The 115,343-nt window shown below is 51.2% G+C and carries 111 protein-coding genes, 1 tRNA gene and 1 other RNA gene (1 of these 113 running past the window's edge); 59 read left to right on the forward strand and 54 right to left on the reverse strand.

Annotated elements, in window-relative coordinates:
• Positions 1 to 153: 153 nt before the first annotated feature.
• Genes ygeW through arcC form a run of 5 tightly spaced genes read left to right on the forward strand, consistent with a single transcriptional unit; the run spans position 154 to position 6,282 of the window.
• Positions 154 to 1,341: a knotted carbamoyltransferase YgeW gene (gene ygeW / locus ACJHYR_RS03650; RefSeq protein ID WP_000859787.1), complete on the forward strand. Its 1,188-nt coding sequence runs from the start codon at positions 154 to 156 to the stop codon at positions 1,339 to 1,341.
• A gap of 57 nt (positions 1,342 to 1,398) precedes the next feature.
• Complete coding sequence (dpaL, locus tag ACJHYR_RS03655) at positions 1,399 to 2,595, forward strand: diaminopropionate ammonia-lyase (protein ID WP_000110493.1); 1,197 nt, start codon at positions 1,399 to 1,401, stop codon at positions 2,593 to 2,595.
• Positions 2,596 to 2,652: 57 nt separating this feature from the next.
• Entirely contained in the window at positions 2,653 to 3,864 is a 1,212-nt protein-coding gene (locus ACJHYR_RS03660) for a YgeY family selenium metabolism-linked hydrolase (protein ID WP_001107125.1), read from the forward strand.
• Positions 3,865 to 3,916: 52 nt separating this feature from the next.
• Positions 3,917 to 5,302 carry a D-phenylhydantoinase gene (hyuA, locus tag ACJHYR_RS03665; protein WP_001587389.1) on the forward strand — a complete coding sequence of 462 codons (1,386 nt, stop codon included), beginning with the start codon at positions 3,917 to 3,919 and terminating at the stop codon, positions 5,300 to 5,302.
• 47 nt (positions 5,303 to 5,349) lie between these two features.
• Complete coding sequence (gene arcC, locus ACJHYR_RS03670; protein ID WP_000037986.1) at positions 5,350 to 6,282, forward strand: carbamate kinase; 933 nt, start codon at positions 5,350 to 5,352, stop codon at positions 6,280 to 6,282.
• A 219-nt stretch (positions 6,283 to 6,501) separates the two neighbouring features.
• Here the strand turns inward: arcC and yqeB are convergent, their stop codons facing one another.
• Both yqeB and yqeC read right to left on the reverse strand, forming a co-directional pair.
• Positions 6,502 to 8,127 (reverse strand): selenium-dependent molybdenum cofactor biosynthesis protein YqeB, encoded by a 1,626-nt coding sequence (gene yqeB, locus ACJHYR_RS03675; protein WP_001587390.1) that lies wholly within the window; start codon positions 8,125 to 8,127, stop codon positions 6,502 to 6,504.
• 47 nt (positions 8,128 to 8,174) lie between these two features.
• A complete protein-coding gene (yqeC, locus tag ACJHYR_RS03680) occupies positions 8,175 to 8,945 on the reverse strand; it encodes a selenium cofactor biosynthesis protein YqeC (protein WP_001309713.1) in 771 nt (256 codons plus the stop codon).
• Positions 8,946 to 9,047: 102 nt separating this feature from the next.
• Here yqeC and mocA point away from each other — a divergent pair, with 102 nt between their 5' ends.
• The 8 genes from mocA (at position 9,048) to ghxQ (ending at position 22,376) form a co-directional block, all read left to right on the forward strand.
• On the forward strand, positions 9,048 to 9,626 hold the full coding sequence (mocA, locus tag ACJHYR_RS03685; protein WP_001272841.1) for a molybdenum cofactor cytidylyltransferase: 579 nt from the start codon (positions 9,048 to 9,050) through the stop codon (positions 9,624 to 9,626).
• Positions 9,627 to 9,947: 321 nt separating this feature from the next.
• Positions 9,948 to 13,046 (forward strand): putative selenate reductase subunit YgfK, encoded by a 3,099-nt coding sequence (ygfK, locus tag ACJHYR_RS03690; protein ID WP_059327660.1) that lies wholly within the window; start codon positions 9,948 to 9,950, stop codon positions 13,044 to 13,046.
• Positions 13,047 to 13,048: 2 nt separating this feature from the next.
• Positions 13,049 to 14,377, forward strand: a complete 1,329-nt coding sequence (gene ssnA, locus ACJHYR_RS03695; protein ID WP_410233067.1) for a putative aminohydrolase SsnA — start codon at positions 13,049 to 13,051, stop codon at positions 14,375 to 14,377.
• 50 nt (positions 14,378 to 14,427) lie between these two features.
• Complete coding sequence (ygfM, locus tag ACJHYR_RS03700; RefSeq protein WP_000572462.1) at positions 14,428 to 15,207, forward strand: molybdopterin-dependent oxidoreductase FAD-binding subunit; 780 nt, start codon at positions 14,428 to 14,430, stop codon at positions 15,205 to 15,207.
• On the forward strand, positions 15,204 to 18,074 hold the full coding sequence (locus ACJHYR_RS03705) for a molybdopterin-dependent oxidoreductase Mo/Fe-S-binding subunit (protein ID WP_000583615.1): 2,871 nt from the start codon (positions 15,204 to 15,206) through the stop codon (positions 18,072 to 18,074). Before ygfM ends, ACJHYR_RS03705 begins: the two co-directional genes overlap by 4 nt.
• A gap of 164 nt (positions 18,075 to 18,238) precedes the next feature.
• A complete protein-coding gene (gene xanQ, locus ACJHYR_RS03710; RefSeq protein WP_001280192.1) occupies positions 18,239 to 19,639 on the forward strand; it encodes a xanthine/proton symporter XanQ in 1,401 nt (466 codons plus the stop codon).
• A 17-nt stretch (positions 19,640 to 19,656) separates the two neighbouring features.
• The gene (gene guaD, locus ACJHYR_RS03715; protein WP_001604802.1) at positions 19,657 to 20,973 is read left to right on the forward strand and encodes a guanine deaminase; all 1,317 of its coding nucleotides are present in this window, start codon (positions 19,657 to 19,659) and stop codon (positions 20,971 to 20,973) included.
• Between the two features lie 35 nt (positions 20,974 to 21,008).
• Positions 21,009 to 22,376, forward strand: coding sequence for a guanine/hypoxanthine transporter GhxQ (gene ghxQ, locus ACJHYR_RS03720; RefSeq protein ID WP_000012163.1), 1,368 nt, complete (start codon positions 21,009 to 21,011; stop codon positions 22,374 to 22,376).
• A gap of 35 nt (positions 22,377 to 22,411) precedes the next feature.
• Here ghxQ and ACJHYR_RS03725 read toward each other — a convergent pair whose 3' ends face one another.
• A complete protein-coding gene (locus tag ACJHYR_RS03725; protein WP_072837409.1) occupies positions 22,412 to 22,900 on the reverse strand; it encodes a 4Fe-4S dicluster domain-containing protein in 489 nt (162 codons plus the stop codon).
• Positions 22,900 to 24,819, reverse strand: coding sequence for a formate-dependent uric acid utilization protein YgfT (gene ygfT, locus ACJHYR_RS03730; RefSeq protein ID WP_059327658.1), 1,920 nt, complete (start codon positions 24,817 to 24,819; stop codon positions 22,900 to 22,902). The genes ACJHYR_RS03725 and ygfT overlap by 1 nt, the downstream gene beginning before the upstream one ends.
• A 435-nt stretch (positions 24,820 to 25,254) precedes the next feature.
• Between ygfT and uacT the strand changes: the two genes are divergently transcribed.
• On the forward strand, positions 25,255 to 26,703 hold the full coding sequence (gene uacT, locus ACJHYR_RS03735; protein WP_072837408.1) for a urate/proton symporter UacT: 1,449 nt from the start codon (positions 25,255 to 25,257) through the stop codon (positions 26,701 to 26,703).
• A 1-nt stretch (position 26,704) separates the two neighbouring features.
• Positions 26,705 to 26,830, forward strand: coding sequence for a protein YqfG (gene yqfG / locus ACJHYR_RS03740; protein ID WP_001050745.1), 126 nt, complete (start codon positions 26,705 to 26,707; stop codon positions 26,828 to 26,830).
• Here the strand turns inward: yqfG and ACJHYR_RS03745 are convergent.
• Positions 26,827 to 26,898, reverse strand: coding sequence for a protein YqfH (locus ACJHYR_RS03745; protein WP_120795390.1), 72 nt, complete (start codon positions 26,896 to 26,898; stop codon positions 26,827 to 26,829). The genes yqfG and ACJHYR_RS03745 overlap by 4 nt on opposite strands.
• 54 nt (positions 26,899 to 26,952) lie before the next feature.
• Here ACJHYR_RS03745 and idi point away from each other — a divergent pair, with 54 nt between their 5' ends.
• Positions 26,953 to 27,501: an isopentenyl-diphosphate Delta-isomerase gene (gene idi / locus ACJHYR_RS03750; RefSeq protein ID WP_042028892.1), complete on the forward strand. Its 549-nt coding sequence runs from the start codon at positions 26,953 to 26,955 to the stop codon at positions 27,499 to 27,501.
• A 42-nt stretch (positions 27,502 to 27,543) separates the two neighbouring features.
• Here the strand turns inward: idi and lysS are convergent, their stop codons facing one another.
• From lysS to xerD, 5 genes are all read right to left on the reverse strand, one after another.
• Entirely contained in the window at positions 27,544 to 29,061 is a 1,518-nt protein-coding gene (gene lysS / locus ACJHYR_RS03755; RefSeq protein ID WP_000003071.1) for a lysine--tRNA ligase, read from the reverse strand.
• Positions 29,062 to 29,070: 9 nt separating this feature from the next.
• A protein-coding gene (gene prfB, locus ACJHYR_RS03760; protein ID WP_001701073.1) for a peptide chain release factor 2 occupies positions 29,071 to 30,169 on the reverse strand; the annotation gives its coding sequence in 2 pieces (ribosomal slippage) (positions 29,071 to 30,093 and positions 30,095 to 30,169; 1,098 coding nt in all).
• Between the two features lie 90 nt (positions 30,170 to 30,259).
• A complete protein-coding gene (gene recJ / locus ACJHYR_RS03765) occupies positions 30,260 to 31,993 on the reverse strand; it encodes a single-stranded-DNA-specific exonuclease RecJ (protein WP_000813175.1) in 1,734 nt (577 codons plus the stop codon).
• 5 nt (positions 31,994 to 31,998) lie between these two features.
• Positions 31,999 to 32,709 carry a bifunctional protein-disulfide isomerase/oxidoreductase DsbC gene (gene dsbC / locus ACJHYR_RS03770; RefSeq protein ID WP_000715213.1) on the reverse strand — a complete coding sequence of 237 codons (711 nt, stop codon included), beginning with the start codon at positions 32,707 to 32,709 and terminating at the stop codon, positions 31,999 to 32,001.
• Between the two features lie 24 nt (positions 32,710 to 32,733).
• Positions 32,734 to 33,630, reverse strand: coding sequence for a site-specific tyrosine recombinase XerD (gene xerD / locus ACJHYR_RS03775; RefSeq protein WP_000806638.1), 897 nt, complete (start codon positions 33,628 to 33,630; stop codon positions 32,734 to 32,736).
• Between the two features lie 111 nt (positions 33,631 to 33,741).
• Here xerD and fldB point away from each other — a divergent pair, with 111 nt between their 5' ends.
• Entirely contained in the window at positions 33,742 to 34,263 is a 522-nt protein-coding gene (fldB, locus tag ACJHYR_RS03780; protein WP_001055888.1) for a flavodoxin FldB, read from the forward strand.
• A gap of 39 nt (positions 34,264 to 34,302) precedes the next feature.
• On the opposite strand, the gene ACJHYR_RS03785 is transcribed toward fldB, so the two are convergent.
• On the reverse strand, positions 34,303 to 34,710 hold the full coding sequence (locus ACJHYR_RS03785; protein ID WP_000244781.1) for a protein YgfX: 408 nt from the start codon (positions 34,708 to 34,710) through the stop codon (positions 34,303 to 34,305).
• Positions 34,691 to 34,957: an FAD assembly factor SdhE gene (gene sdhE / locus ACJHYR_RS03790; protein WP_000354046.1), complete on the reverse strand. Its 267-nt coding sequence runs from the start codon at positions 34,955 to 34,957 to the stop codon at positions 34,691 to 34,693. The genes ACJHYR_RS03785 and sdhE overlap by 20 nt, the downstream gene beginning before the upstream one ends.
• Before the next feature lie 242 nt (positions 34,958 to 35,199).
• Here sdhE and ygfZ point away from each other — a divergent pair, with 242 nt between their 5' ends.
• Positions 35,200 to 36,180, forward strand: coding sequence for a tRNA-modifying protein YgfZ (gene ygfZ / locus ACJHYR_RS03795; RefSeq protein ID WP_000886050.1), 981 nt, complete (start codon positions 35,200 to 35,202; stop codon positions 36,178 to 36,180).
• A 76-nt stretch (positions 36,181 to 36,256) separates the two neighbouring features.
• Here the strand turns inward: ygfZ and trhA are convergent, their stop codons facing one another.
• Positions 36,257 to 36,916 (reverse strand): PAQR family membrane homeostasis protein TrhA, encoded by a 660-nt coding sequence (gene trhA / locus ACJHYR_RS03800; protein ID WP_000250269.1) that lies wholly within the window; start codon positions 36,914 to 36,916, stop codon positions 36,257 to 36,259.
• Between the two features lie 163 nt (positions 36,917 to 37,079).
• Positions 37,080 to 37,391 (reverse strand): N(4)-acetylcytidine aminohydrolase, encoded by a 312-nt coding sequence (yqfB, locus tag ACJHYR_RS03805; RefSeq protein WP_001182949.1) that lies wholly within the window; start codon positions 37,389 to 37,391, stop codon positions 37,080 to 37,082.
• A gap of 44 nt (positions 37,392 to 37,435) precedes the next feature.
• On the opposite strand from yqfB, the gene bglA reads away from it, so the two are divergent.
• On the forward strand, positions 37,436 to 38,869 hold the full coding sequence (gene bglA, locus ACJHYR_RS03810) for a 6-phospho-beta-glucosidase BglA (RefSeq protein ID WP_059327701.1): 1,434 nt from the start codon (positions 37,436 to 37,438) through the stop codon (positions 38,867 to 38,869).
• 163 nt (positions 38,870 to 39,032) lie between these two features.
• Here bglA and gcvP read toward each other — a convergent pair whose 3' ends face one another.
• From gcvP to gcvT, 3 genes are all read right to left on the reverse strand, one after another.
• Positions 39,033 to 41,906 carry an aminomethyl-transferring glycine dehydrogenase gene (gene gcvP / locus ACJHYR_RS03815; RefSeq protein WP_059327657.1) on the reverse strand — a complete coding sequence of 958 codons (2,874 nt, stop codon included), beginning with the start codon at positions 41,904 to 41,906 and terminating at the stop codon, positions 39,033 to 39,035.
• Positions 41,907 to 42,024: 118 nt separating this feature from the next.
• Positions 42,025 to 42,414 carry a glycine cleavage system protein GcvH gene (gene gcvH, locus ACJHYR_RS03820; protein WP_001295377.1) on the reverse strand — a complete coding sequence of 130 codons (390 nt, stop codon included), beginning with the start codon at positions 42,412 to 42,414 and terminating at the stop codon, positions 42,025 to 42,027.
• A gap of 23 nt (positions 42,415 to 42,437) precedes the next feature.
• Entirely contained in the window at positions 42,438 to 43,532 is a 1,095-nt protein-coding gene (gene gcvT, locus ACJHYR_RS03825) for a glycine cleavage system aminomethyltransferase GcvT (RefSeq protein ID WP_000068719.1), read from the reverse strand.
• A gap of 290 nt (positions 43,533 to 43,822) precedes the next feature.
• On the opposite strand from gcvT, the gene ACJHYR_RS03830 reads away from it, so the two are divergent.
• Positions 43,823 to 43,906, forward strand: a complete 84-nt coding sequence (locus ACJHYR_RS03830) for a hypothetical protein (RefSeq protein ID WP_122633141.1) — start codon at positions 43,823 to 43,825, stop codon at positions 43,904 to 43,906.
• Between the two features lie 73 nt (positions 43,907 to 43,979).
• Here the strand turns inward: ACJHYR_RS03830 and ubiI are convergent, their stop codons facing one another.
• The 4 genes from ubiI to ygfB are packed head-to-tail and all read right to left on the reverse strand — an operon-like array spanning position 43,980 to position 48,309.
• Positions 43,980 to 45,182 carry an FAD-dependent 2-octaprenylphenol hydroxylase gene (gene ubiI, locus ACJHYR_RS03835; protein ID WP_001192173.1) on the reverse strand — a complete coding sequence of 401 codons (1,203 nt, stop codon included), beginning with the start codon at positions 45,180 to 45,182 and terminating at the stop codon, positions 43,980 to 43,982.
• A 22-nt stretch (positions 45,183 to 45,204) separates the two neighbouring features.
• Entirely contained in the window at positions 45,205 to 46,383 is a 1,179-nt protein-coding gene (gene ubiH / locus ACJHYR_RS03840; protein WP_001587405.1) for a 2-octaprenyl-6-methoxyphenyl hydroxylase, read from the reverse strand.
• Positions 46,380 to 47,705: a Xaa-Pro aminopeptidase gene (gene pepP / locus ACJHYR_RS03845; protein ID WP_001587406.1), complete on the reverse strand. Its 1,326-nt coding sequence runs from the start codon at positions 47,703 to 47,705 to the stop codon at positions 46,380 to 46,382. Before pepP ends, ubiH begins: the two co-directional genes overlap by 4 nt.
• Positions 47,706 to 47,730: 25 nt before the next feature.
• Positions 47,731 to 48,309, reverse strand: coding sequence for a UPF0149 family protein YgfB (gene ygfB / locus ACJHYR_RS03850; RefSeq protein WP_001295378.1), 579 nt, complete (start codon positions 48,307 to 48,309; stop codon positions 47,731 to 47,733).
• A gap of 167 nt (positions 48,310 to 48,476) precedes the next feature.
• On the opposite strand from ygfB, the gene zapA reads away from it, so the two are divergent.
• The 3 genes from zapA to ACJHYR_RS03865 all read left to right on the forward strand — a co-directional run bounded on the left by zapA (position 48,477) and on the right by ACJHYR_RS03865 (position 49,654).
• Positions 48,477 to 48,806, forward strand: a complete 330-nt coding sequence (gene zapA, locus ACJHYR_RS03855) for a cell division protein ZapA (protein WP_001276008.1) — start codon at positions 48,477 to 48,479, stop codon at positions 48,804 to 48,806.
• A 41-nt stretch (positions 48,807 to 48,847) separates the two neighbouring features.
• Positions 48,848 to 49,031, forward strand: a non-coding RNA gene (gene ssrS / locus ACJHYR_RS03860) — 6S RNA.
• Positions 49,032 to 49,051: 20 nt separating this feature from the next.
• Positions 49,052 to 49,654 carry a 5-formyltetrahydrofolate cyclo-ligase gene (locus ACJHYR_RS03865; RefSeq protein WP_001298273.1) on the forward strand — a complete coding sequence of 201 codons (603 nt, stop codon included), beginning with the start codon at positions 49,052 to 49,054 and terminating at the stop codon, positions 49,652 to 49,654.
• Positions 49,655 to 49,754: 100 nt separating this feature from the next.
• Here ACJHYR_RS03865 and ibsC read toward each other — a convergent pair whose 3' ends face one another.
• From ibsC to rpiA, 3 genes are all read right to left on the reverse strand, one after another.
• Positions 49,755 to 49,814 (reverse strand): type I toxin-antitoxin system toxin IbsC, encoded by a 60-nt coding sequence (gene ibsC, locus ACJHYR_RS03870; protein ID WP_071525914.1) that lies wholly within the window; start codon positions 49,812 to 49,814, stop codon positions 49,755 to 49,757.
• 240 nt (positions 49,815 to 50,054) lie between these two features.
• Positions 50,055 to 51,287: a phosphoglycerate dehydrogenase gene (gene serA, locus ACJHYR_RS03875; RefSeq protein ID WP_001151604.1), complete on the reverse strand. Its 1,233-nt coding sequence runs from the start codon at positions 51,285 to 51,287 to the stop codon at positions 50,055 to 50,057.
• A 255-nt stretch (positions 51,288 to 51,542) separates the two neighbouring features.
• Positions 51,543 to 52,202 (reverse strand): ribose-5-phosphate isomerase RpiA, encoded by a 660-nt coding sequence (gene rpiA, locus ACJHYR_RS03880; protein WP_000189743.1) that lies wholly within the window; start codon positions 52,200 to 52,202, stop codon positions 51,543 to 51,545.
• Positions 52,203 to 52,584: 382 nt separating this feature from the next.
• Here rpiA and argP point away from each other — a divergent pair, with 382 nt between their 5' ends.
• The 5 genes from argP (at position 52,585) to scpC (ending at position 59,112) form a co-directional block, all read left to right on the forward strand.
• A complete protein-coding gene (argP, locus tag ACJHYR_RS03885; RefSeq protein WP_000828351.1) occupies positions 52,585 to 53,478 on the forward strand; it encodes a DNA-binding transcriptional regulator ArgP in 894 nt (297 codons plus the stop codon).
• Positions 53,479 to 53,681: 203 nt separating this feature from the next.
• Positions 53,682 to 55,826 (forward strand): methylmalonyl-CoA mutase, encoded by a 2,145-nt coding sequence (gene scpA, locus ACJHYR_RS03890; RefSeq protein WP_000073257.1) that lies wholly within the window; start codon positions 53,682 to 53,684, stop codon positions 55,824 to 55,826.
• Positions 55,819 to 56,814: a methylmalonyl Co-A mutase-associated GTPase MeaB gene (gene meaB, locus ACJHYR_RS03895; RefSeq protein ID WP_000606490.1), complete on the forward strand. Its 996-nt coding sequence runs from the start codon at positions 55,819 to 55,821 to the stop codon at positions 56,812 to 56,814. Before scpA ends, meaB begins: the two co-directional genes overlap by 8 nt.
• A 10-nt stretch (positions 56,815 to 56,824) precedes the next feature.
• Positions 56,825 to 57,610: a methylmalonyl-CoA decarboxylase gene (gene scpB / locus ACJHYR_RS03900; protein WP_000122080.1), complete on the forward strand. Its 786-nt coding sequence runs from the start codon at positions 56,825 to 56,827 to the stop codon at positions 57,608 to 57,610.
• Between the two features lie 23 nt (positions 57,611 to 57,633).
• On the forward strand, positions 57,634 to 59,112 hold the full coding sequence (gene scpC / locus ACJHYR_RS03905) for a propionyl-CoA:succinate CoA transferase (protein WP_021562616.1): 1,479 nt from the start codon (positions 57,634 to 57,636) through the stop codon (positions 59,110 to 59,112).
• On the opposite strand, the gene srsR is transcribed toward scpC, so the two are convergent.
• The 3 genes from srsR to argO all read right to left on the reverse strand — a co-directional run bounded on the left by srsR (position 59,109) and on the right by argO (position 61,641).
• The gene (gene srsR / locus ACJHYR_RS03910; protein WP_000350807.1) at positions 59,109 to 60,005 is read right to left on the reverse strand and encodes a LysR family transcriptional regulator SrsR; all 897 of its coding nucleotides are present in this window, start codon (positions 60,003 to 60,005) and stop codon (positions 59,109 to 59,111) included. The two genes, scpC and srsR, sit on opposite strands and share 4 nt — an antisense overlap.
• A 167-nt stretch (positions 60,006 to 60,172) precedes the next feature.
• Positions 60,173 to 60,913, reverse strand: coding sequence for an oxidative stress defense protein (locus tag ACJHYR_RS03915; RefSeq protein WP_000669834.1), 741 nt, complete (start codon positions 60,911 to 60,913; stop codon positions 60,173 to 60,175).
• A gap of 92 nt (positions 60,914 to 61,005) precedes the next feature.
• The gene (argO, locus tag ACJHYR_RS03920) at positions 61,006 to 61,641 is read right to left on the reverse strand and encodes an arginine exporter ArgO (protein WP_000626874.1); all 636 of its coding nucleotides are present in this window, start codon (positions 61,639 to 61,641) and stop codon (positions 61,006 to 61,008) included.
• Positions 61,642 to 61,756: 115 nt separating this feature from the next.
• On the opposite strand from argO, the gene ACJHYR_RS03925 reads away from it, so the two are divergent.
• Positions 61,757 to 62,800, forward strand: a complete 1,044-nt coding sequence (locus tag ACJHYR_RS03925) for a C4-dicarboxylate TRAP transporter substrate-binding protein (RefSeq protein WP_000559340.1) — start codon at positions 61,757 to 61,759, stop codon at positions 62,798 to 62,800.
• Positions 62,801 to 62,841: 41 nt separating this feature from the next.
• On the opposite strand, the gene mscS is transcribed toward ACJHYR_RS03925, so the two are convergent.
• From mscS to epd, 4 genes are all read right to left on the reverse strand, one after another.
• Entirely contained in the window at positions 62,842 to 63,717 is an 876-nt protein-coding gene (gene mscS / locus ACJHYR_RS03930) for a small-conductance mechanosensitive channel MscS (RefSeq protein WP_410233068.1), read from the reverse strand.
• A 357-nt stretch (positions 63,718 to 64,074) separates the two neighbouring features.
• On the reverse strand, positions 64,075 to 65,154 hold the full coding sequence (gene fbaA, locus ACJHYR_RS03935) for a class II fructose-bisphosphate aldolase (RefSeq protein WP_000034372.1): 1,080 nt from the start codon (positions 65,152 to 65,154) through the stop codon (positions 64,075 to 64,077).
• A 213-nt stretch (positions 65,155 to 65,367) separates the two neighbouring features.
• Entirely contained in the window at positions 65,368 to 66,531 is a 1,164-nt protein-coding gene (gene pgk, locus ACJHYR_RS03940; protein ID WP_000111269.1) for a phosphoglycerate kinase, read from the reverse strand.
• A 49-nt stretch (positions 66,532 to 66,580) separates the two neighbouring features.
• Entirely contained in the window at positions 66,581 to 67,600 is a 1,020-nt protein-coding gene (epd, locus tag ACJHYR_RS03945; protein WP_000218480.1) for an erythrose-4-phosphate dehydrogenase, read from the reverse strand.
• A 371-nt stretch (positions 67,601 to 67,971) separates the two neighbouring features.
• Here epd and ACJHYR_RS03950 point away from each other — a divergent pair, with 371 nt between their 5' ends.
• The 5 genes from ACJHYR_RS03950 to ACJHYR_RS03970 are packed head-to-tail and all read left to right on the forward strand — an operon-like array spanning position 67,972 to position 71,048.
• A complete protein-coding gene (locus ACJHYR_RS03950; RefSeq protein ID WP_000988713.1) occupies positions 67,972 to 68,403 on the forward strand; it encodes a PPC domain-containing DNA-binding protein in 432 nt (143 codons plus the stop codon).
• 22 nt (positions 68,404 to 68,425) lie between these two features.
• The gene (locus ACJHYR_RS03955; RefSeq protein ID WP_000113903.1) at positions 68,426 to 69,004 is read left to right on the forward strand and encodes an ECF transporter S component; all 579 of its coding nucleotides are present in this window, start codon (positions 68,426 to 68,428) and stop codon (positions 69,002 to 69,004) included.
• Positions 69,005 to 69,712 (forward strand): energy-coupling factor transporter transmembrane component T, encoded by a 708-nt coding sequence (locus tag ACJHYR_RS03960; protein ID WP_000553244.1) that lies wholly within the window; start codon positions 69,005 to 69,007, stop codon positions 69,710 to 69,712. It begins immediately after the preceding gene.
• On the forward strand, positions 69,700 to 70,377 hold the full coding sequence (locus ACJHYR_RS03965; RefSeq protein WP_001305830.1) for an ABC transporter ATP-binding protein: 678 nt from the start codon (positions 69,700 to 69,702) through the stop codon (positions 70,375 to 70,377). Before ACJHYR_RS03960 ends, ACJHYR_RS03965 begins: the two co-directional genes overlap by 13 nt.
• Entirely contained in the window at positions 70,371 to 71,048 is a 678-nt protein-coding gene (locus tag ACJHYR_RS03970) for an ABC transporter ATP-binding protein (protein WP_000956877.1), read from the forward strand. The genes ACJHYR_RS03965 and ACJHYR_RS03970 overlap by 7 nt, the downstream gene beginning before the upstream one ends.
• Here the strand turns inward: ACJHYR_RS03970 and ACJHYR_RS03975 are convergent.
• From ACJHYR_RS03975 to cmtB, 6 genes are read right to left on the reverse strand one after another with little or no spacing between them, the layout of a single operon-like run.
• The gene (locus tag ACJHYR_RS03975; RefSeq protein WP_000687717.1) at positions 71,020 to 71,733 is read right to left on the reverse strand and encodes a nucleoside/nucleotide kinase family protein; all 714 of its coding nucleotides are present in this window, start codon (positions 71,731 to 71,733) and stop codon (positions 71,020 to 71,022) included. The genes ACJHYR_RS03970 and ACJHYR_RS03975 overlap by 29 nt on opposite strands.
• Positions 71,730 to 72,239, reverse strand: a complete 510-nt coding sequence (gene fumE, locus ACJHYR_RS03980) for a fumarase E (protein ID WP_000224162.1) — start codon at positions 72,237 to 72,239, stop codon at positions 71,730 to 71,732. The genes ACJHYR_RS03975 and fumE overlap by 4 nt, the downstream gene beginning before the upstream one ends.
• 21 nt (positions 72,240 to 72,260) lie before the next feature.
• Positions 72,261 to 73,226 (reverse strand): class II fructose-bisphosphatase, encoded by a 966-nt coding sequence (gene glpX / locus ACJHYR_RS03985; RefSeq protein ID WP_000987297.1) that lies wholly within the window; start codon positions 73,224 to 73,226, stop codon positions 72,261 to 72,263.
• Positions 73,223 to 74,500 (reverse strand): zinc-binding dehydrogenase, encoded by a 1,278-nt coding sequence (locus ACJHYR_RS03990; protein WP_000853233.1) that lies wholly within the window; start codon positions 74,498 to 74,500, stop codon positions 73,223 to 73,225. The genes glpX and ACJHYR_RS03990 overlap by 4 nt, the downstream gene beginning before the upstream one ends.
• A gap of 14 nt (positions 74,501 to 74,514) precedes the next feature.
• Positions 74,515 to 75,903 (reverse strand): PTS mannitol transporter subunit IICB, encoded by a 1,389-nt coding sequence (cmtA, locus tag ACJHYR_RS03995; protein WP_072837406.1) that lies wholly within the window; start codon positions 75,901 to 75,903, stop codon positions 74,515 to 74,517.
• Positions 75,904 to 75,930: 27 nt separating this feature from the next.
• Complete coding sequence (gene cmtB / locus ACJHYR_RS04000; protein WP_001237038.1) at positions 75,931 to 76,374, reverse strand: PTS mannitol transporter subunit IIA; 444 nt, start codon at positions 76,372 to 76,374, stop codon at positions 75,931 to 75,933.
• A 376-nt stretch (positions 76,375 to 76,750) separates the two neighbouring features.
• On the opposite strand from cmtB, the gene ACJHYR_RS04005 reads away from it, so the two are divergent.
• Complete coding sequence (locus ACJHYR_RS04005; RefSeq protein WP_000646927.1) at positions 76,751 to 77,659, forward strand: prohibitin family protein; 909 nt, start codon at positions 76,751 to 76,753, stop codon at positions 77,657 to 77,659.
• A gap of 393 nt (positions 77,660 to 78,052) precedes the next feature.
• Here the strand turns inward: ACJHYR_RS04005 and tkt are convergent, their stop codons facing one another.
• Positions 78,053 to 80,044 (reverse strand): transketolase, encoded by a 1,992-nt coding sequence (gene tkt, locus ACJHYR_RS04010; RefSeq protein WP_000098614.1) that lies wholly within the window; start codon positions 80,042 to 80,044, stop codon positions 78,053 to 78,055.
• 277 nt (positions 80,045 to 80,321) lie between these two features.
• Between tkt and loiP the strand changes: the two genes are divergently transcribed.
• On the forward strand, positions 80,322 to 81,080 hold the full coding sequence (loiP, locus tag ACJHYR_RS04015) for a metalloprotease LoiP (RefSeq protein WP_072837405.1): 759 nt from the start codon (positions 80,322 to 80,324) through the stop codon (positions 81,078 to 81,080).
• An 85-nt stretch (positions 81,081 to 81,165) separates the two neighbouring features.
• Here the strand turns inward: loiP and ACJHYR_RS04020 are convergent, their stop codons facing one another.
• The 7 genes from ACJHYR_RS04020 to yqgD all read right to left on the reverse strand — a co-directional run bounded on the left by ACJHYR_RS04020 (position 81,166) and on the right by yqgD (position 87,526).
• On the reverse strand, positions 81,166 to 82,728 hold the full coding sequence (locus ACJHYR_RS04020; protein ID WP_000442530.1) for a DUF1266 domain-containing protein: 1,563 nt from the start codon (positions 82,726 to 82,728) through the stop codon (positions 81,166 to 81,168).
• 149 nt (positions 82,729 to 82,877) lie between these two features.
• Entirely contained in the window at positions 82,878 to 83,798 is a 921-nt protein-coding gene (speB, locus tag ACJHYR_RS04025) for an agmatinase (protein ID WP_000105566.1), read from the reverse strand.
• 135 nt (positions 83,799 to 83,933) lie between these two features.
• Positions 83,934 to 84,665, reverse strand: a complete 732-nt coding sequence (locus ACJHYR_RS04030) for a hypothetical protein (protein WP_000715527.1) — start codon at positions 84,663 to 84,665, stop codon at positions 83,934 to 83,936.
• A 145-nt stretch (positions 84,666 to 84,810) separates the two neighbouring features.
• On the reverse strand, positions 84,811 to 86,787 hold the full coding sequence (gene speA, locus ACJHYR_RS04035; protein WP_001295380.1) for a biosynthetic arginine decarboxylase: 1,977 nt from the start codon (positions 86,785 to 86,787) through the stop codon (positions 84,811 to 84,813).
• 8 nt (positions 86,788 to 86,795) lie between these two features.
• Positions 86,796 to 86,927, reverse strand: coding sequence for an acid stress response protein YqgB (gene yqgB / locus ACJHYR_RS04040; protein ID WP_001297406.1), 132 nt, complete (start codon positions 86,925 to 86,927; stop codon positions 86,796 to 86,798).
• 93 nt (positions 86,928 to 87,020) lie between these two features.
• A complete protein-coding gene (gene yqgG / locus ACJHYR_RS04045) occupies positions 87,021 to 87,164 on the reverse strand; it encodes a protein YqgG (protein ID WP_001297404.1) in 144 nt (47 codons plus the stop codon).
• A 110-nt stretch (positions 87,165 to 87,274) separates the two neighbouring features.
• Positions 87,275 to 87,526, reverse strand: a complete 252-nt coding sequence (gene yqgD, locus ACJHYR_RS04050; RefSeq protein ID WP_001303651.1) for a protein YqgD — start codon at positions 87,524 to 87,526, stop codon at positions 87,275 to 87,277.
• Positions 87,527 to 87,581: 55 nt separating this feature from the next.
• Between yqgD and metK the strand changes: the two genes are divergently transcribed.
• The 8 genes from metK to ruvX all read left to right on the forward strand — a co-directional run bounded on the left by metK (position 87,582) and on the right by ruvX (position 94,805).
• Positions 87,582 to 88,736 (forward strand): methionine adenosyltransferase, encoded by a 1,155-nt coding sequence (metK, locus tag ACJHYR_RS04055; protein WP_001062128.1) that lies wholly within the window; start codon positions 87,582 to 87,584, stop codon positions 88,734 to 88,736.
• A 436-nt stretch (positions 88,737 to 89,172) separates the two neighbouring features.
• Complete coding sequence (galP, locus tag ACJHYR_RS04060) at positions 89,173 to 90,567, forward strand: galactose/proton symporter (protein ID WP_001112301.1); 1,395 nt, start codon at positions 89,173 to 89,175, stop codon at positions 90,565 to 90,567.
• A gap of 76 nt (positions 90,568 to 90,643) precedes the next feature.
• Entirely contained in the window at positions 90,644 to 91,141 is a 498-nt protein-coding gene (locus ACJHYR_RS04065) for a SprT family zinc-dependent metalloprotease (RefSeq protein WP_000858396.1), read from the forward strand.
• A 94-nt stretch (positions 91,142 to 91,235) separates the two neighbouring features.
• Complete coding sequence (gene endA / locus ACJHYR_RS04070) at positions 91,236 to 91,943, forward strand: deoxyribonuclease I (RefSeq protein ID WP_000286500.1); 708 nt, start codon at positions 91,236 to 91,238, stop codon at positions 91,941 to 91,943.
• 79 nt (positions 91,944 to 92,022) lie between these two features.
• A complete protein-coding gene (gene rsmE, locus ACJHYR_RS04075; RefSeq protein ID WP_001222509.1) occupies positions 92,023 to 92,754 on the forward strand; it encodes a 16S rRNA (uracil(1498)-N(3))-methyltransferase in 732 nt (243 codons plus the stop codon).
• A 12-nt stretch (positions 92,755 to 92,766) separates the two neighbouring features.
• Positions 92,767 to 93,717, forward strand: a complete 951-nt coding sequence (gene gshB / locus ACJHYR_RS04080) for a glutathione synthase (RefSeq protein WP_000593273.1) — start codon at positions 92,767 to 92,769, stop codon at positions 93,715 to 93,717.
• Between the two features lie 108 nt (positions 93,718 to 93,825).
• On the forward strand, positions 93,826 to 94,389 hold the full coding sequence (locus ACJHYR_RS04085) for a YqgE/AlgH family protein (protein WP_001053178.1): 564 nt from the start codon (positions 93,826 to 93,828) through the stop codon (positions 94,387 to 94,389).
• Complete coding sequence (gene ruvX, locus ACJHYR_RS04090) at positions 94,389 to 94,805, forward strand: Holliday junction resolvase RuvX (protein WP_000017111.1); 417 nt, start codon at positions 94,389 to 94,391, stop codon at positions 94,803 to 94,805. Before ACJHYR_RS04085 ends, ruvX begins: the two co-directional genes overlap by 1 nt.
• Before the next feature lie 114 nt (positions 94,806 to 94,919).
• Here the strand turns inward: ruvX and ACJHYR_RS04095 are convergent, their stop codons facing one another.
• Positions 94,920 to 95,900: a PilT/PilU family type 4a pilus ATPase gene (locus ACJHYR_RS04095; RefSeq protein ID WP_001309723.1), complete on the reverse strand. Its 981-nt coding sequence runs from the start codon at positions 95,898 to 95,900 to the stop codon at positions 94,920 to 94,922.
• A 17-nt stretch (positions 95,901 to 95,917) separates the two neighbouring features.
• On the opposite strand from ACJHYR_RS04095, the gene yggS reads away from it, so the two are divergent.
• From yggS to ACJHYR_RS04135, 8 genes are all read left to right on the forward strand, one after another.
• Positions 95,918 to 96,622, forward strand: coding sequence for a pyridoxal phosphate homeostasis protein (yggS, locus tag ACJHYR_RS04100; protein WP_000997806.1), 705 nt, complete (start codon positions 95,918 to 95,920; stop codon positions 96,620 to 96,622).
• A 17-nt stretch (positions 96,623 to 96,639) separates the two neighbouring features.
• Positions 96,640 to 97,206 carry an osmotic shock tolerance protein YggT gene (gene yggT / locus ACJHYR_RS04105; RefSeq protein WP_001094831.1) on the forward strand — a complete coding sequence of 189 codons (567 nt, stop codon included), beginning with the start codon at positions 96,640 to 96,642 and terminating at the stop codon, positions 97,204 to 97,206.
• A complete protein-coding gene (gene yggU / locus ACJHYR_RS04110) occupies positions 97,203 to 97,493 on the forward strand; it encodes a DUF167 family protein YggU (protein WP_001277222.1) in 291 nt (96 codons plus the stop codon). Before yggT ends, yggU begins: the two co-directional genes overlap by 4 nt.
• 7 nt (positions 97,494 to 97,500) lie before the next feature.
• Complete coding sequence (locus ACJHYR_RS04115) at positions 97,501 to 98,094, forward strand: XTP/dITP diphosphatase (protein ID WP_001174754.1); 594 nt, start codon at positions 97,501 to 97,503, stop codon at positions 98,092 to 98,094.
• Positions 98,087 to 99,223, forward strand: a complete 1,137-nt coding sequence (gene hemW, locus ACJHYR_RS04120; RefSeq protein ID WP_000239962.1) for a radical SAM family heme chaperone HemW — start codon at positions 98,087 to 98,089, stop codon at positions 99,221 to 99,223. Before ACJHYR_RS04115 ends, hemW begins: the two co-directional genes overlap by 8 nt.
• Positions 99,224 to 99,535: 312 nt before the next feature.
• Complete coding sequence (locus ACJHYR_RS04125) at positions 99,536 to 100,522, forward strand: TRAP transporter substrate-binding protein (protein ID WP_000784004.1); 987 nt, start codon at positions 99,536 to 99,538, stop codon at positions 100,520 to 100,522.
• A gap of 44 nt (positions 100,523 to 100,566) precedes the next feature.
• Positions 100,567 to 101,070: a TRAP transporter small permease gene (locus ACJHYR_RS04130; protein ID WP_000577030.1), complete on the forward strand. Its 504-nt coding sequence runs from the start codon at positions 100,567 to 100,569 to the stop codon at positions 101,068 to 101,070.
• Positions 101,070 to 102,371 (forward strand): TRAP transporter large permease, encoded by a 1,302-nt coding sequence (locus ACJHYR_RS04135; protein WP_000378953.1) that lies wholly within the window; start codon positions 101,070 to 101,072, stop codon positions 102,369 to 102,371. Before ACJHYR_RS04130 ends, ACJHYR_RS04135 begins: the two co-directional genes overlap by 1 nt.
• A 55-nt stretch (positions 102,372 to 102,426) precedes the next feature.
• On the opposite strand, the gene ACJHYR_RS04140 is transcribed toward ACJHYR_RS04135, so the two are convergent.
• The 6 genes from ACJHYR_RS04140 to trmB all read right to left on the reverse strand — a co-directional run bounded on the left by ACJHYR_RS04140 (position 102,427) and on the right by trmB (position 106,721).
• Positions 102,427 to 103,434, reverse strand: a complete 1,008-nt coding sequence (locus ACJHYR_RS04140) for a DUF1202 family protein (RefSeq protein ID WP_059327653.1) — start codon at positions 103,432 to 103,434, stop codon at positions 102,427 to 102,429.
• 116 nt (positions 103,435 to 103,550) lie between these two features.
• The gene (gene ansB / locus ACJHYR_RS04145) at positions 103,551 to 104,597 is read right to left on the reverse strand and encodes an L-asparaginase 2 (protein WP_001578959.1); all 1,047 of its coding nucleotides are present in this window, start codon (positions 104,595 to 104,597) and stop codon (positions 103,551 to 103,553) included.
• A 175-nt stretch (positions 104,598 to 104,772) separates the two neighbouring features.
• Positions 104,773 to 105,492 carry a DUF2884 domain-containing protein gene (locus ACJHYR_RS04150; RefSeq protein ID WP_000984796.1) on the reverse strand — a complete coding sequence of 240 codons (720 nt, stop codon included), beginning with the start codon at positions 105,490 to 105,492 and terminating at the stop codon, positions 104,773 to 104,775.
• A gap of 20 nt (positions 105,493 to 105,512) precedes the next feature.
• On the reverse strand, positions 105,513 to 105,653 hold the full coding sequence (locus ACJHYR_RS04155) for a hypothetical protein (RefSeq protein WP_001296361.1): 141 nt from the start codon (positions 105,651 to 105,653) through the stop codon (positions 105,513 to 105,515).
• A 22-nt stretch (positions 105,654 to 105,675) separates the two neighbouring features.
• Positions 105,676 to 106,002, reverse strand: coding sequence for a YggL family protein (locus tag ACJHYR_RS04160; RefSeq protein ID WP_001107566.1), 327 nt, complete (start codon positions 106,000 to 106,002; stop codon positions 105,676 to 105,678).
• Positions 106,002 to 106,721 (reverse strand): tRNA (guanosine(46)-N7)-methyltransferase TrmB, encoded by a 720-nt coding sequence (gene trmB, locus ACJHYR_RS04165; protein ID WP_000786911.1) that lies wholly within the window; start codon positions 106,719 to 106,721, stop codon positions 106,002 to 106,004. The genes ACJHYR_RS04160 and trmB overlap by 1 nt, the downstream gene beginning before the upstream one ends.
• Positions 106,722 to 106,881: 160 nt before the next feature.
• Between trmB and mutY the strand changes: the two genes are divergently transcribed.
• The 4 genes from mutY (at position 106,882) to nupG (ending at position 110,839) form a co-directional block, all read left to right on the forward strand.
• A complete protein-coding gene (gene mutY / locus ACJHYR_RS04170) occupies positions 106,882 to 107,934 on the forward strand; it encodes an A/G-specific adenine glycosylase (RefSeq protein WP_001328062.1) in 1,053 nt (350 codons plus the stop codon).
• Between the two features lie 27 nt (positions 107,935 to 107,961).
• Positions 107,962 to 108,237, forward strand: coding sequence for an oxidative damage protection protein (locus ACJHYR_RS04175; protein WP_000091700.1), 276 nt, complete (start codon positions 107,962 to 107,964; stop codon positions 108,235 to 108,237).
• Positions 108,238 to 108,301: 64 nt separating this feature from the next.
• Positions 108,302 to 109,381 carry a membrane-bound lytic murein transglycosylase MltC gene (mltC, locus tag ACJHYR_RS04180; protein ID WP_001600463.1) on the forward strand — a complete coding sequence of 360 codons (1,080 nt, stop codon included), beginning with the start codon at positions 108,302 to 108,304 and terminating at the stop codon, positions 109,379 to 109,381.
• 201 nt (positions 109,382 to 109,582) lie between these two features.
• The gene (gene nupG, locus ACJHYR_RS04185) at positions 109,583 to 110,839 is read left to right on the forward strand and encodes a nucleoside permease NupG (protein ID WP_059327652.1); all 1,257 of its coding nucleotides are present in this window, start codon (positions 109,583 to 109,585) and stop codon (positions 110,837 to 110,839) included.
• Between the two features lie 45 nt (positions 110,840 to 110,884).
• On the opposite strand, the gene speC is transcribed toward nupG, so the two are convergent.
• Together speC and ACJHYR_RS04195 are read right to left on the reverse strand one after the other, a co-directional pair.
• Positions 110,885 to 113,020 carry an ornithine decarboxylase gene (gene speC, locus ACJHYR_RS04190; protein ID WP_059327651.1) on the reverse strand — a complete coding sequence of 712 codons (2,136 nt, stop codon included), beginning with the start codon at positions 113,018 to 113,020 and terminating at the stop codon, positions 110,885 to 110,887.
• Positions 113,021 to 113,182: 162 nt separating this feature from the next.
• A complete protein-coding gene (locus ACJHYR_RS04195) occupies positions 113,183 to 113,260 on the reverse strand; it encodes a hypothetical protein (RefSeq protein WP_213045078.1) in 78 nt (25 codons plus the stop codon).
• A gap of 152 nt (positions 113,261 to 113,412) precedes the next feature.
• Here ACJHYR_RS04195 and ACJHYR_RS04200 point away from each other — a divergent pair, with 152 nt between their 5' ends.
• The 3 genes from ACJHYR_RS04200 to ACJHYR_RS04210 form a co-directional block, all read left to right on the forward strand.
• On the forward strand, positions 113,413 to 114,120 hold the full coding sequence (locus tag ACJHYR_RS04200) for a DUF554 domain-containing protein (RefSeq protein WP_000234526.1): 708 nt from the start codon (positions 113,413 to 113,415) through the stop codon (positions 114,118 to 114,120).
• Between the two features lie 105 nt (positions 114,121 to 114,225).
• Positions 114,226 to 114,301 (forward strand) — tRNA-Phe (locus ACJHYR_RS04205).
• 197 nt (positions 114,302 to 114,498) lie between these two features.
• Positions 114,499 to 115,343 carry the 5' portion of a tyrosine-type recombinase/integrase gene (locus tag ACJHYR_RS04210; RefSeq protein WP_001218753.1) on the forward strand. Its footprint extends 418 nt past the window's final position, so the window shows 845 of its 1,263 coding nt (coding positions 1–845); it begins with the start codon at positions 114,499 to 114,501; its stop codon lies off the right edge, out of view.

Genomic DNA, 115,343 nt, shown 5'->3' on the forward strand with positions numbered 1-115,343 from the left:
ACATTATCCGTCAAATTAGTCTTTTGCAGCCCCGTGGATAATTCTGGCACACTTATTGTTAGTCCCAGGTATAGCTGTGAAAACACCAATCACTTTGGCAAGTCACAGTGAAATAAACCTCTTTGCCTGTCATTCCACTACCGGGACTTTATGATGAAAACTGTTAATGAGCTGATTAAGGATATCAATTCGCTGACCTCTCACCTTCACGAGAAAGATTTTTTGTTAACGTGGGAACAGACGCCAGATGAACTGAAACAAGTACTGGACGTTGCCGCAGCATTAAAAGCACTGCGTGCTGAAAACATCTCAACCAAAGTCTTTAATAGTGGATTAGGTATTTCCGTATTCCGTGACAACTCCACCCGTACCCGCTTCTCTTATGCTTCCGCGCTTAACCTGCTCGGCCTTGCACAGCAAGATCTCGACGAAGGCAAATCACAAATCGCTCACGGCGAAACCGTGCGTGAAACCGCCAATATGATCTCCTTCTGCGCCGATGCCATCGGTATTCGTGACGATATGTATCTGGGCGCAGGCAACGCTTATATGCGTGAAGTTGGCGCTGCACTTGATGACGGCTACAAGCAGGGCGTACTGCCGCAGCGTCCGGCTTTAGTGAACCTGCAATGCGATATTGACCACCCGACTCAGTCAATGGCTGACCTCGCATGGTTACGTGAACACTTTGGTTCACTGGAAAACCTGAAAGGTAAAAAAATCGCCATGACCTGGGCCTACTCCCCAAGCTATGGCAAACCGCTCTCTGTACCACAAGGCATCATCGGTCTGATGACTCGCTTCGGTATGGATGTCACCCTGGCCCATCCGGAAGGCTACGACCTGATCCCGGATGTCGTTGAAGTGGCGAAAAACAATGCTAAAGCCTCTGGCGGTAGCTTCCGTCAGGTCACCAGCATGGAAGAAGCCTTCAAAGACGCAGACATCGTTTATCCGAAGTCATGGGCACCTTACAAAGTGATGGAAGAGCGTACTGAATTGCTGCGCGCTAACGATCACGAAGGCTTAAAAGCACTGGAAAAACAGTGTCTGGCGCAGAACGCTCAGCACAAAGACTGGCATTGCACCGAAGAGATGATGGAACTGACCCGTGATGGCGAAGCCCTGTACATGCACTGCCTGCCAGCTGATATCAGCGGCGTATCCTGCAAAGAAGGTGAAGTGACTGAAGGCGTATTCGAAAAATACCGTATCGCAACCTACAAAGAAGCCAGCTGGAAGCCTTATATCATCGCCGCGATGATCCTGTCCCGTAAATACGCCAAACCAGGTGCACTGCTCGAGCAACTGCTGAAAGAAGCGCAAGAACGCGTGAAATAACCCCTCGGGCCGATCAGCTGGTCGGCCCTCTATTTCCAGAGGCCAAAAGGATAGGATATGTCCGTTTTCTCATTGAAGATTGATATCGCCGATAACAAATTTTTCAACGGCGAAACATCACCGCTCTTTTCGCAAAGCCAGGCCAAACTGGCGCGCCAGTTCCACCAGAAAATAGCTGGTTATCGCCCAACACCGCTTTGTGCGCTGGACGATCTCGCAAACCTTTTTGGTGTGAAGAAAATTCTCGTCAAAGACGAATCAAAACGATTCGGTCTGAACGCCTTCAAAATGCTCGGCGGTGCATACGCCATCGCTCAATTATTGTGCGAAAAATATCATCTTGATATCGAAACGCTGTCATTTGAGCACCTGAAAAATGCTATCGGCGAAAAAATGACTTTCGCGACCACCACCGACGGCAACCACGGGCGCGGTGTGGCGTGGGCAGCACAGCAACTCGGACAGAATGCGGTGATTTACATGCCGAAAGGTTCTGCTCAGGAACGCGTTGACGCCATTCTGAACCTCGGTGCCGAGTGCATCGTCACGGATATGAACTATGACGATACCGTTCGCCTGACCATGCAACACGCGCAGCAGCACGGCTGGGAAGTGGTACAGGACACGGCATGGGAAGGTTACACCAAAATCCCAACCTGGATCATGCAAGGCTACGCAACCCTGGCAGATGAAGCCGTCGAGCAAATGCGTGAAATGGGCGTAACCCCGACGCACGTTCTGCTGCAAGCCGGTGTCGGTGCAATGGCCGGTGGTGTGCTGGGTTATCTGGTCGACGTCTACAGCCCGCAAAATCTGCACAGCATTATTGTTGAACCTGACAAAGCTGACTGTATTTATCGCTCCGGCGTCAAAGGCGACATCGTCAACGTTGGCGGTGATATGGCCACCATCATGGCGGGCCTGGCCTGTGGCGAACCTAACCCGCTGGGCTGGGAAATCCTACGTAACTGCGCCACCCAATTCATCTCCTGCCAGGACAGCGTTGCCGCATTAGGTATGCGTGTGCTGGGTAATCCGTACGGCAATGACCCACGCATCATCTCCGGTGAATCCGGCGCTGTCGGTTTGGGCGTTCTCGCAGCGGTTCATTATCACCCGCAACGTCAAAGCCTGATGGAAAAACTGGCGCTGAACAAAGATGCCGTAGTGCTGGTTATCAGCACTGAAGGCGACACAGACGTGAAGCACTACCGCGAAGTTGTCTGGGAAGGCAAACACGCTGTAGCACCTTAATCACCCTATTGGAACTGCTCCCTGCAAAACGGGGAGTAAAAAATCTGGAGAAAAATAATGGCTAAGAATATTCCATTCAAACTGATTCTTGAAAAAGCAAAAGATTACCAGGCGGACATGACTCGCTTCCTGCGCGACATGGTTGCTATTCCCAGTGAAAGCTGCGACGAAAAACGCGTAGTACATCGTATTAAAGAAGAGATGGAAAAAGTCGGCTTCGATAAAGTTGAAATCGACCCGATGGGCAACGTTCTCGGTTATATCGGCCACGGCCCGCGTCTGGTGGCAATGGACGCTCATATCGATACCGTCGGCATTGGCAACATCAAAAACTGGGACTTCGATCCGTACGAAGGCATGGAAACTGATGAGCTGATCGGTGGTCGCGGTACTTCCGACCAGGAAGGCGGCATGGCATCTATGGTTTATGCCGGTAAAATCATTAAAGACCTCGGTCTGGAAGATGAATATACCCTGCTGGTTACCGGTACTGTGCAGGAAGAAGACTGCGACGGCCTGTGCTGGCAGTACATTATTGAACAATCCGGCATTCGCCCGGAATTTGTGGTCAGTACCGAACCAACCGACTGCCAGGTATACCGTGGTCAGCGCGGTCGTATGGAAATTCGTATTGATGTTCAGGGTGTTAGCTGCCACGGTTCTGCACCAGAACGCGGTGACAACGCCATTTTCAAAATGGGTCCGATTCTTGGCGAATTACAAGAACTCTCCCAACGTCTGGGTTATGACGAATTCCTCGGCAAAGGCACCCTCACCGTTTCTGAAATCTTCTTCACATCCCCAAGCCGTTGCGCAGTAGCAGATAGCTGCGCCGTCTCTATTGACCGCCGTCTGACCTGGGGCGAAACCTGGGAAGGCGCGCTGGATGAAATCCGCGCCCTGCCTGCGGTACAGAAAGCTAACGCGGTTGTTTCTATGTACAACTACGACCGTCCGTCCTGGACTGGCCTGGTATACCCAACCGAATGCTACTTCCCGACCTGGAAAGTGGAAGAAGATCACTTCACCGTTAAAGCACTGGTGAATGCCTACGAAGGGCTGTTTGGCAAAGCGCCGGTTGTTGATAAGTGGACCTTCTCAACTAACGGCGTATCTATCATGGGCCGTCACGGCATTCCGGTGATCGGCTTTGGCCCGGGTAAAGAACCTGAAGCACATGCACCTAACGAAAAAACCTGGAAATCTCACCTGGTGACCTGTGCCGCGATGTACGCTGCAATCCCGTTAAGCTGGCTGGCAACCGAATAATTACTCTTCACTTATTCCCCTCCGGTTCGCCGGAGGGTTTTTGGAGTTTGCTATGCGCGTATTGATCAAAAACGGCACTGTCGTTAACGCAGATGGACAAGAAAAACAGGATTTGCTGATTGAAAGCGGGATTGTTCGCCAGTTGGGCAACAATATTTCGCCGCAGCTCCCGTATGAAGAAATTGATGCCACTGGCTGTTACGTTTTCCCTGGCGGCGTGGATGTCCATACGCATTTCAATATTGATGTCGGCATCGCGCGCAGTTGTGATGATTTTTTTACCGGTACCCGCGCAGCTGCGTGTGGCGGTACAACAACCATTATTGACCATATGGGATTTGGCCCGAATGGCTGCCGGTTACGCCATCAACTGGAGGTTTATCGTGGTTATGCCGCCCATAAGGCGGTCATCGACTACAGCTTTCACGGTGTGATCCAGCACATTAATCACGCCATCCTCGACGAAATCCCGATGATGGTCGAGGAAGGGCTGAGCAGTTTTAAACTCTATTTAACCTATCAATACAAACTCAACGATGACGAAGTTTTGCAGGCGTTACGCCGCTTGCATGAGTCCGGCGCGCTGACCACCGTGCACCCGGAAAATGATGCAGCTATCGCCAGCAAGCGGGCGGAGTTTATTGCCGCAGGGTTAACCGCGCCGCGCTATCACGCCTTGAGTCGCCCTCTGGAATGCGAAGCGGAAGCCATCGCCCGCATGATTAACCTGGCACAAATTGCCGGTAACGCCCCGCTCTATATCGTGCACCTGTCTAACGGCTTAGGTCTGGATTATCTGCGTCTTGCCCGTGCGAATCACCAGCCAGTCTGGGTTGAAACCTGCCCACAATATCTCCTGTTGGACGAACGCAGTTACGATACAGAAGATGGCATGAAGTTCATTCTTAGCCCACCGCTGCGTAACGTACGCGAGCAGGACAAACTGTGGTGTGGCATCAGCGATGGTGCGATTGACGTGGTAGCGACCGATCACTGCACGTTCTCGATGGCTCAACGCCTGCAAATTTCTAAAGGCGATTTCAGTCGCTGCCCAAATGGCTTACCCGGTGTGGAAAACCGCATGCAGTTACTGTTTTCCAGTGGCGTAATGACGGGACGTATAACACCGGAACGTTTTGTTGAATTAACCAGCGCGATGCCCGCCAGGCTGTTTGGCCTGTGGCCGCAAAAAGGGATATTAGCGCCCGGTTCCGATGGCGACGTGGTGATTATCGACCCACGTCAGAGCCAACAAATTCAGCATCGCCATCTCCACGACAACGCCGACTACTCGCCCTGGGAGGGGTTTACCTGTCAGGGCGCGATTGTCAGAACATTATCCCGTGGTGAAACGATTTTCTGTGACGGCACCTTTACAGGCAAAGCCGGGCGAGGTCGTTTCCTGCGACGCAAACCGTTTGTCCCTCCTGTGCTCTAACCACTGCCAGGGATCTATACACAATCAAGAATGATGAGTGAGGAAAAATGAGTAAGAAAATTGTTCTCGCCCTGGGCGGGAATGCGCTGGGCGACGACCTGGCCGGACAAATGAAAGCGGTAAAAATTACGTCTCAAGCAATTGTTGATTTAATTGCCCAGGGACATGAGGTCATCGTCACTCACGGTAACGGGCCACAGGTGGGCATGATTAACCAGGCCTTTGAAGCTGCCGCAAAAACTGAAGCGCACTCGCCAATGCTGCCGATGTCTGTCTGTGTTGCCTTAAGCCAGGGTTATATTGGTTACGATCTACAAAACGCCTTAAGAGAAGAACTGCTTTCTCGTGGCATTAATAAACCTGTAGCAACGCTGGTTACCCAGGTCGAAGTCGACGCTAACGATCCGGCATTCCTCAACCCGACCAAGCCGATCGGTTCGTTCTTTACCGAGCAAGAAGCAGAGCAACTGACAAAACACGGTTACACTCTGAAAGAAGATGCTGGTCGCGGCTATCGCCGTGTTGTTGCCTCGCCAAAACCGGTTGATATCATTGAAAAAGAAACGGTTAAAGCTCTGGTAGATGCAGGCCAGGTAGTGATCACCGTTGGCGGTGGTGGTATTCCTGTTATTCGTGAAGGTAACCATCTGCGTGGTGCCAGCGCGGTTATTGATAAAGACTGGGCCAGCGCCCGTTTAGCAGAAATGATTGATGCCGATATGCTGATCATTCTGACTGCGGTAGAAAAAGTGGCCATTAACTTCGGTAAAGAGAATGAACAGTGGCTCGATCGCCTGTCATTAAGTGATGCTGAACGCTTTATCGAAGAAGGTCATTTTGCGAAAGGTTCTATGCTGCCTAAAGTGGAAGCAGCCGCCTCGTTTGCTCGCTCTCGCGCTGGACGCGAAGCACTGATTACCGTATTGAGCAAAGCGAAAGAAGGGATTGAAGGCAAAACCGGAACGGTAATTTGTCAGTAATTTAAAGGCCGGGTGGGTAATACCATCCGGCCAAAGATTGTCAAGTAAGTGCGCTTTGTTGATGCCGGATGCGGCGCGAGCGCCTTATCCGTCCTACAAAACATCGCAAATTCAATAGATTGCAATGCACTTGTAGGCCTGATAAGCGTAGCGCATCAGGCAATTTGGCGTTTGTCATCAGTCTCAGGCCGGGGGGTAATACCATCCGGCCATTTTCATTTAAGCCACTTCCAGCACTTCTTTTGTCGCTTTCACGCCCTGATGCATCAACATCATTAACGCCTCAAGTACGCCGCCGCCAATTGCCCGGGCTTTATCAGAAACGCTGGTGAAATCAGCCGTTTCACCACGTGGATCGATATCACCAATTTTAAAACCACCGACCACCGCCAGTCCGTCGTTCAACAAGCCACGCACCATCCCCGTCAACGGTGCTTTAATTTCATGCTCACCAATCCAGGCAATCACATCACCCTCTTTCACCAGATCGCCTAATTTCACGTTGGATCGCATAATGCCTGCAGCAGGAGCACGGATCACCCGTCGGGTGGTATGCCCCATAATATTGCCGGGAACACCGGTATTCTCCTGCGCACAACCAGAGTAAATCACCTGACCGAGCCAGTGCCCGCGATTTGTTTCAATTACCGCATGGCAATCCTTCCCAGCAGTAAAGCCCGGCCCAAGCGCGATTGTTACTGGTGCCATATCTGCCCGCGTACCCAAATTCTGTTTCGCCAGAATAGCGTCCACCACGCAAAGCGGTTTCAGTTCATCAAGCAATGAACAGGCGGGATCTACCATCACAGGGATGAATCCGCGTTCGGTAAGTTTCATCGCTTCCGCAGAGCTGGTTGCCAGGCGGGCAGTGACGCCTTCGACCATCATTTCGCCATCGAACACGGCCTGGGCAAACGCCACGGTACAACGAATCACTGTCGGTTTTTCCACTTCCAGCATGATCACTTTAAAACCCGCATGATACAGACGTAACGCCACACCACTGGCGATATCCCCCGCACCGCGAATCACCACCAGCTGGTGTCCGGAAGGATGAGAAGGTTTCATCATCAGCCCACCCGGCGCGTTATTTTTCACCTGTAATATTTCTGCCAGCACGCTGATGGCGATCTCCTGCGGCGTTTCCGCACCTATGTTGTAACCAACGGGCGCATGTAAACGGGCAATATGTTCTTCAGCCACGCCTTTCTCACGCAATTGACGTAGGAAAAGCTGAACCTTGCGGCGACTTGCCAGCAACCCCAGCCATGCAATGGGCTGTTCAATGAGTTTGTCGAGGGCTTCACGATCCTGATTATTCGTGGCAATCAGGACAAAATTATCAGGGCGAATATCCAGTGCTTCCACTGCCGCACCAAACGACTCAGCATGGAGAAGCGTGGTTGATGGTGGGAATAGTTCAGGATTGAGGCTTTCGCGATAAATATCAGCAACGGCAATATCAAATCCTAATAGCGCCGCACTCTGGGCTATCGCCCGGTTGACATGCCCCGCGCCAATCAACACTAGACGTGGACGCATACCATGGACGCTGATAAATACTGACATTGCACCTCCACAATCTGACCCGACAGCATCCGCACCGTTACGAGCCATACGTCCATGGAATAATCGCGGCTTACGTTCCTGCAATGCCTGAAGCGACTCTTCAATCACCTTCCGCTCAACCATTCCGCCACCAATTGTACCGACGATAGAACCATCGGCGCGCACTAACATTTGTGCAGAATGGCGGGGAGTAGAGCCTCGGCTATCAACAATTTGCGCCATCGCAAACGGACAATTTTGCTCTTCGAGTTTTGCAGCCTCTGTGAAAATATTCATACCAACCTCAATGGATATCCTTTCAGTAACCCGGAATACCCGGGCCGCTAATTCACAAATCTGCGCGCGATTGCAGGATGTTCTTGTATATCGCCCAGCCAGATTGCCTCTACGTCGTGTTGTTGCAGCGGTTGAAGGAGCTCGCTTTGCGCAATCGCATTCTCACATTGAGAAAAACGGTTAATGAACCAGACTCGCCGACAACCTTGCGGTACGTTTTTAAATGCGCCCTGAGGGTGGCGAACCAGCGCAACGAGATCGCTCAGTTGCAAGGTTGCATCAGGTGTTAACCCGGTAATATCAGCAAACTGCGACCAGCGATGGACATTTTCTGTGCTCACTTTCGCGCCCAAAATATGTCCTCCCATCACAGCAATCACGCAGCAACTGCTTTTGGGTATGCAAGGTTCGTGCTCATCAGGCGCTTTTAACGGCATTCCACGCGAGCCATCTGCTTCAATGAGAATTACGTCACACTCTGGTCGTTGCACCAGTGCATCAATCGCTTCTGGCGTAAATCCCTGCACTTTTCCCTGGTTCGCTTTCCAGCTGTGAAAACAAAATGAAATGGGGGATGTAAGAGACGCATGAGGAAGCATGGCGGGATCACGACAGAAAACCACGGGCCAGTGAGACGTTGGCATAAACATATGTGTCGTCGTAGTGATTAACACACGCCTGCCGCTAGCCTGGAGCAGTTCTGCCAGCCAAAAAAGCAAGCTGGTTTTTCCCCCAGCCCCAACAACAGAAATCACAGTGGGACGTTTCTGCGCGCCTAAATCAATGAATAATGCCGATGGGTCAACTATACTTTTCACGAGTCTTTATGACCTCTCTGGGATAAATTATCCCCAACTTAATCCATCAGGAAGTAACGCAATTATCAGGCGTTATTAGCCCCTATAAATAATGGAACCACTATGTCAGCCATCGACTGTATAATTACCGCTGCCGGATTATCATCAAGAATGGGGCAATGGAAAATGATGTTACCCTGGCAACAGGGAACAATTCTTGATACAAGTATCAAAAATGCGTTGCAGTTTTGTAGCCGAATTATTTTAGTCACCGGCTATCGTGGTAATGAACTGCACGAACGTTATGCGAACCAGAGCAATATCACTATTATTCACAACCCAGATTATGCGCAGGGTTTACTCACATCAGTAAAGGCCGCAGTACCCGCGGTAAAAACAGAATATTGTTTTCTCACCCACGGTGACATGCCTACCCTCACCATCGATATTTTTAGAAAAATCTGGTCGTTACGAAATGATGGCGCAATACTGCCACTCCATAATGGCATTCCCGGCCATCCGATTTTAGTGTCAAAGCCATGCCTGATGCAGGCAATCCAGCGTCCCAATATCACCAATATGCGTCAGGCACTCCTTATGGGAGATCATTATTCCGTCGAAATAGAAAATGCAGAAATAATTTTAGATATTGATACTCCTGACGACTTTATTACAGCGAAGAAAAGGTATACTGAAATTTAGAAAACGTAGTTAAACGATTGCGTTCAAATATTTAATCCTTCCGGCACTCTTTATCATAATGATAAGGAATCACTGATTTTGAGAAAAGAGAAAAAGTGATAAATGGGCTGGCAATAATAATTTTCAGGAGTGATTTTAATTCTCATTTGGCACCTGTGAGTTCATTCACAAAAAGCCCTTAAGTTTCGAGCCGCCTCACATTTTTTTATATTTCCCGCCAAACCTGGCAAGAGTGGTGCGATTGTTGCTCTATCCCCCTAAACCACCGGATTTCTCAACACCGGTCACTCAATGATATCTGTATAAGCTAAGGAGAGGGTTATGGGGGATATTATGCGTCCCATTCCGTTTGAGGAACTTTTGACGCGCATATTTGATGAATACCAACAACAACGCTCAATCTTTGGTATTCCCGAGCAACAGTTTTACTCACCCGTAAAAGGTAAAACTGTTAGCGTCTTCGGTGAAACCTGTGCCACTCCCGTCGGCCCTGCCGCTGGCCCGCACACGCAGCTCGCGCAAAATATTGTCACTTCCTGGCTGACTGGCGGGCGCTTCATCGAACTAAAAACCGTCCAAATTCTTGACCGCCTGGAGCTGGAAAAGCCCTGTATCGATGCCGAAGACGAGTGCTTTAACACCGAATGGTCTACCGAATTTACCCTGCTTAAAGCCTGGGATGAATACCTCAAAGCCTGGTTTGCCCTGCACCTTCTCGAAGCGATGTTCCAGCCTTCTGATTCCGGTAAATCGTTCATCTTTAATATGAGCGTCGGTTATAACCTCGAAGGTATTAAGCAACCACCGATGCAACAGTTCATCGACAATATGATGGACGCATCTGACCATCCGAAATTCGCGCAATATCGCGATACGCTGAATAAATTACTCCAGGATGACGCATTTTTAGCCCGCCACGGATTGCAGGAAAAACGCGAAAGCTTGCAAGCCTTACCCGCTCGCATCCCCACCAGTATGGTGCAGGGCGTCACCCTCTCCACCATGCACGGCTGTCCTCCGCATGAAATCGAAGCCATTTGCCGCTACATGCTGGAAGAAAAAGGGCTCAATACCTTTGTGAAACTCAACCCGACCTTACTGGGGTACGCGCGTGTTCGTGAGATCCTCGATGTCTGCGGTTTCGGTTACATAGGCTTAAAAGAAGAGTCATTTGATCACGACCTCAAGCTGACGCAAGCGCTGGAAATGCTGGAACGCCTGATGGTACTGGCAAAAGAAAAATCACTCGGCTTTGGCGTAAAACTGACTAACACTCTCGGCACCATCAACAATAAAGGCGCACTGCCTGGTGAAGAGATGTATATGTCAGGCCGTGCGCTGTTCCCGCTCTCCATCAATGTTGCAGCAGTTCTCTCTCGCGCCTTTGACGGCAAACTGCCCATTTCTTATTCCGGTGGTGCCAGTCAGCTGACTATCCGCGATATTTTTGATACTGGTATTCGCCCTATTACTATGGCAACCGACCTGCTGAAACCTGGCGGCTATCTGCGCTTAAGTGCCTGCATGCGCGAGCTGGAAGGCTCCGACGCCTGGGGGCTTGACCATGTTGACGTCGAACGCCTGAACAAACTGGCAGCAGACGCGTTAACCATGGAATACACCCAGAAACACTGGAAGCCAGAAGAGCGTATTGAAGTGGCAGAAGACCTGCCGCTGACCGACTGCTACGTTGCCCCCTGTGTTACTGCCTGCGCTATCAAGCAAGATATTCCGGAATACATTCGGCTGCTTGGCGAACACCGCTATGCTGACGCGCTGGAACTCATCTACCAACGCAACGCCCTGCCCGCCATTACCGGTCATATTTGCGATCACCAGTGCCAATACAACTGTACCCGCCTGGATTACGACAGTGCGCTGAATATCCGCGAACTGAAAAAAGTCGCGCTGGAAAAAGGTTGGGATGAATATAAGCAACGCTGGCACAAACCCGCCGGTTCTGGTTCACGCCATCCGGTTGCCGTGATTGGTGCAGGTCCGGCGGGTCTGGCAGCAGGTTACTTCCTTGCCAGAGCGGGCCATCCGGTTACGCTGTTTGAACGCGAAGCCAATGCGGGCGGCGTAGTGAAAAATATCATTCCTCAGTTCCGTATTCCTGCAGAGTTAATTCAGCACGATATCGATTTTGTTGCCGATCACGGCGTGAAATTTGAGTATGGCTGCTCACCCGATTTGACCGTTGAACAGTTAAAAAATCAGGGCTTCCACTATGTTCTGATTGCCACCGGCACTGATAAAAATAGCGGTGTGAAACTGGCGGGCGACAACCAAAATGTCTGGAAATCACTCCCCTTCCTGCGTGAATACAACAAGGGCACAGCGCTCAAGCTGGGCAAACATGTGGTCGTTGTCGGGGCGGGTAACACGGCAATGGACTGCGCTCGTGCGGCGTTACGCGTTCCAGGCGTAGAAAAAGCAACGGTCGTTTACCGTCGTTCACTGCAAGAGATGCCAGCATGGCGCGAAGAGTATGAAGAAGCGTTGCACGACGGCGTGGAGTTCCGTTTCCTGAATAATCCGGAACGTTTCGATGCTGATGGCACCTTAACCTTGCGCGTTATGTCGCTTGGCGAACCTGATGAGAAAGGTCGTCGCCGTCCGGTTGAAACCAACGAAACAGTAACACTGCATGTAGACAGCCTGATCACCGCCATTGGTGAACAGCAGGATACTGAAGCCCTGAATGCGATGGGCGTGCCGCTGGACAAAAACGGCTGGCCAGACGTCGACCATAATGGCGAAACTCGTCTGACTGACGTCTTTATGATCGGCGACGTACAGCGCGGACCATCCTCCATTGTCGCTGCTGTCGGAACCGCGCGTCGGGCGACCGATGCCATCCTTAGTCGGGAAAATATCCGTTCCCACCAGAACGATAAATACTGGAACAACGTCAATCCGGCGGAAATCTATCAACGCAAAGGCGATATCTCTATCACCCTGGTGGATAGCGACGATCGTGACGCGTTTGTCGCCCAGGAAGCCGCACGCTGCCTTGAATGTAACTACGTTTGCAGCAAGTGTGTGGATGTCTGCCCGAACCGTGCCAACGTATCCATTGCGGTCCCTGGCTTCCAGAACCGTTTCCAGACGCTGCACCTCGACGCTTACTGTAACGAATGCGGCAACTGCGCTCAGTTCTGCCCGTGGAACGGTAAACCGTACAAAGACAAAATCACCGTCTTCAGCCTGTCGCAAGACTTTGATAACAGCAGCAATCCTGGCTTCCTTGTGGAAGATTGCCGGGTACGCGTACGTCTGAATAACCAAAGCTGGGTGTTAAGCATCGACAGCGAAGGTCAGTTCAACAACGTACCACCGGAGCTGAACGATATGTGCCGCATTATTAGCCATGTCCACCAGCATCATCATTATCTGCTGGGCCGCGTGGAGGTGTAATCATGTTGATTCTGAAGAATGTCACCGCAGTGCAGTTACACCCGGCGAAAGTGCAGGAAGGCGTTGATATCGCCATCGAAAATGATGTGATTGTTGCTATCGGCGATGCCCTGACGCAACGCTACCCCGATGCCAGCTACAAAGAGATGCATGGTCGGATTGTGATGCCGGGAATTGTCTGCTCGCACAACCATTTTTACTCGGGGCTGTCCCGCGGAATTATGGCAAACATCGCCCCCTGCCCGGATTTCATCTCAACGCTGAAAAATCTCTGGTGGCGACTCGATCGCGCCCTTGATGAAGAGTCGCTCTATTACAGCGGACTGATTTGTTCCCTGGAAGCGATTAAGAACGGATGTACATCGGTTATCGATCACCATGCCTCTCCGGCGTATATCGGCGGGTCGCTCTCCACATTGCGCAACGCATTTTTAAAAGTTGGCCTGCGCGCGATGACCTGTTTTGAAACTACTGACCGTAACAACAGCATCAAAGAGTTGCAGGAAGGTGTAGAAGAAAACATCCGCTTCGCCCGTCAGATTGATGAGGCGAAGAAAGCAGCAACCGAGCCGTATCTGGTGGAAGCACATATCGGCGCTCACGCGCCGTTTACCGTGCCAGATGCCGGTCTGGAGATGCTGCGTGAAGCCGTGAAAACCACAGGTCGTGGTTTGCATATTCACGCTGCGGAAGACCTTTACGACGTTTCCTACAGTCACCACTGGTACGGCAAAGACCTACTGGCACGACTGGCGCAATTCGATCTCATCGACAGCAAAACGCTGGTAGCTCATGGGCTGTACTTGTCGAAAGATGACATCGCCCTACTCAATCAGCGCGATGCGTTCCTGGTGCATAACGCCCGTTCAAACATGAACAACCATGTCGGCTACAACCATCACCTTAGCGACATCCGCAATCTGGCGTTGGGAACGGACGGCATTGGTTCGGACATGTTTGAAGAGATGAAATTTGCCTTCTTTAAACATCGCGATGCGGGTGGTCCGCTGTGGCCTGACAGTTTTGCCAAAGCACTGGCTAACGGCAACGAACTGATGAGCCGCAATTTTGGCGCGAAATTTGGCCTTCTGGAAGCCGGTTACAAAGCCGATTTAACCATTTGCGATTACAACTCGCCGACGCCGCTGCTGGCAGACAATATCGCCGGGCATATCGCTTTCGGTATGGGCTCAGGCAGCGTTCACAGCGTGATGGTCAATGGTGTGATGGTCTATGAAGACCGTCAGTTTAACTTCGATTGCGATTCCATTTATGCGCAAGCCAGAAAAGCCGCTGCCAGTATGTGGCGTCGGATGGATGCGCTGGCATAAATGACAAATACCCTCTTCCCGTAGGGAAGAGGGTTAAATAAGGAAAGAAGATGATTGAACAATTTTTCAGGCCCGACTCTGTCGAACAGGCGCTGGAACTGAAGCGCCGCTACCAGGATGAAGCCGTCTGGTTCGCCGGGGGCAGCAAACTCAACGCTACACCAACCCGTACCGATAAAAAGATTGCCATTTCCTTACAGGATCTGGAACTGGACTGGGTTGACTGGGATAACGGTGCACTGCGGATTGGCGCAATGTCTCGCTTGCAGCCACTGCGTGATGCGCGATTTATTCCTGCAGCACTGCGTGAAGCCCTCGGTTTTGTTTACTCACGCCATGTTCGTAATCAGTCGACCATTGGTGGTGAAATCGCCGCCCGGCAGGAAGAGTCTGTGCTGCTTCCCGTCCTGCTGGCACTGGATGCTGAACTGGTTTTTGGCAACGGCGAAACGCTGTCAATCGAGGACTACCTGGCCTGCCCATGCGATCGCCTGCTAACCGAAATTATCATTAAAGATCCGTATCGCACCTGTGCGACCCGCAAAATTAGCCGTTCTCAGGCAGGTTTAACCGTCGTGACGGCAGCCGTTGCAATGACAGACCACGACGGTATGCGAATTGCGCTGGATGGCGTCGCCAGTAAAGCCCTGCGTCTGCACGATGTTGAAAAACAAAATCTGGAAGGCAATGCACTTGAACAGGCTGTCGCCAACGCCATTTTCCCGCAGGAAGATTTGCGGGGCAGCGTGGCCTATAAACGCTATATCACGGGAGTTCTGGTAGCCGACCTTTATGCCGACTGCCAACAGGCTGGGGAGGAAGCCGTATGATCATCCACTTTACTTTAAATGGCGCGCCTCAGGAGCTAACCGTTAATCCAGGCGAAAACGTGCAAAAGCTGTTGTTTAACATGGGAATGCACTCTGTACGCAACAGCGATGATGGATTCGGGTTTGCCGGTTCAGACGCAATTATCTTTAACGGTAATATCGTTAACGCGTCCTTGCTTATCGCCGCACAGTTAGAGAAGGCAGATATTCGTACCGCAGAGTCTCTGGGCAAATGGAACGAGTTAAGTCTGGTTCAACAGGCAATGGTTGATGTTGGCGTGGTGCAGTCTGGTTATAACGATCCAGCTGCGGCTCTGATTATCACCGATCTTCTCGATCGCATTGCCGCACCGACCCGCGAAGAGATCGACGACGCGCTTTCTGGTTTGTTCAGCCGCGATGCAGGCTGGCAACAATACTATCAGGTCATTGAACTGGCGGTTGCACGTAAAAATAATCCGCAGGCCACCATTGATATCGCTCCGACTTTCCGCGATGACCTTGAAGTCATTGGTAAGCATTATCCTAAAACTGATGCCGCGAAAATGGTGCAGGCGAAACCCTGCTATGTTGAAGACCGCGTAACGGCTGACGCCTGCGTCATTAAAATGTTACGTAGCCCACACGCTCACGCACTGATTACTCATCTGGATGTCAGCAAAGCTGAAGCCTTACCGGGCGTTGTTCACGTTATTACTCACCTGAATTGCCCGGATATCTACTATACCCCGGGCGGTCAGAGCGCACCGGAACCGTCACCGCTTGACCGCCGTATGTTCGGCAAGAAAATGCGTCACGTCGGCGATCGCGTTGCTGCGGTCGTCGCAGAAAGTGAAGAAATTGCGCTCGAAGCACTGAAGCTCATCGACGTTGAATATGAAGTGCTTAAACCTGTAATGTCGATCGACGAAGCAATGGCGGAAGATGCGCCTGTCGTGCACGATGAACCGGTGGTGTATGTTGCTGGTGCGCCAGATACTCTGGAAGACGATAACAGCCATGCAGCCCAGCGCGGCGAGCATATGATCATCAACTTCCCGATCGGTTCTCGCCCCCGTAAAAATATCGCCGCCAGTATTCATGGTCATATCGGCGATATGGACAAAGGCTTTGCCGATGCCGATGTGATCATTGAGCGAACCTATAACTCAACGCAGGCGCAGCAGTGCCCGACTGAAACTCATATCTGCTTTACCCGTATGGACGGCGATCGTCTGGTTATCCACGCCTCCACCCAGGTACCATGGCACTTACGCCGCCAGGTCGCGCGCCTCGTGGGCATGAAACAGCATAAAGTTCATGTCATTAAAGAGCGAGTTGGCGGCGGTTTTGGTTCCAAACAGGACATCCTGCTGGAAGAAGTGTGCGCCTGGGCAACCTGCGTGACCGGGCGTCCGGTACTGTTCCGCTACACCCGTGAAGAAGAGTTTATTGCTAACACCTCTCGTCACGTCGCGAAAGTCACCGTCAAACTGGGAGCGAAAAAAGATGGTCGCCTGACGGCAGTGAAGATGGATTTCCGCGCCAACACTGGCCCTTACGGCAACCACTCACTCACCGTACCGTGTAACGGACCGGCGCTGTCGCTGCCGTTATATCCGTGCGATAACGTCGATTTCCAGGTCACCACCTACTACAGCAACATTTGCCCAAATGGTGCTTATCAGGGTTATGGCGCACCGAAAGGTAACTTCGCTATCACCATGGCATTAGCGGAACTGGCTGAACAGTTACAGATCGACCAACTGGAAATTATCGAACGTAACCGGGTACACGAAGGGCAAGAGCTGAAAATTCTCGGTGCAATCGGTGAAGGTAAAGCGCCGACCTCCGTTCCTTCCGCCGCCAGCTGCGCACTGGAAGAGATCCTGCGTCAGGGTCGCGAGATGATCCAATGGTCTTCACCGAAACCGCAAAATGGTGACTGGCACATCGGTCGCGGCGTCGCCATTATCATGCAGAAATCGGGTATCCCGGATATCGATCAGGCTAACTGTATGATCAAACTGGAATCGGACGGCACCTTTATCGTTCATTCTGGCGGTGCGGATATTGGTACTGGTCTGGATACTGTAGTGACGAAACTGGCAGCAGAAGTGCTGCACTGCCCTCCGCAGGACGTGCATGTTATCTCCGGTGATACCGATCATGCGTTGTTTGATAAAGGCGCATATGCCTCGTCCGGTACTTGCTTCTCGGGTAACGCGGCGCGTTTGGCAGCGGAAAATCTGCGGGAGAAAATTCTGTTCCACGGCGCGCAAATGTTGGGTGAGCCAGTGGCAGATGTTCAACTAGCAACGCCGGGCGTCGTGCGCGGCAAGAAAGGCGAAGTTAGTTTCGGGGATATTGCCCATAAAGGCGAAACCGGCACCGGCTTTGGTTCACTGGTGGGAACTGGCAGTTATATCACGCCTGATTTCGCTTTCCCGTATGGCGCAAACTTCGCTGAAGTTGCCGTCAACACGCGTACGGGTGAAATCCGCCTGGATAAATTCTACGCCTTGCTGGACTGCGGTACACCGGTCAATCCAGAGTTAGCGTTGGGACAAATCTACGGGGCCACCCTGCGTGCTATCGGCCACAGTATGAGCGAAGAGATCATTTATGACGCCGAAGGTCACCCGTTAACGCGTGATTTACGCAGTTACGGTGCACCGAAAATTGGTGACATTCCGCGTGATTTCCGCGCTGTGTTGGTGCCGAGCGACGATAAAGTCGGCCCGTTCGGGGCGAAATCGATCTCGGAAATTGGTGTAAATGGCGCAGCTCCGGCGATTGCTACCGCAATTCACGATGCCTGCGGCATCTGGTTACGCGAATGGCATTTCACACCGGAGAAAATACTCACCGCGCTGGAAAAAATATAAGTAATAAATGGCCGCTTCGGCGGCCTGTTTCTCTGTTTGAACGATGACTAAATAGTGACTGCGAAAATGAGATAAGCCGTTCTCAAGGCGTCCTGCGCCCCAAATTCGTGGGAATTTATTTTACTAATTCAGATGATCAAATTTACTTTAAAAGGAGTGAAGGGATGTCTGATATAAACCATGCAGGTTCTGACCTTATATTTGAACTGGAGGATCGCCCTCCCTTTCATCAGGCTCTCGTTGGTGCCATTACCCATCTGTTGGCAATTTTCGTTCCGATGGTAACCCCCGCGTTAATCGTGGGTGCGGCCTTACAGCTTTCCGCTGAAACAACTGCCTATCTTGTTTCAATGGCGATGATCGCCTCTGGTATTGGTACCTGGTTACAAGTAAACCGCTATGGCATCGTCGGTTCTGGCCTACTCTCAATTCAGTCAGTCAATTTTTCATTTGTTACGGTCATGATTGCGCTGGGCAGCAGCATGAAAAGCGACGGTTTTCACGAAGAGTTAATCATGTCGTCGCTGCTTGGCGTCTCCTTCGTTGGCGCATTTCTGGTTGTCGGCTCTTCATTTATCTTGCCCTACCTACGTCGGGTTATTACGCCTACTGTCAGCGGTATTGTGGTACTGATGATCGGCTTAAGCCTGATTAAAGTCGGCATTATCGATTTTGGCGGTGGATTTGCAGCCAAAAGCAGCGGTACCTTCGGCAATTACGAACATCTCGGCGTTGGTTTGTTGGTTTTGATTGTGGTGATCGGCTTTAACTGCTGTCGCAGTCCGTTGCTACGCATGGGAGGGATCGCCATTGGGCTATGCGTCGGTTATATCGCGTCGTTATGCCTGGGCATGGTGGATTTCAGCAGTATGCGCAATTTGCCGTTAATCACCATCCCGCATCCGTTCAAATACGGGTTTAGTTTCAGCTTCCATCAGTTCCTGGTGGTTGGCACGATTTATTTGCTTAGCGTGCTGGAAGCTGTCGGCGATATCACCGCCACGGCAATGGTTTCCCGCCGCCCCATTCAGGGGGAAGAGTATCAGTCCCGACTGAAAGGCGGCGTGCTGGCAGATGGTCTGGTTTCTGTTATCGCCTCCGCTGTCGGTTCATTACCCTTAACCACGTTTGCGCAAAATAATGGGGTTATTCAGATGACTGGCGTCGCTTCACGTTATGTCGGGCGAACCATCGCGGTAATGCTGGTTATCCTCGGCTTGTTTCCGATGATTGGCGGCTTCTTCACAACCATACCCTCGGCAGTTCTGGGAGGCGCAATGACGTTGATGTTTTCCATGATTGCTATCGCTGGGATTCGCATCATCATCACCAACGGTTTAAAGCGCCGAGAAACACTTATTGTCGCCACTTCTTTAGGTTTAGGACTTGGCGTCTCCTACGATCCCGAAATTTTTAAAATATTGCCAGCCTCTATTTATGTACTAGTTGAAAACCCTATTTGTGCTGGCGGGTTAACTGCGATTTTATTAAATATTATCCTCCCTGGTGGCTACCGACAGGAAAACGTTCTGCCTGGTATTACCTCAGCGGAAGAGATGGATTAACAGTAAAGGAGTCAATGATGTCAGGAGAACACACGTTAAAAGCGGTACGAGGCAGTTTTATTGATGTCACGCGTACGGTCGACAACCCGGAAGAGATTGCCTCTGCGCTGCGGTTTATTGAGGATGGTTTATTACTCATTAAACAGGGAAAAGTGGAATGGTTTGGTGAATGGGAAGACGGAAAGCATCAAATTCCTGACACTATTCGCGTGCGCGACTATCGCGGCAAACTGATAGTACCGGGCTTTGTCGATACACATATCCATTATCCGCAAAGTGAAATGGTGGGGGCCTATGGTGAACAATTGCTGGAGTGGTTGAATAAACACACCTTCCCTACTGAACGTCGTTATGAGGATTTAGAGTACGCCCGCGAAATGTCGGCGTTCTTCATCAAGCAGCTTTTACGTAACGGAACCACCACGGCTCTGGTGTTTGGCACTGTTCATCCGCAATCCGTTGATGCGCTGTTTGAAGCCGCCAGCCATATCAATATGCGTATGATTGCCGGTAAGGTGATGATGGACCGCAACGCACCGGATTATCTGCTCGACACTGCCGAAAGCAGCTATCACCAAAGCAAAGAACTGATCGAGCGCTGGCACAAAAATGGTCGTCTGTTGTATGCGATTACGCCACGCTTCGCCCCTACCTCATCTCCTGAACAGATGACGATGGCGAAACGCCTGAAAGAAGAATATCCGGATACGTGGGTACATACCCATCTCTGTGAAAACAAAGATGAAATTGCCTGGGTGAAAGAACTTTATCCTGAACATGATGGCTATCTGGATGTTTACCATCAGTACGGCCTGACCGGTAAAAACTGTGTCTTTGCTCACTGCGTCCATCTCGAAGAAAAAGAGTGGGATCGTCTTAGCGAAACCAAATCCAGCATTGCTTTCTGTCCGACCTCCAACCTTTACCTCGGCAGCGGCTTATTCAACTTGAAAAAAGCATGGCAGAAGAAAGTCAAAGTGGGCATGGGAACGGATATCGGTGCCGGAACAACTTTCAACATGCTGCAAACGCTAAACGAAGCCTACAAAGTGTTGCAACTACAAGGCTATCGCCTCTCGGCATATGAAGCATTTTACCTGGCCACGCTCGGCGGAGCGAAATCTCTGGGCCTTGACGATTTGATTGGCAACTTTTTACCTGGCAAAGAGGCTGATTTCGTGGTGATGGAACCCACCGCCACTCCGCTACAGCAGCTGCGCTATGACAACTCTGTTTCTTTAGTCGACAAATTGTTCGTGATGATGACGTTGGGCGATGACCGTTCGATCTACCGCACCTACGTTGATGGTCGTCTGGTGTACGAACGCAACTAATAATAAAACTTTAACATCCTCGTGAGGACATCATTATGTCTGGAGACATCCTACAAACACCGGACGCACCAAAGCCACAGGGCGCGCTGGATAATTATTTTAAAATTACCGCTCGTGGCAGTACCGTTCGTCAGGAAGTACTGGCTGGCTTAACGACCTTTCTGGCCATGGTTTATTCCGTTATCGTCGTTCCGGGAATGCTGGGCAAAGCAGGTTTTCCTCCCGCAGCTGTGTTTGTTGCCACCTGTCTGGTCGCGGGCTTCGGCTCGTTGCTGATGGGATTATGGGCCAATTTGCCAATGGCGATTGGTTGCGCGATTTCCTTGACGGCGTTTACCGCATTCAGTCTGGTTCTCGGGCAACAAATTAGCGTTCCTGTCGCACTGGGCGCGGTCTTTCTGATGGGCGTCATCTTCACCGCCATTTCCGTAACCGGTGTGCGTACCTGGATCTTACGTAATTTACCGATGGGGATAGCTCACGGTACAGGTATCGGTATCGGCCTGTTTCTGCTGCTGATTGCTGCTAACGGTGTGGGAATGGTTATCAAAAACCCGATTGAAGGCTTGCCAGTGGCGCTCGGTGCGTTTACCTCCTTCCCGGTGATGATGAGCTTGCTGGGGCTGGCGGTCATCTTCGGTCTGGAAAAGTGCCGCGTACCAGGCGGGATCTTGTTGGTGATTATTGCAATTTCGATCATCGGCTTAATCTTTGATCCAGCGGTGAAATACCACGGTCTGGTGGCGATGCCAAGCCTGACTGGCGAAGATGGTAAGTCTCTGATTTTCAGCCTCGATATTATGGGCGCACTCCAGCCAACTGTACTTCCGAGTGTACTAGCATTGGTGATGACCGCAGTGTTCGACGCCACTGGTACCATCCGTGCCGTCGCCGGTCAGGCGAATTTGTTGGATAAAGACAACCAGATCATCAACGGCGGCAAAGCCCTGACCAGTGACTCAGTAAGTTCAATATTCTCCGGCCTGGTGGGCGCAGCGCCCGCAGCGGTTTATATCGAATCAGCGGCAGGAACCGCCGCCGGGGGTAAAACAGGGTTGACCGCAACCGTAGTGGGGGCGTTATTCCTGCTGATTTTGTTCTTATCACCGTTGTCATTTTTGATCCCTGGTTACGCCACTGCACCCGCTCTGATGTACGTAGGTTTGCTGATGTTAAGTAACGTCTCGAAGCTGGATTTCAATGATTTTATTGACGCAATGGCTGGCCTGGTGTGTGCCGTGTTCATCGTTCTGACTTGTAATATCGTTACCGGTATTATGCTGGGCTTTGTGACACTGGTCGTAGGCCGCGTCTTTGCACGCGAATGGCAAAAGCTGAATATTGGTACGGTGATCATTACTGCCGCACTGGTCGCATTTTACGCGGGCGGTTGGGCAATCTAATAGATTCTCCGCGCCTTTCAGCGCGGAGATTTCTTTCAGAGAGGATTCTTACCGCTGGCAACAATACGCTGCTGGCGGACTCGCCTGAGTTCTCTTTCAGTAAGCAACTGCAGCGCCTGTGTTGGGCAAGATTCAACGCAGGCTGGCCCATCTTCCCGCTGTTCACAGAGATCGCATTTCACGATTTGTTGCCGGGTATCCCCCGGCAACGACTGAATGGTGATCATTCCAAACGGGCACGCACTGACGCAACTCTGACAGCCAATACAACGGGCAGAATTGGTCTGCACCACCTGCTCGCCCATCGTCAGCGCCCCCACGGGGCAAGCGCTAACACAAGGGGCATTTTCACACTGATGGCACATCACCGGCGCACTGATGCTGTCCAGTCGCTGTACCTTCAGCCGGGGTAAAAAGACATCGGCATTCAACTCCTGTTCTGAAGGGTGAGCGACCACACAGGCCACTTCACAAGTACGGCAGCCAATACAGTCAGCCGGATTAACGATAATTAACAATTTCATCACGATGCCTTCGTATCAAACAGAGTTAACATATCGCGCGCCGCCTGCCTTCCTGCGGCCATTGCAGTGACAACCAGATCCGCGCCATGAACAGCATCACCACCAGCAAAGACTTTTTTCAGATGCGTCTGGGTAGGTAAATACCCGACGTCACCGGTTTGAATCAGGCCCCATTTATCGAGTTTAATTCCGCTGCCCTGCAACCACGGCATGGCATGCGCCTGGAAACCAAAGGCCATAATGAGAACATCGGCGGGCAATTCAAACTCTGAACCCGCTACCGGACGAGGACGACGGCGACCATCCGGCCCCGGCTCACCCATGGCTGTACGAATCAGGCCCACCGCAGTTAAACGCCCATCTTCGTCACAAGCGATATATTGCGGCTGAACATTGAACTGAAACTCGACACCTTCCTCGCGCGCATTGACCACCTCTTTGCGCGAGCCCGGCATACTGACTTCATCACGACGATACGCGCAGGTCACGCTGGCGGCATTGAGGCGGATGGAAGTCCGCAAACAATCCATGGTCGTATCGCCACCGCCCAATACCACGACTCGCTTACCTTCCACATCCGTCAGCGGATACTCTTCAGACTCCGGCAACCCCATGAGCTGGCGGGTATGGGCAGTCAGGAACGGTAGAGCCTGAATGACACCGGGCGCATCTTCATGCGGCAGATCTGCTCGCATCATCCCGTAAGTCCCCACGCCGATGAAAACTGCATCATATTCAGAAGTTAAATCGCTAAAGGTAATATCGCGGCCAATTTCACAGTTAAGATGAAAGTCGATTCCCATTGCGGTGAATATCTCTCGCCGCTGGCTTAATACCGTTTTATCGAGTTTGAAAGGAGGAATGCCAAAAGTCAGCATACCGCCAATTTCTGGATGGCGATCAAAGACATCAACCTGAACTCCTGCGCGCGCCAGAATATCAGCACACCCTAACCCTGCAGGCCCAGCGCCAATCACCGCCACTTTTTCGATACGGGGAACAACTTTGCTGACATCGGGACGCCAGCCCATCGCCAGCGCGGTATCGGTGATGTAGCGTTCCAGATTCCCGATAGAGACTGCGCCAGAGTGATCTTTCAAAGTACATGCGCCTTCACAAAGACGGTCCTGTGGACATACCCTGCCGCAGATTTCTGGTAAGGAACTGGTCTGGTGGCAAAGTTCTGCCGCTTCAATAATCTTTCCTTCCTGCACCAGACGGATGTAATCCGGAATAGCGTTATGCAGCGGGCAATGCCAGTTGCAGTTAGCTTTTTCGGCGCAATAAACACAGCGGTCACTCTCATAAGTCGCTTGTTGTGGATCCAGCCCGTAATAGATTTCGCCAAAGTGGGTTTTCCGTTCACTCGCTGAAATTTTATCTGCGCCTTTACGCGAGTTAACGGGGAGCAACGCTGCACTGCGAGATGGCTGAGCGTCTGATGACGCTTTTCCTGCTGCCGTTTTGCGCTGGCGGGCCACCTTTATCTGCTGCAACCCTTTATCGTCCATCAGCCGTAACGCCTGTATTGGGCAGACTTCAATACAGGCTTGCGTGCCGGAACTGCGCTGGTTACAAAGGTCGCATTTCTGCGCAATCGTATCGACCATCTCAACGACGCCAAAGGGGCAAGCGATTGCGCATCTTTTACAACCAATACATTTTTGCTCGTCCAGTTGTACGCTATCGGGCTGGAAAGTCAGAGCATTAACCGGACAAGCCGTAACGCAAGGGGCATTGTTGCAGTGATGGCAGGCCACCGGATTCGCAGCCTGGCCTTTCCCTACAACGTGGATACGCGGTCGAAAGTCACTGTGACTCAGCGGCCAGTTTTCTTGATTATGTGCCATCGCACAGGCAATTTCACAAGCATGACAGCCTATACATTCCGCAGCTTCAGCAGCGATAAACTTATTCATTTGCATCCCTTTCATTTAATGAGTTATGTCTTCTCAAATTTCGCGATGCAATAAACGGGCATATATGAGGTAGCATGACCGTTTTAATTATAATTTTGCGACTGAGTTCAAATTATTGCCCCTCAATCTATGCCGCTTTCATTATCTCAACATTGCCGACTAAAAGAGCGCTATCCAGATAAAAACGATTAAATGCGAGAGTGCGACATGCCAGAATGATTAATGAAATATCAATATGAGAAAATTACAGATAATTCCATTGTCAGGTTCTCTTCTCATAATCGTGGTTTAACCACGATTATGTGATTGCCTCCGCAATTCCTGTCTCTAACTCCCCTTCCTCGCAAAAACTGGCACTCCACGAGCATATGTTTAGACAGTTTCAATAACGTAAACGGTTGCTTTTTACTCTGGCGGGCGAAAGGAGAAACACTGATGAGCGCCATAGATTCCCAACTTCCCTCATCTTCAGGGCAAGATCGCCCAACTGATGAGGTTGACCGCATATTATCACCAGGAAAGCTGATCATACTCGGTCTGCAACACGTCCTTGTCATGTACGCAGGTGCAGTCGCTGTTCCTCTTATGATTGGTGACCGACTGGGCCTCTCAAAAGAAACTATTGCGATGCTCATTAGCTCGGATCTCTTTTGCTGCGGGATCGTCACATTATTGCAATGTATCGGTATCGGCCGCTTTATGGGGATCCGCCTGCCGGTGATTATGTCGGTGACCTTCGCCGCTGTAACACCAATGATAGCCATTGGCATGAACCCGGATATCGGCCTGCTGGGGATATTTGGTGCCACTATCGCCGCGGGTTTTATCACCACATTATTAGCGCCACTTATCGGTCGCTTGATGCCTTTATTCCCGCCACTGGTTACCGGTGTGGTTATTACTTCTATCGGGCTTAGCATCATTCAGGTGGGTATTGACTGGGCCGCCGGAGGTAAAGGGAATCCGCAATATGGTAATCCCGTTTATTTAGGTATCTCCTTTGCCGTCTTAATTTTTATCTTGCTCATTACTCGCTATGCGAAAGGATTTATGTCCAACGTCGCCGTATTACTGGGGATTGTATTTGGCTTTTTACTTTCGTGGATGATGAATGAAGTCAATTTATCCGGGCTACATGATGCTTCATGGTTTGCGATTGTCACGCCGATGTCATTTGGTATGCCGATTTTCGATCCCGTTTCCATTCTGACCATGACTGCCGTGTTAATCATCGTGTTTATCGAGTCGATGGGGATGTTCCTGGCACTGGGTGAAATAGTCGGTCGTAAACTCTCTTCACACGATATTATTCGCGGGCTGCGTGTCGATGGCGTAGGGACAATGATAGGCGGAACGTTTAACAGCTTCCCCCACACGTCATTTTCACAAAACGTTGGCCTGGTTAGCGTGACGCGCGTTCATAGCCGCTGGGTGTGTATTTCTTCGGGAATTATATTAATCCTGTTTGGCATGGTGCCAAAAATGGCGGTGCTGGTCGCCTCCATTCCGCAATTTGTGCTGGGCGGTGCTGGGCTGGTGATGTTCGGCATGGTACTGGCGACAGGGATTCGAATTCTGTCGCGCTGTAACTACACCACTAACCGTTACAACCTCTATATTGTGGCGATCAGTCTCGGCGTTGGCATGACTCCGACGCTCTCTCACGATTTCTTTTCTAAGTTACCGGCCGTACTGCAACCGTTGCTGCATAGCGGCATTATGCTCGCAACCCTTAGCGCCGTTGTGCTGAACGTCTTCTTTAATGGCTATCAGCATCATGCTGATCTGGTGAAGGAATCCGTCTCTGATAAAGATTTAAAAGTCAGGACAGTACGTATGTGGCTTCTGATGCGCAAGCTGAAGAAAAATGAGCATGGAGAATAATATGAATCTTTTAATGCGCGCTATATTCAGTCTGTTGTTGCTTTTTACTCTCTCTATTCCTGTCATTTCTGACTGTGTTGCAATGGCCATTGAAAGTCGCTTCAAATATATGATGCTACTTTTTTAAATGGTTTTTACCTGTCGGCATCCGCTCAAAACGGGCGGTTGTCGATAAACGCTCACTTGGTTAATCATTTCACTCTTCAATTATCTATAATGATGAGTGATCAGAATTACATGTGAGAAATTATGCAAACGGAACACGTCATTTTATTGAATGCACAGGGAGTTCCCACGGGTACGCTGGAAAAGTATGCCGCACACACGGCAGACACCCTCTTACATCTCGCGTTCTCCAGTTGGCTGTTTAATGCCAAGGGGCAATTATTAGTTACCCGCCGCGCACTGAGCAAAAAAGCATGGCCTGGCGTGTGGACTAACTCGGTTTGTGGGCACCCACAACTGGGAGAAAGCAACGAAGACGCAGTGATCCGCCGTTGCCGTTATGAGCTTGGCGTGGAAATTACGCCTCCTGAATCTATCTATCCTGACTTTCGCTACCGCGCCACCGATCCGAGTGGCATTGTGGAAAATGAAGTGTGTCCGGTATTTGCCGCACGCACGACCAGTGCGTTACAGATCAATGATGATGAAGTGATGGATTATCAATGGTGTGATTTAGCAGATGTATTACACGGTATTGATGCCACGCCGTGGGCGTTCAGTCCGTGGATGGTGATGCAGGCGACAAATCGCGAAGCCAGAAAAAGATTATCTGCATTTACCCAGCTTAAATAAAAAACCCCGACATTTGCCGGGGTTGTGAGCATAACGTAATGCTTATTTCACCGGACGCATCGCCGGGAACAGAATAACGTCGCGGATGGTATGGCTGTTGGTGAACAGCATTACCATACGGTCGATACCAATTCCCAGACCTGCTGTCGGCGGTAAGCCGTGTTCCAGTGCGGTGACATAATCTTCGTCGTAGAACATCGCTTCGTCGTCGCCTGCGTCTTTCGCGGCAACCTGATCCAGGAAGCGCTGCGCCTGATCTTCCGCGTCATTCAGCTCGCTAAAGCCGTTACCGATTTCACGACCACCGATAAAGAACTCAAAGCGGTCTGTGATTTCCGGGTTAACGTCGTTACGACGCGCCAGCGGAGAAACTTCTGCTGGATATTCAGTAATGAAGGTCGGCTGAATCAGATGTGCTTCTGCCACTTCTTCGAAGATCTCGGTAACGATACGGCCCAGACCCCAGCTCTTCTCAACGTGGATGCCGATAGATTCAGCAATCGCTTTCGCAGAGTCGAAGTTGTCCAGATCTGCCATGTCGGTTTCCGGGCGATATTTCTTGATCGCTTCACGCATGGTCAGTTTTTCGAACGGTTTACCGAAGTCCAGCGTTACGTCGCCGTAGGTCACTTCCGTCTTACCGAGAATATCCTGTGCCAGAGTACGGAACAGCGATTCGGTCAGCTCGATAAGATCTTTGTAATCTGCGTAAGCCATATAGAGTTCCATCATGGTGAACTCTGGGTTATGACGTACGGAAATACCTTCGTTACGGAAGTTACGGTTGATTTCGAATACACGCTCGAAGCCACCGACCACCAGACGCTTGAGGTACAGTTCCGGCGCGATACGCAGGTACATGTCGAGATCCAGCGCATTATGGTGGGTGATGAACGGACGCGCAGCGGCACCGCCAGGGATCACCTGCATCATCGGCGTTTCAACTTCCATAAAGCCGCGGTTCACCATGAACTGGCGAATACCAGAGAGGATCTGCGAGCGCACTTTAAAGGTGTTGCGGGATTCATCGTTAGAGATGAGATCCAGATAACGCTGACGATAGCGCGCTTCCTGATCCTGCAAGCCGTGGAATTTGTCCGGCAGCGGACGCAGTGCTTTGGTCAGCAGACGCAGCTCGGTGCAGTGGATAGACAGTTCGCCGGTTTTGGTTTTGAACAGTTTACCTTTCGCGCCGAGGATGTCGCCGAGGTCCCATTTTTTGAACTGCTCGTTGTAAACGCCTTCCGGCAGATCGTCACGGGCAACGTACAGCTGAATGCGGCCACCCACATCCTGCAGGGTAACGAAAGACGCTTTACCCATAATACGGCGGGTCATCATGCGGCCAGCAACGGCGACTTCGATGTTCAGCGCTTCCAGTTCTTCGTTCTCTTTACCGTCGAATTCTGCGTGCAATTGGTCAGAGGTATGATCGCGACGGAAATCGTTCGGGAAGGCAATTCCCTGCTCACGCAGGTTCGCCAGCTTCTCACGACGCGTTTTCAGTTCATTGTTAAGATCGACTACCGCGTCAGCGCCCTGTGCGTGTTGTTCAGACATGTTGGTTCCTCATAACCCTGCTTTCAAACTTGCTTCGATAAATTGATCCAGGCTGCCGTCCAGCACGGCCTGCGTGTTGCGGGTTTCTACCCCGGTACGCAGATCTTTAATGCGGGAGTCATCAAGGACATAAGAACGAATCTGGCTGCCCCAGCCGATATCAGATTTATTATCTTCCATCGCCTGTTTCTCGGCATTTTTCTTCTGCATCTCCAGTTCATAAAGCTTCGCTTTCATCTGCTTCATGGCCTGGTCTTTGTTCTTGTGCTGGGAACGGTCGTTCTGGCACTGAGTCACGATCCCGGTCGGGATGTGAGTAATACGCACCGCAGATTCGGTACGGTTAACGTGCTGACCACCCGCGCCGGACGCGCGATAAACGTCAATGCGCAGATCCGCCGGGTTGATTTCGATATCAATATCATCATCAACTTCCGGGTAAACAAACGCAGAGCTGAACGACGTGTGGCGACGACCGCCGGAGTCAAACGGGCTCTTACGTACCAGGCGGTGAACGCCAGTTTCTGTACGCAGCCAGCCGTAAGCGTAATCGCCGGAGATTTTGATCGTCACGGATTTAATACCCGCCACTTCACCTTCCGACTCTTCGATGATTTCAGTTTTGAAACCACGCGATTCTGCCCAGCGCAGATACATACGCTCAAGCATGCTCGCCCAGTCCTGTGCTTCCGTACCGCCAGAGCCTGCCTGAATATCGAGGTAGCAGTCGGCGCTGTCATATTCGCCAGAGAACATACGGCGGAACTCAAGCTGCGCCAGTTTTTCTTCAAGAGCGTCGAGTTCAGCAACGGCTTCGTTAAAGGTTTCTTCGTCGTCAGCTTCTACAGCCAGTTCCAGCAGACCAGAAACATCTTCCAGCCCCTGTTTCATTTGGTCGAGGGTATCGACAACGGCTTCGAGGGAGGAACGTTCTTTACCCAGCGCCTGTGCGCGTTCGGGTTCGTTCCAGACATCCGGCTGTTCCAGCTCGGCGTTTACTTCTTCCAGACGCTCTTTCTTGGCGTCATAGTCAAAGATACCCCCTAAGAACGTCGGAGCGTTCCGTGAGGTCCTGAATGCGATTATTTACCGGATTAATTTCAAACATGGTCTGATTTCTTTTCTTGAGCTAGTCAAAATGCGGTGATAAGAGCGGGATTGTACCCAATCCACACTCTTTTTTATAGAGAAGATGACGCTAAATTGGCCAGATATTGTCGATGATAATTTGCAGGCTGCGATTGCCGCGAAACTCGTTGATATCAAGCTTATAAGCCAGTTGCACTTCGCGCACGCCGTTATCCGGCCAAAGGGCGGTATCAACGTTAAAGGCAATGCCGTCCAGCAGCGGGCCGCCGCCGACCGGTTCAACCATGACCTTCAAATGGCGTTCGCCTACCAGTCGTTGTTGCAGAAGGCGGAAATGACCGTCAAACAGCGGTTCCGGGAACATCTGCCCCCACGGGCCAGCATCGCGCAGTAGCTGCGCCACTTCCATGGTCATTTCGGCCGGGCTTAACGGACCGTCTGACACCACTTCGCCTTGCAATAGTGAAGGGTCCAGCCACTCAGTCACCAGTTCGCCAAAGCGTTGCTGAAAGAGTTCGAATTTATCCTCTTCCAGTGACAGCCCGGCCGCCATTGCATGGCCGCCAAACTTAAGCATCATACCGGGGTAGAGCGTGTCCAGCCGCTCCAGCGCATCGCGCATATGCAACCCCTGAATGGAACGACCAGAACCTTTCAGCGTACCGTCGCCCGCAGGGGCAAAGGCGATAACCGGACGGTGAAAACGCTCTTTGATACGCGATGCCAGAATGCCAACAACGCCCTGATGCCATTCAGGGTGATACATTGCCAGCCCGCCGGGTAGCGTGTCACGGCTGCGTTCCAGTTTCTCGCACAGGGTCAGGGCTTCAGCCTGCATTCCCTGTTCGATCTCTTTTCGCGTCTGGTTTAGCGCATCGAGTTCATTTGCCAGCACGCGCGCTTCACCGATGTTGTCGCACAGCAACAGCGCCACACCAACGGACATATCATCCAGTCGCCCGGCAGCATTGAGACGTGGCCCCAGCGCAAAACCTAAATCGCTGGCGGCGAGTTTTTGCGCATCACGGTTGGCCACTTCAAGCAGCGCTTTAATCCCTGGACGGCACTTCCCGGCGCGGATGCGGCTCATCCCCTGCCAGGTCAGAATACGGTTATTAGCGTCCAGCGGCACCACGTCTGCCACAGTCCCCAGCGCCACCAGATCCAGCAGTTCTGCCAGGTTAGGAATTGCGATGCAGCGTTCATCAAACCAGCCCCGATCGCGCAAAAAGGTGCGCAGCGCCAGCATCAGATAAAACGCCACCCCCACACCTGCCAGTGATTTCGACGGGAAATTGCAGTCGCGCAAGTTAGGGTTAATGATCGCTTCCGCCGCGGGTAATGTTTCGCCCGGCAAATGGTGATCGGTAACAATAACCGGAATGCCCAACGAACGAGCGTGTTCAACCCCTGTATGGGAGGAAATACCGTTATCCACCGTGACAATTAACTGCGCGCCACGGGCATGGGCCTGATCGACCACTTCCGGACTTAAACCGTAACCGTCTTCGAAACGGTTTGGAACCAGGTAGTCGATATTGCTGCAACCAAGCGAGCGCATCGCCAGCACGCTTAGAGCCGTGCTGGTGGCACCGTCGGCGTCGAAATCACCGACCACAATAATCCGCGTTCCTTCGCGAAAAGCGTTGTAAAGGATCTCAACGGCCTTTTCGACGCCGCTCAGTTGCTGCCAGGGCAGCATACCTTTAACACTGCGTTCCAGTTCTTGCGCACTGCGCACTCCCCGGCTGGCGTATAAACGGTGCAGCAAGGGAGGCAATTCCGCGGGCAAGTCTGCCGTTTCATCGACTTCACGGCGACGAAGTTGTATCTGTTGTTTCACGCGAATTATTTACCGCTGGTCATTTTTTGGTGTTCGTCGAGGAATTCTTTCATGTCTTTCGGCGGCTGGTAACCCGGAACAAGTGTGCCATTGCTCAGCACAACTGCTGGAGTACCGCTAACGCCAAGCTGGACGCCAAGTGCGTAATGGTCGGCAATATCCACGTCGCAGCTGGCTGGTGCGACGCTTTTACCTGCCATTACATCATCAAACGCTTTGTTTTTATCTTTCGCACACCAGATAGCTTTCATTTCTTTCTCTGCATCGCTGTCCAGCCCCTGGCGCGGGAAAGCAAGATAACGCACGGTGATCCCCAGTGCGTTGTAGTCTGCCATTTGCTCATGCAGTTTGTGGCAGTAACCACAGGTAATATCAGTAAACACGGTGATGACGTGTTTTTCCTGTGGCGCTTTATAAACGATCATCTCTTTTTCAAGCGCATTCAACTGCTTTAACAGCATCTTATTGGTGACATTGACCGGAGCTGTGCCACTAACGTCATACATTGGCCCCTGAATGATATGTTTACCATCATCGGTGATGTACAACACACCGCTGTTAGTCAGAACTGTCTTCATGCCAGCTACGGGCGCGGGCTGAATATCGCTGCTTTTGATGCCCATTTTGGCTAACGTTTGTTGAATTGCCGCGTCATCAGCCTGAGCAAAGCCTGAAAACGCCGCTAACAAAGTAAACAACATAAAACCTTTCTTCATAAATCTTCCCGTTCTTTTCAGACATCACGCCCGCGGGTGATGCTGTTGATGAAGTTGCCGCAGACGCTCGGTAGCGACATGCGTATAAATTTGCGTGGTGGAGAGATCGCTGTGGCCCAGTAGCATCTGCACCACGCGTAAATCCGCACCATGATTTAATAAATGAGTGGCAAAAGCGTGACGCAACACATGCGGTGACAGCTTTTCGCTGTCGATACCCGCCAGCACGGCATAATGTTTAATGCGGTGCCAGAAGGTCTGTCGCGTCATCTGCTGCGCACGCTGGCTGGGGAACAACACATCAATAGAGACACCGTTCAACAACCACGGTCGCCCATGCTCGAGATACGTTTCCAGCCAGTAAACCGCCTCTTCACCTAACGGCACCAGGCGCTCTTTGTTGCCTTTACCAATGACCCGCACTACGCCCTGACGCAGGCTGATATCACTCATTGTCAGCCCGACCAGTTCAGAGACACGCAGCCCTGTAGCATACAACACTTCAAGCATGGCTTTATCGCGTAGCTCCAGTGGCTGATCAATTAATGGTGCCTGTAATAAACGTTCGACCTGCGCTTCGCTTAAATCTTTTGGCAAACGCTGTGGCAATTTCGGTGAAGCGAGATGCGCACTGGGATCGTCTTCACGAAACTTTTCGCGATAAAGATACTGGAACAATCGGCGCACTGCACTCAGCAAACGCGCTGAGCTGGTGGCTTTATACCCGCCCTCCAGCCTTTCTGCCAGTAATGCCTGCAAATCGTCACTTTGCGCCGTCGCCAGCGTCAACCCGCGGTGATGCAACCACTCCACCATCATTGACAGATCGCGACGGTAAGCGTTCAACGTATTTTCAGCCAGATTTTTTTCCAGCCACAGAGCATCAAGAAACTGCTCGATGCGTGCCAGATCCTGTTTCACTTGCGCCCCTTATGGTCACTCATTTGATCCATTATGCCTTATTGTGCCGTGACTAAAGCGATTCTGATACACTAGCCACAAAAGCCACAGCAGAATCGAGAAGCTTACGTTATGAATATGGGTCTTTTTTACGGTTCCAGCACCTGTTACACCGAAATGGCGGCAGAAAAAATCCGCGATATTCTCGGTCCAGAACTGGTGACCTTACATAACCTCAAGGACGACTCCCCGAAATTAATGGAGCAGTACGATGTGCTCATTCTGGGTATCCCGACCTGGGATTTTGGTGAAATCCAGGAAGACTGGGAAGCCGTCTGGGATCAGCTCGACGACCTGAACCTCGAAGGTAAAATTGTTGCGCTGTATGGGCTTGGCGATCAACTGGGATACGGCGAGTGGTTCCTCGATGCGCTCGGTATGCTGCATGACAAGCTCTCGACCAAAGGCGTGAAGTTCGTCGGCTACTGGCCAACGGAAGGATATGAGTTTACCAGCCCGAAACCGGTGATTGCTGACGGGCAACTGTTCGTGGGTCTGGCGCTGGACGAAACTAACCAATATGACCTTAGCGACGAGCGTATTCAGAACTGGTGCGAGCAAATCCTCAACGAAATGGCAGAGCATTACGCCTGATGTCACTGACGGCTTAGCGCATATGCTTTGCCGTCATCTTTATCTTTGCGTCTCTTGTTGCAACAATATCCGCCGTAAATCCCGCCATTCGGCTTCGTCCATGCTGTCGGCTGCCAGCCATAAATGTTGCCGTTTACCGCTGTCAGAACGTAAACGCAGCATCATGCCGCTCTTAATCATCCACGGCGCTTTGACGATGCTCCACTCCTGCCCTTGCCAGCGCAAACGCCCGTCCATCAACAGGCGAATTTCCCCCTGGCGAGCATTAATGCGCCGCTGGCTGCGAACGCAATCAAACACCACCAGCGAAAGTAACACCATCCATAACGGGGTGTAACTGAGCGGCCAGGGCATGAGTAAAATAACAGCGGCAACCAGCCCGTGGATCAGCAAGGAAAGCCACTGTGCGCGCCAGGAGACGCGCAGATCAGATTGCCACAGGACCACGTTCCCGGTTCCGTGTCTGGATGAGTCGGACCATCATTTCCAGTTCTGCATCGGCCGGTTTACCGTGGTTCATCAGCCAGTTAAACAGATCGGGATCGTCACACTCCAGCAGACGAATAAAGATGCGTTTTTCGTCATCGCTTAAGCTGTCGTACTCATGTTCGAAAAACGGCATGATTGAAATATCGAGTTCGCGCATACCACGGCGGCATGCCCAATGAATGCGGGCTTTGTTGTTAATGTCCATCTTCTTCCTGTCTCACGAAAATCCAGTACCTGGCTATTGTAACGTGTTTTTCGACTTCTTTTGCGGGAATATCAGTAAACACAATCGCGATCGCGAAATTAATTCACAACAATTCAAGGGCTTCATTTTTTTGGAAGTCGCCTCGCAGAAGGCACAGATCGCGTAGTGAAAGCACTTGCATTGCCTCATAGCTCTTTTACCATTAGTCATTAATACGCCGTTAAGCAACTCAGGACTCTATTATGGCTTTTACACCTTTTCCTCCCCGTCAGCCTACGGCGTCTGCCCGTTTACCGCTGACGCTGATAACGCTTGATGACTGGGCGCTTGCCACCATTACTGGCGCGGACAGCGAAAAATATATGCAGGGTCAGGTGACAGCAGATGTCAGCCAGATGACAGAAAATCAGCATCTGCTCGCCGCCCATTGCGACGCCAAAGGTAAAATGTGGAGCAATTTACGTCTGTTCCGCGACGGCGATGGCTTTGCATGGATTGAACGGCGCAGTGTGCGTGAACCGCAGCTGACTGAACTGAAAAAATATGCGGTGTTCTCTAAAGTGACCATCGCGCCGGACGATGAGCGTGTGCTGCTTGGTGTTGCCGGTTTTCAGGCGCGCGCCGCGCTGGCAAATATCTTTAGTGAACTGCCTTCGAAAGAAAAACAGGTAGTTAAAGAAGGCGCGACCACTTTGCTATGGTTTGAACACCCTGCAGAACGTTTCCTGATCGTAACTGATGAAGCCACTGCCAATATGCTGACCGATAAACTGCGCGGTGAAGCGGAACTGAACAATAGCCAACAGTGGCTGGCATTAAACATTGAAGCGGGTTTCCCGGTGATTGATGCCGCCAACAGCGGGCAGTTTATCCCACAGGCGACCAACCTCCAGGCGCTGGGCGGCATTAGCTTTAAAAAAGGCTGCTATACCGGACAAGAGATGGTGGCGCGAGCTAAATTCCGTGGTGCCAACAAACGCGCGCTCTGGTTGCTGACGGGTAGCGCCAGCCGACTGCCGGAAGCCGGTGAAGACTTAGAGCTGAAAATGGGCGAGAACTGGCGTCGTACCGGAACCGTGCTGGCTGCGGTAAAACTGGAAGATGGTCAGGTCGTGGTACAGGTCGTCATGAATAACGATATGGAACCGGACAGCATCTTCCGCGTGCGTGACGATGCGAATACATTGCATATCGAGCCGCTGCCGTATTCACTCGAAGAGTAAATCTCTGTGTCGCATCATGCATTTATCGCCTGATGCGACAAGGGTGTGTCTTTTCAGGCCTACAAAGGCACACCCATTACGCCTGCCCAATATATAAATAGATCGCCAGAAAGTGGCACACGCTGCCGCCGAGCACAAAGCCGTGCCAGATGGCATGGTTGTAGGGAATGCGTTTGCAGACGTAGAAAATCACCCCGAGCGAGTAAACCACGCCGCCTACAGCCAGTAAGGTAACGCTGCCCGCCGCAAGCTTAATTGCCATTTCATAAATCACCACCAGCGACAGCCAGCCCATCGCCAGATAGGTCACCAGAGATAAAATTTTGAATCGGTGCGCGATGGTCAGTTTGAACAGAATCCCCAGCAATGCCAGGCTCCAGATAACAATCATCAACCCGCGCGCTAACGGAGAATCCAGCCCCACCAGCAAAAACGGCGTGTAGGTTCCGGCAATCAATAGGTAAATAGCGCAATGGTCAAATTTCTTCAGCCACATTTTTGCCCGTTGATGAGGAATGGCGTGATAGAGCGTCGAAGCGAGGAACAGCAGGATCATACTGCCGCCATAGAGGCTGTAACTGGTTATCGCTGTGGCGCTGGCATTGAGATCCACCGCCTGAACCAGTAGCAACACCAGCCCAACGATACCAAACACCAACCCAATGCCGTGACTGACGCTGTTGGCAATTTCCTCTGCCAGCGAATATCCCTGCTTAATGAGGGGCTTCTGAACCATAACTTACTCCGGAGAAACGTACACGCACATGTATACCTCTCCAGCGTAACTGAGAATAGTTCCAGTGAACACCTGTTAGCTAAAATAAATTCTGATTTGGGACTAATCTCCTAAAAATCATGAAATTAAATGCAAAATTTCAACTAACAGGCGTGAGTTCAATTTAAAGGCATTTAAATTCAATCACATAAAACTGTGTCTGGCCGGGATAGATGTCGGCAATGACCTTTTTCAGTTCTAGCAGGGTCATATTCTCCTGCTCTGCATGTTTTTCCGTCAGCGTATCCAGCGTTACGGTTGAGGTTGCGGTGACTTCAATCGTGCAAAAATAACCGTCATCTTCAAAACGCCCGACACGAAGCACATCACCCGTTTTGAAGTGCGATTCAGACTCGTCGCGGATGGTGATGGTTTTACGCCCAGCCAGAATGTCATCCTGGAAACGTTGAAAAAAAGTGATGTCGTTTGGCTGCATGGTACTATTTCCTGTAAGAATTGACTCATCTGGAGCCTATGATAGTGAAAAAACTCACCTTACCGAAAGATTTCTTATGGGGCGGCGCAGTTGCCGCTCATCAGGTCGAAGGCGGCTGGAACAAAGGCGGCAAAGGGCCGAGCATTTGTGACGTTCTGACCGGTGGCGCACACGGCGTGCCGCGCGAAATCACCAAAGAAGTGTTGCCAGGAAAATACTATCCGAACCATGAAGCCGTTGATTTTTATGGTCATTACAAGGAAGACATCAAGCTATTTGCCGAAATGGGCTTCAAATGTTTTCGTACATCCATCGCCTGGACGCGCATTTTTCCAAAAGGCGATGAAGCTCAGCCAAACGAAGAAGGGCTGAAGTTCTACGATGATATGTTCGATGAACTGCTGAAATACAACATCGAACCGGTGATCACCCTCTCCCACTTTGAAATGCCGCTGCATCTGGTGCAGCAATACGGTAGCTGGACCAACCGTAAAGTGGTTGATTTCTTTGTCCGTTTCGCAGAAGTGGTATTTGAACGCTATAAGCATAAAGTCAAATACTGGATGACCTTCAACGAAATTAACAACCAGCGTAACTGGCGTGCACCGCTGTTCGGTTACTGCTGCTCCGGCGTGGTGTATACCGAGCATGAAAACCCGGAAGAGACGATGTACCAGGTGCTGCATCACCAGTTTGTCGCCAGCGCCCTGGCGGTGAAAGCCGCGCGTCGCATTAACCCGGAAATGAAAGTCGGCTGTATGCTGGCGATGGTGCCGCTCTACCCTTACTCCTGTAATCCGGACGATGTGATGTTCGCCCAGGAGTCGATGCGCGAACGCTACGTCTTTACCGATGTGCAACTGCGTGGCTATTACCCGTCCTATGTGTTGAACGAGTGGGAGCGTCGCGGATTTAACATCAAAATGGAAGACGGCGATCTCGATGTGCTGCGCGAAGGCACCTGCGATTATCTCGGTTTCAGCTATTACATGACCAACGCGGTGAAGGCCGAAGGCGGCACCGGCGATGCGATCTCTGGTTTTGAAGGCAGCGTACCAAACCCGTATGTTAAAGCGTCTGACTGGGGCTGGCAGATTGATCCTGTGGGTCTGCGTTACGCACTTTGCGAACTGTATGAGCGTTATCAGAAGCCGCTGTTTATTGTCGAAAACGGTTTTGGCGCTTATGACAAAGTGGAAGAAGATGGCAGCATCAACGACGACTACCGCATTGACTACCTGCGCACCCATATTGAAGAGATGAAAAAAGCGGTGACTTACGATGGCGTGGATCTGATGGGCTACACACCGTGGGGCTGCATCGACTGCGTGTCGTTTACCACCGGGCAGTACAGCAAACGCTACGGCTTTATCTATGTGAATAAACATGACGACGGTACTGGCGATATGTCGCGTTCACGTAAGAAGAGCTTTGACTGGTACAAAGAGGTGATTGCCAGCAACGGCGAGAAGCTTTAATTACCCGATGTGCCTGATGCGCCCCGCTCATCAGGCCTGGCGCTCCTGTCATATATTGAACTCCAGGAGTTTATATTTACGCTTCATCCGACACACAAAGCGCACTTTATTAACAAGCTAAAAAGGCGCCGAAGCGCCTTTAGAAGATAGTCGAATCAGTGAATTACTGGTATTCGCTAATCGGTACGCAGGAGCAGAACAGGTTACGGTCGCCGTAAACATCATCCAGACGTTTCACTGTCGGCCAGTATTTGTCTGCCACGCCTGCCGGGAATACCGCAACTTCACGGCTGTACGGATGCGCCCACTCGGCGACCAGTTCGCTCTGAATGTGCGGCGCGTTCACCAGCGGGTTATCTTCCAGCGGCCAGACACCGGCTTTCACCTGGTCAATTTCTGCGCGGATAGCCAGCATCGCGTCGATAAAGCGATCCAGTTCCACTTTGCTTTCGGATTCGGTCGGTTCAACCATCAGCGTACCCGCCACCGGGAATGACATGGTCGGCGCGTGGAAACCGTAGTCGATCAGACGCTTGGCAATATCCAGTTCGCTGATGCCGGTTTCTTCTTTCAGCGGACGAATATCAAGAATACATTCGTGCGCCACGCGACCGTCGCGACCGGTATACAGCACCGGGAAAGCATCCTGCAGGCGGCTGGCAATATAGTTGGCGTTAAGAATTGCCACCTGGCTTGCTTTTTTCAGCCCTTTTGCGCCCATCATGCGGATGTACATCCAGCTGATTGGCAGGATAGAGGCACTACCGAACGGTGCCGCAGAAACCGCGCCCTGACGGGTTAACATGCCTTCGATTTGCACCACGCTATGACCCGGTACAAACGGTGCCAAATGCGCTTTCACACCGATCGGTCCCATACCTGGGCCGCCGCCACCGTGCGGAATGCAGAAGGTTTTATGCAGGTTGAGATGCGAAACGTCCGCGCCAATAAAGCCCGGTGAGGTAATGCCAACCTGGGCGTTCATGTTCGCGCCATCAAGGTAAACCTGACCGCCGAACTGATGCACGACTTCACACACTTCACGGATCGTTTCTTCGTACACGCCGTGGGTGGAAGGATAAGTCACCATGATGCAGGAGAGATTATCGCCCGCCTGTTCCGCTTTCGCGCGCAGGTCAGTCAGATCGATGTTGCCATTTTTATCACATGCCACAACCACCACCTGCATTCCTGCCATATGTGCAGAAGCAGGGTTAGTTCCGTGCGCAGAAGCCGGGATCAGGCAGATATCGCGATGCCCCTCGTTGCGGCTTTCATGATAATGACGAATCGCCAGCAGGCCCGCGTATTCGCCCTGTGCGCCAGAGTTCGGCTGCATACAAACGGCGTCGTAACCAGTCAGTTTCACCAGCCAATCAGCCAGCTGCGCAATCATCTGCTGATAACCTTCTGCCTGTTCCGGCGGGCAGAACGGGTGCAGTTCGGCAAATTCCGGCCAGGTGATGGGGATCATCTCGGCGGCGGCGTTCAGTTTCATGGTGCAGGAACCCAGCGGGATCATCGCCTGATTCAGCGCCAGATCTTTACGCTCCAGCGAGTGCATATAGCGCATCATTTCGGTTTCGCTGTGGTAGCGATTAAACACCGGATGGGTGAGGATTTCGTCGTCGCGCAGCATCGCAGGCTGGATAGAGCGGCTGTCGTGAGCCACGTCTTTGTCCAGCGTGTCGATGTCCAGGCCGTGGTTATCCCCCAGCAGTACGCTGAAAAGCTGCATCACGTTTTCGCGCGTGGTGGTTTCATCAAGGGTGATCCCAACCGCGTTCAGGATATCGCTACGCAGGTTGATTTCAGCCGCTTCGGCACGCGCCAGTACGCCCGCCTTGTCGGCAACTTCCACACACAGAGTGTCGAAATAGTGCGCATGGCGCAGCTTCAGACCTTTTTGTTGCAGGCCTGCCGCCAGGATATCGGTCAGACGGTGAATGCGGTTAGCGATACGTTTCAGGCCAACCGGGCCGTGATAAACGGCATACAGGCTGGCGATGTTTGCCAGCAGCACCTGGGAAGTACAAATGTTGGAGTTCGCTTTCTCACGACGAATATGTTGCTCGCGAGTCTGCATCGCCATGCGCAGAGCGGTGTTGCCAGCTGCATCTTTCGATACACCGATAATACGGCCCGGCATTGAGCGTTTGTATTCGTCTTTCGCCGCAAAGAATGCCGCGTGTGGGCCACCGTAACCCATCGGTACGCCAAAGCGTTGCGCCGAACCAAAAACAATATCCGCGCCCTGTTTACCCGGCGCAGTTAACAGCACCAGCGCCATAATATCGGCGGCGACACTGACCACAATTTTGCGTGATTTCAGTTCGCTAATAAGCGCGGTGTAGTCGTGAATTTCACCAGTAGTGCCGACCTGCTGTAACAGCACGCCGAAGACGTCCTGGTGGTCGAGCACTTTTTGCGCATCATCGACAATCACTTCAAAACCAAAGGTTTCAGCACGAGTACGGACCACATCCAGCGTTTGCGGATGCACATCGGAAGCCACGAAGAAGCGGTTGGCATTTTTCAGTTTGCTGACGCGTTTCGCCATCGCCATTGCTTCGGCGGCAGCGGTGGCTTCGTCAAGAAGAGAAGCCGATGCCATATCCAGACCGGTCAAATCCAGCGTTACCTGCTGGAAGTTGAGCAGTGCTTCAAGGCGGCCCTGGGAGACTTCAGGTTGATACGGAGTATACGCGGTATACCAGCCCGGATTTTCCAGCATGTTACGCAGAATAACCGGCGGTAGCTGCACGGCGGTGTAACCCATGCCGATGTAAGACGTGAAGCGTTTATTGCGACTGGCAATAGCCTTGAGTTCCGCCAGCGCGGCGTATTCGGTCGCCGGTGCGCCAACCTGCGGCGGGGTCGCAAGCTGAATATCTTTCGGCACAATCTGGCCGGTCAGCGCGTTTAACGATTGTGCGCCAACGGCATTCAGCATTTCTTGCTGTTGCGCGGCGTCCGGTCCGATATGGCGTTCAATAAAAGCGCCGCTGTTTTCAAGCTGGCTTAACGTCTGTGTCATGAGCGATGGTTCCTGAAACGTGCAGTGAATTGTGAACCTCTCTCCTTGCGAAGAGAGTGAGGGTGAGGCGTAAAAGTTCCTCACCCTGATCCTCTCCCGCAGAAGAGGAATAAAGCCGTTACTCGTCTTCTAACAATGCTTCGTATGCGGTCGCATCCAGCAGTGATTCCAGTTCGCTTTCATCGCTGGCTTTGATTTTAAAGATCCAGCCGCCTGCATACGGTTCGCTGTTCACCAGTTCCGGGGAATCGCTCAGTGCGTCGTTTACCGCCACGATTTCACCGCTTACTGGCGCATAAATGTCTGACGCCGCTTTTACCGATTCGGCAACCGCGCAGTCATCGCCCGCGCTAACCGTCGCGCCCACTTCCGGCAGGTCAACAAACACCATATCGCCTAACAGCTCCTGGGCATGTTCGGTGATACCAACGGTGTAAGTGCCGTCGGCTTCTTTACGCAGCCATTCGTGTTCTTTGCTGTATTTCAGTTCTGCTGGTACGTTGCTCATCAATCAATCTCCAAAAAAGTAAATCACGCGACGGCTTTACCGTTACGCACAAAAACAGGTTTCGTCACTTTAACCGGCATTTCACGGTTGCGAATTTGCACAATCGCTGTTTCACCAATACCTTCCGGCACGCGCGCCAGCGCAATGCTGTAACCCAGCGTCGGGGAGAAAGTCCCGCTGGTGATAATGCCTTCATGCTGGTTGCCCTGCGCATCGGTAAAACGTACCGGCAGTTCATTACGCAGCACGCCTTTTTCGGTCATCACCAGACCAACCAGTTTTTCTGTGCCATGCTCACGCTGCACTTCCAGGGCTTCACGACCGATGAAGTCACGATCTGCCGGTTCCCAGGCGATAGTCCAGCCCATATTGGCGGCTAAAGGAGAGATGGTTTCGTCCATCTCCTGACTATAAAGATTCATACCCGCTTCCAGACGCAGCGTGTCACGCGCGCCCAGGCCGCATGGCTTAACGCCCGCTTCCACCAGCGCACGCCAGAAATCGGCCGCTTTTTCATTGGGCAGCGCAATTTCGTAGCCCGCTTCACCGGTGTAACCGGTGGTGGCAATAAACAGATCGCCCGCCTGCACGCCAAAGAACGGTTTCATCCCTTCCACCGCCTGACGCTGGGTGTCATTAAACAGTGTGGCAGCTTTTGCCTGCGCATTCGGCCCTTGTACGGCGATCATGGAAAGGTCATCACGAACGGTAATTTCGATGCCGAAAGGTTCAGCGTGTTGGGTAATCCAGGAGAGGTCTTTTTCGCGGGTGGCGGAGTTAACAACGAGGCGGAAGAAATCTTCAGTAAAGTAGTAGACGATGAGGTCATCTATCACACCGCCAGAGGCATTCAACATCCCCGAGTAAAGGGCTTTGCCGCTTTTGGTGAGTTTCGCCACATCGTTCGCCAGCAGATAACGCAAAAACTCCCGGGTGCGGCTGCCGCGAAGATCGACGATGGTCATATGTGACACATCAAACATTCCGGCATCGGTACGTACCGCATGATGTTCGTCGATTTGCGAACCGTAATGCAGCGGCATCATCCAGCCGTGGAAATCCACCATGCGAGCGCCGCAAAGCGTGTGTTGTTCGTATAAAGGAGTCTGTTGTGCCATCTTGTCCTCATTGAATAAGCGGGGCTGACAACTTTTCCATGGCGAAATTATCACCACGAAACCCAGCATCGGAGCCACTCCCGGTCCCCAACGCAATCGTTCTCTTTTGCCTGAACTTACCACCGAAACAGACTGTTAACCATAAGGTAAAATTGATCATCACATTAGCTTATGGTTAAAAAACGCCAAAATCGCAACAGAATAAAAAACCAAAAAATGAACAAATCTCTATATAAAGATAAACAAATGAGAAACTTAATTTGAATAAAGCAATATTAAGAACTGAAAAAATGTCAAAAAACACTAAATCAAAAATTCGTGACATTAGAAAATATAATGCGAAAACGGAGGTGAAATTAGTTTATTTCAAATGAGGAAAATCTCCCGGCGAAAAAACCGGGAGATGAAAGTGTGATGGGTATCAAATAAACAACAGAGGAGAAATTTTTAACGCAGCCATTCAGGCAAATCGTTTAATCCCATTGCCTGGCGGATAAGTTGTGGTTTAACGCCAGGAAGCGTGTCGGCCAGTTTCAGACCAATATCACGCAGCAGTTTTTTCGCCGGATTAGCCCCGGAAAACAGATCGCGGAATCCCTGCATACCAGCCAGCATCAGCGCCGCACTGTGCTTACGGCTACGCTCATAGCGACGCAGGTAAATGTACTGCCCGATGTCTTTACCCTGACGATGCAACCGTTTCAGTTCGGCAATCAGCTCTGCGGCATCCATAAAGCCGAGATTAACGCCCTGCCCCGCGAGCGGGTGAATAGTATGCGCGGCGTCGCCCACCAACGCCAGACGGTGTGCGGCAAACTGGCGGGCATAACGCCCCGTCAGCGGGAACACCTGACGCTCGCTCTCAACCTTGCATAAGCCCAGGCGATTATCAAAAGCGATATTTAACGCGCGATTAAATTCGTCTTCACTTGCCTGCTGCATCCGCTGCGCTTCCTCTGGCGACAGTGACCAGACAATCGAGCAAAGATGCGGATCGCTAAGCGGTAAAAAGGCCAGAATGCCTTCGCCATGGAAAACCTGCCGCGCCACCGCATCATGCGGTTCTTCCGTGCGAATGGTCGCTACCAGCGCGTGATGCTGATAATCCCAGAAAGTCAGCGGAATATCGGCTTTGTTGCGCAACCAGGAATTAGCGCCGTCCGCGCCAATCACCAGACGCGCCGTTAACATGCTGCCATCTTTCAGCGTCAGGAAGGTTTCATTTTCTCCCCAGGCGACCTGCTGTAATTCTGCGGGGGCTAACAGAGTGATATCTGACGACTGATGTGCTTTGTTCCACAGCGCGTAGTGAATCACTGAATTTTCAACGATATGCCCAAGATGGCTATAGCCCATGCTTTGATCGTCAAACGAAATGTGACCAAAACTGTCTTTGTCCCACACTTCCATACCGTGATAACAACTGGCCCTACGAGAGAGAATGTCCTGCCAGACGCCAAGACGGGTGAGTAATTTTTCGCTGGCGGCATTGATAGCCGAAACGCGCAGTTGTGGTGGTGCATCCGCCGCCAGAGGTTCCGGTACGCGCTGCTCCAGTACGGCAACGCGTAAGCCGCTCCCCTGTAAGCCGCAGGCAACCGCCAGCCCCACCATGCCGCCGCCAACAATGGCTACATCAACACTTTGCATTGTTTATTCCTTAAAACCGCCTTCAACGCGCCACCCAACCGAGGGTGCGCTGCGCCAGCACATCGCGTGCCGGGGTAAATAATTCCATCGTCATCAGCCCGATGTTGCGCCCGACAACCAGCGGGGTCCAACGGTTGGCAAAAAGATGTACAAGGCTGTCCGTGACGCCGATGGTTGCTTCGCGATCGCTCTGTCGACGCTGCTGATAACGGCACAATACGCCGTAATCACCCATGTCTTCTCCGCGCTCCTGCGCCTGAGTCAGAGTTTCTGCAAGGCTCATCACATCACGCATACCGAGGTTGAACCCTTGCCCGGCGATGGGGTGCAGAGTTTGCGCCGCATTGCCCACCAGCACAGTGCGATGGGTAATCGGTCTGGCGGCGCGGGTTAATGCCAGCGGATAAGCACTGCGTTTACCAGCGTGGGTAATTTTCCCAAGTCGCCAGCCAAAGGCCGACTGGAGTTCACGGCAAAACTTCTCGTCGCTCCACGACAGCACCTCTTCGCGCCGTTCCAGTGGATGACACCAGACCAGCGAACAGCGTCCGTCAGACATCGGCAACATCGCCAGCGGGCCATGTTGCGTAAAGCGTTCAAAAGCGCGCCCTTCATGCGCAACGGAAGTCGCAACGTTGGCAATCACAGCCAGTTGTTCGTAAGGCTCCTGCTGCCAGTCAACGCCGCACACAGTGGCTAACGCTGAATGGGTGCCATCAGCGGCTACCAGCACGCGGCCCGTCAGCGTTTCGCCACACTCCAGCGTCACTTCAACATGACTCTGAGTACGGGCAACGTTAGCCACGCGATCCGGGCAATGCAGCGTTACGCCAGGTGCTTTGCGCAGCAATGCAAACAGCCGTTGCCCGACATTGTGCAATTCGACAACCTGTCCCAGCGCCGCCAGTTGGTAATCTTCTGCGGCGAGGGTGACGAATCCGGCATGACCACGATCGCTGACATGCACGGTAGTGATGGCGGTTGCGCAATCAGCCAGAGATTGCCAGACGCCGATGCGCGCCAGTTGCTGACAGGTACCCGCCGCCAGCGCTATCGCTCGTCCATCAAAGCCCGGATGAGCATGTGACTCTGGCGCAGTCGCTTCAATCAAATGTACCGGCAGCGCCCCGTGACTTAACCGGGAAATAGCCAGCGCCAGCGTCGCGCCCGCCATGCCGCCACCGACGATGATTACGCTCATTGCTTTCTCGCAGCAGCCATCAACGCTTCGATTTCTTCCGGCTTTTTCACCACGCTGGCGGTGAGGTTTTCGTTGCCGGTTTCGGTAATCACAATGTCGTCTTCAATACGAATGCCGATACCGCGATATTGTTCTGGCACATCCGCATCCGGCGCGATATACAGACCAGGCTCTACGGTCAGTACCATCCCCGGTTCCAGAATGCGCGAGCGATCCTGGCCATAAACGCCAACGTCATGGACATCCAGTCCTAACCAGTGGCTAAGGCCATGCATAAAGAAAGGACGATGGGCGTTCTGAGCGATCAGTTCATCAACATCACCTTTCAGGATGCCGAGTTTTACCAGGCCGCTAACCATGATACGCACCACTTCACCAGTGACTTCCTGCATGGAAGTTCCCGGACGATACAGGCGCAGGCTGGTTTCGAGAGACTCCAGCACAATGTCGTAGATTTCACGCTGGGCCTGGGTGAATTTGCCGTTGACCGGGAAGGTGCGGGTAATATCGCCCGCGTAACCTTTGTATTCACAACCCGCGTCAATCAACACCAGGTCACCGTCGCGCAGTTCACTCTCGTTTTCGGTGTAGTGCAGAATGCAGCCGTTTTCACCGCTGCCGACAATGGTGTTATAGGACGGATAGCGCGCACCGTGGCGGTTAAATTCGTGGTGAATTTCGCCTTCCAGATGGTACTCGAACATTCCCGGACGGCATTTTTCCATCGCCCGGGTATGCGCCAGGGCGGTGATTTCTCCCGCGCGGCGAAGTACGGCAATCTCTTCCGGCGATTTGAACAGGCGCATTTCATGAACAATGGGACGCCAGTCGATCATCGTTGCTGGCGCGGTGAGATTTTGTCGCGAGCCTTTACGCAGCTTTTCCAGCGCGCTGTTCACGATTTCATCAGCATATGCATATTCGCCCTGGGCGTGGTAAACCACATCCAGACCATTAAGTAGTTGATAAAGTTGCTGATTAATTTCGCTGAATGCCAGTGCGCGGTGAACGCCCAGTTTCTCTGGCGCGGCATCCTGACCTAAACGACGGCCAAACCAGATCTCCGCCGTCAGGTCGCGAACGCGGTTAAACAGAACGCTGTGGTTATGAGTGTCATCGCTTTTAATCAGCACCAGCACCGCTTCCGGTTCGTTAAAGCCGGTGAAGTACCAGAAGTCACTGTTCTGACGATAGGGGTATTCGCTGTCGGCGCTACGTGTTACTTCTGGTGCAGCAAAAATCAGCGCGGCGCTGCCGGGTTGCATTTGCTCCACCAGGGCCTGACGGCGACGCTGAAACTCTTGCCGGGATATCTCACTCATAACACTCTCCTTACGTTTTTTGTTTTTAGTGTAGAGTCGGTTTTTGTACTTCTGGCGCGGTCGGTTGCGGATGAGTAAAGGTGTCGTGGCATAACAGCGCGGCAACTCGAACGTATTCGATGATCTCTTCAAGCGACATTTCAAGCTCTTCCTGATCTTCGTCTTCGTCGTAGCCCAGCTGCGCGATGTTACGCAGATCGTCGATGGCTTCACCGGTTTCGCCGGTCACTTTGTCCAGCTTCGGTTGCGTAACGCCAAGACCAAGCAGGAAGTGATTGACCCAACCTGCCAGCGCATCAGCCCGATCGAAAACGCTGACATCATCGCCATCAGGCAGATAAAGTTGAAAAAGGAAGCCGTCATCCTGCAGGGCATCGCTGGTGGCAGAGTGCATTTTACGCAGTGCCTGTGCCAGCTCATGACCGAAAGCCATGCCTTCGTTCGTCAGGTCGTGAAGTAGCGGCAGCCATGAGCTGTCATCGTTACCGCCACATATCATCCCACTGATTAAACCATGCATCTCAGCAGGGGTCAGACCCGTCCCTTGTTGGTTCAGATACTGGTTCATTTCGTTGTAACCAGGCATTTCGTTCTGTATAGACATAAGCATTCGTCGTCAAAGGGAGGAATATTCATGATATGCTACCACTTTGGGCCCTGGTGGACCAGAAAAGGGCTTGTCTCTTCTCATCAGGGTAGCTATAGTGTCGCCCCTTCGCAGACCATGGGTCTAAAGACGAAGGCAGCGCAGTCAATCAGCAGGAAGGTGGCATGTCTGCACAACCCGTCGATATCCAAATTTTTGGCCGTTCACTGCGTGTGAACTGCCCGCCTGACCAAAGGGATGCGTTGAATCAGGCAGCGGACGATCTGAACCAACGGTTGCAAGATCTGAAAGAACGCACTAGAGTCACAAATACTGAGCAGTTGGTCTTCATTGCCGCATTGAATATCAGCTATGAGTTAGCGCAAGAAAAAGCGAAGACTCGTGACTACGCGGCAAGTATGGAACAGCGTATTCGGATGCTGCAGCAGACCATAGAACAAGCGTTACTTGAACAAGGTCGCATCACCGAAAAAACTAACCAAAACTTTGAATGACACTTTTCGGTTTACTGTGGTAGAGTAACCGTGAAGACAAAATTTCTCTGAGATGTTCGCAAGCGGGCCAGTCCCCTGAGCCGATATTTCATACCACAAGAATGTGGCGCTCCGCGGTTGGTGAGCATGCTCGGTCCGTCCGAGAAGCCTTAAAACTGCGACGACACATTCACCTTGAACCAAGGGTTCAAGGGTTACAGCCTGCGGCGGCATCTCGGAGATTCCCTTCTTATCTGGCACCAGCCATGACGCAACTACCAGAACTCCCACTGACATTATCCCGACAAGAAATCCGCAAAATGATTCGGCAACGTCGTCGTGCGTTAACGCCGGAACAACAGCAGGAAATGGGTCAACAAGCTGCTACCCGGATGATGACTTATCCCCCAGTGGTGATGGCGCATACGGTCGCTGTATTCCTCTCTTTTGATGGCGAACTCGACACCCAGCCACTCATAGAACAACTCTGGCGCGCCGGTAAGCGCGTATATCTTCCAGTTTTGCATCCCTTTAGTGCCGGTAATTTGCTGTTCCTGAATTACCATCCGCAAAGCGAACTGGTGATGAACAGGTTGAAGATCCATGAGCCAAAACTGGATGTGCGTGACGTGCTACCCCTTTCCCGATTAGACGTGTTGATCACACCGCTGGTCGCCTTTGATGAGTACGGTCAGCGCCTGGGAATGGGCGGTGGTTTTTATGATCGAACCTTACAAAACTGGCAGCACTATAAAATGCAACCGGTGGGTTATGCGCATGATTGTCAGTTGGTGGAAAAACTCCCCGTTGAAGAGTGGGATATCCCACTTCCTGCGGTGGTTACACCGTCGAAAGTCTGGGAGTGGTGAGGGCGACACACCTGCATCGCCCTGATTGACATCGTTGATTCTTTAACCTAATTTAGTGAGTAAGGGTAAGGGAGGATGACTCCTCCCCTGAGACTGACTGTTAATAAGCTGGGAAACTTATGAGTAACAGTACAATCAGTATGATGACAAGTCGCATCATAACCCTTCTCCTTCAAGCCCTCGCTTCGGTGAGGGCTTTACCGTTACAGCCCCATGCTGCCCTGCCATCGTAAATCCCCATTAAATAAACACAACGCATTGATCTGACTTTGATTTATTTCTTCGAGCAGACTCGCAAAGGCAATTGCAGCGCACTACAAATGGCAGCGACATGCGCGGGAGAAGCGATAAAAAAACGGGCAAGTCAGTGACCTGCCCGTTGATTTTCAGAGAAGGGGAATTAGTACAGCAGGCGGGCGCGAATGGTACCCGGAATAGCTTTCATTGCCTGCAGCGCTTTTTCGGCAACGTCTTCGTCGGCTTCAATATCAATAACCACATAACCCATCTGGGCGGAAGTTTGCAGATATTGCGCGGCGATGTTGACGCCCTGCTCGGCGAAGATTTTGTTCAGCGCAGTTAGCACGCCCGGACGGTTTTCGTGGATGTGCATCAGACGACGCCCACCGTGCAGTGGCAGCGAGACTTCCGGGAAGTTCACCGCAGAGAGCGTTGAGCCATTGTCAGAATACTTGATCAATTTACCCGCAACTTCCAGGCCGATATTCTCCTGCGCTTCCTGAGTCGAACCGCCAATGTGTGGCGTCAGAAGGACGTTGTCGAATTCACACAGCGGAGAGGTAAATGGATCGCTATTGGTTGCCGGTTCCGTCGGGAATACGTCGATTGCCGCCCCCGCCAGATGTTTGCTCGCCAGCGCGTCACACAGCGCCGGAATATCCACCACAGTACCGCGCGAAGCATTAATCAGCAGCGAGCCGGGCTTCATTAGTGAAATCTCTTTCGCACCCATCATATTTTTGGTGGACGGATTCTCTGGTACATGCAGACTCACCACATCGCTCATATTCAGCAGGTCAGAAAGATGCTGTACCTGAGTGGCGTTGCCCAGCGGCAGTTTGTTTTCAATATCATAAAAGTAAACATACATTCCCAGCGATTCAGCCAGAATGCCCAATTGCGTACCAATATGACCGTAGCCGATGATACCCAGCTTTTTGCCGCGCGCTTCAAAAGAACCCGCCGCCAGTTTGTTCCACACGCCACGGTGCGCTTTAGCATTGGCTTCCGGCACGCCGCGCAATAGCAGCAGCAGTTCGCCAATCACCAGCTCCGCAACAGAGCGCGTATTTGAGAACGGTGCGTTAAATACCGGGATCCCGCGTTTTGCCGCCGCATCCAGATCAACCTGGTTTGTTCCGATACAGAAACAGCCAATAGCGACCAGTTTTTCTGCGGCGTTGATCACGTCTTCAGTCAGATGGGTACGGGATCGCAGGCCGATGAAGTGGGCATCGCGGATGGATTCTTTTAATTGTTCATCATCCAGCGCGCCTTTGTGAAATTCGATGTTGGTGTAACCCGCTGCACGAAGGCTTTCAAGCGCCTTTTGGTGCACGCCTTCTACCAGCAGAAACTTAATCTTGTCTTTCTCCAGCGATACCTTTGCCATTTACCCAATCCTGTCTTTTGAAATGTTGTGTGCGGATTTGCATCCGCCTTTCAACATATCAAAAAATAATATTGCGGCAATATGAACGTTTGCGTCGCGATGTTGAGGAAATATCACGCAAAGGTATTTCTTGGATGAATATGCTGGTTTAGAGGGTTTATTTAGAGCAATCGACAATAGCCAGGTAAAAACGTGACACATGTCACCAAATTTAATGAAGAGAATTTTTTTAACGGGGGAGGTTCCCCCGTCAGATCATTTCACAATGGTTTTGACACCGTCAGGTGTGCCAATCAGCGCAACGTCCGCGCCACGGTTAGCAAACAAGCCAACAGTCACCACGCCAGGAATCGCATTTATGGCGTTTTCCATCGCTATCGGGTCAAGGATTTCCATGCCGTGGACGTCGAGGATCACGTTGCCGTTATCGGTCACCACGCCCTGACGGTATTCCGGACGACCGCCCAGTTTCACCAGCTGGCGCGCCACTGCACTACGTGCCATCGGGATAACTTCTACTGGCAGCGGGAATTTGCCCAGAATATCAACCTGCTTGGAAGCGTCGGCAATACAGATAAATTTTTCCGCAACCGAAGCAATGATTTTTTCACGGGTCAGCGCCGCGCCGCCGCCTTTGATCATTTGCATGTGGCCGTTGATTTCATCTGCGCCATCAACGTAGATGCCAAGGCTGTCGACTTCGTTGAGATCAAAAACGTGAATGCCGAGGCTTTTCAGTTTTTCAGTGGAAGCATCCGAACTGGAAACGGCCCCTTCAATCTGGCCTTTCATCGTGCCGAGCGCGTCAATAAAGTGTGCGGCGGTGGAACCTGTACCTACACCAACAATGGTGCCGGGCTGAACATACTGAAGTGCCGCCCATCCTACTGCTTTTTTCAATTCATCCTGCGTCATGATCGTTTCGCCTGTGGTATGAAATTTCACACGCATTATATACAAAAAAAGCGATTCAGACCCCGTTGGCAAGCCGCGTGGTTAACTCATCCGTAAAATATCGCGCAATGGCGGGCATCCCCTTTCGCCCGGCAAATAAAGCATACAACGGTCTGGGTATGCCGCTCCACGGTGCGAACAGAGGCAATAACGCCACGCCATTCAACATAACCAGGGCGCGAAGTCGCTAAGCGAAATGCAATAGCGCAAATCCCTGATCTTTTAAGCTGCGCGTTTAACCATTGATACAAATGTTACCCGCCGACGGCTTCGGTATATGCAACCTGACACAAAATTGTGTCATAGTGCAGGAAAAAGCATTTACCAGGAGCAGACAACAGCAATGAAACGCCCGGACTACAGAACATTACAGGCACTGGATGCGGTGATACGTGAACGAGGATTTGAGCGCGCGGCACAAAAGCTGTGCATTACACAATCAGCCGTCTCACAGCGCATTAAGCAACTGGAAAATATGTTCGGGCAGCCGCTGTTGGTGCGTACCGTACCGCCGCGCCCGACAGAACAAGGGCAAAAACTGCTGGCACTGCTACGCCAGGTGGAGTTGCTGGAAGAAGAGTGGCTGGGCGATGAACAAACCGGTTCGACTCCGCTGCTACTTTCACTGGCGGTCAACGCCGACAGTCTGGCGACGTGGTTGCTTCCGGCGCTGGCTCCTGTGTTGGCTGATTCGCCTATCCGCCTCAACTTGCAGGTAGAAGATGAAACCCGCACTCAGGAACGTCTGCGCCGCGGCGAAGTGGTCGGCGCGGTGAGTATTCAACATCAGGCGCTGCCGAGCTGTCTTGTCGATAAGCTCGGTGCGCTCGACTATCTGTTCGTCAGCTCAAAACCGTTTGCCGAAAAATATTTCCCTAACGGCGTAACGCGTTCGGCATTATTGAAAGCACCTGTGGTCGCCTTTGACCATCTTGACGATATGCACCAGGCCTTTTTGCAGCAAAACTTCGATCTGCCTCCTGGCAGCGTACCCTGCCATATCGTTAATTCTTCAGAAGCGTTCGTGCAACTTGCTCGCCAGGGCACCACCTGCTGTATGATCCCGCACCTGCAAATCGAGAAAGAGCTGGCCAGCGGTGAACTGATTGACTTAACGCCTGGGCTATTTCAACGACGGATGCTCTACTGGCACCGCTTTGCTCCTGAAAGCCGCATGATGCGTAAAGTCACTGATGCGTTACTCGATTATGGTCACAAAGTCCTTCGTCAGGATTAATCCATCAAATAATGCCTGATAGCACATATCAGGCATTATCCGCACGTCTTTTTGTATTCCTTGAATCACATCACAAAATAGACAAATCTCAGGCGGCAAAAAACGACGTCTGAATGCATTTTTTTTGCTGGCGACAAACCCACGTAAAAAGCTCACCGTAAGCGCAAATACCCTCATTTTGATTGCGTTTTACGGAGCAAATAATGTCTAACGTGCAGGAGTGGCAACAGCTTGCCAACAAGGAATTGAGCCGTCGGGAGAAAACTGTCGACTCGCTGGTTCAGCAAACCGCGGAAGGGATCGCCATCAAGCCGCTGTATACCGAAGCCGATCTCGATAATCTGGAGGTGACAGGTACCCTTCCTGGTTTGCCCCCCTACGTTCGTGGCCCGCGTGCCACTATGTATACCGCCCAACCGTGGACCATCCGTCAGTATGCTGGTTTTTCAACAGCAAAAGAGTCCAACGCTTTTTATCGCCGTAACCTGGCCGCCGGGCAAAAAGGTCTTTCCGTTGCGTTTGACCTTGCCACCCACCGAGGCTACGACTCCGATAACCCGCGCGTGGCGGGCGACGTCGGCAAAGCGGGCGTTGCTATCGACACCGTGGAAGATATGAAAGTCCTGTTCGACCAGATCCCGCTGGATAAAATGTCGGTTTCGATGACCATGAATGGCGCAGTACTACCAGTACTGGCGTTTTATATTGTCGCCGCAGAAGAGCAAGGTGTTACACCCGATAAACTGACCGGCACTATTCAAAACGATATCCTCAAAGAGTATCTTTGCCGCAACACCTATATTTACCCGCCAAAACCGTCAATGCGTATTATCGCAGACATCATCGCCTGGTGTTCCGGCAACATGCCGCGATTTAATACCATCAGTATCAGCGGTTACCATATGGGTGAAGCGGGTGCCAACTGCGTGCAGCAGGTAGCATTTACGCTCGCTGATGGGATTGAGTACATCAAAGCAGCAATCTCCGCCGGGCTGAAAATTGATGACTTCGCTCCTCGCCTGTCGTTCTTCTTCGGCATTGGCATGGATCTGTTTATGAACGTCGCCATGTTGCGTGCGGCACGTTATTTATGGAGCGAAGCGGTCAGTGGATTTGGCGCACAGGATCCGAAATCACTGGCGCTGCGTACCCACTGCCAGACCTCAGGCTGGAGCCTGACTGAACAGGATCCGTATAACAACGTTATCCGCACCACCATTGAAGCACTGGCTGCAACGCTGGGCGGTACTCAGTCACTGCATACCAACGCCTTTGACGAAGCGCTTGGTTTGCCTACCGATTTCTCAGCACGCATTGCCCGCAATACCCAGATCATCATTCAGGAAGAATCAGAACTCTGCCGCACCGTCGATCCACTGGCCGGATCCTATTACGTTGAGTCGCTGACCGATCAAATCGTCAAACAAGCCAGAGCTATTATCCAACAGATCGACGAAGCCGGTGGTATGGCGAAAGCGATCGAAGCAGGTCTGCCAAAACGAATGATCGAAGAGGCCTCAGCGCGCGAACAGTCGCTGATCGACCAGGGCAAGCGTGTCATCGTTGGTGTCAACAAGTACAAACTGGATCACGAAGACGAAACCGACGTCCTTGAGATCGACAACGTGATGGTGCGTAACGAGCAAATTGCTTCGCTGGAACGCATTCGCGCCACCCGTGATGATGCCGCCGTAACCGCCGCGTTGAACGCCCTGACTCACGCCGCACAGCATAACGAAAACCTGCTGGCTGCCGCTGTTAATGCCGCTCGCGTTCGCGCCACCCTGGGTGAAATTTCCGATGCGCTGGAAGCCGCTTTCGACCGTTATCTGGTGCCAAGCCAGTGTGTTACCGGCGTGATTGCGCAAAGCTATCATCAGTCTGAGAAATCGGCCTCCGAGTTCGATGCCATTGTTGCGCAAACGGAGCTGTTCCTTGCCGACAATGGTCGTCGCCCGCGCATTCTGATCGCTAAAATGGGTCAGGATGGGCACGATCGCGGCGCGAAAGTGATCGCCAGCGCCTATTCCGACCTCGGTTTCGACGTAGATTTAAGCCCGATGTTCTCTACACCTGAAGAGATCGCCCGCCTGGCAGTAGAAAATGACGTTCACGTAGTGGGCGCATCCTCACTGGCTGCCGGTCATAAAACGCTGATCCCGGAACTGGTCGAAGCGCTGAAAAAATGGGGACGCGAAGATATCTGCGTAGTCGCCGGTGGCGTCATTCCGCCGCAGGATTACGCCTTCCTGCAAGAGCGCGGCGTGGCGGCGATTTATGGTCCAGGTACACCTATGCTCGACAGCGTGCGCGACGTACTGAATCTGATAAGCCAGCATCATGATTAATGAAGCCACGCTGGCAGAAAGTATTCGCCGCTTACGTAAGGGTGAGCGTGCCACGCTTGCCCAGGCCATGACGTTGGTGGAAAGCCGTCACCCGCGTCATCAGGCGCTAAGTACTCAGCTGCTTGACGCCATTATGCCGTTCTGTGGTAACGCCCTGCGACTGGGCGTTACCGGCACACCCGGCGCGGGGAAAAGTACCTTTCTTGAAGCCTTTGGCATGTTGTTGATTCGTGAGGGATTAAAGGTTGCGGTTATTGCGGTCGATCCCAGCAGCCCGGTCACTGGCGGTAGCATTCTCGGGGATAAAACCCGCATGAATGACCTTGCGCGTGCCGAGGCGGCGTTTATTCGCCCGGTACCCTCCTCCGGCCATCTGGGCGGTGCCAGTCAGCGAGCGCGGGAATTAATGCTGTTATGCGAAGCGGCGGGTTATGACGTAGTGATTGTCGAAACGGTTGGCGTCGGGCAGTCAGAAACGGAAGTCGCCCGCATGGTGGACTGTTTTATCTCGTTGCAAATTGCCGGTGGCGGCGATGATCTGCAGGGCATTAAAAAGGGGCTGATGGAAGTGGCAGATCTGATCGTTATCAACAAAGACGATGGCGATAACCATACCAATGTCGCCATTGCCCGGCATATGTACGAGAGTGCTCTGCATATTCTGCGACGTAAATACGACGAATGGCAGCCACGGGTTCTGACTTGTAGCGCACTGGAAAAACGTGGAATCGATGAGATCTGGCACGCCATCATCGACTTCAAAACCGCGCTAACTGCCAGTGGTCGATTACAACAAGTGCGGCAACAACAATCGGTGGAATGGCTGCGTAAACAAACCGAAGAAGAAGTACTGAATCACCTGTTCGCGAATGAAGATTTCGATCGCTATTACCGCCAGACGCTTTTAGCGGTCAAAAACAATACGCTCTCACCGCGCACCGGCCTGCGGCAGCTCAGTGAATTTATCCAGACGCAATATTTTGATTAAAGGAATTTTTATGTCTTATCAGTATGTGAACGTTGTCACTATCAACAAAGTGGCGGTCATTGAGTTTAACTATGGCCGAAAACTTAATGCCTTAAGTAAAGTCTTTATTGATGATCTTATGCAGGCGTTAAGCGATCTCAACCGGCCGGAAATTCGCTGTATCATTTTGCGCGCGCCGAGTGGATCCAAAGTCTTCTCCGCAGGTCACGATATTCACGAACTGCCGTCTGGCGGTCGCGATCCGCTCTCCTATGATGATCCATTGCGTCAAATCACCCGCATGATCCAAAAATTCCCGAAACCGATCATTTCGATGGTGGAAGGTAGTGTTTGGGGTGGCGCATTTGAAATGATCATGAGTTCCGATCTGATTATCGCCGCCAGTACCTCAACCTTCTCAATGACGCCTGTAAACCTCGGCGTCCCGTATAACCTGGTCGGCATTCACAACCTGACCCGCGACGCGGGCTTCCACATTGTCAAAGAGCTGATTTTTACCGCTTCGCCAATCACCGCCCAGCGCGCGCTGGCTGTCGGCATCCTCAACCATGTTGTGGAAGTGGAAGAACTGGAAGATTTCACCTTACAAATGGCGCACCACATCTCTGAGAAAGCGCCGTTAGCCATTGCCGTTATCAAAGAAGAGCTGCGTGTACTGGGCGAAGCGCACACCATGAACTCCGATGAATTTGAACGTATTCAGGGGATGCGCCGCGCGGTTTATGACAGCGAAGACTACCAGGAAGGGATGAACGCTTTCCTCGAAAAACGTAAACCTAATTTCGTTGGTCATTAATCCCTGCGAACGAAGGAGTAAAAATGGAAACTCAGTGGACAAGGATGACCGCCGATGAAGCGGCAGAAATTATCCAGCATAACGACATGGTGGCATTTAGCGGCTTTACCCCGGCGGGTTCGCCGAAAGCCCTTCCCACCGCCATTGCCCGCAGAGCTAACGAACAGCATGAGGCCCAAAAGCCGTATCAAATCCGCCTGCTGACGGGGGCGTCAATCAGCGCCGCCGCTGACGATGTACTTTCTGACGCCGATGCTGTTTCCTGGCGTGCGCCATATCAAACATCGTCCGGTTTACGTAAAAAGATCAATCAGGGCGCGGTGAGTTTCGTTGACCTGCATTTGAGCGAAGTGGCGCAAATGGTCAATTACGGTTTCTTCGGCGAAATTGATGTTGCCGTCATTGAAGCATCGGCACTTGCACCGGATGGTCGAGTCTGGTTAACCAGCGGGATCGGTAATGCGCCGACCTGGCTGCTGCGAGCGAAGAAAGTGATCATTGAACTCAATCGCTATCACGATCCGCGCGTTGCAGAACTGGCGGATATTGTGATTCCTGGCGCGCCTCCGCGGCGCAATAGCGTGTCGATCTTCCATGCAATGGATCGCGTCGGTACCCGCTATGTGCAAATCGATCCGAAAAAGATTGTCGCCGTCGTGGAAACCAACTTGCCCGACGCCGGTAATATGCTGGATAAGCAAAATCCCATGTGCCAGCAGATTGCCGATAACGTGGTCACGTTCTTGTTGCAGGAAATGGCGCATGGGCGTATTCCGCCGGAATTTCTGCCGCTGCAAAGTGGCGTGGGCAATATCAATAATGCAGTCATGGCGCGACTAGGGGAAAACCCGGAAATTCCTCCGTTTATGATGTATTCGGAAGTGCTACAGGAATCGGTGGTGCATTTACTGGAAACCGGCAAAATCAGCGGGGCCAGCGCCTCCAGCCTGACAATCTCGGCCGATTCCCTGCGCAAGATTTACGACAATATGGATTACTTTGCCAGCCGCATTGTGTTGCGTCCGCAGGAGATTTCCAATAACCCGGAAATCATCCGTCGTCTGGGCGTCATCGCTCTGAACGTCGGCCTGGAGTTTGATATTTACGGGCATGCCAACTCAACGCACGTAGCCGGGGTCGATCTGATGAACGGCATCGGTGGCAGCGGTGATTTTGAACGCAACGCGTATCTGTCGATCTTTATGGCCCCGTCGATTGCTAAAGAAGGCAAGATCTCAACCGTCGTGCCAATGTGCAGCCATGTTGATCACAGCGAACACAGCGTCAAAGTGATCATCACCGAACAAGGCATCGCCGATCTGCGTGGTCTTTCCCCGCTTCAACGCGCCCGCACTATCATTGATAATTGTGCACATCCTATGTATCGGGATTATCTGCATCGCTATCTGGAAAATGCGCCCGGCGGACATATTCACCACGATCTTAGCCACGTCTTCGATTTACACCGTAATTTAATTGCAACCGGCTCGATGCTGGGTTAATGACTCGTCCCGTCACGATCTTCAGCAATATGCTGAAGCATCGTGGCGGTATAACGATGATTTCTGATTGAATAAAGATATTCCTGCATATACATCGGCCTGTGCGGCGCATCAAAATATTTCAGCGTTGCCGGATTCACCAGTCGCCAGGCAAAATGCGGGATCACCGTCAGAAAATGTCCGCGCTCCACGGCGCTGATTTTGGCCATAAAACTGTAGGGACGATAAATAATGGTTGGATTGATCCCACAAGGTCGCATATTCGCATCAATCATTGCTTCGAAGTTGGCCCGGTTCTGAAAGCGCATTTGCAGCCAGGGCAGCTCCTGAAGCAGCTCTTGCTCTTGTCGCTCTTCATAACGGCGAGAAACGAGAAAGCCCAATCGCAGCGGTGGTAGTTCACTGATAGTCAGGTTTTCCAGTTCCTGAACTCGTGCAGATACATGCTGTGGGGAGATAATAAAATCTAACTGACGGTCAAAAAGATTATCGATAACGCCGTTTTCGCTGAACTCAACTGGCTGGGCGGTCACGCCTTCATACTTATCTCCGAGACTAATCAACTGATCGAAAATAATTGTCGGATAAGTATTATCTATGCCAATCACAATTTCTCGTGAACGACGCCCTGAGTTATGGATTTCATTATCAATCGCAGAAAGTCGTTGATAAACCGGGAACAGTTTTTGATACAGTTCCTGTCCGGCTTTATTGAGGCTGATATTATTATCTTTGCGGGTAAATAGCGTATAGCCAATTTGTTCTTCCAGCGCGGCAATGCTTTTACCAAATGGCGAAGCCGTCATATGGATTTTTTCTGCCGCCCGGGCAATATTATTGGTTTGCGCTAATAAAATGAAATTGCGCATCTTTTTCGAAATAAAAATGTCCATACCCCCTCCCCCGCATCCTTGTCCGCTTAACCGTTTCAGTCAGCCTATCCTTGATGAAACCGCGAGCAAAGATAGGTGATTACGTCATGGTTTTACAGAAAATTACAGAAAAAGGAGGCAATATCGGGTAAAGGCATTAGCCCGACGAATACGTCGGGCTACAAATATTATTGTGCTGCAGGTGTTTTAGCGGGTTGTTGATCCACAGGTTCTAACTGGAAGACCACATCGACCTGATCATCAAACTGAATAGCGGCCTGCTCGTAAGTTTCCTGGGCGGACACCGGCGCGGCATCGGCTTTCATCATCCGCACCATTGGGCTGGGCTGATAGTTGGAAACATGGTAGCGCACGCTATATACCGGCCCCAGTTTACGATGAAAGCCGTTCGCCAGTTCCTGCGCCTGATGAATCGCGTTATCAATCGCTGCCTTACGCGCTTTGTCTTTATAGGCATCCGGCTGCGCCACGCCCAGCGACACAGAACGAATTTCGTTAAGACCCGCCTTCAGCGCGCCATCCAGCAAGGAATTCAGTTTGTCTAACTGACGGAGCGTGACTTCCACCGTTCTCACAGCACGGTAGCCTTTCAGGATACTTTTACCATCCTGATAATCATAATCTGGCTGGGTGCGTAAGTTCGCTGAGCTGATATCTTTTTTCGCGATCTGATTGAGTTCAAGGAAGGAAATGTATTGTGCGACGCGCTCATCCGCCTGTTTCTTGGCAGTAGCGGCATCCTTCGCGGCCACGTTGACTTCAATCGCAAGAGTGGCAATGTCTGGCACCGCATCCACGCTTGCCGTACCGGAGGTGACAATATGCGGTCCATCCGGCAATTCGTTAGCCTGCGCTGCCATCCCGCTAATACCCATTAATGCCGCCAGGGCGATAACTTTGAACTTCACGTTAGTCTCTCCGTGTTAATTGACTTGCCTAAAATTCAGGACCTCTGGAGGCAAGCTTAGCGCCTCTGTTTTATTTTTCCATCAGATAGCGCCTAACTGAACAAGGCTTGTGCATGAGCAATACCGTCTCTCGCCAGCTGCAAGGCAATAAACCACATAACACATCCCACAACCAGATTGATAATGCGTTGTGATTTTGCCGTGCGCAGGCGCGGTGCCAGCCAGGCTGCGAGAATAGCCAGACCAAAGAACCACAGGAAAGAGGCGCTAATTGTCCCGAGCGCAAACCAACGTTTTGGTTCCACATCAAGTTGCCCGCCAAGGCTGCCCAGTACAACAAAAGTATCCAGGTAAACATGCGGATTCAGCCAGGTCACTGCCAGCATGGTGGCGATAATTTTCCATCTGCCTTGCTTCAGGACTTCGGCACTGGCTAACTCAATATTACTGCTCATCGCTGTTTTAAAAGCGCCAAAACCATACCACAGCAAGAAGGCTACGCCGCCCCAGGTGACCAGCGCCAGCAACCACGGCGACTGCATCAATAACGCGCTGCCACCAAAAATCCCCGCGCAAATCAGGACCAAATCGCTGATAGCGCAAAGTAAGGCAATCATAATGTGGTACTGACGACGAATGCCCTGATTCATCACAAAAGCATTTTGTGGGCCGAGCGGCAGAATCATAGCTGCCCCAAGAGCAAGACCTTGAAAGTAATAAGATATCACGTAATTAATTCCGGGCTAATTATCTGATGCGCAGACTATAGCGCAGGAATAACATTAGGGATAATTGATAAAATTAATATAGTATAAGTTGAATTAATAAACTGAAGGAACAGATATGCACTACCGACAATTACTCCCCTTTCTTTTATCAGGATTTCTTCTGTTATCTCCCTCGATTTTTGCTGCTGAAAAAATTCTTCGTTATACAGACCATGAACCCTACGGGGGAATGCGTACACAAATAATTAAAGAGATATTTTTTGCAGAAATTGAAAAAGAGTCGCAGGGGCGTTTGAAAATCGAACCACACTGGAACGGTGAAACCGCCATCAGCTATGACGCTCTGACGACAATAAGCGATGGCAGCAAAGCTGATATGGGTATAGTGGTGCCGGAATACACCGCGAAACAATTGCCGCTTCATCAAATCTTCAAGAGCTTTGCTATTGGCCCGGATCATGGAGCCAGTCAGGTAGAATTCTTTCGTCGCGTATATGCGGAAATTCCCGAATTTAACGCTGAACTTGAGCGTAACAATATCGTGAATTTACAGTTTTTCCTTGGCTACCCGGTAGGCTTTTTCTCTACCAGGCCCATTGATAAATTGACTGCGCTTCAGGGAACCACCTGGCGAACAGCCAGTTTCTGGCATCGGGCTTATTTAACTCATACGGGGGCAAAAACCGTAACTTTACCGTGGAATGATCAAATAACTAAAGCACTCATGGATGGAAAACTGGATGGTTTAATGGTCAATCTCGATAGCGGATATGACATCCATGCTGAACGTGCTGCGCCGAATGTGTTGCTCTCACCTTCTCTCTGGCTTGGTCATGTTTATCTGTTGGTAATGAATAAACAATCGTGGGAAAACCTTGATAACAGAGATCGTGAGGCTATTCAACGAGCTGCCATTACAACCGAGAAAGCACTGGGCAAGGCATTAGATAACAACCTGATCAGCATGGTAAAAACGCTTGAGCAGGAAGGTGCACAGGTTCGCTATCTGAAAAAATCAGGGCTGGACGCCTGGCAGAAAGCGATCGGTTATCAGCAAGAACAAGCACAGTGGGTAGAAAAGCAAAATAAGGAAGGCGTGGAGAAAGCCGGGGAAGTCATGCAAAAAGTTGCCAATATACTCGATGAAACAATGCGTTAAATTGGTAGTGCGCCCATGAACTTCATGGGCGCTTTACATGATTAACGAGTTACCGCTTCGTTTTCTTTATTTTCTTTCACCCGCTTAAAGTTCACATCCATTTGCGGGTACGGGAAGCTGATACCGGCGGCATCAAATTCACGTTTAATACGCTCCAGCACATCCCAGTACACGTTTTGCAGATCGCCGCTGTTGCTCCAGACGCGGACCACGAAATTAATCGACGATGCGCCAAGTTCATTCAGGCGCACAGTCATTTCGCGATCTTTCAAAATGCGATCTTCAGACTGGATAATATTGGTCAGGATCTGCTTAACCTGATCGATATCGGAATCATACGCCACGCCAATAATAAATTCGTTACGGCGAACTGGCTCGCGGGAGAAGTTAATAATATTTCCGGCAATAATTTTACCGTTCGGAATAACGATAATTTTACCGTCTGCAGTACGCATGGTGGTGGAGAAAATCTGCACACTCAGCACATTACCGGCTACGCCGCCGAGGTCAACATATTCTCCGGCACGGAACGGGCGGAACATGACAAGTAACACGCCAGCGGCCAGGTTAGACAGTGACCCCTGCAAAGCCAGACCAACCGCTAAGCCTGCGGCACCGAGTACAGCAATGACTGACGCTGTTTGTACACCCACGCGGCCCAGTGCAGCGATTAGCGTAAAGGCGATAATTCCGTAACGGACTAACGCAGAAAGAAAATCAGCAACAGTGGCATCGATTTTACGGGAGATCATCAGGCGATTCACCGCGTTGGAAATCATCCGCGCGATAATCAAACCAACGATGATGATCGCGAGTGCCGCCACGATGTTTACTGCATAACTTAGCAGCAGCGCCTGGTTAGCCACCAGCCAGCTTCCCGCGCCGTTTATGCTATCGACAACATTCAAATCTTCCATTCAATATTCCTTTTCAACTGACTCAAAATGGAGAAATACACTCCGCCGCCTTATGACGGGCAGTCTGACAAGGGTAAACAATAAAGCATAATTTTGCCAAATAGATCACAGATTTCTCATCTGCATCACCTTGCTTTTGGCGAAAAAATCCCCGCAGAGCGGGGCTCAGACAGATATCAATGTGCGCTTTGTCATGCCGGATGCGGCGTGAACGCCTTATCCGGCCTACAAAAACCTGCGAATTCAATATATTGCAGGATACGTGTAGGCCTGATAAGCGTAGCGCATCAGGCAATTTTTCTTTTAGCAAAAAAAAGACCCGCAGAGCGGGCCTTGAGATAAGCAGAAAGGAATATCTTACAGAACGTCGATCGCGTTCAGTTCCTGGAATGCTTTTTCCAGACGAGCGATCATCGAAGTCTGACCGGCACGCAGCCATACGCGCGGATCGTAGTATTTCTTGTTCGGCTGATCTTCGCCTTTCGGGTTACCCAGCTGACCCTGCAGATAAGCTTCGTTTGCTTTGTAGTAGTTCAGAACGCCTTCCCAGGTTGCCCATTGGGTATCGGTATCGATGTTCATTTTCACTACGCCGTAGCTTACGGAGTCTTTGATTTCCTGAGCAGTAGAACCGGAACCACCGTGGAATACGAAGTTCAGGCTGTTGTGCGGCAGGTTGTGTTTCTTAGAAACATATTCCTGAGAGTCGCGCAGGATGGTCGGAGTCAGAACAACGTTACCCGGCTTGTAAACACCGTGTACGTTACCGAAGGAGGCAGCGATGGTGAAACGCGGGCTGATTTTGCTCAGCTCGGTATACGCATAATCAACGTCTTCCGGCTGGGTGTACAGTGCAGAAGCGTCCATGTGGCTGTTGTCCACGCCGTCTTCTTCACCACCGGTGCAACCCAGTTCGATTTCCAGAGTCATGCCGATTTTGGACATGCGCTCCAGGTATTTAGAGCAGATTTCGATGTTCTCTTGCAGAGATTCTTCAGACAGGTCGATCATGTGAGAAGAGAACAGCGGCTTACCGGTAGCTGCGAAGTGTTTTTCACCCGCGTCCAGCAGACCGTCGATCCACGGCAGCAGTTTCTTCGCGCAGTGGTCAGTGTGCAGGATTACCGGAACACCATAATGTTCAGCCATCTGGTGAACGTGATGCGCACCAGAGATCGCGCCCAGGATAGCAGCCCCCTGCGGAACGTCAGATTTCACGCCTTTACCAGCGATAAAGGAAGCACCACCGTTGGAGAACTGAACGATAACCGGTGCTTTAACTTTAGCAGCGGTTTCCAGTACGGCGTTGATGGAGTCAGTACCGACGCAGTTTACTGCTGGCAGTGCGAAGTTGTTTTCTTTTGCTACCTGGAAAACTTTCTGTACGTCATCACCAGTGATTACGCCAGGTTTTACGAAATCAAAAATCTTAGACATGTCTCTTGTCCTGTATCGTCGGGCCTTATACTCGTCATACTTCAAGTTGATGTGCTGCGTCTGCGTTCGCTCACCCCAGTCACTTACTTATGTAAGCTCCTGGGGATTCACTCTCTTGTCGCCTTCCTGCAACTCGAATTATTTAGAGTATGAAAAAATGCGTGCTCTAAAAGCGCGCTGAAACAAGGGCAGGTTTCCCTGCCCTGTGATTTTTTACTTCTTAGCGCGCTCTTCGAGCATCGCTACTGCAGGCAGTACTTTACCTTCCACGAATTCGAGGAATGCGCCGCCGCCAGTGGAGATGTAGGAGATTTTGTCAGCAATGCCGAACAGGTCGATTGCTGCCAGAGTGTCGCCGCCGCCAGCGATGGAGAACGCTTCGCTGTCTGCGATAGCGTTAGCCACAATTTCGGTACCTTTGCGGAAGTTCGGGAATTCGAACACGCCAACCGGACCGTTCCACAGAATGGTTTTCGCATTCTTCAGGATTTCAGCCAGTTCCTGAGCGGAAGCATCACCGATATCCAGGATCTGCTCGTCAGCTTTCACGTCGTTAACAGATTTCAGAGTAGCCGGAGCGGTTTCAGAGAACTCAGTCGCTACGCGAACGTCAGACGGAACCGGGATGTTGCAGGTGGTCAGCAGACGTTTAGCTTCGTCAACCAGGTCAGCTTCGTACAGGGATTTACCCACATCGTGGCCTTGTGCCGCGATAAAGGTGTTAGCAATACCACCACCAACAATCAGCTGGTCAGCGATTTTAGACAGGGAGTCCAGAACGGTCAGTTTGGTAGATACTTTAGAACCACCAACGATAGCCACCATCGGGCGAGCTGGTTCTTTCAGTGCTTTACCCAGCGCGTCCAGTTCAGCTGCCAGCAGCGGGCCTGCGCACGCAACATCAGCGAATTTACCGATACCGTGAGTAGAAGCCTGCGCGCGGTGAGCAGTACCGAATGCGTCCATTACGAACACGTCACACAGTGCAGCGTATTTTTTGGACAGGGTTTCGTCGTCTTTCTTCTCGCCTTTGTTGAAGCGAACGTTTTCCAGAACAACCAGTTCACCTTCAGCAACGTCAACGCCGTCGAGGTAATCTTTAACCAGACGAACCGGGTTAGACAGTTTGTCTTTCAGGTAGTTAACAACCGGCAGCAGAGAGAATTCTTCGTTGTACTCGCCTTCGGTAGGACGACCCAGGTGGGAAGTTACCATCACTTTTGCGCCTTGTTTCAGGGCCAGTTCGATGGTCGGCAGAGAAGCACGGATACGCGCATCGCTGGTTACTTTCCCGTCTTTTACTGGTACGTTCAGATCCGCACGGATAAATACACGTTTCCCAGCAAGATCCAGATCGGTCATCTTAATTACAGACATGGTGAATCCTCTCGTTGATTCTAAAAGTTTTGCAGACGCTGCTTGCGTCTTACCTGAAAGCAACAGTAGCCATAGCTAACGTCGTGTCGAGCATTCGGTTAGCAAAGCCCCATTCGTTATCGCACCAGACCAACGTTTTGATCAGGTGTGCGCCACTGACCCGGGTTTGGGTGCCATCGACAATGGCACTGTGCGGATCGTGGTTAAAATCTACAGAGACCAACGGCAATTCCGTATAGTCAACTATACCATGAAATGCACCTTGTGCTGCTTTTTGCAGCAACAGGTTGACTTCATTGGCTTTTACAGGTTTCTTCACCGTCACGCTTAAATCGATTGCCGTCACATTTATGGTTGGCACACGTACCGCAATCGCTTCAAAGCGATCGTTAAATTGCGGAAAAAATCGTGTGATACCGGCGGCCAGTTTAGTATCGACCGGAATGATCGACTGGCTGGCTGCCCGGGTGCGACGCAGGTCAGGATGGTATGCATCAATAACCTGTTGATCGTGCATGGCGGAGTGAATTGTGGTCACAGTGCCGGACTCAATACCGTACGCATCATCTAACAATTTGATGACGGGAATTATGCAATTCGTGGTACAGGAAGCGTTAGAAACGATGCGGTGTTCCGCACGAAGTTGATCCTGATTGACGCCGTAAACAACGGTCGCATCGAGATCGTTACTGCCAGGATGTGAAAAGAGCACTTTTTTAGCCCCGGCGGCAATATGCGCTTCGCCATGCTCGCGGGAGCCATATACGCCGGTGCAGTCGAGGACTACATCAACGCCAAGTTCACGCCAGGGGAGCGATTGCAGTGAACGTTCATGCAATACGCGGATGGCGTCATCACCAACAAAAAGTTGATCGCGTTCCTGTCGTACTTCCCATGCAAAACGGCCATGGCTGGTGTCATATTTCAACAAATGCGCCATGCCCGCAGCATCCGCCAGTTCGTTGATTGCCACCACGGTAATTTCCGCCCGGCGTCCGGATTCATACAAAGCACGAACCACATTACGCCCGATGCGACCGAAGCCATTTATCGCTACGCGTACGGTCATAGATCTCCTGCAAGGTTTTCCCTGAGCAAATTTGCCAGACAGAGTAATCCAGCAAATCGTCCGGGGAAACCTTACCTGTCGCAAACTGCGACTGATTGGTTAATTGTCGAACATTTAATCGACTGAAACGCTTCAGCTAGGATAAGCGAAACGTGGAATAAAAGGAATGATTGTCCAGTCAAAGAAGACAATTATCTGACTTACGTCACGTTTTCAGCCCCGCCACTGTGGAATTTATTCCACTTTGCAGAATCACGAATAAGCGTAGCAAAATCTTTTCGTTGTGCCGTCACAAACCCTGACTTATATCAGAATATGACTGATGCAGCGTCGATATTATCCGCAATACGTCCGAGTTTCGGAGTACTCCAATGATGACATTGCCCTACCCATATTCTTCCTCCGCACGCTTTTACGCGCTGCGCCTGCTCCCCGGGCAGGAAGTTCTCTCCCAATTACGCGCCTTCGCGCAGCAACAACAACTCCACGCTGCGTGGATTGCAGGTTGTACCGGCAGTCTGACTGACGTCGCCTTACGCTATGGCGGGCAAGAAAACACGGCCCTACTAAGCGGTAAGTTCGAAGTCATCGCATTGAACGGCACACTGGAACAGAGTGGTGAACATCTTCATCTCTGCGTTTCCGATCCACACGGCACGATGCTTGGCGGTCATATGATGCCCGGCTGTACCGTGCGGACCACGCTTGAACTGGTGATCGGTAGCCTTGAGGAACTGGCGTTTAGCCGCCAACCTTGCGCGCTTTCTGGTTACGACGAATTGCATATTTCCCCCGTTAAATAACTACTTTCAGAGAGGTTTTCTTATGGCGCGTCGCCACTTTTCCAGTCAGGCGTTGGTGTTGATCGTTATCTCTATCGCCATCAATATGATCGGCGGGCAACTGGCCAGCATGGTCAAATTACCTATATTTCTCGACTCCATCGGCACACTTATTAGCGCGGTACTGCTTGGTCCGGTGATCGGGATGCTGACCGGCTTACTGACCAATTTACTCTGGGGTTTGCTGACCGACCCGATCGCCGCCGCATTTGCGCCCGTCGCGATGGTCATCGGTCTGGTCGCCGGTTGGCTGGCGCGAGCGGGTTGGTTTCGCACCCTGCCAAAAGTCGTTGTCAGCGGCGTGATTATTACGCTAGCAGTAACGGTCGTCGCTGTACCGCTGCGTACTGCGCTGTTCGGCGGCGTCACCGGTAGCGGAGCCGATTTGTTCGTTGCCTGGATGCACTCTATGGGGCAAAACCTGGTGGAGTCGGTGGCGATTACGGTGATAGGCGCAAACCTGGTCGATAAAATTCTTACAGCGGTGATTGTCTGGCTTTTACTGCGCCAGCTGCCGATTCGCACCACGCGCCATTTTCCGGCAATGGCTGCCGTGCGCTAAATGCATCCGTTTACATCCTTAACGCTGTGGGCGCTGGCGGCCTGCACCACGCTTATCCTGCCCACACAGACAATACTGCCAGTCTATAGCGCGGCAACCTTTTTCTGCCTTATTGCGCTAAAGGCCACGCGGCGGCGGGCAAAATATGTTGTCTGGCTGATGTTCTCGCTGGGGGCTGGACTGTGGCTGGTACACGGTGGCTGGCTGACAGAATGGCTAAGCGGCACGCCACGCTCGCCAGAACGGTGGACGCATGCTATTACGCTCTGGTTGCGGATTCTGGCGATTGTTTCAACCTCGCAGTTGTGGATGCAATTCGTCCCAGTGCAACGTTTTATCCGCGCTTTGTTTGCTTCTCGCCTGCCGCCGGGCGTCGCTTATCTGTTCGCCGGGCCTTTGTTGGTCGTTGAGCAGTTAAAACGGCAATTAGCGATTATTCATGAAGCGCAGCGCGCCCGCGGCGTGCCGCTGGATGAGGGCTGGTATCAGCGTTTACGTGCTATGCCCGCGCTAATTATTCCGCTAACACACAATGCGCTAAACGATCTGGCTATCCGTGGTGCGGCGCTGGACATGCGGGCATTTCGGATCCACAACCGGCGCACTACGTTATGGGCACCAGCCGATAGCCCCCTACAACGCGTAGCGCGTTACACCATGATCTTGCTGATGCTGACAGAATTCGGAGCGTGGATATGGTTACGTTAGAACAGTTTAGCTATTGCCCGACACACTCAACGCATCCTCCGTTCTGTTATGACTTTCACTATGTCAAATCGGGGATGGTCGCCATCTTTGGTGACAACGGCAGTGGCAAAAGTACGCTGGCACAGCTGATGGCGGGCTGGTATCCGGACTTTCTGCCAGGAGAGATAACCGGCACGGGGACGCTTCTCGGTACGCCCATTGGGCATCTCCCGCTTAATGAACAATCCGCCACCATCCAGCTCGTTCAGCAATCGCCCTATTTGCAGCTCTCCGGCTGTACCTTTAGCGTGGAAGAAGAAGTTGCCTTTGGGCCAGAAAATCTGTGTCTTGCTGAAGAAGAGATTATGGCGCGGATTGATGCCGCCCTGACTCTGACCGAGTGCCAGCCGTTGCGGCATCGTCACCCGGCAACACTCTCCGGTGGAGAGACACAGCGCGTGGTCATCGCCTGCGCCATCGCGATGCAGCCAAAACTATTAATTCTTGATGAAGCCTTTAGTCGCCTGACGCCGCAGGCCAGCGAAATGCTGTTGCAGCGCTTACAACACTGGGCGTTTGAACGTGGTTCGCTGATTATTCTTTTTGAACGTCATCGCACACCTTTCCTGAACTACTGCCAGCAAGCGTGGCAACTGCAAAACGGAGCGCTCCAGCCACTATGCTAACGTTAAATCAGATATCTTATCGCTGGCCTGGCGCGGCAACGGATTGTCTTTGCGACATTTCTCTGCAACTCAAACAAGGCGAATGGCTGGCGCTGACCGGCGACAATGGCGCGGGAAAATCGACGCTGTTACGAGTAATGGCAGGTCTTCTTCCGCCCACAGCCGGTACGGTTATGCTGCAACAACAGGCGATGAAAAACCTGAAAAACCGCCAACGTGCAGCAAAGATTGGCGTACTGTTTCAGGAAGCGGAAAACCAGCTTTTTCACAGCACCGTCGCCGACGAGATCGCATTTGGTTTGAAACTGCAAAAATGCCCGGCGGATGAAATCACTCAACGTACCCATGCTGCCCTGCAATGCTGTCAGTTAGCAGACACTGCCAGCGCGCATCCGTTAGATCTGCATAGTGCGCAGCGACGGATGGTCGCCGTCGCCTGCCTGGAAGCACTCTCTCCGCCGCTATTGCTGCTGGACGAGCCGAGTCGGGATTTTGACGAAAATTGGATGAGCGTGTTTGAAAGCTGGCTGGAAAAGTGCCGTCAGCGAGGCACGAGCGTCATAGCAATCAGTCATGACGCCGCATTTACCCGGCGTCATTTCTCTCGGGTGGTGCGACTGGAAGATGGTGTAATCAGGAACGTTAATCCACCAGATGATATTCACCCGTAGCGGTCATCATTAAGGTCAAATTTGCAGGCAGACTCTCTTCCAGCACCCGGCGAACATTCGGCCCATCGGTACGGTCATAAAAGGCATCTGCGTCTGCCAGCGATAACCCTCCCGCCAGCTTGCGCCCCACCAGTCGTTCCCGCAACGCAGTAGCTGGCGCGTTGATAAAGATCGAGAAATCACAAAATTGCGCAAGCTGGCACCACTTCTCGTCGTCCAGCAACAACCAGTTTCCTTCGACGATGACGAGTGGTGCGGTAACGTGCAACGCATCTTCAACAGGATCATGCTTTTGTCGATCGTACTGTGGCCACGTACAATCCCCTTCCACGACCTGGCGCAGGTTTTCCGCCAGTTTCGCTACATTGAATGTCTCTGGTGCGCCTTTGAAGGGGCGCAATTGATGCGCATCCAGCCAGCTATTGTAATGGTGAAAACCATCCATCGGCAGCGTCTGTATAGCGGGTAGTTCCGGGTCTTGTTGCGCGAGATATTCCCAGAAGGTGGTTAGGGTAGATTTACCCGTCCCCGGCGGAGCGCAAAGAAAAACCACCGTACGCCGCTGCGGATTTACCGTCTGTAAGGCCGCCAACATGCGCAGCAACGGTTTATGTACATTTTCTATCTCATCAACATGGTACTGTGCTTGTACCTTCAGACCATTCACCGTTAATTCAATTTTCACGGCGTTAATTCCTTTAAGGTGGTCGTTACTGCCAGCGTCAGCGCCGTTTTGACCATCCCGCTAAAACGCGCCTCTGACCAGACGGCGAAATCGGCGAACTTCATCGCTTTCAACGCGTCATAGAGCGTCGCATTGCGGGTTATGCTATTGACGTTGCTGATAAAATCCCAGGTCATATCATCGGCAAATCCGGGCATTTCATTCTGTTCGTTCAGGTAATGCCAGAACTGGGAAAAGTGCGTGATATCGGCGTACAGCCATTTATCCATTTTCCCCAGCGCATAAATCAAACGCAGTGCAACATCAATATCGTCAAGCGGGCCGCTTTGGGCGAGTAACGGCTTCACTGCATATTCGACGATCTCTTCATCGTTATCGACAAACAGCGACGGTAGAAACTGGCGTATCCCCTGGAGCAAAATAGAATGCGCCGTTTTCATAAATGAAAATAAATTGTCCTGTGCCTCCAGTTGCTCAAGCACATCATCTTCTGTCAGCGTCGCCATTGGTCTTCCGATAGATCACCATCAATGCAGGGAGTCTATTATATTACACGTTTGGTCCGCGCCGCCGATCAGTAATGTCTGCGTCCGCACCCCATTCGCCGTCTGTTGGATACCGTTCACCAACTCGCCGCCCGTCACGCCCGTAGCGCTAAAGAGGATATCGTTCCCCCTCACCAGTTCATCGAGCGAGTACACACGGTTAACGTCAACGCCCATTTCCTTGCAACGCTTGCGCTCCTGCTCTGCAATCTGCCGATTTTCCGTGTAATCCCCTTTAGCCTGACAAAAGTCAATCAGCTCGGCCTGCATATCCCCGCCTAATGCTTTAACGGCACAGGCAGAAATCACGCCCTCCGGCGCACCGCCGATGGTGTACATCACATCGTAAGGATTATCCTGCCAGCAGGTCAGCACGCTGGCGGCGACATCGCCATCCGGCAGGGCAAAAACCTTCACGCCCAGCTGTGTTGCTTCCTCAATTGCGGTACTCAGGCGCGGTTTATCCAGCGTAACCATGCGCAGTTTGTCCAGCGGTTTGCCTAACGCTTTCGCCACGTTTCGCAAGTTGTCCGCCAGAGGCAAAGACAGATCAATCGCCCCGGCAGCCTGTCGATTAACAACCAGCTTTTTCATATACATATCGGGCGCATGTAACAGGCTATCCCGAGGTGCGAAAGCCATGACCGCCAGCGCATTGCTCTGCCCCATCGCCACCATCCGCGTACCTTCAATGGGATCAACCGCGATATCGACTTCTGGCCCATCGCCTTTGCCCACCTCTTCGCCAATCCACAGCATCGGCGCATGGTCAATCTCTCCCTCGCCGATAACCACTCGCCCACGAAAAGCGACGTCGTTTAATGCCTGGCGCATCGCGGTGACCGCCAGGCCATCAATTTTATTTTTGTCGCCACATCCGGTTTGCGGCCAGGCAGCCAACGCTGCCTGTTCCGTAACGCGAAATAATGGCCACGCCAGGGACATCATTGCGCGGCCTCCCCAATATCAACGCCAAATTGCGCCAGCAGATATTTCTCGGCCTGTTCATTCCAGATACCGTGCGTTTCCTCAACCAGCCGCGCCAGTTCTTTAAACAGCGGATCGGTTTTGCCTTTTTCGGCAAAATCGGCAATGGCAGTCAGCGGCATGGTCACGCCGTTATAAATGAGTTTTTTACCTCCGGGGATATCCGGCAGATTGAGCACGGTTTCTGGCACTGCATCCAGGCCACCGATATGGGTCACCATAAACGACGGCTGTAACTGCCCCGTGGCGCTAAGCGCAATCGCCTCTTTCATGTCGTCCGTTGAACCGCCGGACGTACCGACGACATGCGTGCTGTTGTAATGGACGTTGTAGAAATTAAACGGCACTTTGAAGTTTTTATCCGTCGGCCCGGCAAAGAAGTTCAGGCAGCCATCTTCCGCCAGTAATTCATCAGCCATCTCGACGACTGAAGGCACCGCTGCATAGACAAATACGTCATCAAATCCGGCATCATCCGTCAGCGCCCGCAGCGTCTGGACCGGATCGCTCATCCCTTTGGTATTCACATACACCAGCTCAATGCCTTTACTGGCCGCCAGTTCCACCGGCAGCAGCTTTTGTACCTGCGCCAGGCGTTTGTCGTCGATATCGACCACCACCACCCGCGACGGTTGTATGCCGCCGTTAATAGCATAATCGATAGCGCCAATGCCCATCGGACCTGCACACGCCAGCAGCGCAATATTGCCGCCAGGTTTAACGCCCATGCGATGCTCATAAACATATTGCGTGGTGTGATAATTGGCATGATAAGCGCCAATAATGCAGCACATAGGCTCTGCCAGCGACGCCGCAGCAAAATAAGAGCCGTGGTACGGTAATACGCAGCCCAGGTTAATGGCGATCTCGGGAATAATCATATAGGTGGCGTTACCGCCAAAATATTCGTAGCTGTAGCCCGCTGAATATCCGCTTGGTAACCCCATCGCCGGTTGCAATACAAAACGCTGGCCTTTTTTATATTTGCCGGTGAGATTTTTACCCACTTCAACAATAACCCCGGCACATTCATGCCCGGTAATGACCGGATGATTTTCTAAATCGTCGGGTACGCGTTTATGTTCACTACCGAGTAACGCCGCTTTCCAGGTCGATAAACAGACGCTGTCAGAAATTACACTCACTAACAGTTCATTATCGGTAATTTCTGGCAGTTCAAATTCGCGCAGACGGACATCCCGCTTGCCATAAATAGCAGCAACTTTGGTTTTCATTTTTACCTCGGCAATCAGTTTTTATGTTCGGCGGTTAATTGATTAAATAAAGTGTCGAGTTTTGGATCGCCAATATAGTTATTAATCAGTATCAGCGGTTTATCCGTCACACGTTTCACGCGCCCTTCCAGACTGGCATGAGTAACAACGATATCCGCATCCGCAGGCACGTTTTCTATCGCGTAATGTTTTACTTCAATTGCCAGCCCCGCTTTTTCCAGACGTTTACGGAAGGTGGTTGCGCCCATCGCGCTGGAGCCCATCCCCGCATCGCAAACAAAGGCGATACGCTTAACCCTGCTTAACGAGAATGCACCCTCTTGTTTCATCGCCTTAACCACATTGGCTGACTGAGCAAACTCATCTTCGCTCTCCGTTTCCACCGTTTTTTCCATCTTCAGTATCAGCGAAGTGATAGCAAAGGACACCAGGGTACCTACCGTAACACCGGCAATTGTCGCCAGGAACGAGCCTTTCGGCGTCAGTGCCAGGTAAGCAAAAATAGAGCCAGGGCTTGGGCCAGCCACCAAACCGCCATCAAGTAAGTTAAACATCCAGGTGCCAGACATACCGCCCGCAATCATGGCAATAATGGTCAGTGGCTTCATCAGCACATATGGGAAATACAGTTCGTGGATCCCACCGAGGAAGTGAATAATCATCGCGCCAGGCGCAGAACGCTTACTCATCCCTTTACCAAACAAGGTAAACGCCAGCAGCAGCCCCAGGCCAGGACCTGGATTAGAGGCCACCATAAAGAAGATGGATTTGCCGTTAACTGATGCCTGTTGCATTCCCAGCGGATAATAGACGCCCTGATCGATCGCATTATTAAGGAAAAGCACTTTCGCCGGTTCATTGATGACTGACAGCAAAGGCAGATAACCCGCATGTACCAGCGCCTCAATACACTCTTTGACGAAAGTATTGGCAATTAACACCGCCGGGCCGATCACTTCAAAACCCAGCAGACAAAGGAGCATCCCCGCGATACCTAATGAGAAGTTATTGATAACCATCTCAAAACCGGCAGGTATGCGTTTTTCCAGTGCCTTATCAACATATTTTATGACCAGACCACCGAGCGGCCCCATAATCATTGAGCCAAGGAACATCGGGATCTCTGCGCCGACGATCACACCAATAGTACCAATTCCGCCCATGACCGCGCCGCGTTTACCGCCGACCAGATGACCACCGGTAGAACCAATCATCACGGGCAATAAATAGGTAATCATCGGGCCGACAATTTTGGCGAAATGTTCGTTAGGCAGCCAACCGGTGGGAATAAATAACGCAGTAATAAAACCCCAGGCAATAAAAGCACCAATATTGGGGATGACCATTGCCGTCAAAAAGCCCCCAAAAGCCTGGACCTTTGCACGAGCAGACTTGTTTTCCATAATATTATCCTGTAGAGGAGAGAGTAATTATCCGCGGCTGATAATGTCCGCTAATTGTTTTTCTGATGATGCTGTTAAGAGTTGTTCGAGTATTTCTTCTTCGCACAGTAATTCACTTAACGCCTGAATAGCGCCAATGTGCGAATCGGCATCGGCAGCAGAGAGTCCGATGAGTAATTTAATTGGTTCGTCATTCCCCGGAAAATAAACGCCTTGTTTAAGTAACGTTAAAGACATCCCGGTTTTAAGCGCCCCACATTCTGGTCGCGCATGAGGCATTGCCACGCCTGGTGCGAGAATATAGTAAGGGCCATTACTCATGGTGGAATCTTTAATAGCCTGAATGTAATTCTCGCTGATATAGTTTTTATCCAGCAATGATGCCATCGAGAAATCGATAGCTTCCTGCCAGTCTTTTGCTGAATGTATAACTGAAATTGATGATTCTGGAAAATAATTAATAAGCCGCATAAATTATCCTTATTTTATTTTTAGGGTACCGTTCGGCGGTAAAAATAAAATACTCGTGCGGTTTAATGAAAGCAATTGGGCACGCGAGAAGAAAAAACCCATGAGCCAAAATAATAAAACTTTAAATAACAACAACATGAAATCAATAATTACAAAGTCAACTTTGTATTTGTTATGTTTATCACAAAATCAACACTTTGTTTGTTGTTGTATTTGTGATGCATATCGCCATTTATTTATTGAATGTTCGAAAACATACTTTTTTAATGCAATGTTTTTTCGCTATACCCCTTTATAGATTCTGAATTCTCACCTGTCGGCTATTTTATCCTCACCTCATGTGACATATTCCCCACTTTACTCAAGGAAGATTCATATGAAAGCACCTGTTTCAATAACCTCATTTCGCCCACAAAAATCTATTGCTATCGTCATTGGCGTGCTTGCCGTGGTTGTGCTGCCATTTCTCTCGTATTACACCGTTAATGAAGGTGAACGCGGCATTTTGCTGCGCTACGGAAAAATCGTAAAAGTTGCCGAGCCGGGTCTGGGTTTTAAGATCCCTTTTATGGAAAGCGTGGAGAAAATTTCCACGCGTAATCAGGCTGTGGTTTATCAGGGATTACAGGCCTACAGCCGCGACCAGCAACCGGCACAAATGACAGTATCAGTCAGCTTCCACATTAAACCTTCAGAAGCAGGCGCGGTTTATACCACCTACAACACCATTGAAGCATTAAAAGATCGTCTGATTGTCCGTCAGTTGCCAACTCAACTGGAGAACGTTTTCGGCCAATATACCGCCATCAGTGCGGTACAGGATCGTACAAAATTGGTTCAGGATCTGCAAAATGCTATGCGTAAAGCCGTTGTTGGTCCGGTGGTGATTGATGGTGTCCAGATTGAAAATATTGATTTTTCTGACGCTTATGAAAAATCGATTGAAGATCGAATGAAAGCAGAAGTCGCCATTGCCACACGTAAGCAAAATCTGGAAACAGAGAAAATCCAGGCGCAAATAGCGGTAACTCAGGCCCAGGCAGAAGCAGACAGTAAACTGGCGGCAGCCAAAGCAGAAGCTGAGACCATTCGCGTAAGAGGCGCGGCAGAGGCTGAAACTATTCGTTTAAAAAGTGCGGCTGAAGCAGAAGCAATCCGCCTGCGCGGTGAAGCTCTGCGGGATAATCCCGGACTTGTAGCCCTTACCACTGCAGAGCGTTGGGACGGTAAACTGCCCGATACCATGATCCCCGGCAGTACAGTTCCGTTTATCTCTACTAAGTAAAAAAAGGGCCGCTTTCGCGGCCCTTGAAACTGATGGCAAAGGCAAAACTGCCTGATGCGCTACGCTTATCAGGCCTACATACTTCCTGCAATATATTGAATTTTCACGATCTTGTAGGTCGGATAAGGCGTTCACGCCGCATCCGACATGAACAACGCGCACTTTGCCAATAATCTGAAGGGCCGCTTTCGCGGCCCTTGAGACTGATGGCAAAGGCAAAACTGCCTGATGCGCTACGCTTATCAGGCCTACATGCTTCCTGCAATATATTGAATTTGCACGATCTTGTAGGTCGGATAAGGCGTTCACGCCGCATCCGACATGAACAACGCGCACTTTGCCAATAATCTGAAGGGCCGCTTTCGCGGCCCTTCTCACAAAGCATCTTACCGATTACAGCAGTTCTTTTGCTTTCGCAACAACGTTGTCAACGGTGAAGCCGAACTCTTCAAACAGCAGCTCTGCCGGAGCAGATTCACCAAAGGTGGTCATGCCGACGATAGCACCGTTCAGGCCAACATACTTGTACCAGTAGTCAGCAATGCCAGCTTCCACCGCAACGCGTGCAGTAACCGCTTTCGGCAGTACAGACTCACGGTAAGCCGCATCCTGCTTGTCGAATGCGTCAGTAGACGGCATGGAAACCACGCGCGCTTTCACGCCTTCGGCAGTCAGTTTTTCGTAGGCAGCAACCGCCAGTTCAACTTCAGAACCGGTAGCGATGAAAATCAGTTCCGGCTGACCGGCACAGTCTTTCAGCACATAACCACCGCGCGCGATGTTTGCCAGCTGCTCTTCAGTACGTTCCTGCTGCGCCAGGTTCTGACGGGAGAGGATAAGCGCAGTTGGGCCGTCCTGACGCTCAACGCCGTATTTCCACGCGACCGCGGATTCAACCTGGTCACATGGACGCCATGTGGACATGTTCGGGGTCACGCGCAGAGAAGCCACCTGCTCTACCGGCTGGTGAGTCGGGCCATCTTCGCCCAGACCGATGGAGTCGTGGGTGTAAACCATCACCTGACGCTGTTTCATCAGCGCAGCCATACGTACGGCGTTACGTGCGTATTCCACGAACATCAGGAAGGTGGAGGTGTACGGCAGGAAACCACCGTGCAGGGAGATACCGTTAGCAATCGCGGTCATACCGAACTCGCGAACACCGTAGTGGATGTAGTTACCCGCAGCATCTTCGTTGATTGCTTTAGAACCAGACCACAGGGTCAGGTTAGACGGTGCCAGGTCAGCAGAGCCGCCGAGGAATTCCGGCAACAGCGGACCGAACGCTTCAATCGCATTCTGAGACGCTTTACGGCTGGCGATTTTCGCCGGATTAGCCTGCAGTTTAGCGATGAATTCTTTCGCTTTGGCGTCGAAGTCAGACGGCATTTCGCCTTTCATACGGCGGGTAAATTCAGCGGCTTCCTGCGGATAAGCTTTGGCGTAAGCAGCGAATTTCTCGTTCCATGCGGATTCTTTCGCCTGGCCTGCTTCTTTCGCATCCCACTGAGCATAGATTTCAGACGGGATTTCGAACGGCGCGTATTTCCAGCCCAGCTGTTCGCGGGTCAGGGCGATTTCAGCGTCGCCCAGCGGCGCACCGTGGGAGTCGTGCGTACCGGCTTTGTTCGGGGAACCGAAACCGATGATGGTTTTGCACATCAGCAGGGACGGTTTGTCAGTCACTGCGCGCGCTTCTTCTACTGCGCGTTTGATGGATGCCGCGTCATGACCGTCGATGTCGCGAATAACGTGCCAGCCGTAGGCTTCGAAACGCATTGCGGTGTCGTCGGTGAACCAGCCTTCAACGTGACCATCGATAGAAATACCGTTGTCATCGTAGAACGCAATCAGTTTACCCAGCTTCAGCGTACCCGCCAGAGAGCAAACTTCGTGAGAGATGCCTTCCATCATGCAGCCGTCGCCCATGAAGGCGTAGGTGTAGTGGTCGACGATGTCGTGGCCCGGACGGTTAAACTGCGCCGCCAGCGTTTTTTCTGCAATCGCCATACCGACTGCGTTGGCAATACCCTGACCCAGCGGGCCAGTGGTGGTTTCCACACCAGCGGTGTAACCTACTTCCGGGTGGCCCGGAGTTTTAGAGTGCAGCTGACGGAAGTTTTTCAGTTCTTCCATCGGCAGATCGTAACCGGTGAGGTGCAGCAGGCTGTAGATCAGCATGGAGCCGTGGCCGTTGGACAGCACGAAGCGGTCACGGTCAGCCCAGGACGGATTCTGCGGGTTGTGCTTCAGGAAATCACGCCACAGGACTTCGGCAATGTCAGCCATACCCATAGGGGCACCCGGGTGACCGGATTTGGCTTTCTGTACTGCGTCCATGCTCAGCGCACGAATAGCATTGGCAAGCTCTTTACGTGAGGACATTTTGACTCCAGATCGGATGATGAAGGGCACGCCCTTAACGACTTGACGACAGCGCGTTTTGGGCTACGCCGGAAAATTTGCCAACAATTTACCGCAAGCCGCGCGTCATGTACATGGAACATCCTTTTGCCGCTTCAGAAATCTCTGGATCATGCTCGCATGTTGCGCAATCTGCTCGCCCGTCCGCTGCGCTTTTCCTTATACTGAGACTGAGCGTCGATTCACCTGCAAACGGCGCATTTTTAGAATAATCCTGACCTTGTGCGGAAGAGAAAACATGAAAATTCGCGCCTTATTGGTAGCAATGAGCGTGGCAACGGTACTGACCGGTTGCCAGAATATGGACTCCAACGGACTGCTCTCATCAGGAGCGGAAGCTTTTCAGGCTTACAGTTTGAGTGATGCGCAGGTGAAAACCCTGAGCGATCAGGCATGTCAGGAGATGGACAGCAAGGCGACGATTGCGCCAGCCAATAGCGAATACGCTAAACGTCTGACAACTATTGCCAATGCGCTAGGCAACAATATCAACGGCCAGCCGGTGAATTACAAAGTGTATATGGCGAAGAATGTGAACGCCTTTGCAATGGCTAACGGCTGTATCCGCGTCTATAGCGGGCTGATGGATATGATGACAGATAACGAAGTCGAAGCGGTGATCGGTCACGAAATGGGGCACGTGGCGTTAGGCCATGTGAAAAAAGGGATGCAAGTGGCGCTTGGTACAAATGCCGTGCGAGTAGCTGCGGCCTCTGCGGGCGGGATTGTCGGCAGTTTATCGCAATCACAGCTTGGTGATCTGGGCGAGAAATTAGTCAATTCGCAATTCACCCAGCGCCAGGAAGCAGAAGCCGATGATTATTCTTACGATCTTCTGCGCCAACACGGCATCAGCCCGGCAGGTCTTGCCACCAGCTTTGAAAAACTGGCGAAACTGGAAGAAGGCCGCCAAAGCTCAATGTTTGACGACCATCCAGCATCCGCCGAACGCGCCCAGCATATTCGCGATCGTATGAGCGCGGATGGAATTAAGTGATTTCATATTTCTCCGACAGGAATGTCGGAGAAATTTTCATTCAGGGCCGGCCACAGTCGTTAAATAAACTCAATCATTTGGGGCATCAATTCGCTTCGTAGATTGCTTTATCCGGTGTATCCGATCGCACCTCTACGACATCGGCAGTGCTTACGCCACAAGCCCAGGCAAATGCAGCCTCTGTCCCTTCAGGTAATGGGGTATCCCAGGGTAAAGTACGCCACGGACTCCCCTGCTCTTTTAATAAAGATGTAATGGCTTTCTTAAAAAGAATATGGGTAATCAGGTGCCGTTTATCCGTTGCTTTCCAGTACCAACGGGCCAGCAAAAAATGCCCGGCCAATTCGCGCCAGCTTCTGTAATGTTGCTGTACGCGTCTGGCTGCCAGCATCGAAAAATCGACCATTTCACGCTGGGTAATGTATCCCACTTGCGCCCCGCTATTACATAGCATGACAAAACGCACCATATCCCAGGCACAAAAATCTATATCGCATATTTTACGTCGATTTTTTCTGACCATCTGTAGCTGCCACAAACGCTCTTTCGCTTCGCTACTTGATTTCGCGTTCTGAGCTAATTGCTGAGCGAACGCGCGATATTCAGCATCCGGCATTTCGCTATCGTTTTTGATCTGTTCTTCATAAACTGAACGATGCCCTGCTACAAACAAAGCTAAGAGTTGCTCAAGTAACGAATCCCGATCAAAGACGCCCCACATGTCAGCAAGTGACTCAACTTCACTTTTGCAATCATTCTCTGCTTCCACGGAATCATCATTAACGACTCGTCGCGCCCAGTGATTGTTACCCGCAATGGCATAAGGCGCGCCGACTGCCATTGCCCAACGTTCGGCAGCAGGAATTTTTTGAATTGAGGGATCTTTACAGGATGCTTTGAAAAGGCGATGTCCGGCGAACACCAGGCCATAACCAATCCACAAAACAGCCACCAAGGCGAGAATAAGTATTATCGCTCCCAGATAAAGGGCATATTTGCCTATTGTCAGTAAGACATCCAGCCAGGAAGAGTCTGGCTCCGTAACTGTTTGCTCCACCGATGTCAAAGGGGACTTACTGACCCGCTCAGGCTCGGTCCTCGTCAACAGAGGGAAATCCCTACGTTGCTTGAATGAGCGTTTTTTAAGCAAATCTATTTTTTTCTGCACCTCATCAGTAACCCGACCGTTTTTTTCAAACTCGTGTAACGATGCAAAATCAATCGCCGCAATCTTCCATTTACCATCCCCTTCACGGATTAATTCCATTGGAATATCAATATCAGATTGGTGACCAAAAAAAGCACCAATCTGCGCCTTGTCGCCTTCGACGAAGGTCGCTAAAGGATCGCTATAACTGGGGAAACGTCGTTTACACGTTTTGGGTGACTCTTGCCAGTATTTCAGTACAGGCTCCATTAAAGCAGGCGTAAATACTTGCTGCATTTCCGCAAGGCGATCGTGCGAATCTGTGCTGATAACAAACTCAGGGCCACATAATGCGCGATAACTCTTTTTGACGACAGAGGAAATGGCCTCTTTGTCTTGTTGCAGCTGTGCGGCAATTTTCTGTTTTTCTGCTCTATCGCAGCCAGTTGATAAAAGAAATAACAAACAAAGGAGGGGCTTCCAGGGAAGAGTGCGTTCCATCTATTTATTCCATTAAAAACGCGATAATAACAATCCATTAAAAAACAGCAGTCAGGGTAAAGATGACTTAATTAACAGGATAGGTTTTAAATGATAAGTCCCTTGTGCCAGACAAGGGACTGTGCAAAAAATTCAATCAGGCAGGTTACTTACTCGCCCTTTTTCGCCGCCTGGATATACAGCATCTCCAGCGCCAGCGTCGCCGCAGCCAGAGCGGTGATTTCCGACTGATCGTATGCCGGAGCCACTTCCACTACATCCATCCCAACGATGTTGAGATCTTTCAGGCCGCGTACCAGTTTAATGGCGCGATCAGAGGTCAGGCCGCCAATTACCGGCGTACCGGTTCCCGGCGCGAAAGCAGGATCCAGGCAGTCGATATCAAAGGTCAGATAAACCGGCATATCACCCACAATCTGTTTCACCTGGGCGATAACGTCATCCACGCTGCGATCGTTCACCTGGCAGGCGTCCAGCACGGTAAAGCCGTTGTCTTTATCGAACTCAGTACGAATACCAATCTGCACGGAATGATTCGGGTCGATCAGACCTTCTTTCGGCGCGGTATAGAACATGGTGCCGTGGTCAAATTCACAACCGTTCGCATAGGTATCGGTGTGGGCGTCAAAGTGTACCAGCGCCATTTTGCCGAAATGCTTCGCATGAGCACGCAGCAGCGGCAGCGTAACAAAGTGGTCACCACCGAAGGAGAGCATACGCTTACCTGCAGCCAGCAGCTTCTCGGCGTGCGCCTGCAGCTTCTCGCTCATCTCACGGGCATCGCCGAAGGCATATACCAGATCGCCGCAGTCCACGACGTTCAGGCGCTCACGCATGTCGAAATTCCACGGGAAGCGATTGTGTTCCCAGGCCAGATTCGTCGAAACCTGACGGATAGCAGCCGGACCGTGGCGTCCACCCGCACGACCAGAAGTGGCCATATCGAACGGCACGCCAGTAATCACCCAGTCAGCATCGCTGTCATACGGCTGGAAGTTCATCGGCAGGCGTAAAAAACCAAAGGCGTTGGAAACCAGTGAGTTATCGTATTGATGACCTAAGGTGCTCATGGATGGACTCCTATTACAAAGTCGATATAAAAAAACCCTTCCGCGTCGTTAGGCCCGACGAGGAAGGGTTGGATTTGCGAAACACAAGTTTGTGCTAATTATCGCCTTAAATGGACGAGGCATCAAGCGAGGTTGCTATTTCCGACACGGTGGCGGCGCATAGCCATTGTTATCTGCCGGAAAGGCTTGTCCAGAGCACGGCGGCAGCGCGTTTTGCGTCGGACCTTGTAATTCAAAGGCGGCAAAGCCGATTACCCCGGTATTACGCACATCGCCTTGCGCCGAATTGGCTGCGTAGGAATCAGCAACGTTGGCGAACTGAAAAGCCGCTTCGGTATGTTTATCTTTGCGGAATCCTTTAATCGCTAATGAATCTCCGGCATTCACAATATAGCCGTTGTTATTCAGCGAACCTTGCTTGCCGTTCAGCACATCCAGGCCATCAACCGTAGCAACGATCTCGTAGTTGGTGTTACGACTGTAATTACGGACATATAATTGATAATTCATTCCGACTCTGGCATGGACAATATAGCGTGGTTCATTATTGGATGAATCATAAAAACGCGTAATAGGTAGAGAATTAAAATTACCATCGCGAATAGCATATTCCAGTTCGTTAATACGAATGCTATAAACGCGGTCATAGCCGGAAGGAACATTAGTCGAATAACTAATAACGATCATCTCTGCCGGATCGCGCCAGGCTCGCTCAGCAGATACGCCCTGAACCGATGAGTGTACATCCCCACCCCAGGCGGTGCCGACATTGCCTGATGCACTGCTATTATACTGCGCATTACTGGAACAACCGGCCAGCAGCACGACTAATGCCACCAACGCGCTACGTACTTTCCCTTTTTTCATAACCGTTCCCTCTGCATTTAATTAATGCAGCGATTGTAGGGAGATTATTTAATAAGAAAAGCAGCTAGATTATTTTTAAGAATATATAAAAAGAAAGCGGGCCGATTTACGTAAATAAACCGACCCGCCAGCGGAATAATCTTAATTATTCATCTTCAAGATAGGTATAACCGTACAAACCTGCCTCGAACTCTTCCAGGAACTGTTGTTGCAGTTCAGCATCAAGATCGGTTTTCTTCACTTGATCACGGAACTGGGTTAACAACGTTTTCGGATCGAGCTGTACATATTGCAGCATATCCGCCACGGTATCGCCTTCGTCAGACAGTTCTACTTCTACGCTGCCGTCAGGGAAGACGAACACGTCAACCGCTTCGGTATCACCGAACAGGTTGTGCATGTTGCCGAGGATCTCCTGATATGCGCCGACCATGAAGAAACCGAGCATCGGCGGATTCTCTGGATCGTACTCCGGCATTGGCATTGTCGTGGCAATACCATCACCATCAATATAGTGATCAATAGCACCGTCAGAGTCACAGGTAATATCCAGCAGCACAGCGCGGCGTTCCGGCACTTGATCCAACCCTTCCAGCGGCAGAACCGGGAACAACTGGTCGATCCCCCACGCATCCGGCATCGACTGGAACAGTGAGAAGTTGACGTACATTTTGTCTGCCATACGTTCCTGCAGCTCGTCGATAATCGGACGATGAGCACGGTTTTGCGGATCCAGTTGCTTCTGCACTTCATGGCACATGCTCAGGTAGAGTTGTTCTGCCCATGCTCGTTCTTGCAGGCTAAAAGTGCCGGAAGAGTAGCCGATATGAATATCGTGCAGATCCATCTGGCTATCGTGTAACCATTCACGCAGAGAACGGCGAGTTCCCGGTTCGTGCATCTCCTGCCAGGTTTCCCACATGCTTTGCAGGGCGCGCGGTGCGTCTTCTGCAGGCGCGGTCGGCACCGTGTATTCGTTACGTTCCACGCCGATGATATTCGACACCAGCACGGTGTGATGCGCAGTCACCGCACGACCTGACTCGGTGATTACCGTCGGATGTGGCAGACCATTTTCTTCACACGCATCACCAATCGCCCAGATGATGTTGTTGGCGTATTCATTGAGGCCGTAGTTCACCGAACAGTCGGACTGCGAACGGGTGCCTTCATAGTCCACGCCCAGACCGCCGCCGACGTCGAAGCACTGAATATTGACGCCCAGCTTGTGCAGCTCAACATAGAAACGCGCGGATTCACGAACGCCTGTCGCGATATCGCGAATATTCGCCATCTGCGAACCGAGGTGGAAGTGCAGCAGTTGCAGGCTGTCGAGACGCCCGGCTTCACGCAGCGTTTCAACCAGTTGCAGTACCTGAGTCGCAGCCAGGCCGAACTTCGATTTTTCCCCGCCGGAGGACTGCCATTTACCCGAGCCCTGCGAAGCCAGACGTGCACGCACGCCCAGACGAGGAACGACATTCAGACGTTCTGCTTCATCCAGCACAATGGCAATTTCTGACATCTTCTCAATGACCAGATAGACCTTGTGGCCCATCTTCTCGCCAATTAATGCCAGGCGGATATATTCGCGGTCCTTATAACCGTTGCAGACGATGACGCTACGGGTCATGCCAGCATGTGCCAGCACCGCCATCAACTCCGCTTTGGAACCGGCTTCCAGGCCCAGCGGTTCGCCCGAATGAATCAGGGACTCAATCACGCGGCGGTGCTGGTTAACTTTGATCGGATAAACGAGGAAGTAATCGCCGTTATAGCCGTAGGATTCCCGCGCACGTTTGAACGCGGCGTTAATAGAACGCAAACGATGCTGCAGGATCTGTGGGAAACAGAACAGTGCAGGCAGACGCTGGCCCTGTGCTTCACGAGTTTTCACTAACTGCGCGAGATCGACGCGAGCTTCCGGGACGTCCGGGTCCGGGCACACGCTAATGTGGCCCAGCTCGTTAACGTCATAGTAGTTATTGCCCCACCAGGCAATATTGTAAGTACGCAGCATCTTGCTGGCTTCCTGGGAGCTCATTGCAACCTCCTGCATGGAGCGTAGTACACCGTGTTCGCCCGCTGACGAAGGCAAACCCATAGACATGTCGTCAGACATAGCGAACCTCAAATTATTTTATTAAGTGTAAAACAGTTAACGACTATCGCAGCCTGGAACTGCGATAACAACCCATAAGCACATGGATTTTCCAGCAGTGAATGCTGACGCTCCAACTGCGCAACCGGTTTCTTTTTCATAACATTATTAAGCACATAACCGAACGTAAGTGTGACAGTTCGGCGAAACCACGAGAAAACTCTTGTTTTTACAAGAGCGCCCTTGTTCAGTCCTCAGTAACTGTAACCAGCTCTTGAATCCTGAGAAGCGCCGAGATGGGTATAACATCGGCAGGTATGCAAAGCAGAGATGCAGAGTGCGGGGAACGAATCTTCACCAGAACGGTGAGACAGGTTAAGCAGCAGACAACGGTTCATTATTTCGTATCACCTCCACGGCCGCCTGTTAAGACGAACCCACAAGCCAAAACTCTGATTTCAACCCGGCTGGAAGTGGCAACACGAAAGAAACGTCGTGTGCTTTTTATTTAAGCCGCGCGCCGCGTTTTATACCCCACAATGGCAGAAAATTGCAAAAGATAAATACGCAGAATGCCAGCATTGTCAGGAAAAATTTCCAGCCACGTTTTTAACAGAATGAGACACGATTCAAAAAAAAGTGGAAATCGGGTGAAGAATTGACCTAAAATAGCCATCCAGATGTTAATCCATCCATACCGATTAACACTCAGACTGCCAGTGTTTTTAACCTGCAGAGTCGTGGTAGGATCCGCTACCACAGAAAATCCACACAACAGTTTGAGCTAACCAAATTCTCTTTAGGTGATATTAAATATGGCAAAACACCTTTTTACGTCCGAGTCCGTCTCTGAAGGGCATCCTGACAAAATTGCTGACCAAATTTCTGATGCCGTTTTAGACGCGATCCTCGAACAGGATCCGAAAGCACGCGTTGCTTGCGAAACCTACGTAAAAACCGGCATGGTTTTAGTTGGCGGCGAAATCACCACCAGCGCCTGGGTAGACATCGAAGAGATCACCCGTAACACCGTTCGCGAAATTGGCTATGTGCATTCCGACATGGGCTTTGACGCTAACTCCTGTGCGGTTCTGAGCGCTATCGGCAAACAGTCTCCTGACATCAACCAGGGCGTTGACCGTGCCGATCCGCTGGAACAGGGCGCGGGTGACCAGGGTCTGATGTTTGGCTACGCAACCAATGAAACCGACGTGCTGATGCCAGCGCCTATCACCTATGCACACCGTCTGGTACAGCGTCAGGCTGAAGTGCGTAAAAACGGCACTCTGCCGTGGCTGCGCCCGGACGCGAAAAGCCAGGTGACTTTCCAGTATGACGACGGCAAAATCGTTGGTATCGATGCTGTCGTGCTTTCCACTCAGCACTCTGAAGAAATCGACCAGAAATCGCTGCAAGAAGCGGTAATGGAAGAGATCATCAAGCCGATTCTGCCGGCTGAATGGCTGACTTCTGCCACCAAATTCTTCATCAACCCGACCGGTCGTTTTGTTATCGGTGGCCCGATGGGTGACTGCGGTCTGACTGGTCGTAAAATTATCGTTGATACCTACGGCGGCATGGCGCGTCACGGTGGCGGTGCATTCTCTGGTAAAGATCCATCAAAAGTGGACCGTTCCGCAGCCTACGCAGCACGTTATGTCGCGAAAAACATCGTTGCTGCTGGCCTGGCCGATCGTTGTGAAATTCAGGTTTCCTACGCAATCGGCGTGGCTGAACCGACTTCCATCATGGTGGAAACTTTCGGTACCGAGAAAGTGCCTTCTGAACAGCTGACCCTGCTGGTACGTGAGTTCTTTGACCTGCGTCCATACGGTCTGATTCAGATGCTGGATCTGCTGCACCCGATCTACAAAGAAACCGCAGCATACGGTCACTTTGGTCGCGAACATTTCCCGTGGGAAAAAACCGACAAAGCGCAGCTGCTGCGCGATGCTGCCGGTCTGAAGTAATCTTTCTTCACCTGCTTTCAAAGGCCAGCCTCGCGCTGGCCTTTTTCTTTTACCTCACCGCGGTGGACAGGCATTCACGCCGCATCCGGCAAAAAAACCGCCCGCACAATAACATCATTCTTCCTCAACACGTTTTACCGCAAATTATCATCACTACTGAAACCGATTACACCAACCACGCCAGCCAAATATTTGTAATATTTTCATATTATTATTCAATTTTCACAGTTGTTACATTTCTTTTCAGTAAAGTCTTAATTGCAGGTAACGGCGTTTAATCTATGATGATATAACTCAATTATTTTCATGTACTTAAATCATAACTAAGATAAATGTTAGTGTAAGCGATTACACTGATGTGATTTGCTTCACATCTTTTTACGTCGTACTCACCTATCTTAATTCACAATAAAAAATAACCATATTGGAGGGCATCATGCCTGACGCTAAAAAACAGGGGCGGTCAAACAAGGCAATGACGTTTTTCGTCTGCTTCCTTGCCGCTCTGGCGGGATTACTCTTTGGCCTGGATATCGGTGTAATTGCTGGCGCACTGCCGTTTATTGCAGACGAATTCCAGATTACTTCGCACACGCAAGAATGGGTCGTAAGCTCCATGATGTTCGGTGCGGCAGTCGGTGCGGTGGGCAGCGGCTGGCTCTCCTTTAAACTCGGGCGCAAAAAGAGCCTGATGATCGGCGCAATCCTGTTTGTTGCCGGTTCACTGTTCTCTGCGGCTGCGCCAAACGTTGAAGTACTGATTCTTTCCCGCGTTCTGCTGGGGCTGGCGGTGGGTGTGGCCTCTTATACCGCACCACTGTACCTGTCAGAAATTGCGCCGGAAAAAATTCGCGGCAGTATGATCTCGATGTATCAGTTGATGATCACTATCGGGATCCTCGGTGCTTATCTTTCTGATACCGCCTTCAGCTACACCGGTGCATGGCGCTGGATGCTGGGTGTGATTATCATCCCGGCAATTTTGCTGCTGATTGGTGTCTTCTTCCTGCCAGACAGCCCTCGTTGGTTTGCCGCCAAACGCCGTTTTGTTGATGCCGAACGCGTGCTGCTACGCCTGCGTGACACCAGCGCGGAAGCGAAACGTGAACTGGATGAAATCCGTGAAAGTTTGCAGGTTAAACAGAGTGGCTGGGCGCTGTTTAAAGAGAACAGCAACTTCCGCCGCGCGGTGTTCCTTGGCGTACTGTTGCAGGTAATGCAGCAATTCACCGGGATGAACGTCATCATGTATTACGCGCCGAAAATCTTCGAACTGGCGGGTTATACCAACACTACCGAGCAAATGTGGGGGACAGTGATTGTCGGCCTGACCAACGTACTTGCCACCTTTATCGCAATCGGCCTTGTTGACCGCTGGGGACGTAAACCAACGCTAACGCTGGGCTTCCTGGTGATGGCTGCTGGCATGGGCGTACTCGGTACAATGATGCATATCGGTATCCACTCTCCGTCGGCGCAGTATTTCGCCATCGCCATGCTGCTGATGTTTATTGTTGGCTTTGCCATGAGTGCCGGTCCGCTGATTTGGGTACTGTGCTCCGAAATTCAGCCGCTGAAAGGCCGCGATTTTGGCATCACCTGCTCCACCGCCACCAACTGGATTGCCAACATGATCGTTGGCGCAACGTTCCTGACCATGCTCAACACGCTGGGTAACGCCAACACCTTCTGGGTGTATGCGGCTCTGAACGTACTGTTTATCCTGCTGACATTGTGGCTGGTACCGGAAACCAAACACGTTTCGCTGGAACATATTGAACGTAATCTGATGAAAGGTCGTAAACTGCGCGAAATCGGCGCTCACGATTAATCTCCTCAGGCTTCCTCCCGTCGCGGAGGAAGCCACCTCTTGCAGTCATCTTTTCTTCGCTCTATCCTCTGCCGCTATGAAAACATCCCGTCTCCCTATCGCCATCCAACAGGCCGTTATGCGTCGCCTGCGGGAAAAACTCGCCCAGGCCAACCTGAAGCTGGGGCGTAACTACCCGGAGCCAAAACTCTCTTACACCCAGCGCGGAACCTCCGCCGGAACAGCCTGGCTGGAAAGCTATGAAATCCGCCTCAATCCCGTTTTGCTGTTGGAAAACAGTGAAGCCTTTATTGAAGAAGTGGTGCCGCACGAACTGGCACATTTGCTGGTATGGAAACATTTCGGCCGCGTAGCACCACATGGCAAAGAGTGGAAGTGGATGATGGAAAGCGTGCTGGGCGTTCCCGCCCGCCGTACGCATCAGTTCGAACTGCAATCCGTGCGCCGCAACACCTTCCCCTACCGCTGCAAGTGCCAGGAGCATCAGCTTACCGTACGCCGTCATAATCGCGTAGTTCGTGGCGAAGCCGTCTATCGCTGTGTTCACTGCGGCGAACAACTGGTCGCAAAATAACCATCTGAACTATCAGGAACTTTCCTGATCTGGCTGATTGCATACCAAAACAACTTTCGCTACGTTGCTGGCTCGTTTTAACACGGAGTAAGTGATGTACCGTTATTTGTCTATTGCTGCGGTGGTACTGAGCGCAGCATTTTCCGGCCCGGCGTTGGCCGAAGGTATCAATAGTTTTTCTCAGGCGAAAGCCGCGGCGGTAAAAGTCCACGCTGATGCGCCCGGTACGTTTTATTGCGGATGTAAAATTAACTGGCAGGGCAAAAAAGGCGTTGTTGATCTGCAATCGTGCGGCTATCAGGTGCGCAAAAATGAAAACCGCGCCAGCCGCGTAGAGTGGGAACACGTCGTTCCCGCCTGGCAATTCGGTCACCAGCGCCAGTGCTGGCAGGACGGTGGACGTAAAAACTGCGCTAAAGATCCGGTCTATCGCAAGATGGAAAGCGATATGCATAACCTGCAACCGTCAGTCGGCGAGGTGAATGGCGATCGCGGCAACTTTATGTACAGCCAGTGGAATGGCGGCGAAGGCCAGTACGGTCAATGCGCCATGAAGGTCGATTTCAAAGAAAAAGCTGCCGAACCACCAGCGCGTGCACGCGGTGCCATTGCGCGCACCTACTTCTATATGCGTGACCAATACAACCTGACACTCTCTCGCCAGCAAACGCAGCTGTTCAACGCATGGAACAAGATGTATCCGGTTACCGACTGGGAGTGCGAGCGCGATGAACGCATCGCGAAGGTGCAGGGCAATCATAACCCGTATGTGCAACGCGCTTGCCAGGCGCGAAAGAGCTAACCTACACTAGCGGGATTCTTTTTGTTAACCCCTACCCCACGCGAACAACCGCGTGGGGAGACGACGCGGATTTTTAACTATGCGTATCCCCCGCATTTATCATCCTGAACCACTGACCAGCCATTCTCATATCGCGCTTTGCGAAGATGCTGCCAACCATATCGGGCGCGTACTGCGCATGGGGCCGGGGCAGGCGTTGCAATTGTTTGACGGCAGCAACCAGGTCTTTGACGCCGAAATTACCAGCGCCAGCAAAAAAAGCGTGGAAGTGAAGGTGTTGGAAGGACAGATCGACGATCGCGAATCTCCGCTGCATATTCACCTCGGTCAGGTGATGTCGCGTGGTGAAAAAATGGAATTTACTATCCAGAAATCGATCGAACTCGGTGTAAGCCTCATTACGCCACTTTTTTCTGAGCGCTGCGGCGTTAAACTGGATAGTGAACGTCTGAACAAGAAGCTCCAGCAGTGGCAGAAGATTGCAATTGCTGCCTGTGAGCAGTGTGGTCGTAACCGGGTGCCGGAAATCCGTCCAGCGATGGATCTGGAAGCCTGGTGTGCAGAGCAGGATGAAGGACTGAAACTGAATCTTCACCCGCGCGCCAGTAACAGCATCAATACGTTGCCGTTACCGGTTGAACGCGTCCGCCTGCTGATTGGCCCGGAAGGCGGTTTATCGGCAGATGAAATTGCCATGACTGCCCGCTATCAATTTACTGATATCCTGTTGGGACCTCGCGTTTTGCGTACAGAGACAACTGCGCTCACCGCCATTACCGCGCTACAAGTACGATTTGGCGATTTGGGCTAACGGAGAAGAATAATGATCAAGCTCGGCATCGTGATGGACCCCATCGCAAACATCAACATCAAGAAAGATTCCAGTTTCGCTATGTTGCTGGAAGCACAGCGTCGTGGTTACGAACTTCACTATATGGAGATGGGCGATCTGTATCTGATCAATGGCGAAGCCCGCGCCCATACCCGCACGCTGAACGTGAAGCAGAACTACGAAGAGTGGTTTTCGTTCGTCGGTGAACAGGATCTGCCGCTGGCCGATCTCGATGTGATCCTGATGCGTAAAGACCCGCCGTTTGATACCGAGTTTATCTACGCGACCTATATTCTGGAACGTGCCGAAGAGAAAGGGACGCTGATCGTTAACAAGCCGCAGAGCCTGCGCGACTGTAACGAGAAACTGTTTACTGCCTGGTTCTCTGACTTAACGCCAGAAACGCTGGTTACGCGCAATAAAGCGCAGCTAAAAGCGTTCTGGGAGAAACACAGCGACATCATTCTTAAGCCACTGGACGGTATGGGCGGCGCGTCGATTTTCCGCGTGAAAGAAGGCGATCCAAACCTCGGCGTGATTGCCGAAACCCTGACTGAGCATGGCACTCGCTACTGCATGGCGCAAAATTACCTGCCAGCCATTAAAGATGGCGACAAACGCGTGCTGGTGGTAGATGGCGAGCCGGTACCGTACTGCCTGGCGCGTATTCCGCAGGGGGGCGAAACCCGTGGCAATCTGGCTGCCGGTGGTCGCGGTGAACCTCGTCCGCTGACGGAAAGTGACTGGAAAATCGCCCGTCAGATCGGGCCGACGCTGAAAGAAAAAGGGCTGATTTTTGTTGGTCTGGATATCATCGGCGACCGTCTGACTGAAATTAACGTCACCAGCCCAACCTGTATTCGTGAGATTGAAGCAGAGTTTCCGGTGTCGATCACCGGAATGTTAATGGATGCCATCGAAGCACGTTTACAGCAGCAGTAACCCACCTTAGCGAGAAGGATCTCGTTGAGACTCTGAGTGACAGCGCCCTTCTTTCCACGCATACTGGGCGCTGTTGCTTTTTTGAACCAGGAAACAGAACCTCTGACAATGAATTTACAGCATCACTTTCTTATTGCCATGCCTGCTCTCCAGGATCCGATTTTCCGTCGTTCCGTGGTCTACATTTGCGAACATAATACCAATGGTGCAATGGGGATCATCGTCAACAAGCCGCTGGAAAATCTCAAAATTGAAGGGATTCTGGAAAAGCTGAAGATCACGCCGGAGCCGCGTGATGAATCAATCCGTCTGGATAAACCGGTTATGCTCGGCGGTCCGCTGGCTGAAGATCGCGGGTTTATTTTGCATACTCCGCCCTCTAATTTTGCTTCCAGCATTCGCATTTCAGACAACACGGTGATGACCACTTCCCGCGATGTGCTGGAAACGCTCGGCACCGATAAACAACCGTCTGACGTATTGGTGGCTCTGGGCTATGCCTCCTGGGAGAAAGGTCAACTGGAACAAGAAATTCTCGATAACGCGTGGCTAACCGCCCCGGCGGATCTGAATATTCTGTTCAAAACACCGATTGCCGACCGCTGGCGCGAGGCGGCAAAACTGATTGGTGTGGATATTCTCACCATGCCTGGTGTGGCAGGGCACGCCTGATGAGTGGAACCTTACTCGCCTTCGACTTCGGTACCAAAAGCATTGGTGTAGCGGTCGGCCAACGCATTACCGGCACCGCTCGCCCTTTGCCTGCAATTAAAGCGCAGGACGGTACGCCGGACTGGAACCTCATCGAACGTTTACTGAAAGAGTGGCAGCCTGACGAAATCATCGTCGGTTTGCCGCTGAATATGGACGGCACCGAACAGCCGTTAACCGCCAGAGCGCGCAAATTTGCCAACCGTATTCATGGTCGTTTCGGTGTTGAAGTAAAGCTCCATGACGAGCGTCTTAGCACTGTGGAAGCCCGTTCCGGTCTGTTTGAACAGGGCGGCTATCGGGCGCTCAACAAAGGCAAAGTTGACTCTGCCTCTGCGGTTATCATTCTCGAAAGTTATTTCGAGCAGGGATATTAAGGCGATTTACGTCATCGCTCCTTATTGCCGGATGCGGCGTGAATGACTACGTTTGTAGGCCTGATAAGCGTAGCGCATCAGGCATATTTACTAAACTAATCAATCACTTTAGCCTCACAAACGTCCTTCCCCTACCCGCTGCTGATAACTCTGCTGAAACGTTAACATCCCCACCTGCTGCCCGGTTTGAATAACATGCGGCAACTGGTGGGTTTTCCCTTCGCGAATCAAATTCCCCACCGCGGGAATGTTAATCAGCAATTCAAACAGCGCCACGCGTCCTTCCTGTTTATCCACTTCCAGCTTTTGTGACAACACCGCCCGTAAACTCCCTGCCAGTTGATTACGCACGGGATCTTTTTCCTGCGCCGGAAATGAATCCACCAGTCGCTCAACTGCCTGCGCTGCGCCGCGCGTGTGTAATGTCGCCAGCACCAGATGCCCGGTTTCTGCCGCCGTCAGCGCCAGACGGATTGTCTCGCTGTCACGCAGCTCTCCGAGCAAAATCACATCAGGATCTTCCCGCAACGCAGCCCGCAATCCCGATGCGAACGTCATACAGTGCAAACCAATTTCCCGCTGCTGGATCAAACATCGCTGGCTGGCATAGAGATATTCGACAGGATCTTCCAGCGTCAGAATATGCGCATCGGCATGTTGATTGAGATAGCCAACCATCGCCGCCAGCGTGGTAGATTTGCCGCTCCCCGTCGCCCCCGTCACCAGAATCACGCCATTCTCGCTCTTGAGTAATTCCGGCAATACCGGTGGCGCACCAAGCTGTTCGAGCTGTGGACAGTGCGAAGGTAACAACCGTAATGCCAGAGAAATACCTTGCCGTTGCGCGAACGCACTGCCACGCAACCGCTGGTTTTCCGCCAGCGACACAGCAAAATCCAGCTGACCATTCTCCAGCAATATTGCCCGCTGATCGTCATCCAGCCACTCCCGCAGTAGCTCTTCGACGTCCGGCGCATCAAACGGCGCAGCTTCCATTCGCCCGCGAATACGCCATCGTGCGGGCCAGGCGCTGCACAGGTGTAGATCCGAGACGTTATGCTTTACACTAAGGGCCACAATTTCTTCCATATTCATACTAAGATCCTCGGAAAATGAACGATATTGCGCATAACCTGGCACAGGTCCGGGACAAAATCTCAGCGGCTGCAACGCGTTGCGGCCGTTCTCCAGAAGAAATTACGCTGCTTGCAGTCAGTAAAACAAAACCTGCGAGCGCCATCGCACAAGCCATTGATGCCGGGCAGCGTCAATTTGGTGAAAACTACGTTCAGGAAGGGGTAGATAAAATTCGCCACTTTCAGGAACTGGGCGTAACAGGATTAGAATGGCATTTTATTGGCCCGTTGCAGTCTAATAAAAGCCGCCTGGTGGCAGAGCATTTCGACTGGTGTCATACCATCGACCGTTTGCGCATCGCTACCCGCCTGAACGACCAGCGCCCGGCAGAACTTCCCCCTCTTAACGTACTGATTCAAATTAACATTAGTGATGAAAACAGTAAGTCCGGGATTCAACTGGCTGAACTGGACGAGCTGGCAGCTGCGGTCGCTGAACTACCGCGTTTACGTCTGCGCGGGCTGATGGCAATCCCTGCGCCTGAGTCAGAATATGTAAGGCAGTTTGAAGTTGCACGCCAAATGGCTGTAGCATTTGCCGGACTGAAAACGCGCTACCCGCATATCGACACGCTCTCTCTGGGAATGTCGGACGATATGGAAGCCGCCATTGCGGCAGGTAGCACGATGGTTCGTATCGGCACTGCAATTTTTGGTGCGCGTGATTACTCTAAAAAATAAGGAATTAAAGGAACGCCATGAATACGTTGACTTTCCTGCTTTCAACGGTCATTGAGCTGTATACCATGGTGCTGTTATTACGCATCTGGATGCAGTGGGCTCATTGTGATTTTTACAACCCCTTCTCACAGTTTGTAGTGAAGGTAACGCAGCCGATTATCGGGCCACTGCGCCGCGTTATTCCGGCAATGGGACCCATTGATAGCGCCTCGCTGCTGGTTGCGTACATTCTCAGTTTCATTAAAGCCATCGTGCTGTTTAAAGTGGTGACCTTCCTGCCAATCATCTGGATTGCCGGTTTATTGATTCTGCTGAAAACCATCGGCCTGCTGATTTTCTGGGTCCTGCTGGTGATGGCGATTATGAGCTGGGTAAGCCAGGGTCGTAGCCCGATTGAATACGTGCTGATTCAGCTGGCCGATCCACTGCTGCGCCCGATTCGCCGCCTGCTACCGGCAATGGGTGGGATTGATTTCTCGCCGATGATCCTCGTTCTGCTGCTGTATGTCATCAATATGGGTGTCGCAGAAGTATTACAGGCAACCGGAAACATGCTGCTGCCGGGGCTGTGGATGGCGTTATGAGTGCCGTAACAGTTAATGATGACGGTCTGGTTTTACGGCTCTATATTCAGCCGAAAGCCAGCCGTGATTCTATTGTCGGTTTACATGGCGACGAGGTAAAAGTCGCCATAACCGCGCCGCCGGTTGACGGCCAGGCCAACAGCCATCTGGTGAAGTTTCTCGGTAAGCAATTCCGGGTTGCCAAAAGCCAGGTGGTGATTGAAAAAGGCGAACTTGGCCGCCACAAACAAATTAAAATCATTAATCCGCAACAAATCCCGCCAGAAATCGCGGCGTTAATTAATTAGGTATCCTATGCAAAAAGTTGTCCTCGCAACCGGCAATGCCGGTAAAGTGCGTGAGCTGGCGTCGCTGCTTAGCGACTTCGGTCTTGATATCGTGGCCCAAACAGACCTTGGCGTAGATTCCGCTGAAGAAACCGGCCTGACCTTTATCGAAAACGCGATTCTGAAAGCGCGCCATGCGGCAAAAGTGACCGGTTTACCGGCAATTGCCGACGACTCCGGTCTGGCGGTAGATGTGCTGGGTGGCGCGCCGGGTATTTACTCCGCGCGTTATTCCGGTGAAGACGCGACCGATCAAAAGAACCTGCAAAAACTGCTGGAAACAATGAAAGACGTACCGGACGACCAACGTCAGGCGCGTTTCCACTGCGTGCTGGTATATCTGCGTCACGCGGAAGATCCGACTCCGCTGGTGTGCCACGGTAGCTGGCCGGGCGTGATTACTCGTGAACCAGCGGGTACTGGTGGCTTTGGTTATGATCCAATTTTCTTCGTTCCTTCCGAAGGGAAAACCGCTGCCGAACTAACCCGCGAAGAAAAGAGCGCCATTTCCCACCGTGGTCAGGCATTGAAACTGCTGCTGGACGCTTTACGTAATGGTTAAATTACCGCCGCTGAGTCTCTACATTCACATCCCGTGGTGCGTGCAGAAATGCCCGTACTGCGATTTCAACTCTCACGCGTTGAAAGGAGAAGTGCCGCACGACGATTATGTTCAGCATCTGCTTAACGATCTGGACAACGATGTGGCTTACGCTCAGGGCCGTGAAGTGCAGACAATCTTTATTGGCGGTGGTACGCCGAGCCTGCTTTCCGGCCCGGCGATGCAAATGCTGCTGGACGGCGTACGTGCGCGTTTGCCGCTGGCAGCGGATGCAGAGATTACTATGGAAGCGAACCCTGGTACGGTTGAAGCCGATCGCTTTGTCGATTATCAGCGTGCTGGTGTGAACCGCATCTCTATTGGTGTGCAGAGTTTTAGCGAAGAAAAGCTGAAACGACTTGGGCGCATTCATGGCCCGCAAGAAGCGAAACGAGCTGCGAAGCTGGCGAGCGGTTTAGGGTTACGTAGCTTTAACCTTGATTTGATGCATGGGCTGCCGGATCAATCACTGGAAGAGGCGCTAGGCGATCTGCGCCAGGCTATTGAACTGAATCCGCCGCATCTTTCCTGGTATCAACTGACCATCGAACCTAATACGCTGTTTGGCTCTCGCCCGCCGGTGCTGCCGGACGACGATGCGTTGTGGGATATATTCGAACAGGGGCATCAGTTATTAACCGCAGCGGGCTATCAGCAGTATGAAACATCCGCTTACGCCAAACCAGGTTATCAGTGCCAGCACAATCTCAACTACTGGCGATTTGGCGACTACATCGGTATTGGCTGCGGCGCGCACGGCAAAGTCACCTTCCCGGATGGTCGCATTCTGCGTACCACCAAAACGCGTCATCCGCGTGGTTTTATGCAGGGAAGATATCTGGAAAGCCAGCGTGATGTCGAAGCTGCAGATAAACCGTTTGAGTTCTTTATGAATCGCTTCCGTCTGCTGGAAGCCGCGCCGCGCGTGGAGTTTAGCCAGTATACTGGCCTTTCTGAAGAAGTTATTCGCTCTCAGTTAGACGAGGCCATCGCTCAGGGTTATCTCACAGAATGTGCGGATTACTGGCAGATAACGGAACATGGTAAATTATTCTTAAACTCACTTCTTGAATTATTCCTCGCTGAGTAATCATTAATGCGCCTGCGGGCGCATTAATCACTTCTTTTACCCCCCGTTAATTAACTTCGGCAAAAATATATTTCTTACTGAATAAATATCGACGATATTTATTATATATATTTAGTGAATATTTACTCATCATTTATTGATTATAAACATGTACAACCTGGCGCACAAAATTAATATTTAATTTCTGACTTTATTTCAAGTTGTGATAAACATAGACAAGTTGTCAGACAGGTTAACCAATTTGTCGCACAAAGCACTGATAAGCACAATTAGATATCAACCAATTTCCATCCTTCAACAGGGAGTTTTTTTATGAAAATGAGGTCATTTACCCGCTCATTAGTCTGCGCATCCTTGCTGGCTCTGGTTAGCACTGGCGTAAACGCCGCAGAAAAAGTGACGTTAAAGTTAGCACACAACCTGGAAAGAAGTCATGTTGTACATCAGAGTTTTGAAGAGCTGGCGAAAGAGGTAAAACAGCTGTCAAAAGGTAATATGGTGATCCGTATTTATCCCAGCAGCCAGATGGGTAATGCGCGAGAAACTATGGAGTTGTTGCAAAATGGTGCACTGGATATGACCAAAGGTTCCGCCAGTGATCTGGAGTCTTTTGATAATATTTATGCTATCTATAATTTGCCGTTCTTATTTAAAGATCAGGCGCACTTCAACAAAGTGGTTTTTGGTGAAGTTGGTAAAGAAATTATGGATTCAACAAAAGATAAAGGCTTTTTTGCTTTATCAGCTTATGTAGCGGGTACTCGCAGTTTCTATGCGAAAAAACCGATTACTAAGCCAGAAGATCTTAAAGGGCTGAAAATTCGTGTTCAGCCAAGCCCGACCACCATCAAAATGATTGAACTGATGGGTGGCTCACCCACTCCAATTTCATTTGGCGAAGTTTATACTGCGATGCAGCAAGGTGTAGTAGATGGCGCAGAAAATAACGTGCCTTCCTGGGTGCAGACTCGACATATCGAAATTGCCAAAGTCTTTTCTGAAGATGAACATGCCTCAATTCCTGACTTTTTGGTTATCTCCACCAAAACATGGAATAAATTAACCCCAGAACAGCAACAAATCCTCGAAACAGCGGCGAAGAAATCCGAAGCTTATCAACAAAAATTGTGGGAAAAAATTGACGCTGACACACGTGCTCAGGCGAAAGCTATGGGTGGTGAAATCGTTAAGGTTGATAAAGCCCCATTCCGTGCCGCAGTTCAACCTCTGTTTGACGACTTCAAAAAAGATCCAAAACAAGCTGCTTTGTTAGAGAAATTCGACAACGCTGCTCAATAATATTTCGGGCCAGTCTCTGGCCCTGATTTTCCAGGATGCTTACAATGATATTTAACCGCCTGAAACTTGCGGTAGACCGCGTCATTGCCGCGTTTTCTGTCGCCGTAATGCTTGCTCTGGTTGTATGCGTAGTCTGGCAAGTATTTAGCCGCTACGTACTTAACCAGCCAAGTACATTAACCGATGAGCTGGCACGCTTTTTGATGATCTGGGTAGGATTATTAGGTGCTGCATATACCGTCGGCGCGCAGCGACATCTCTCTATCGATTTATTTGCTCTCGCCCTGAATAAGCGCAAGAAATTACTTCTTAGTATAGTCATTAACGTTCTTATTTTAGGTTTTGCCGGTTCGGTCATTGTGACTGGTGGCCTGAAATTAATTGATAAAACGCTGGCAACATCACAAGTATCTGCCGCTATGCAAATACCGATGGGATACGTATATATCATTCTGCCATTAAGTGGAGTGGTGATGATGTTTTATGCCTTGTGTTTTATTAATCAAAGCATTCAACAACTGAAACAACCTGCGCAGGAGGCCAGTTAATGGATAGTTATATCGCGCTTACACTATTTGGCTGTTTTTTTGTGCTGGTCTTTATTGGTGTGCCCATTTCGTTCTCAATCGGTATTGCGACTGTAGCTTCAATGCTGTTGATGTTTCCCTGGGATATCGCGGCAATCACTGTTTCGCAACGATTGGCTAATGGACTGGATAACTTTGCCCTGTTGGCAATCCCCTTTTTCATCTTTGCCGGAACGCTGATGAACAGCGGCGGTATTGCGATACGTTTGATTAACCTCGCCCAGGTAATGGTTGGCCGCGTTCCTGGTTCGCTTGGTCATGTGAACGTCCTGGCGAATATGATGTTTGGTTCCATTTCTGGTTCAGCCGTTGCGGCAGCTGCTGCCGTTGGTGGCACACTGAATCCCATTCAGACCAAAGAAGGTTATGATCCGGCATTTTCTACCGCTGTAAACGTCTCATCTTGTATTACTGGATTACTGATACCGCCCTCAAACGTGTTAATTGTGTTTTCCCTGACAGCTGGCGGCGTTTCTGTAGCATCGCTATTTATGGCGGGATATTTGCCAGGGATCTTAATGGGTCTCGCGGTAATGATAGTCTGCGGCATTATTGCTAAACGCCGTGGCTACCCACTTTCAGAAAGAGCAACCTTTGCTCAAGCATGTAAAGCGTTTCTGGATGCCTTACCAAGTTTGCTTCTGGTGTTCATTGTAATGGGCGGCATTCTGGGCGGCATTTTTACCGCAACTGAAGCGTCAGCAATTGCCGTTGTCTACACATTTATTCTCTCGGTGCTGATTTACCGGGAAGTAAAATGGCGCGATTTACCCAAACTGATTCTGGAATCGGTTGTTACCACTTCGATTGTATTACTGTTGATCGGTTTTTCCGTGGGCATGTCCTGGGCAATGACTAATGCTGATATTCCTTATATGATCAGCGACGCGTTGATGGGGATTTCTGATAACCCACTGATCATATTGCTGCTGATTAATATCGTCTTATTAATTGTCGGCATCTTTATGGACATGACACCGGCTGTACTAATCTTCACACCAATCTTCTTGCCGATTGCACAAGAGCTGGGAATGGATCCGGTACATTTCGGTATTATGATGGTGGCTAACCTTTGTATTGGGCTGTTAACACCGCCGGTGGGTAGTGCGCTATTTGTTGGTTGTTCTATTTCAGGTGTGAAGATTCAACATTTGATCAAACCATTGCTGCCATTTTATGCCGCATTGTTAATCGCGTTGATGATGATCACTTACATCCCGCAAATATCCTTGTTCATTCCACAGCTACTAGGGCTAATGTAAAAAATAATTTGCCGGATAACTTTTTATATTATCCGGCAAAGGCACTTAACATGAGTTACTTAATCACCCCATTGCGCCGCAGTTGTTCGGTATCTTTTTTCCAGCGTTCATTAGCCTGATTGATATCGTCAATTTTCATCAAAATAGCGACTTTTTTACTGTTTATTTCTGAAACTTTCATCGTTAACGGATATTGCCCTTTTTCGAGCGTTATCCAGTCATCCTGCAATTTACGGCTAAGTTTTTGTGATTGCAGAAAAGTCTGTCGCCGTTGTTCGTTGATATCGAAATCTCGCTTCTGCTGAATCGGCACTTCATAACACTCTTCACTCTGTTTATGACATGCCGCAATCGCCGGTTGATAAACCTCTTTGTCATATTTAACCGCGAACGCCTCGCTATCATTCTGTTTAATAAACTCATCACGCTGTTGGTGAATTTTTTTAAAGGCGTCTTCGCGGGTCATTTGCTTACCGTTTGCATCTTTTCCCCAATATGCATCCGCTGCTTTCTGCGCCGCCACCATTTGCTTATCAAGCGCTTTCACTTCCTTTTTCAGCGCAGGAATCGAGTTCTTCTGGTTATTCAACGCAGACTCAAGCTGACTAAAGCGATAATTGAAATCTTCGCTATTCACGATCAGATATTTATTATTCGTTTTGATATCGTCGACCACCCGCCCACGATCGCTGGCTGCCGCCTGAAAAGAGTAAAAGTTCACCGACCAGCCAGACGCGGGCGTTCCTTTACTGGTTAACATTGCCGAGAATTTTACCGGTTTATCTTTCGTCCAGGTCTGTTCGAGCAGTTCGTAATCTGCCAACTGACCGACCCAGGTATAGAGATCGTCACTGGAAGAGACATCGCCTTCCGCTGACCAGGTGGCCTGATTACCCTTAGCATCAAGATTTTTTAAGGTGATGGCATCAAGCTTGAGAATGCCGTGATACTGCTTTTTGAATTGATCTTTTAAGATATTTTCAGTTGGCGGTTCGCCATCTGCCCAGACATTACCAGTCATCAACATAAGCAGCGCCGTGCCAACAATCCATTGCTTTTTCACCCGAAAACCCTCTAGCGGAATAATTTACTGCGGTGATTATCATTAGGGTAATGAAAATTGGCAATGGACGTAAGTCTGAAGTGAAAAAGCCCCGGCACGTTACCGGGGCGAGGTGATTAGTACTGATTGAAGATCTGCTGGATTTGCTGCGGATCTTTGGTTTGCGTCAGAGCCAGTTGCAGCAGAACGCGCGCTTTTTGCGGGTTCAGCGTGCCAGAGGCGACGAAGCCGTATTTCGCATCATCCACTTCGGCATCCTGAGTGGTAGCGCCCGTCGGTACGCGGGAAGAACGCACTACTGCAGTGCCGTTTTTCGCGGCGGTTGCAAGGGTGTCGAACACGGATTTATACAGGTTACCATTACCCACACCAGCGCTAACGATGCCATCATAGCCCGCATCTACCAGTGCTTTAGCCGGAAGATCGGATGCGTTAGCGTAGTTATAAACGATGCCGACTTTCGGCAGCTCATTCAGCTTAGAGATATCGAACGGCGTATCGCTGGTGTGCTTACGTGCCGGGGTACGTTGGTAGTCAATCTTACCGTTGTGAATGTATCCCAGAGGACCGTAGTTAACAGACTTGAAGGTCGCTACGTCGGTGGTATTGGTTTTGGTGACATCGCGACCGTCCAGTACGGTGTCGTTCATTACCACCAGCACGCCACGATTAGCGGAGGCTTTATCAGCTGCGGTCACTACCGCGTTATACAGGTTGAATGGACCGTCTGCGCTCATGGACGTGGACGGGCGCATTGCGCCGACCATCACCACCGGTTTGTCGCATTTCACCGTCAGGTCGAGGAAGTAAGCGGTTTCTTCCATCGTGTCGGTACCGTGGGTAATGACGAAGCCGTCGGTTTTATCGCAGTCGGTGTTAATTTTTTTCGCCAGTGTCAGCCAGACATTATCGTTCATGTCCTGGGAGCCGATATTCACTACCTGCTCGCCTTTAACGTTCGCAATGTCCTTCAGTTGCGGCACCGCATTAACCAGATTTTCTACGCCAACTTTACCCGCTGTGTAGTTAGATTTGGTTGCGGAGTCACCACCACCGGCAATGGTCCCGCCGGTTGCTAAAATGGTGATATTGGGTAATGCCAATGCTGCACCACTAAAACCCATAACCAGTGCGGCAAGTGCCGTCTTTTTGAAAAACTCCATTTCATTCCTCCAGTTACGTGAACGCTACGCATTATCCCTTAGCTTTGTATGGGAAATTTGACGTTAAACAATTTACAACGTGAATATATTTTGGAGATCTACAAAGTTAGAGGCAGGTAACAAAACGAAGAATTAAACGGCATAAAAAAGTATTATGCCGTCTTAAAATAGAGGATTATTTTAAATTCCCGACCAGGGCTTTGCGACTATCTTCCAGAGTCACAACGCGGCTACAAACATCTTTGCCAAACTGTTGGAAATCTTTTTCCTGCTTTTTCCATTCGGTTTGGATTGAGGATTGCAGACCGCCCAGGCTTCCCAGCACATTCTGTAATGGATTACCGCCGCTTTTCAGCACCGCTTTCGCGCCCATTTCATTAATGCTGTCCTGTAAAATTCCGCCCATTGCCTGATTCACTAATTGCTGGCCTTCGGCGCGAACCTGATCAATGGCTTTATAGTGGAACGTCAGGCCATCGCTGCGCGTTTCGATAATGCGGTTCATCTGCTCTTTCAGCTGCGCATCAAGTTTGGTCAGACGGCTGCGCATTTTGCTGCTTTCGCCCATCTCCTGAACGATAATTTTATCCAGCGCAATACGGGCTTTTTCGACGCGGCTTTTCGCGCCTTCATCAATCCACGGCAGGGTGCTACGCAGTTCAGCCTGATAATCCTTCGCCTGCTCGCGCTGGGCGGCATTCAGGGAATATTGCTTACCGTTATACATCACGTTGCCGTCTGGCGTGATCACCAGATTGCCGTTTTCGCCCTTCACCTGCACGGTTTGCGGGCTGACAATCACATCGTCACGCGGCGTGACGCTGCACTGGTAGTCGGCGTGAGCGGTCATTGCCGTCACTGAAAGTGCTGCCGCCAGCAGCATTTTGCGCATCATAGTCTTCCCTCAAGAACAAATCAGGCCAGCATTTGCTGGCCCCAGATTGATAACAAAGTACATGTCATCCATGCCGGATGCGGCGTAAACGCCTTATCCGGCCTACTCGATTGTGCATCTTTCCAGGCCTGATAAGCGTAGCGCATCAGGCAGTTTTGCATTTGTCATCGCCCGTATGCTTTCTTAGTCCCACCAAACGTCGAAAAGTTCGCTGGTGCGTACCTCGCCCAGTTTGCGCTCTTCCAGCCACTTACGCACAATCGCCTGATGTTCTTCGGTGCATTTGCCGATTTCCTGCATGCAGATCAGACCTTCCCAGGCCAGATAACCGCTGCCGTCAAAGGCCAGTTTGTTCGGTTCGATAACCTCGTTAATAAAGTCATCAACGGTTTTATCAATCTGTTCTTCCGATGTACCTTCCGGGAATCGCCATGCCACCGAAAATCCTAATTCCTGGAATTCGTCGATGTGCATTTTTTTACGCAGACGACGGCTACGGTTCTTTGCCATTATTTCACCCTCTCGAACATTAAGTCCCATACTCCGTGACCAAGACGATGACCACGTTGTTCAAATTTCGTCACCGGACGTGATGCCGGACGCGGTACGTAATCATTGCTCTCTGACAGGTTTTTATAACCGTCAATAGAAGACATCACTTCAAGCATATGTTCCGCATAAGGTTCCCAGTCGGTCGCCATATGGAATACGCCCCCCAGTTGCAGTTTGCTTTTTACCAGTTCGGCAAACGGCACCTGAACGATACGGCGTTTATTATGGCGCGCTTTGTGCCACGGGTCAGGGAAAAAGAGCTGCACCATGCGCAATGAATTGTCAGGAATCATTTTATGCAGCACTTCAACCGCATCGTGACACATCACGCGCAGGTTGCTTAAGCCCTCTTCATGCGCAGAAGCCAGGCACGCACCAACGCCCGGTGAATGCACTTCAATGCCGAGGAAGTCCTGCTCGGGGCGATCTTTAGCCATTGCCACCAGCGACGCCCCCATGCCGAAACCAATCTCAAGCGTCACCGGCGCTTCACGGCCAAAAAGCGCAGGGAAATCCAGCATATCTTCGCTGAACTCAACGCCCATCACCGGCCAGTAGTTTTCCAGCGCATGTTCCTGGCCTTTGGTCAGTCGCCCCTGGCGGCGCACAAAACTACGGATACGGCGCAGTGGGCGGCCGTTTTCATCAAATTCCGGTGAGATGACGTCGTTTTTCATAAAGATTTAGTCGCTTGTGAAAGTGTTCTGAAAACGGGCATTATCCAAAGTTAGTTGCCGGATGCAAGCATGATAAGGCCGTGGCTGCGGAAAGTTCCGGTTTACACCCTGCCGTCGCTGTGCTGCAATCTTGCCCCCAACAACAGTGAATTCGGTGACCATGCAAGCGTCGCAATTTTCAGCCCAGGTTCTGGACTGGTACGATAAATACGGGCGAAAAACTCTGCCCTGGCAAATTGACAAGACGCCCTACAAAGTATGGCTCTCAGAAGTGATGTTGCAACAAACTCAGGTTGCGACCGTTATCCCCTATTTTGAACGCTTTATGGCGCGCTTCCCGACGGTGACCGATCTCGCCAATGCGCCGCTCGACGAAGTTCTCCACTTGTGGACCGGGCTTGGCTATTACGCCCGCGCGCGCAATCTGCATAAAGCGGCACAGCAAGTGGCCACCTTACACAGTGGTAAATTCCCTGAAACCTTTGAAGAAGTCGCGGCGTTACCGGGCGTCGGGCGTTCCACCGCAGGCGCGATTCTCTCGCTTTCTCTGGGTAAGCACTTTCCGATTCTCGACGGTAACGTCAAACGGGTGCTGGCGCGCTGCTATGCTGTAAGCGGCTGGCCTGGGAAAAAAGAGGTCGAGAATAAACTATGGAGTTTGAGCGAGCAGGTGACGCCCGCGGTTGGCGTGGAACGGTTTAATCAGGCGATGATGGATTTGGGCGCGATGATTTGTACGCGCTCTAAGCCGAAATGTTCGCTCTGTCCGCTACAAAACGGATGTATTGCCGCCGCCAACAATAGCTGGTCGCTTTATCCGGGCAAAAAACCGAAACAGACGCTGCCAGAGCGCACCGGCTACTTTTTGCTGTTACAGCACGAAGATGAAGTATTGCTGGCGCAGCGTCCGCCGAGCGGATTGTGGGGCGGTTTATACTGTTTCCCGCAGTTTGCCGATGAAGAAAGTTTGCGGCAGTGGCTGGCGCAACGACAGATTTCTGCCGATAACCTGACGCAGCTGACCGCGTTTCGGCATACCTTCAGCCATTTCCACTTAGATATTGTGCCTATGTGGCTTCCCGTGTCGTCATTCACCGGCTGCATGGATGAAGGCAATGCGCTCTGGTATAACTTAGCGCAACCGCCGTCAGTTGGCCTGGCGGCTCCCGTGGAGCGTTTGTTACAGCAGTTACGCACTGGCGCGCCGGTTTAGCGCGTGAGTCGATAAAGAGGATGATTTATGAGCAGAACGATTTTTTGTACTTTCCTGCAACGTGAAGCAGAAGGTCAGGATTTTCAGCTGTACCCCGGCGAGCTGGGAAAACGCATCTATAACGAGATCTCCAAAGAAGCCTGGGCGCAGTGGCAGCACAAACAGACCATGCTGATTAATGAAAAGAAACTCAACATGATGAATGCCGAGCACCGCAAGCTGCTGGAACAGGAGATGGTCAACTTCCTGTTCGAGGGTAAAGAGGTGCATATCGAGGGCTATACGCCGGAAGATAAAAAATAAAAACAGTGCCGGAGCACGCCTCCGGCAACTTGCATAAAAACAAACACAACACGCACCCGGAATGATGAAAAAATATCTCGCGCTGGCTTTGATTGCGCCGTTGCTCATCTCCTGTTCGACGACCAAAAAAGGCGATACCTATAACGAAGCCTGGGTCAAAGATACCAACGGTTTTGATATTCTGATGGGGCAATTTGCCCACAATATTGAGAACATCTGGGGCTTCAAAGAGGTGGTGATCGCCGGTCCTAAGGACTACGTGAAATACACCGATCAATATCAGACCCGCAGCCACATCAACTTCGATGACGGTACGATCACTATCGAAACCATCGCCGGGACAGAACCTGCCGCGCACCTGCGCCGGGCAATTATCAAAACGTTGCTGATGGGTGACGATCCGGGTTCGGTCGATCTCTATTCCGATGTTGATGATATTACGATTTCGAAAGAACCTTTCCTTTACGGTCAGGTGGTGGACAACACCGGGCAGCCGATTCGCTGGGAAGGTCGCGCGAGCAACTTCGCGGATTATCTGCTGAAAAACCGTCTAAAAAGCCGTAGCAACGGGCTACGAATCATCTATAGCATCACCATTAACATGGTGCCGAACCACCTTGATAAACGTGCGCACAAATATCTCGGCATGGTCCGCCAGGCGTCACGGAAATATGGCATTGATGAGTCGCTGATTCTGGCAATTATGCAGACTGAATCTTCCTTTAACCCGTATGCGGTCAGCCGTTCCGATGCGCTGGGGTTAATGCAGGTGGTACAACATACTGCCGGGAAAGATGTGTTCCGTTCGCAGGGGAAATCCGGCACGCCGAGCCGCAGTTTCTTGTTTGATCCTGCCAGCAATATTGATACTGGCACCGCGTATCTCGCGATGCTGAACAACGTTTATCTCGGCGGAATTGATAACCCAACATCGCGGCGTTATGCCGTCATCACCGCCTATAACGGCGGCGCAGGCAGCGTGCTGCGAGTCTTTTCGAATGACAAGATTCAGGCTGCCAATATTATTAACACCATGACGCCGGGCGATGTTTATCAGACGCTGACGACCCGCCATCCTTCTGCGGAATCTCGCCGTTATCTTTATAAAGTGAATACCGCGCAAAAATCCTACCGCCGCCGATAATTCCACTAACCGCCCCTGACGATGCTCAGGGGCAAAAATGTTATCCGCATCACAATTTCGTTTTGCAAATTGGGAATGTTTGCAATTATTTGCCGCAGGTAACAAAAAAACAGTCCGCGAAGTTGATAGAATCCCATCATCTCGCACGGTCAAATGTGCTTTTTCAAACACTCATCCGCATCACGATGTGAGGAAATTAACATGAATCTTAAGCTGCAGCTGAAAATCCTCTCTTTTCTGCAGTTCTGTCTGTGGGGAAGTTGGCTGACGACCCTCGGCTCCTATATGTTTGTTACCCTGAAGTTTGACGGTGCTTCTATTGGCGCAGTTTATAGTTCACTGGGTATCGCCGCGGTCTTTATGCCTGCGCTGCTGGGGATTGTGGCCGACAAATGGTTAAGTGCGAAATGGGTATATGCCATTTGCCACACCATTGGCGCTATCACGCTGTTCATGGCGGCACAGGTCACGACGCCGGAGGCGATGTTCCTTGTGATATTGATTAACTCGTTTGCTTATATGCCAACGCTTGGGTTAATCAACACCATCTCTTACTATCGCCTGCAAAATGCCGGGATGGATATCGTTACTGACTTCCCGCCAATCCGTATCTGGGGCACCATCGGCTTTATCATGGCAATGTGGGTGGTGAGCCTGTCTGGCTTCGAATTAAGCCACATGCAGCTGTATATTGGCGCAGCACTTTCCGCCATTCTGGTTCTGTTTACCTTGACTCTGCCGCATATTCCGGTTGCTAAACAGCAAGCGAATCAGAGCTGGACAACCCTGCTGGGCCTCGATGCATTCGCGCTGTTTAAAAACAAGCGTATGGCAATCTTCTTCATCTTCTCAATGCTGCTGGGCGCGGAACTGCAGATTACCAACATGTTCGGTAATACCTTCCTGCACAGCTTCGACAAAGATCCGATGTTTGCCAGCAGCTTTATTGTGCAGCATGCGTCAATCATCATGTCGATTTCGCAGATCTCTGAAACCCTGTTCATTCTGACTATCCCGTTCTTCTTAAGCCGCTACGGTATTAAGAACGTAATGATGATCAGTATTGTGGCGTGGATCCTGCGTTTTGCGCTGTTTGCTTACGGCGACCCGACTCCGTTCGGTACCGTGCTGCTGGTACTGTCGATGATCGTTTACGGTTGCGCATTCGACTTCTTCAACATCTCTGGTTCGGTGTTTGTCGAAAAAGAAGTTAGCCCGGCAATTCGCGCCAGTGCGCAGGGGATGTTCCTGATGATGACTAACGGCTTCGGCTGTATCCTTGGCGGCATCGTGAGCGGTAAAGTTGTTGAGATGTACACCCAAAACGGCATTACCGACTGGCAGACCGTATGGTTGATTTTCGCTGGTTACTCCGTGGTTCTGGCCTTCGCGTTCATGGCGATGTTCAAATATAAACACGTTCGTGTCCCGACAGGCACACAGACGATGAGCCACTAATTACGCAAAGAAAAACGGGTCGCCAGAAGGTGACCCGTTTTTTTCTTACTTCAACACATAACCGTACAATCGTTTCATGCCATCTGCATCGGTTTCGCTATAGACACCTTGCAGCTCCGGCGAAAATCCCGGCAACAAATTCACCCCTTCTTCCAGCGCAAGGAAATAACGTTGAACCGCCCCACCCCAGACTTCTCCGGGTACCACGCAAAGCACGCCTGGTGGATAAGGCAACGCCCCTTCTGCCGCAATTCGCCCTTCGGCATCACGAATCCGCACCAACTCCACTTCACCGCGAATATAAGCGCTATGCGCATCCTGGGGGTTCATCACCACTGACGGGAAACTCTGCTGGCGGAACATCGCTTTTTGTAGGTCTTTGACGTCGAAACTGACATACAGATCGTGCATCTCCTGACACAACTGGCGCAGGGTGTAGTCGCGATAGCGCACCGGATATTTGTTATAAACGCTCGGCAACACCTCAGCCAGCGGTGAGTCATCCTCAATATGCTGTTCAAATTGCGCCAGCATCGCCACCAGTTGTGCCAGCTTCTCGTGGCTTTCCGCCGGCGTTAATAAGAACAGAATGGAATTGAGATCGCACTTCTCCGGCACAATGCCGTTCTCACGCAGATAGTGCGCCAGAATCGTCGCCGGAACGCCAAAGTCGCTATATTCGCCAGTTTCGGCATTAATACCGGGTGTAGTGAGTAACAGCTTGCACGGATCAACAAAATACTGATCCGCGGCATATCCTTCAAAGCCGTGCCACTTCGCCCCCGGCTCAAAACTGAAAAAACGGCGGTCGCTGGCTAACACTGACGTCGGATAATCCTGCCACAATTTGCCATCAACAACGGGCGGGATAAACGGGCGGAACAGCTTACAGTGCGCAAGAATAGCCTTGCGCGCTTCAATCCCTATCTCAACGCACTCCGCCCACAGCCGACGCCCACTCTCCCCTTCATGAATTTTGGCGTTAACGTCCAGTGCAGCAAACAGCGGATAGAACGGGCTGGTAGAAGCATGGAGCATAAAGGCATTATTCAACCGCTTATGCGGGCAAAAACGCGCCTGTCCGCGGATATGGTTATCTTTTTTATGGATCTGCGACGTCTGTGAGAATCCCGCCTGCTGTTTGTGCACCGACTGGGTCACAAAAATCCCCGGATCGTTTTCGTTAAGTTCTAACAGCAGCGGCGAGCTATCCGCCATCATCGGTATAAATTGTTCGTAACCGACCCACGCGGAATCAAACAGAATGTAATCACACAGATGCCCAACGGTATCGATCACCTGGCGGGCGTTATAGACAGTGCCGTCATAGGTTCCCAGCTGAATAATCGCCAGGCGAAACGGGCGCGGCAACTCAGCTTTTTCTGGCGCAACGTCGCGAATTTGCTGGCGCAGATACTCTTCATTAAAACAGTGCGCATCAATACCGCCAATGAAACCAAACGGGTTACGTGAAGCTTCCAGATAAACCGGCGTCGCCCCCGCCTGAATCAGCGCACCGTGATGATTCGACTTATGGTTGTTACGGTCGAAGAGCACCAGATCGCCACGCGTTAACAGCGCATTCGTCACCACTTTATTCGCTGCCGATGTGCCGTTCAGGACAAAATAGGTTTTATCGGCATGAAAGACTTTGGCTGCGAATTTCTGCGCATCTTTCGCCGATCCTTCATGAATAAGCAGATCGCCCAATTTTACGTCAGCGTTACACATATCGGCGCGAAAGATGTTCTCACCAAAGAAATCGTAAAAATGGCGTCCGGCAGGATGCTTTTTAAAGAACGCACCATGTTGATGTCCAGGGCAAGCAAAAGTGCTGTTGCCCATCTCAACGTACTGCGTCAGCGTGTCATAAAACGGTGGCAGCAAATTCTCTTCATACTGACAGGCTGCGGATTCCAGCTCCAGCCACTGCTGCTCGTTGCCGTTGATTACCGCCGTAACGCCCGCAGGTAATTCAACAACATGTTCGGAATACAAAAACACCGGTAGATGAAAACCGGTGCGCTTAAGCAACGCAAGAATGCCACTGCGGCTATCCGCAGCGGTAATGACGACTGCCGCGACGTCCGTAAAATCAGTATCTCTCAACGCCACCACGCGGCGATGAGTAGAAAGTCGGGATACCAGTTCACTACTGGCGGCAATATTCATTGATTTCATAAGCGCAAAACCCGTTTCGGGGAAGTAAGAATACCGGACAAGGTGAAAAACCCTGCCCCACGAGATATGGGTCAAACTGGTCACCAGCTCCGACCGCCAGACATCAGTAAAAGCAGAAACGCTCTGATTTTACTGTTGTCCTGCAGTGAGCGTGCGTTAACTTCACCGCATGAGCAGAAAAGGCGAGGAGTTTCGCGCGAAACGGCGATAAGCGAGAGAATGTAAGGAGATGGCGTGCATCGGGCAAACTCCGTACAGAGAGGAGAAAATTCGCGCAATCATGGCACCTTTCAGCAGAGCGTGCAAGCCAGGACTTTGCGAACAAACAAGCCATCGAAGGAGCCAAACGTTCATAATAAGAAAATCAGACAATGCAGCTAACAGGAACTCTTGTGGTCATCGGTCCTTTTATCAACGCAAGTGCAGTATTACTGGGTGGCGTTCTCGGTGCACTCCTTAGCCAACGCTTACCGGAACGTATCCGCGTCTCCATGACATCAATTTTTGGTCTGGCATCGCTGGGGATTGGTATTTTACTGGTGGTGAAATGCGCCAACCTTCCGGCGATGGTGTTAGCAACCTTACTCGGTGCATTAATCGGCGAAATTTGTCTGCTGGAAAAAGGCGTCAATACCGCGGTCACCAAAGCACAAAATCTGTTTCGCCACTCACGTAAGAAGCCAGCGCATGAATCTTTTATTCAGAATTATGTCGCGATTATTGTCCTGTTTTGCGCCAGCGGCACCGGGATCTTCGGGGCGATGAACGAAGGGATGACCGGCGATCCGAGTATTTTAATCGCCAAGTCATTTCTCGATTTCTTTACGGCGATGATCTTCGCCTGCTCGTTGGGTATTGCGGTGTCGGTAATTAGTATCCCATTACTGATCATCCAGTTAACGCTGGCGTGGGCTGCCGCGCTGATATTACCGCTGACCACACCGTCGATGATGGCAGACTTCAGCGCCGTAGGCGGTTTATTGCTGCTGGCAACCGGATTACGCATCTGTGGCATTAAAATGTTCCCGGTGGTCAACATGCTTCCAGCACTCCTTCTGGCAATGCCGCTTTCCGCCGCCTGGACCGCCTGGTTTGCCTGACAATGCGTGCATTAGCGGCAAAGTGATGATAGATTGTGCAGTCTGCAGTAAATTGAAGAAATTTGATTGACGAGACGAGGCGAATCAGGTTTAATGCGCCCCGTTGCCCGGATAGCTCAGTCGGTAGAGCAGGGGATTGAAAATCCCCGTGTCCTTGGTTCGATTCCGAGTCCGGGCACCAAATTCATATAAACGGACCTCCACGGAGGTCCGTTTTTCGTTTCAGGACGCCACGATTTAAGCGTCCTGCCGCCAAATCAATTCTACCGAACTCAACCAGACTCCCCCCACATCAACCCCATTGTGTGGGTATAATTGCGGGTATACCCCAGTTCGACAGAATTTGTACCCTCTTTAACGCATTCAGAAGGCTGAACTATGGCACTGACTGACGCAAAAATCCGGGCTGCAAAGCACACTGACAAGGCTTATAAACTCACTGACGGGGCTGGCATGTTCCTGCTGGTACATCCTAATGGTTCCCGTTACTGGCGTCTCCGTTATCGCATTCTGGGTAAGGAGAAAACTCTGGCACTTGGTGTATACCCGGAGGTTTCTCTCTCCGAAGCTCGTACAAAACGGGATGAGGCCCGAAAACTGATTTCGGAGGGGATTGACCCTTGCGAACAGAAAAGAGCTAAAAAAGTAGTCCCTGATTTACAACTCTCTTTTGAACATATTGCACGACGCTGGCATGCCAGTAATAAACAATGGGCACAATCACACAGCGATAAGGTACTCAAAAGCCTCGAAACACACGTTTTCCCCTTTATCGGCAACCGGAACATCACAACACTCAATACCCCGGACCTGCTTATCCCTGTTCGTGCTGCAGAAGCTAAACAAATTTATGAAATCGCCAGTCGTCTGCAGCAAAGAATATCTGCTGTAATGCGTTATGCCGTACAGTCTGGCATCATCAGATATAATCCTGCTCTGGATATGGCTGGCGCATTGACCTCTGTAAAACGACAGCATCGCCCCGCTCTTGATCTTTCACGTCTGCCTGAACTTCTGTCGCGTATTAACAGTTATAAAGGTCAGCCTGTCACCCGGCTTGCTGTTATGCTGAATTTACTGGTTTTTATTCGCTCCAGTGAACTCAGATATGCCCGCTGGGCTGAAATTGATATTGACAATTCAATGTGGACTATTCCAGCCGAACGCAAACCTCTGCCAGGGGTAAAATTCTCACACCGGGGCTCCAAGATGCGAACACCACA

The organism is Escherichia sp. WS1450 (genome assembly GCF_046487395.1).
GTDB classification, from domain to species: Bacteria; Pseudomonadota; Gammaproteobacteria; order Enterobacterales; family Enterobacteriaceae; genus Escherichia; species Escherichia coli.

Excerpts from the sequence above, each read along its gene's own strand:
- glpX (WP_000987297.1), bottom strand. The coding sequence starts at position 73,226 with ATGATGTCCCTGGCGTGGCCATTATTTCGCGTTACGGAACAGGCAGCG.
- ACJHYR_RS04175 (WP_000091700.1), top strand. The coding sequence starts at position 107,962 with ATGAGCAGAACGATTTTTTGTACTTTCCTGCAACGTGAAGCAGAAGGT.
- ACJHYR_RS04150 (WP_000984796.1), bottom strand. The coding sequence starts at position 105,492 with ATGATGCGCAAAATGCTGCTGGCGGCAGCACTTTCAGTGACGGCAATG.
- ygfZ (WP_000886050.1), top strand. The coding sequence starts at position 35,200 with ATGGCTTTTACACCTTTTCCTCCCCGTCAGCCTACGGCGTCTGCCCGT.
- yggU (WP_001277222.1), top strand. The coding sequence starts at position 97,203 with ATGAGTGCCGTAACAGTTAATGATGACGGTCTGGTTTTACGGCTCTAT.
- ACJHYR_RS04195 (WP_213045078.1), bottom strand. The coding sequence starts at position 113,260 with ATGCACGCCATCTCCTTACATTCTCTCGCTTATCGCCGTTTCGCGCGA.
- ssnA (WP_410233067.1), top strand. The coding sequence starts at position 13,049 with ATGTTGATTCTGAAGAATGTCACCGCAGTGCAGTTACACCCGGCGAAA.
- ACJHYR_RS03865 (WP_001298273.1), top strand. The coding sequence starts at position 49,052 with ATGACGCAACTACCAGAACTCCCACTGACATTATCCCGACAAGAAATC.
- ACJHYR_RS03955 (WP_000113903.1), top strand. The coding sequence starts at position 68,426 with ATGGCGCGTCGCCACTTTTCCAGTCAGGCGTTGGTGTTGATCGTTATC.
- ACJHYR_RS03660 (WP_001107125.1), top strand. The coding sequence starts at position 2,653 with ATGGCTAAGAATATTCCATTCAAACTGATTCTTGAAAAAGCAAAAGAT.
- yqfG (WP_001050745.1), top strand. The coding sequence starts at position 26,705 with ATGAATCTTTTAATGCGCGCTATATTCAGTCTGTTGTTGCTTTTTACT.
- ubiH (WP_001587405.1), bottom strand. The coding sequence starts at position 46,383 with ATGAGCGTAATCATCGTCGGTGGCGGCATGGCGGGCGCGACGCTGGCG.
- ACJHYR_RS03725 (WP_072837409.1), bottom strand. The coding sequence starts at position 22,900 with ATGAAATTGTTAATTATCGTTAATCCGGCTGACTGTATTGGCTGCCGT.
- rpiA (WP_000189743.1), bottom strand. The coding sequence starts at position 52,202 with ATGACGCAGGATGAATTGAAAAAAGCAGTAGGATGGGCGGCACTTCAG.
- idi (WP_042028892.1), top strand. The coding sequence starts at position 26,953 with ATGCAAACGGAACACGTCATTTTATTGAATGCACAGGGAGTTCCCACG.
- gcvT (WP_000068719.1), bottom strand. The coding sequence starts at position 43,532 with ATGGCACAACAGACTCCTTTATACGAACAACACACGCTTTGCGGCGCT.
- ACJHYR_RS04030 (WP_000715527.1), bottom strand. The coding sequence starts at position 84,665 with ATGAAAAAAGGGAAAGTACGTAGCGCGTTGGTGGCATTAGTCGTGCTG.
- ACJHYR_RS03960 (WP_000553244.1), top strand. The coding sequence starts at position 69,005 with ATGCATCCGTTTACATCCTTAACGCTGTGGGCGCTGGCGGCCTGCACC.
- speC (WP_059327651.1), bottom strand. The coding sequence starts at position 113,020 with ATGAAATCAATGAATATTGCCGCCAGTAGTGAACTGGTATCCCGACTT.
- mscS (WP_410233068.1), bottom strand. The coding sequence starts at position 63,717 with ATGGAAGATTTGAATGTTGTCGATAGCATAAACGGCGCGGGAAGCTGG.
- ACJHYR_RS04085 (WP_001053178.1), top strand. The coding sequence starts at position 93,826 with ATGAATTTACAGCATCACTTTCTTATTGCCATGCCTGCTCTCCAGGAT.
- ACJHYR_RS04065 (WP_000858396.1), top strand. The coding sequence starts at position 90,644 with ATGAAAACATCCCGTCTCCCTATCGCCATCCAACAGGCCGTTATGCGT.
- ubiI (WP_001192173.1), bottom strand. The coding sequence starts at position 45,182 with ATGCAAAGTGTTGATGTAGCCATTGTTGGCGGCGGCATGGTGGGGCTG.
- mocA (WP_001272841.1), top strand. The coding sequence starts at position 9,048 with ATGTCAGCCATCGACTGTATAATTACCGCTGCCGGATTATCATCAAGA.
- guaD (WP_001604802.1), top strand. The coding sequence starts at position 19,657 with ATGTCAGGAGAACACACGTTAAAAGCGGTACGAGGCAGTTTTATTGAT.
- epd (WP_000218480.1), bottom strand. The coding sequence starts at position 67,600 with ATGACCGTACGCGTAGCGATAAATGGCTTCGGTCGCATCGGGCGTAAT.
- fumE (WP_000224162.1), bottom strand. The coding sequence starts at position 72,239 with ATGGCGACGCTGACAGAAGATGATGTGCTTGAGCAACTGGAGGCACAG.
- gcvP (WP_059327657.1), bottom strand. The coding sequence starts at position 41,906 with ATGACACAGACGTTAAGCCAGCTTGAAAACAGCGGCGCTTTTATTGAA.
- ACJHYR_RS04005 (WP_000646927.1), top strand. The coding sequence starts at position 76,751 with ATGAAAGCACCTGTTTCAATAACCTCATTTCGCCCACAAAAATCTATT.
- uacT (WP_072837408.1), top strand. The coding sequence starts at position 25,255 with ATGAGCGCCATAGATTCCCAACTTCCCTCATCTTCAGGGCAAGATCGC.
- speB (WP_000105566.1), bottom strand. The coding sequence starts at position 83,798 with ATGAGCACCTTAGGTCATCAATACGATAACTCACTGGTTTCCAACGCC.
- ruvX (WP_000017111.1), top strand. The coding sequence starts at position 94,389 with ATGAGTGGAACCTTACTCGCCTTCGACTTCGGTACCAAAAGCATTGGT.
- yqgB (WP_001297406.1), bottom strand. The coding sequence starts at position 86,927 with ATGAAAAAGAAACCGGTTGCGCAGTTGGAGCGTCAGCATTCACTGCTG.
- pgk (WP_000111269.1), bottom strand. The coding sequence starts at position 66,531 with ATGTCTGTAATTAAGATGACCGATCTGGATCTTGCTGGGAAACGTGTA.
- hyuA (WP_001587389.1), top strand. The coding sequence starts at position 3,917 with ATGCGCGTATTGATCAAAAACGGCACTGTCGTTAACGCAGATGGACAA.
- arcC (WP_000037986.1), top strand. The coding sequence starts at position 5,350 with ATGAGTAAGAAAATTGTTCTCGCCCTGGGCGGGAATGCGCTGGGCGAC.
- ACJHYR_RS03965 (WP_001305830.1), top strand. The coding sequence starts at position 69,700 with ATGGTTACGTTAGAACAGTTTAGCTATTGCCCGACACACTCAACGCAT.
- ACJHYR_RS04125 (WP_000784004.1), top strand. The coding sequence starts at position 99,536 with ATGAAAATGAGGTCATTTACCCGCTCATTAGTCTGCGCATCCTTGCTG.
- trhA (WP_000250269.1), bottom strand. The coding sequence starts at position 36,916 with ATGGTTCAGAAGCCCCTCATTAAGCAGGGATATTCGCTGGCAGAGGAA.
- ACJHYR_RS03830 (WP_122633141.1), top strand. The coding sequence starts at position 43,823 with ATGTCAAAAAACACTAAATCAAAAATTCGTGACATTAGAAAATATAAT.
- nupG (WP_059327652.1), top strand. The coding sequence starts at position 109,583 with ATGAATCTTAAGCTGCAGCTGAAAATCCTCTCTTTTCTGCAGTTCTGT.
- ACJHYR_RS04135 (WP_000378953.1), top strand. The coding sequence starts at position 101,070 with ATGGATAGTTATATCGCGCTTACACTATTTGGCTGTTTTTTTGTGCTG.
- mltC (WP_001600463.1), top strand. The coding sequence starts at position 108,302 with ATGAAAAAATATCTCGCGCTGGCTTTGATTGCGCCGTTGCTCATCTCC.
- ACJHYR_RS03925 (WP_000559340.1), top strand. The coding sequence starts at position 61,757 with ATGCACTACCGACAATTACTCCCCTTTCTTTTATCAGGATTTCTTCTG.
- scpA (WP_000073257.1), top strand. The coding sequence starts at position 53,682 with ATGTCTAACGTGCAGGAGTGGCAACAGCTTGCCAACAAGGAATTGAGC.
- tkt (WP_000098614.1), bottom strand. The coding sequence starts at position 80,044 with ATGTCCTCACGTAAAGAGCTTGCCAATGCTATTCGTGCGCTGAGCATG.
- yqgG (WP_001297404.1), bottom strand. The coding sequence starts at position 87,164 with ATGAACCGTTGTCTGCTGCTTAACCTGTCTCACCGTTCTGGTGAAGAT.
- ACJHYR_RS03990 (WP_000853233.1), bottom strand. The coding sequence starts at position 74,500 with ATGAAAACCAAAGTTGCTGCTATTTATGGCAAGCGGGATGTCCGTCTG.
- mutY (WP_001328062.1), top strand. The coding sequence starts at position 106,882 with ATGCAAGCGTCGCAATTTTCAGCCCAGGTTCTGGACTGGTACGATAAA.
- xanQ (WP_001280192.1), top strand. The coding sequence starts at position 18,239 with ATGTCTGATATAAACCATGCAGGTTCTGACCTTATATTTGAACTGGAG.
- ACJHYR_RS04095 (WP_001309723.1), bottom strand. The coding sequence starts at position 95,900 with ATGAATATGGAAGAAATTGTGGCCCTTAGTGTAAAGCATAACGTCTCG.
- ghxQ (WP_000012163.1), top strand. The coding sequence starts at position 21,009 with ATGTCTGGAGACATCCTACAAACACCGGACGCACCAAAGCCACAGGGC.
- ACJHYR_RS04155 (WP_001296361.1), bottom strand. The coding sequence starts at position 105,653 with ATGCAAAACTGCCTGATGCGCTACGCTTATCAGGCCTGGAAAGATGCA.
- serA (WP_001151604.1), bottom strand. The coding sequence starts at position 51,287 with ATGGCAAAGGTATCGCTGGAGAAAGACAAGATTAAGTTTCTGCTGGTA.
- scpB (WP_000122080.1), top strand. The coding sequence starts at position 56,825 with ATGTCTTATCAGTATGTGAACGTTGTCACTATCAACAAAGTGGCGGTC.
- pepP (WP_001587406.1), bottom strand. The coding sequence starts at position 47,705 with ATGAGTGAGATATCCCGGCAAGAGTTTCAGCGTCGCCGTCAGGCCCTG.
- hemW (WP_000239962.1), top strand. The coding sequence starts at position 98,087 with ATGGTTAAATTACCGCCGCTGAGTCTCTACATTCACATCCCGTGGTGC.
- argP (WP_000828351.1), top strand. The coding sequence starts at position 52,585 with ATGAAACGCCCGGACTACAGAACATTACAGGCACTGGATGCGGTGATA.
- ACJHYR_RS04115 (WP_001174754.1), top strand. The coding sequence starts at position 97,501 with ATGCAAAAAGTTGTCCTCGCAACCGGCAATGCCGGTAAAGTGCGTGAG.
- ACJHYR_RS04020 (WP_000442530.1), bottom strand. The coding sequence starts at position 82,728 with ATGGAACGCACTCTTCCCTGGAAGCCCCTCCTTTGTTTGTTATTTCTT.
- ACJHYR_RS04160 (WP_001107566.1), bottom strand. The coding sequence starts at position 106,002 with ATGGCAAAGAACCGTAGCCGTCGTCTGCGTAAAAAAATGCACATCGAC.
- speA (WP_001295380.1), bottom strand. The coding sequence starts at position 86,787 with ATGTCTGACGACATGTCTATGGGTTTGCCTTCGTCAGCGGGCGAACAC.
- ygfT (WP_059327658.1), bottom strand. The coding sequence starts at position 24,819 with ATGAATAAGTTTATCGCTGCTGAAGCTGCGGAATGTATAGGCTGTCAT.
- trmB (WP_000786911.1), bottom strand. The coding sequence starts at position 106,721 with ATGAAAAACGACGTCATCTCACCGGAATTTGATGAAAACGGCCGCCCA.
- gcvH (WP_001295377.1), bottom strand. The coding sequence starts at position 42,414 with ATGAGCAACGTACCAGCAGAACTGAAATACAGCAAAGAACACGAATGG.
- yggS (WP_000997806.1), top strand. The coding sequence starts at position 95,918 with ATGAACGATATTGCGCATAACCTGGCACAGGTCCGGGACAAAATCTCA.
- srsR (WP_000350807.1), bottom strand. The coding sequence starts at position 60,005 with ATGGACATTTTTATTTCGAAAAAGATGCGCAATTTCATTTTATTAGCG.
- lysS (WP_000003071.1), bottom strand. The coding sequence starts at position 29,061 with ATGTCTGAACAACACGCACAGGGCGCTGACGCGGTAGTCGATCTTAAC.
- yqeB (WP_001587390.1), bottom strand. The coding sequence starts at position 8,127 with ATGAATATTTTCACAGAGGCTGCAAAACTCGAAGAGCAAAATTGTCCG.
- ACJHYR_RS03705 (WP_000583615.1), top strand. The coding sequence starts at position 15,204 with ATGATCATCCACTTTACTTTAAATGGCGCGCCTCAGGAGCTAACCGTT.
- metK (WP_001062128.1), top strand. The coding sequence starts at position 87,582 with ATGGCAAAACACCTTTTTACGTCCGAGTCCGTCTCTGAAGGGCATCCT.
- ygfB (WP_001295378.1), bottom strand. The coding sequence starts at position 48,309 with ATGTCTATACAGAACGAAATGCCTGGTTACAACGAAATGAACCAGTAT.
- ACJHYR_RS04130 (WP_000577030.1), top strand. The coding sequence starts at position 100,567 with ATGATATTTAACCGCCTGAAACTTGCGGTAGACCGCGTCATTGCCGCG.
- zapA (WP_001276008.1), top strand. The coding sequence starts at position 48,477 with ATGTCTGCACAACCCGTCGATATCCAAATTTTTGGCCGTTCACTGCGT.
- meaB (WP_000606490.1), top strand. The coding sequence starts at position 55,819 with ATGATTAATGAAGCCACGCTGGCAGAAAGTATTCGCCGCTTACGTAAG.
- galP (WP_001112301.1), top strand. The coding sequence starts at position 89,173 with ATGCCTGACGCTAAAAAACAGGGGCGGTCAAACAAGGCAATGACGTTT.
- yggT (WP_001094831.1), top strand. The coding sequence starts at position 96,640 with ATGAATACGTTGACTTTCCTGCTTTCAACGGTCATTGAGCTGTATACC.
- ansB (WP_001578959.1), bottom strand. The coding sequence starts at position 104,597 with ATGGAGTTTTTCAAAAAGACGGCACTTGCCGCACTGGTTATGGGTTTT.
- rsmE (WP_001222509.1), top strand. The coding sequence starts at position 92,023 with ATGCGTATCCCCCGCATTTATCATCCTGAACCACTGACCAGCCATTCT.
- dpaL (WP_000110493.1), top strand. The coding sequence starts at position 1,399 with ATGTCCGTTTTCTCATTGAAGATTGATATCGCCGATAACAAATTTTTC.
- dsbC (WP_000715213.1), bottom strand. The coding sequence starts at position 32,709 with ATGAAGAAAGGTTTTATGTTGTTTACTTTGTTAGCGGCGTTTTCAGGC.
- ACJHYR_RS03970 (WP_000956877.1), top strand. The coding sequence starts at position 70,371 with ATGCTAACGTTAAATCAGATATCTTATCGCTGGCCTGGCGCGGCAACG.
- endA (WP_000286500.1), top strand. The coding sequence starts at position 91,236 with ATGTACCGTTATTTGTCTATTGCTGCGGTGGTACTGAGCGCAGCATTT.
- loiP (WP_072837405.1), top strand. The coding sequence starts at position 80,322 with ATGAAAATTCGCGCCTTATTGGTAGCAATGAGCGTGGCAACGGTACTG.
- ygfM (WP_000572462.1), top strand. The coding sequence starts at position 14,428 with ATGATTGAACAATTTTTCAGGCCCGACTCTGTCGAACAGGCGCTGGAA.
- cmtB (WP_001237038.1), bottom strand. The coding sequence starts at position 76,374 with ATGCGGCTTATTAATTATTTTCCAGAATCATCAATTTCAGTTATACAT.
- sdhE (WP_000354046.1), bottom strand. The coding sequence starts at position 34,957 with ATGGACATTAACAACAAAGCCCGCATTCATTGGGCATGCCGCCGTGGT.
- ygfK (WP_059327660.1), top strand. The coding sequence starts at position 9,948 with ATGGGGGATATTATGCGTCCCATTCCGTTTGAGGAACTTTTGACGCGC.
- fldB (WP_001055888.1), top strand. The coding sequence starts at position 33,742 with ATGAATATGGGTCTTTTTTACGGTTCCAGCACCTGTTACACCGAAATG.
- ygeW (WP_000859787.1), top strand. The coding sequence starts at position 154 with ATGAAAACTGTTAATGAGCTGATTAAGGATATCAATTCGCTGACCTCT.
- cmtA (WP_072837406.1), bottom strand. The coding sequence starts at position 75,903 with ATGGAAAACAAGTCTGCTCGTGCAAAGGTCCAGGCTTTTGGGGGCTTT.
- gshB (WP_000593273.1), top strand. The coding sequence starts at position 92,767 with ATGATCAAGCTCGGCATCGTGATGGACCCCATCGCAAACATCAACATC.
- fbaA (WP_000034372.1), bottom strand. The coding sequence starts at position 65,154 with ATGTCTAAGATTTTTGATTTCGTAAAACCTGGCGTAATCACTGGTGAT.
- scpC (WP_021562616.1), top strand. The coding sequence starts at position 57,634 with ATGGAAACTCAGTGGACAAGGATGACCGCCGATGAAGCGGCAGAAATT.
- ACJHYR_RS03950 (WP_000988713.1), top strand. The coding sequence starts at position 67,972 with ATGATGACATTGCCCTACCCATATTCTTCCTCCGCACGCTTTTACGCG.
- yqfB (WP_001182949.1), bottom strand. The coding sequence starts at position 37,391 with ATGCAGCCAAACGACATCACTTTTTTTCAACGTTTCCAGGATGACATT.